The organism is Pseudomonas sp. PB103, assembly GCF_009764635.1.
Lineage (GTDB): Bacteria > Pseudomonadota > Gammaproteobacteria > Pseudomonadales > Pseudomonadaceae > Aquipseudomonas.
In genome coordinates this window covers 1-113779 of record NZ_RWIL01000054.1, presented here as the reverse complement: position 1 = coordinate 113779, position 113779 = coordinate 1, and the positions used below count along the sequence as shown (strand labels likewise).

115 protein-coding genes (1 of these 115 cut by a window edge) are annotated in these 113779 nt (G+C 59.1%); 24 read left to right on the top strand and 91 right to left on the bottom strand.

Annotated elements, in window-relative coordinates; genetic code table 11:
- The 47 genes from EJA70_RS11175 to EJA70_RS10945 form a co-directional block, all read right to left on the bottom strand.
- Positions 1-62 carry the 5' portion of a hypothetical protein gene (locus EJA70_RS11175; protein ID WP_158830777.1) on the bottom strand. It extends 1099 nt beyond the left edge of the window, so 62 of the gene's 1161 nt are visible here — the first part of the coding sequence; the start codon lies at positions 60-62; the stop codon falls past the left edge of the window.
- 18 nt (positions 63-80) lie between these two features.
- Complete coding sequence (locus tag EJA70_RS11170) at positions 81-527, bottom strand: hypothetical protein (protein WP_158830776.1); 447 nt, start codon at positions 525-527, stop codon at positions 81-83.
- The gene (locus tag EJA70_RS11165) at positions 528-1424 is read right to left on the bottom strand and encodes a hypothetical protein (protein WP_008077156.1); all 897 of its coding nucleotides are present in this window, start codon (positions 1422-1424) and stop codon (positions 528-530) included.
- 40 nt (positions 1425-1464) lie between these two features.
- The gene (locus EJA70_RS11160) at positions 1465-1932 is read right to left on the bottom strand and encodes a phage tail assembly chaperone (RefSeq protein ID WP_158830775.1); all 468 of its coding nucleotides are present in this window, start codon (positions 1930-1932) and stop codon (positions 1465-1467) included.
- Complete coding sequence (locus tag EJA70_RS11155; protein ID WP_158830774.1) at positions 1932-2855, bottom strand: hypothetical protein; 924 nt, start codon at positions 2853-2855, stop codon at positions 1932-1934. Before EJA70_RS11155 ends, EJA70_RS11160 begins: the two co-directional genes overlap by 1 nt.
- Positions 2856-2937: 82 nt before the next feature.
- Positions 2938-3522 (bottom strand): tail fiber assembly protein, encoded by a 585-nt coding sequence (locus EJA70_RS11150; protein WP_158830773.1) that lies wholly within the window; start codon positions 3520-3522, stop codon positions 2938-2940.
- 42 nt (positions 3523-3564) lie between these two features.
- A complete protein-coding gene (locus tag EJA70_RS11145) occupies positions 3565-4602 on the bottom strand; it encodes a phage tail protein (RefSeq protein WP_158830772.1) in 1038 nt (345 codons plus the stop codon).
- A 136-nt stretch (positions 4603-4738) separates the two neighbouring features.
- Entirely contained in the window at positions 4739-5254 is a 516-nt protein-coding gene (locus EJA70_RS11140) for a phage tail protein (protein WP_158830771.1), read from the bottom strand.
- A complete protein-coding gene (locus EJA70_RS11135) occupies positions 5251-6402 on the bottom strand; it encodes a phage tail protein (protein WP_158830770.1) in 1152 nt (383 codons plus the stop codon). Before EJA70_RS11135 ends, EJA70_RS11140 begins: the two co-directional genes overlap by 4 nt.
- Positions 6403-6415: 13 nt before the next feature.
- Positions 6416-7015: a YmfQ family protein gene (locus EJA70_RS11130; RefSeq protein WP_158830769.1), complete on the bottom strand. Its 600-nt coding sequence runs from the start codon at positions 7013-7015 to the stop codon at positions 6416-6418.
- On the bottom strand, positions 7003-8046 hold the full coding sequence (locus EJA70_RS11125; protein ID WP_158830768.1) for a baseplate J/gp47 family protein: 1044 nt from the start codon (positions 8044-8046) through the stop codon (positions 7003-7005). Before EJA70_RS11125 ends, EJA70_RS11130 begins: the two co-directional genes overlap by 13 nt.
- Positions 8036-8434 (bottom strand): phage GP46 family protein, encoded by a 399-nt coding sequence (locus EJA70_RS11120; protein ID WP_008077144.1) that lies wholly within the window; start codon positions 8432-8434, stop codon positions 8036-8038. Before EJA70_RS11120 ends, EJA70_RS11125 begins: the two co-directional genes overlap by 11 nt.
- The gene (locus tag EJA70_RS11115) at positions 8434-8943 is read right to left on the bottom strand and encodes a phage baseplate assembly protein V (protein ID WP_158830767.1); all 510 of its coding nucleotides are present in this window, start codon (positions 8941-8943) and stop codon (positions 8434-8436) included. The genes EJA70_RS11120 and EJA70_RS11115 overlap by 1 nt, the downstream gene beginning before the upstream one ends.
- A gap of 114 nt (positions 8944-9057) precedes the next feature.
- Positions 9058-10104, bottom strand: a complete 1047-nt coding sequence (locus EJA70_RS11110) for a phage baseplate assembly protein (protein ID WP_158830766.1) — start codon at positions 10102-10104, stop codon at positions 9058-9060.
- 3 nt (positions 10105-10107) lie between these two features.
- A complete protein-coding gene (locus EJA70_RS11105) occupies positions 10108-11343 on the bottom strand; it encodes a DNA circularization protein (RefSeq protein WP_158830765.1) in 1236 nt (411 codons plus the stop codon).
- The gene (locus EJA70_RS11100; RefSeq protein ID WP_158830764.1) at positions 11330-13105 is read right to left on the bottom strand and encodes a phage tail protein; all 1776 of its coding nucleotides are present in this window, start codon (positions 13103-13105) and stop codon (positions 11330-11332) included. The genes EJA70_RS11105 and EJA70_RS11100 overlap by 14 nt, the downstream gene beginning before the upstream one ends.
- A 130-nt stretch (positions 13106-13235) precedes the next feature.
- A complete protein-coding gene (locus EJA70_RS11095; RefSeq protein ID WP_007908778.1) occupies positions 13236-13532 on the bottom strand; it encodes a phage tail assembly protein in 297 nt (98 codons plus the stop codon).
- Positions 13529-13876, bottom strand: coding sequence for a phage tail tube protein (locus EJA70_RS11090; protein WP_007908779.1), 348 nt, complete (start codon positions 13874-13876; stop codon positions 13529-13531). Before EJA70_RS11090 ends, EJA70_RS11095 begins: the two co-directional genes overlap by 4 nt.
- A 67-nt stretch (positions 13877-13943) precedes the next feature.
- Positions 13944-15440: a phage tail sheath subtilisin-like domain-containing protein gene (locus EJA70_RS11085; RefSeq protein ID WP_158830763.1), complete on the bottom strand. Its 1497-nt coding sequence runs from the start codon at positions 15438-15440 to the stop codon at positions 13944-13946.
- On the bottom strand, positions 15440-15622 hold the full coding sequence (locus EJA70_RS11080) for a DUF2635 domain-containing protein (protein ID WP_008077130.1): 183 nt from the start codon (positions 15620-15622) through the stop codon (positions 15440-15442). The genes EJA70_RS11085 and EJA70_RS11080 overlap by 1 nt, the downstream gene beginning before the upstream one ends.
- Positions 15619-16203: a hypothetical protein gene (locus EJA70_RS11075; protein WP_158830762.1), complete on the bottom strand. Its 585-nt coding sequence runs from the start codon at positions 16201-16203 to the stop codon at positions 15619-15621. Before EJA70_RS11075 ends, EJA70_RS11080 begins: the two co-directional genes overlap by 4 nt.
- A gap of 172 nt (positions 16204-16375) precedes the next feature.
- On the bottom strand, positions 16376-17404 hold the full coding sequence (locus EJA70_RS11070) for a hypothetical protein (protein ID WP_008077126.1): 1029 nt from the start codon (positions 17402-17404) through the stop codon (positions 16376-16378).
- 9 nt (positions 17405-17413) lie between these two features.
- On the bottom strand, positions 17414-17626 hold the full coding sequence (locus EJA70_RS11065; protein ID WP_008077124.1) for a tail protein X: 213 nt from the start codon (positions 17624-17626) through the stop codon (positions 17414-17416).
- The gene (locus EJA70_RS11060) at positions 17619-18002 is read right to left on the bottom strand and encodes a phage tail protein (protein ID WP_008077123.1); all 384 of its coding nucleotides are present in this window, start codon (positions 18000-18002) and stop codon (positions 17619-17621) included. The genes EJA70_RS11065 and EJA70_RS11060 overlap by 8 nt, the downstream gene beginning before the upstream one ends.
- A complete protein-coding gene (locus EJA70_RS11055) occupies positions 18002-20254 on the bottom strand; it encodes a phage tail tape measure protein (RefSeq protein WP_158830761.1) in 2253 nt (750 codons plus the stop codon). The genes EJA70_RS11060 and EJA70_RS11055 overlap by 1 nt, the downstream gene beginning before the upstream one ends.
- A 128-nt stretch (positions 20255-20382) precedes the next feature.
- Positions 20383-20964 carry a phage tail assembly protein gene (locus tag EJA70_RS11050; protein ID WP_158830760.1) on the bottom strand — a complete coding sequence of 194 codons (582 nt, stop codon included), beginning with the start codon at positions 20962-20964 and terminating at the stop codon, positions 20383-20385.
- A 159-nt stretch (positions 20965-21123) separates the two neighbouring features.
- Positions 21124-21630, bottom strand: a complete 507-nt coding sequence (locus EJA70_RS11045; protein WP_158830759.1) for a phage major tail tube protein — start codon at positions 21628-21630, stop codon at positions 21124-21126.
- The gene (locus EJA70_RS11040) at positions 21630-22796 is read right to left on the bottom strand and encodes a phage tail protein (RefSeq protein WP_122591410.1); all 1167 of its coding nucleotides are present in this window, start codon (positions 22794-22796) and stop codon (positions 21630-21632) included. Before EJA70_RS11040 ends, EJA70_RS11045 begins: the two co-directional genes overlap by 1 nt.
- A gap of 2 nt (positions 22797-22798) precedes the next feature.
- Positions 22799-22984 (bottom strand): hypothetical protein, encoded by a 186-nt coding sequence (locus EJA70_RS11035; protein ID WP_158830758.1) that lies wholly within the window; start codon positions 22982-22984, stop codon positions 22799-22801.
- Positions 22985-23084: 100 nt separating this feature from the next.
- Entirely contained in the window at positions 23085-23609 is a 525-nt protein-coding gene (locus EJA70_RS11030) for a DUF4376 domain-containing protein (RefSeq protein WP_256677667.1), read from the bottom strand.
- Positions 23610-23618: 9 nt separating this feature from the next.
- Positions 23619-26474 carry a phage tail protein gene (locus tag EJA70_RS11025; protein WP_158830757.1) on the bottom strand — a complete coding sequence of 952 codons (2856 nt, stop codon included), beginning with the start codon at positions 26472-26474 and terminating at the stop codon, positions 23619-23621.
- On the bottom strand, positions 26475-27110 hold the full coding sequence (locus tag EJA70_RS11020; protein WP_158830756.1) for a phage tail protein I: 636 nt from the start codon (positions 27108-27110) through the stop codon (positions 26475-26477). It lies immediately after the preceding gene.
- Positions 27107-28102: a baseplate J/gp47 family protein gene (locus EJA70_RS11015; RefSeq protein ID WP_158830755.1), complete on the bottom strand. Its 996-nt coding sequence runs from the start codon at positions 28100-28102 to the stop codon at positions 27107-27109. Before EJA70_RS11015 ends, EJA70_RS11020 begins: the two co-directional genes overlap by 4 nt.
- A complete protein-coding gene (locus EJA70_RS11010; protein ID WP_008077111.1) occupies positions 28099-28431 on the bottom strand; it encodes a hypothetical protein in 333 nt (110 codons plus the stop codon). Before EJA70_RS11010 ends, EJA70_RS11015 begins: the two co-directional genes overlap by 4 nt.
- A 14-nt stretch (positions 28432-28445) precedes the next feature.
- Complete coding sequence (locus tag EJA70_RS11005) at positions 28446-29054, bottom strand: phage baseplate assembly protein V (RefSeq protein ID WP_158830754.1); 609 nt, start codon at positions 29052-29054, stop codon at positions 28446-28448.
- 3 nt (positions 29055-29057) lie between these two features.
- Positions 29058-29579, bottom strand: coding sequence for a hypothetical protein (locus EJA70_RS11000; RefSeq protein ID WP_158830753.1), 522 nt, complete (start codon positions 29577-29579; stop codon positions 29058-29060).
- A 73-nt stretch (positions 29580-29652) separates the two neighbouring features.
- Positions 29653-29991 (bottom strand): phage holin family protein, encoded by a 339-nt coding sequence (locus EJA70_RS10995; RefSeq protein ID WP_008077108.1) that lies wholly within the window; start codon positions 29989-29991, stop codon positions 29653-29655.
- A 156-nt stretch (positions 29992-30147) separates the two neighbouring features.
- A complete protein-coding gene (locus EJA70_RS10990; protein WP_158830752.1) occupies positions 30148-31002 on the bottom strand; it encodes a putidacin L1 family lectin-like bacteriocin in 855 nt (284 codons plus the stop codon).
- A 7-nt stretch (positions 31003-31009) separates the two neighbouring features.
- The gene (locus EJA70_RS10985) at positions 31010-31195 is read right to left on the bottom strand and encodes a Com family DNA-binding transcriptional regulator (protein WP_158830751.1); all 186 of its coding nucleotides are present in this window, start codon (positions 31193-31195) and stop codon (positions 31010-31012) included.
- Positions 31196-31441: 246 nt separating this feature from the next.
- Positions 31442-31846: a tail fiber assembly protein gene (locus EJA70_RS10980; protein ID WP_158830750.1), complete on the bottom strand. Its 405-nt coding sequence runs from the start codon at positions 31844-31846 to the stop codon at positions 31442-31444.
- Positions 31847-31975: 129 nt separating this feature from the next.
- A complete protein-coding gene (locus EJA70_RS10975) occupies positions 31976-32404 on the bottom strand; it encodes a tail fiber assembly protein (RefSeq protein ID WP_158830749.1) in 429 nt (142 codons plus the stop codon).
- A gap of 557 nt (positions 32405-32961) precedes the next feature.
- Positions 32962-33696, bottom strand: a complete 735-nt coding sequence (locus EJA70_RS10970; RefSeq protein WP_008077103.1) for an XRE family transcriptional regulator — start codon at positions 33694-33696, stop codon at positions 32962-32964.
- 138 nt (positions 33697-33834) lie between these two features.
- Positions 33835-34017 carry a hypothetical protein gene (locus tag EJA70_RS10965; RefSeq protein ID WP_158830748.1) on the bottom strand — a complete coding sequence of 61 codons (183 nt, stop codon included), beginning with the start codon at positions 34015-34017 and terminating at the stop codon, positions 33835-33837.
- Positions 34018-34030: 13 nt separating this feature from the next.
- Positions 34031-34411 carry a DUF1090 domain-containing protein gene (locus EJA70_RS10960; RefSeq protein WP_158830747.1) on the bottom strand — a complete coding sequence of 127 codons (381 nt, stop codon included), beginning with the start codon at positions 34409-34411 and terminating at the stop codon, positions 34031-34033.
- Positions 34408-34767, bottom strand: coding sequence for a hypothetical protein (locus tag EJA70_RS10955; RefSeq protein ID WP_158830746.1), 360 nt, complete (start codon positions 34765-34767; stop codon positions 34408-34410). Before EJA70_RS10955 ends, EJA70_RS10960 begins: the two co-directional genes overlap by 4 nt.
- A 200-nt stretch (positions 34768-34967) precedes the next feature.
- A complete protein-coding gene (locus EJA70_RS31095) occupies positions 34968-35459 on the bottom strand; it encodes a hypothetical protein (RefSeq protein WP_158830745.1) in 492 nt (163 codons plus the stop codon).
- Positions 35426-36166: a DNA-binding protein gene (locus tag EJA70_RS10945; protein ID WP_158830744.1), complete on the bottom strand. Its 741-nt coding sequence runs from the start codon at positions 36164-36166 to the stop codon at positions 35426-35428. The genes EJA70_RS31095 and EJA70_RS10945 overlap by 34 nt, the downstream gene beginning before the upstream one ends.
- Positions 36167-36417: 251 nt before the next feature.
- On the opposite strand from EJA70_RS10945, the gene mutS reads away from it, so the two are divergent.
- The gene (mutS, locus tag EJA70_RS10940; protein ID WP_177323291.1) at positions 36418-38988 is read left to right on the top strand and encodes a DNA mismatch repair protein MutS; all 2571 of its coding nucleotides are present in this window, start codon (positions 36418-36420) and stop codon (positions 38986-38988) included.
- A gap of 163 nt (positions 38989-39151) precedes the next feature.
- A complete protein-coding gene (fdxA, locus tag EJA70_RS10935) occupies positions 39152-39475 on the top strand; it encodes a ferredoxin FdxA (protein WP_008077096.1) in 324 nt (107 codons plus the stop codon).
- A 622-nt stretch (positions 39476-40097) separates the two neighbouring features.
- On the opposite strand, the gene rpoS is transcribed toward fdxA, so the two are convergent.
- The 8 genes from rpoS to EJA70_RS10895 all read right to left on the bottom strand — a co-directional run bounded on the left by rpoS (position 40098) and on the right by EJA70_RS10895 (position 47335).
- Complete coding sequence (rpoS, locus tag EJA70_RS10930) at positions 40098-41108, bottom strand: RNA polymerase sigma factor RpoS (RefSeq protein WP_008081736.1); 1011 nt, start codon at positions 41106-41108, stop codon at positions 40098-40100.
- 106 nt (positions 41109-41214) lie between these two features.
- Positions 41215-42084 carry a peptidoglycan DD-metalloendopeptidase family protein gene (locus tag EJA70_RS10925; RefSeq protein ID WP_158830743.1) on the bottom strand — a complete coding sequence of 290 codons (870 nt, stop codon included), beginning with the start codon at positions 42082-42084 and terminating at the stop codon, positions 41215-41217.
- Between the two features lie 211 nt (positions 42085-42295).
- Positions 42296-42931 carry a protein-L-isoaspartate(D-aspartate) O-methyltransferase gene (locus tag EJA70_RS10920; protein ID WP_177323314.1) on the bottom strand — a complete coding sequence of 212 codons (636 nt, stop codon included), beginning with the start codon at positions 42929-42931 and terminating at the stop codon, positions 42296-42298.
- 41 nt (positions 42932-42972) lie between these two features.
- A complete protein-coding gene (gene surE / locus EJA70_RS10915) occupies positions 42973-43722 on the bottom strand; it encodes a 5'/3'-nucleotidase SurE (RefSeq protein ID WP_008081730.1) in 750 nt (249 codons plus the stop codon).
- Positions 43710-44768 (bottom strand): tRNA pseudouridine(13) synthase TruD, encoded by a 1059-nt coding sequence (gene truD, locus EJA70_RS10910; RefSeq protein ID WP_158830742.1) that lies wholly within the window; start codon positions 44766-44768, stop codon positions 43710-43712. Before truD ends, surE begins: the two co-directional genes overlap by 13 nt.
- Positions 44765-45238 (bottom strand): 2-C-methyl-D-erythritol 2,4-cyclodiphosphate synthase, encoded by a 474-nt coding sequence (ispF, locus tag EJA70_RS10905; protein WP_158830741.1) that lies wholly within the window; start codon positions 45236-45238, stop codon positions 44765-44767. Before ispF ends, truD begins: the two co-directional genes overlap by 4 nt.
- Positions 45239-45282: 44 nt before the next feature.
- Positions 45283-46128 (bottom strand): S-formylglutathione hydrolase, encoded by an 846-nt coding sequence (gene fghA / locus EJA70_RS10900; protein ID WP_158830740.1) that lies wholly within the window; start codon positions 46126-46128, stop codon positions 45283-45285.
- A gap of 94 nt (positions 46129-46222) precedes the next feature.
- Positions 46223-47335: an S-(hydroxymethyl)glutathione dehydrogenase/class III alcohol dehydrogenase gene (locus EJA70_RS10895; protein WP_158830739.1), complete on the bottom strand. Its 1113-nt coding sequence runs from the start codon at positions 47333-47335 to the stop codon at positions 46223-46225.
- 116 nt (positions 47336-47451) lie between these two features.
- Here EJA70_RS10895 and EJA70_RS10890 point away from each other — a divergent pair, with 116 nt between their 5' ends.
- Positions 47452-48348 carry a LysR substrate-binding domain-containing protein gene (locus tag EJA70_RS10890; protein WP_158830738.1) on the top strand — a complete coding sequence of 299 codons (897 nt, stop codon included), beginning with the start codon at positions 47452-47454 and terminating at the stop codon, positions 48346-48348.
- A gap of 86 nt (positions 48349-48434) precedes the next feature.
- On the opposite strand, the gene ispD is transcribed toward EJA70_RS10890, so the two are convergent.
- The 23 genes from ispD to rpsB form a co-directional block, all read right to left on the bottom strand.
- Positions 48435-49142 (bottom strand): 2-C-methyl-D-erythritol 4-phosphate cytidylyltransferase, encoded by a 708-nt coding sequence (gene ispD, locus EJA70_RS10885; protein ID WP_008081721.1) that lies wholly within the window; start codon positions 49140-49142, stop codon positions 48435-48437.
- Positions 49139-49417 (bottom strand): cell division protein FtsB, encoded by a 279-nt coding sequence (gene ftsB / locus EJA70_RS10880; RefSeq protein WP_007908838.1) that lies wholly within the window; start codon positions 49415-49417, stop codon positions 49139-49141. Before ftsB ends, ispD begins: the two co-directional genes overlap by 4 nt.
- A gap of 171 nt (positions 49418-49588) precedes the next feature.
- Positions 49589-50878, bottom strand: a complete 1290-nt coding sequence (eno, locus tag EJA70_RS10875; RefSeq protein WP_007908839.1) for a phosphopyruvate hydratase — start codon at positions 50876-50878, stop codon at positions 49589-49591.
- Between the two features lie 157 nt (positions 50879-51035).
- Complete coding sequence (kdsA, locus tag EJA70_RS10870; RefSeq protein WP_008081720.1) at positions 51036-51881, bottom strand: 3-deoxy-8-phosphooctulonate synthase; 846 nt, start codon at positions 51879-51881, stop codon at positions 51036-51038.
- A gap of 4 nt (positions 51882-51885) precedes the next feature.
- A complete protein-coding gene (locus EJA70_RS10865) occupies positions 51886-53517 on the bottom strand; it encodes a CTP synthase (protein ID WP_129389827.1) in 1632 nt (543 codons plus the stop codon).
- A gap of 274 nt (positions 53518-53791) precedes the next feature.
- The gene (gene tilS, locus EJA70_RS10860; RefSeq protein WP_158830737.1) at positions 53792-55120 is read right to left on the bottom strand and encodes a tRNA lysidine(34) synthetase TilS; all 1329 of its coding nucleotides are present in this window, start codon (positions 55118-55120) and stop codon (positions 53792-53794) included.
- A 108-nt stretch (positions 55121-55228) separates the two neighbouring features.
- Positions 55229-56176, bottom strand: coding sequence for an acetyl-CoA carboxylase carboxyltransferase subunit alpha (locus EJA70_RS10855; RefSeq protein WP_158830736.1), 948 nt, complete (start codon positions 56174-56176; stop codon positions 55229-55231).
- A 139-nt stretch (positions 56177-56315) separates the two neighbouring features.
- A complete protein-coding gene (dnaE, locus tag EJA70_RS10850; RefSeq protein WP_158830735.1) occupies positions 56316-59837 on the bottom strand; it encodes a DNA polymerase III subunit alpha in 3522 nt (1173 codons plus the stop codon).
- Between the two features lie 76 nt (positions 59838-59913).
- A complete protein-coding gene (rnhB, locus tag EJA70_RS10845; RefSeq protein WP_007908845.1) occupies positions 59914-60540 on the bottom strand; it encodes a ribonuclease HII in 627 nt (208 codons plus the stop codon).
- 11 nt (positions 60541-60551) lie between these two features.
- Complete coding sequence (lpxB, locus tag EJA70_RS10840; protein WP_158830734.1) at positions 60552-61682, bottom strand: lipid-A-disaccharide synthase; 1131 nt, start codon at positions 61680-61682, stop codon at positions 60552-60554.
- A gap of 2 nt (positions 61683-61684) precedes the next feature.
- Entirely contained in the window at positions 61685-62461 is a 777-nt protein-coding gene (lpxA, locus tag EJA70_RS10835) for an acyl-ACP--UDP-N-acetylglucosamine O-acyltransferase (RefSeq protein ID WP_007908847.1), read from the bottom strand.
- A complete protein-coding gene (gene fabZ / locus EJA70_RS10830; RefSeq protein WP_003222142.1) occupies positions 62458-62898 on the bottom strand; it encodes a 3-hydroxyacyl-ACP dehydratase FabZ in 441 nt (146 codons plus the stop codon). Before fabZ ends, lpxA begins: the two co-directional genes overlap by 4 nt.
- Positions 62899-63004: 106 nt before the next feature.
- Positions 63005-64060, bottom strand: a complete 1056-nt coding sequence (lpxD, locus tag EJA70_RS10825; RefSeq protein WP_158830733.1) for a UDP-3-O-(3-hydroxymyristoyl)glucosamine N-acyltransferase — start codon at positions 64058-64060, stop codon at positions 63005-63007.
- A gap of 3 nt (positions 64061-64063) precedes the next feature.
- Positions 64064-64567 carry an OmpH family outer membrane protein gene (locus EJA70_RS10820; RefSeq protein ID WP_007908849.1) on the bottom strand — a complete coding sequence of 168 codons (504 nt, stop codon included), beginning with the start codon at positions 64565-64567 and terminating at the stop codon, positions 64064-64066.
- A gap of 45 nt (positions 64568-64612) precedes the next feature.
- A complete protein-coding gene (bamA, locus tag EJA70_RS10815; RefSeq protein ID WP_008081708.1) occupies positions 64613-67003 on the bottom strand; it encodes an outer membrane protein assembly factor BamA in 2391 nt (796 codons plus the stop codon).
- A 74-nt stretch (positions 67004-67077) separates the two neighbouring features.
- Positions 67078-68430, bottom strand: a complete 1353-nt coding sequence (gene rseP, locus EJA70_RS10810) for a sigma E protease regulator RseP (RefSeq protein WP_158830732.1) — start codon at positions 68428-68430, stop codon at positions 67078-67080.
- A gap of 54 nt (positions 68431-68484) precedes the next feature.
- On the bottom strand, positions 68485-69675 hold the full coding sequence (ispC, locus tag EJA70_RS10805; RefSeq protein WP_158830731.1) for a 1-deoxy-D-xylulose-5-phosphate reductoisomerase: 1191 nt from the start codon (positions 69673-69675) through the stop codon (positions 68485-68487).
- The gene (locus EJA70_RS10800) at positions 69672-70478 is read right to left on the bottom strand and encodes a phosphatidate cytidylyltransferase (protein ID WP_008081702.1); all 807 of its coding nucleotides are present in this window, start codon (positions 70476-70478) and stop codon (positions 69672-69674) included. Before EJA70_RS10800 ends, ispC begins: the two co-directional genes overlap by 4 nt.
- Entirely contained in the window at positions 70478-71233 is a 756-nt protein-coding gene (uppS, locus tag EJA70_RS10795; RefSeq protein ID WP_158830730.1) for a polyprenyl diphosphate synthase, read from the bottom strand. The genes EJA70_RS10800 and uppS overlap by 1 nt, the downstream gene beginning before the upstream one ends.
- A gap of 14 nt (positions 71234-71247) precedes the next feature.
- On the bottom strand, positions 71248-71805 hold the full coding sequence (gene frr, locus EJA70_RS10790; RefSeq protein WP_008081697.1) for a ribosome recycling factor: 558 nt from the start codon (positions 71803-71805) through the stop codon (positions 71248-71250).
- Positions 71802-72545 carry a UMP kinase gene (pyrH, locus tag EJA70_RS10785; protein ID WP_003222124.1) on the bottom strand — a complete coding sequence of 248 codons (744 nt, stop codon included), beginning with the start codon at positions 72543-72545 and terminating at the stop codon, positions 71802-71804. The genes frr and pyrH overlap by 4 nt, the downstream gene beginning before the upstream one ends.
- A 209-nt stretch (positions 72546-72754) precedes the next feature.
- The gene (gene tsf / locus EJA70_RS10780; RefSeq protein ID WP_007908856.1) at positions 72755-73618 is read right to left on the bottom strand and encodes a translation elongation factor Ts; all 864 of its coding nucleotides are present in this window, start codon (positions 73616-73618) and stop codon (positions 72755-72757) included.
- Between the two features lie 203 nt (positions 73619-73821).
- Entirely contained in the window at positions 73822-74562 is a 741-nt protein-coding gene (gene rpsB / locus EJA70_RS10775) for a 30S ribosomal protein S2 (RefSeq protein ID WP_008081695.1), read from the bottom strand.
- Between the two features lie 373 nt (positions 74563-74935).
- Here rpsB and map point away from each other — a divergent pair, with 373 nt between their 5' ends.
- The 4 genes from map (at position 74936) to EJA70_RS10755 (ending at position 80752) form a co-directional block, all read left to right on the top strand.
- On the top strand, positions 74936-75718 hold the full coding sequence (gene map / locus EJA70_RS10770) for a type I methionyl aminopeptidase (RefSeq protein ID WP_008081693.1): 783 nt from the start codon (positions 74936-74938) through the stop codon (positions 75716-75718).
- A gap of 41 nt (positions 75719-75759) precedes the next feature.
- Positions 75760-78462, top strand: a complete 2703-nt coding sequence (locus EJA70_RS10765; RefSeq protein WP_158830729.1) for a [protein-PII] uridylyltransferase — start codon at positions 75760-75762, stop codon at positions 78460-78462.
- Positions 78463-78670: 208 nt separating this feature from the next.
- Positions 78671-79870 carry a succinyldiaminopimelate transaminase gene (gene dapC, locus EJA70_RS10760; protein WP_158830728.1) on the top strand — a complete coding sequence of 400 codons (1200 nt, stop codon included), beginning with the start codon at positions 78671-78673 and terminating at the stop codon, positions 79868-79870.
- 180 nt (positions 79871-80050) lie between these two features.
- Complete coding sequence (locus EJA70_RS10755; RefSeq protein ID WP_256677664.1) at positions 80051-80752, top strand: M12 family metallopeptidase; 702 nt, start codon at positions 80051-80053, stop codon at positions 80750-80752.
- Positions 80753-80773: 21 nt separating this feature from the next.
- Here EJA70_RS10755 and EJA70_RS10750 read toward each other — a convergent pair whose 3' ends face one another.
- The gene (locus EJA70_RS10750) at positions 80774-82405 is read right to left on the bottom strand and encodes a Na+/H+ antiporter (RefSeq protein ID WP_158830726.1); all 1632 of its coding nucleotides are present in this window, start codon (positions 82403-82405) and stop codon (positions 80774-80776) included.
- Between the two features lie 279 nt (positions 82406-82684).
- Between EJA70_RS10750 and EJA70_RS10745 the strand changes: the two genes are divergently transcribed.
- The 4 genes from EJA70_RS10745 to EJA70_RS10730 all read left to right on the top strand — a co-directional run bounded on the left by EJA70_RS10745 (position 82685) and on the right by EJA70_RS10730 (position 85855).
- Positions 82685-83047: an ArsC family reductase gene (locus EJA70_RS10745; protein ID WP_008078454.1), complete on the top strand. Its 363-nt coding sequence runs from the start codon at positions 82685-82687 to the stop codon at positions 83045-83047.
- A gap of 33 nt (positions 83048-83080) precedes the next feature.
- A complete protein-coding gene (dapD, locus tag EJA70_RS10740) occupies positions 83081-84115 on the top strand; it encodes a 2,3,4,5-tetrahydropyridine-2,6-dicarboxylate N-succinyltransferase (RefSeq protein WP_158830725.1) in 1035 nt (344 codons plus the stop codon).
- A 133-nt stretch (positions 84116-84248) separates the two neighbouring features.
- On the top strand, positions 84249-85454 hold the full coding sequence (locus tag EJA70_RS10735) for an aminotransferase class V-fold PLP-dependent enzyme (protein WP_158830724.1): 1206 nt from the start codon (positions 84249-84251) through the stop codon (positions 85452-85454).
- Entirely contained in the window at positions 85451-85855 is a 405-nt protein-coding gene (locus EJA70_RS10730) for a SufE family protein (RefSeq protein WP_158830723.1), read from the top strand. The genes EJA70_RS10735 and EJA70_RS10730 overlap by 4 nt, the downstream gene beginning before the upstream one ends.
- 116 nt (positions 85856-85971) lie before the next feature.
- Here the strand turns inward: EJA70_RS10730 and tcdA are convergent, their stop codons facing one another.
- Positions 85972-86790, bottom strand: a complete 819-nt coding sequence (gene tcdA / locus EJA70_RS10725; RefSeq protein ID WP_158830722.1) for a tRNA cyclic N6-threonylcarbamoyladenosine(37) synthase TcdA — start codon at positions 86788-86790, stop codon at positions 85972-85974.
- 214 nt (positions 86791-87004) lie between these two features.
- Here tcdA and EJA70_RS10720 point away from each other — a divergent pair, with 214 nt between their 5' ends.
- From EJA70_RS10720 to EJA70_RS10705, 4 genes are all read left to right on the top strand, one after another.
- Positions 87005-89593, top strand: coding sequence for a glycosyltransferase (locus tag EJA70_RS10720; protein ID WP_158830721.1), 2589 nt, complete (start codon positions 87005-87007; stop codon positions 89591-89593).
- A gap of 205 nt (positions 89594-89798) precedes the next feature.
- Entirely contained in the window at positions 89799-90950 is a 1152-nt protein-coding gene (gene dapE / locus EJA70_RS10715; protein ID WP_122591327.1) for a succinyl-diaminopimelate desuccinylase, read from the top strand.
- Positions 90950-91759, top strand: coding sequence for a putative RNA methyltransferase (locus tag EJA70_RS10710; protein WP_158830720.1), 810 nt, complete (start codon positions 90950-90952; stop codon positions 91757-91759). The genes dapE and EJA70_RS10710 overlap by 1 nt, the downstream gene beginning before the upstream one ends.
- A 75-nt stretch (positions 91760-91834) precedes the next feature.
- On the top strand, positions 91835-92212 hold the full coding sequence (locus tag EJA70_RS10705; protein WP_150594540.1) for a hypothetical protein: 378 nt from the start codon (positions 91835-91837) through the stop codon (positions 92210-92212).
- A gap of 91 nt (positions 92213-92303) precedes the next feature.
- On the opposite strand, the gene EJA70_RS10700 is transcribed toward EJA70_RS10705, so the two are convergent.
- On the bottom strand, positions 92304-92513 hold the full coding sequence (locus EJA70_RS10700) for a cold-shock protein (RefSeq protein WP_007908870.1): 210 nt from the start codon (positions 92511-92513) through the stop codon (positions 92304-92306).
- Between the two features lie 238 nt (positions 92514-92751).
- On the opposite strand from EJA70_RS10700, the gene plsB reads away from it, so the two are divergent.
- From plsB to EJA70_RS10680, 4 genes are all read left to right on the top strand, one after another.
- Positions 92752-95235: a glycerol-3-phosphate 1-O-acyltransferase PlsB gene (gene plsB, locus EJA70_RS10695; RefSeq protein WP_158830719.1), complete on the top strand. Its 2484-nt coding sequence runs from the start codon at positions 92752-92754 to the stop codon at positions 95233-95235.
- Between the two features lie 178 nt (positions 95236-95413).
- Complete coding sequence (locus EJA70_RS10690; protein ID WP_158830718.1) at positions 95414-95806, top strand: hypothetical protein; 393 nt, start codon at positions 95414-95416, stop codon at positions 95804-95806.
- 104 nt (positions 95807-95910) lie between these two features.
- On the top strand, positions 95911-96309 hold the full coding sequence (locus EJA70_RS10685) for a YbaY family lipoprotein (protein WP_158830717.1): 399 nt from the start codon (positions 95911-95913) through the stop codon (positions 96307-96309).
- Between the two features lie 27 nt (positions 96310-96336).
- A complete protein-coding gene (locus EJA70_RS10680; RefSeq protein WP_008078422.1) occupies positions 96337-97026 on the top strand; it encodes a DUF4197 domain-containing protein in 690 nt (229 codons plus the stop codon).
- Between the two features lie 429 nt (positions 97027-97455).
- Here EJA70_RS10680 and EJA70_RS10675 read toward each other — a convergent pair whose 3' ends face one another.
- Together EJA70_RS10675 and EJA70_RS10670 are read right to left on the bottom strand one after the other, a co-directional pair.
- Complete coding sequence (locus tag EJA70_RS10675) at positions 97456-100527, bottom strand: efflux RND transporter permease subunit (protein WP_158830716.1); 3072 nt, start codon at positions 100525-100527, stop codon at positions 97456-97458.
- 6 nt (positions 100528-100533) lie between these two features.
- Positions 100534-101646: an efflux RND transporter periplasmic adaptor subunit gene (locus EJA70_RS10670; RefSeq protein ID WP_158830715.1), complete on the bottom strand. Its 1113-nt coding sequence runs from the start codon at positions 101644-101646 to the stop codon at positions 100534-100536.
- 94 nt (positions 101647-101740) lie between these two features.
- Here EJA70_RS10670 and EJA70_RS10665 point away from each other — a divergent pair, with 94 nt between their 5' ends.
- Positions 101741-102376 (top strand): TetR/AcrR family transcriptional regulator, encoded by a 636-nt coding sequence (locus EJA70_RS10665; RefSeq protein ID WP_158830714.1) that lies wholly within the window; start codon positions 101741-101743, stop codon positions 102374-102376.
- Between the two features lie 131 nt (positions 102377-102507).
- Here EJA70_RS10665 and EJA70_RS10660 read toward each other — a convergent pair whose 3' ends face one another.
- The gene (locus tag EJA70_RS10660; RefSeq protein WP_158830713.1) at positions 102508-103290 is read right to left on the bottom strand and encodes a class I SAM-dependent methyltransferase; all 783 of its coding nucleotides are present in this window, start codon (positions 103288-103290) and stop codon (positions 102508-102510) included.
- A 92-nt stretch (positions 103291-103382) separates the two neighbouring features.
- Between EJA70_RS10660 and EJA70_RS10655 the strand changes: the two genes are divergently transcribed.
- Positions 103383-104003 (top strand): hypothetical protein, encoded by a 621-nt coding sequence (locus tag EJA70_RS10655; RefSeq protein WP_008078403.1) that lies wholly within the window; start codon positions 103383-103385, stop codon positions 104001-104003.
- A 3-nt stretch (positions 104004-104006) separates the two neighbouring features.
- Here EJA70_RS10655 and EJA70_RS10650 read toward each other — a convergent pair whose 3' ends face one another.
- The 7 genes from EJA70_RS10650 to ppc all read right to left on the bottom strand — a co-directional run bounded on the left by EJA70_RS10650 (position 104007) and on the right by ppc (position 111461).
- Entirely contained in the window at positions 104007-104699 is a 693-nt protein-coding gene (locus EJA70_RS10650) for an extensin family protein (protein WP_158830712.1), read from the bottom strand.
- Between the two features lie 2 nt (positions 104700-104701).
- A complete protein-coding gene (locus EJA70_RS10645) occupies positions 104702-105523 on the bottom strand; it encodes an oxaloacetate decarboxylase (protein WP_158830711.1) in 822 nt (273 codons plus the stop codon).
- Between the two features lie 29 nt (positions 105524-105552).
- On the bottom strand, positions 105553-106413 hold the full coding sequence (locus tag EJA70_RS10640; protein WP_158830710.1) for a DUF72 domain-containing protein: 861 nt from the start codon (positions 106411-106413) through the stop codon (positions 105553-105555).
- A complete protein-coding gene (locus EJA70_RS10635; protein WP_008078387.1) occupies positions 106413-106721 on the bottom strand; it encodes a hypothetical protein in 309 nt (102 codons plus the stop codon). Before EJA70_RS10635 ends, EJA70_RS10640 begins: the two co-directional genes overlap by 1 nt.
- Before the next feature lie 393 nt (positions 106722-107114).
- Positions 107115-107789, bottom strand: coding sequence for a tRNA (adenosine(37)-N6)-threonylcarbamoyltransferase complex dimerization subunit type 1 TsaB (gene tsaB / locus EJA70_RS10630; protein WP_158830709.1), 675 nt, complete (start codon positions 107787-107789; stop codon positions 107115-107117).
- A gap of 93 nt (positions 107790-107882) precedes the next feature.
- Complete coding sequence (gene adk, locus EJA70_RS10625) at positions 107883-108530, bottom strand: adenylate kinase (protein WP_093436683.1); 648 nt, start codon at positions 108528-108530, stop codon at positions 107883-107885.
- A gap of 300 nt (positions 108531-108830) precedes the next feature.
- The gene (ppc, locus tag EJA70_RS10620; RefSeq protein ID WP_158830708.1) at positions 108831-111461 is read right to left on the bottom strand and encodes a phosphoenolpyruvate carboxylase; all 2631 of its coding nucleotides are present in this window, start codon (positions 111459-111461) and stop codon (positions 108831-108833) included.
- 213 nt (positions 111462-111674) lie between these two features.
- Between ppc and EJA70_RS10615 the strand changes: the two genes are divergently transcribed.
- The 3 genes from EJA70_RS10615 (at position 111675) to EJA70_RS10605 (ending at position 113637) form a co-directional block, all read left to right on the top strand.
- Complete coding sequence (locus EJA70_RS10615) at positions 111675-112019, top strand: hypothetical protein (RefSeq protein ID WP_008078374.1); 345 nt, start codon at positions 111675-111677, stop codon at positions 112017-112019.
- Positions 112020-112388: 369 nt separating this feature from the next.
- Positions 112389-112793 carry a DUF4398 domain-containing protein gene (locus tag EJA70_RS10610; RefSeq protein WP_034154861.1) on the top strand — a complete coding sequence of 135 codons (405 nt, stop codon included), beginning with the start codon at positions 112389-112391 and terminating at the stop codon, positions 112791-112793.
- A 55-nt stretch (positions 112794-112848) separates the two neighbouring features.
- Positions 112849-113637, top strand: coding sequence for an OmpA family protein (locus EJA70_RS10605; RefSeq protein WP_158830707.1), 789 nt, complete (start codon positions 112849-112851; stop codon positions 113635-113637).
- Positions 113638-113779: the final 142 nt, after the last annotated feature.

The window sequence follows — 113779 nt, the reverse complement described above, 5'->3', positions numbered from 1 at the left end:
TCTTCATTGACGAACTTTCCATTCACCAGCCCTATGCCGGGAACGCTTTTTGGATAATCCATTTCAATCTCTCAAAAGATTCAGGGCGCAGCCGCCAACCAGTTCGGTGCCAACGGCCGATGCTCACTGAACGGAAAAAAAGAACCCTGCGGCCAGTCGCGCAATTGGCGGCGATACGTCTGCAATTGGGCATATTGCTCGGTGGTCAGCGTCGTGCCGCCGCCGTCTTCCAGTTCATCGCGATCGCGCGCGACCAACCCGTCGGTGGCGGCCAGTTGCGCGGTGCGCCAACGGCGCTCGGCGTCGGCTGCTTCATCGGCCGAAGGAGGCGCAGGATCGACCAGAATCGGATAGCCGTTATCCGCACGCACGCCGATCACCTTTGCCGTAACGGCCAATTGCTGCAGCAGCGAGATCCAGTAAGTCTGAGGAATCTCGATGACGTCATCGGGAATGTCAGTGGAGTTGATACCCGCTACATAAACGCCCCGGGTGCTGGCGCTGAACAAAACGTTGTACGGATTCATTCAATAGCCCTTTGCGAAATAATTGATGCCCCAACCCGCAGCAATGCTGCCGCCGAAATCACGAACCTTGAGCTTGCAGCCTTGTTGCTTTCCAGAACCCGCAATCAGGATGACCATTGCGCCGTCACCGCCAGCATGAGTAGCCACCAGCGAAGAAAAGGCTGTCGGAAAGGAGATTGGAAAAATCACGTCGACTTCGCCCTTCGCATCCGTTGTGCCCACGCCCCATTGCTCAATGTTGCCGCTGGCAAAGCGTTGATAGCCGACGTTGCCATAGACACCCGAATGCGCCGTTGCATAACGATCGCTGATCGACCCTGCGTACAGCCGCCATTGGCTCGCCAGTTTGATCAGGCATGCGGAGTCGCCGAGACCGAGCTTCAGCGCCCCGAACGTACCGTTGCAGGTTTCAATTTGTTCGTTAGCGGCAGGGTTGATGGTCAGAACACCGTTGCCCGCATTGATCACGTGTAGCGTGCTGGCATGGGCGATGCCATTGATGGAAGGCAACGTTGCGGTGATCGGCGTTGCGCTGGCGAAACTTGCCACCCCGCCCACGTTGGCCACGGTCAGGACAGTGCTCGCAGGGTAGGACACGAACCCGGAAAACTGCAGGCCCGCGCGGGCGACGAACTCGGTGGTGGCGACCGCTTTGCCTTGATTGAACTGCGGTGCCGTGACGAACAGATTGTTGCTACGCAGCGCACTGAGCAGTTGATTATTGGCGGCCTCCGACGGTGTCAGCCCCGCGCTCTGGATGACCGTCAACAACTCCTGCGTAACACCATTACCCCAACTGGCCGGAATCAACGAGCCCGGCTTGCCCGTCAGTAAATCTTCATCGACAAACTTGCCATCTACCAATCCGGCGCTAGGAACACTCTTTGGATAATCCATGATTCAACTCCTTGTCTGAAAATGCCTGAAACCGCGGACGTCAACCCGCATTGGCGACCCACCATTGCGGTGCTGTCGGCCGAGAAACCACTGCAGGGAAACCGCTGGCCTCAGGCCAGTCACGCAGCGCCTGGCGGTATTCCAGCAACTCCAGATACTGCGCGGCCTTGAGCGTCGTTCCACGCCCCAATGCCTGCTCATCGCGATGACGCGTCACACACCATTCGGTCGCTGAAAGAGACGCTTCGCGCCACGTACGCTCTGGCGCCACAGACGCTTGTTCCAAGACAACGGCCGCCGGCGCGACAGCGGCAAGCGGCACGACGGGCAGCTGCTCGATAGCTGGTGTGAGCGCGCTCATCGGTGCGCCGATGTCGACCGCCATGTCGTCTGGCACGCGGACCATCGACTCGACAAACGACGGTGCAAACAGCTCGCTGATTGCGTAATCACCGGTGTCGATCCGTTCGACGATCACGCCGTTTTCGATCCGTGCATAAACGGCCATTACTCGTACTCCCAGATTTCGCAAAAGGCGTTGCCACCAGCGCCGCTGACGACTGAAGCAGAAGGGTTGACCGAGCACGCGCCACTGCCACCCGAACCACGGATGCCTGCGTTGCCCACTGTGTTTGATCCGGTGAACGGGCCGCCGCCATCGAACGCACTGGCCGCACCGCAACCGGAGAGCAGGCCCCAATTGGCATTACTCATGCCAAATCCGCCGGTGATGCCCCGGGCACTGCAGAGATTGCCGCCAGTCACCGCACCGCCCACGCCGCCCTGAATGAATCCGGATGAGGTGCCAGTGACGACGATCGCCAGTTTCTGACCGCCACCGCCCCCCGAAACACTCATGTAAGAACCGAAGGATGCGCCGCCACCCGACAGACCTGTGGTGTTACTCACTGCGCCACCTGCGCCCAGGGAAACCGGTACGCCGGCGAACATTTGTGGCGTCACCTCATACAGGCTTTCGGCGTAGGCGCCCGAGCCACCTCCACCGCCAAGGATTTGATTATTGGCCGGCACCGGTGCGCACCCACCACCGGAACCACCCGCGCCAACCAGGCGCACACGAATGCGTTTGGTTTTCGGGTTGGGCATGTAAACGGTGATCCCGACTGTTTCAATCTGCCTGACAGCCAGCAGCCGCCCCACTGCATCGGTGATGCCATAACCACTGAGCGTGGTCGGGGTGTTTTTCAGCTTGGTGAAGTCGACCAATGCGCCAATGGCCGTGGCCAACTGATCGGTTCTGGCTTCATCAGGGGTCAATCCGGCGGCCTTGATCGCGTTGAGAATTTCTTGCGTGACGCTGTTGCCCCAGGCAGCAGGAATCAACGACCCCGGCGTTCCGGCCACTGGGTTTTCATCGATAAATCCGCCGTTGACCAGGCCAACGCCGGGGATGGTTTTTGGATAGTCCACGTCAGAACCTTTTCAGTGTTACAGGCAGCCGAATGCCGGCAGCACAGGGCCGCCTGTAGTTTTTCAGTAAGTGAGTCGAAGGTTAAACGGTGGGTGAAATCACGAATTTGGCCGGTGCGGTGGGCCACTCGATGACCGACGGATAACCCGCTTGCAGCTCGATACGCGCCAGGTTCAGGGCATGGCGTTTCCAGGCTTGCAGCGAGGCCAACTGCTCGCTGGTGGCCTCGCCCACGTCATAAGCGTATTGCAGCGGCGCGACGCGAATGATCACTTCACGCAGGCGGTTATCGCGTTCGACATCGGCCTGCGCGGCCAGGCCTGCACGTTCGGCTTCGACGTCCAGTACCCAGTCATCATCCTTCCAGAAGTAATAGCTGTTTGGCCGTACCTTGGCCGTCAGGTAATCAGGCACAGGACCCAGTTCGGTCCAGTAGACATAGCTGCCGTTGTCCTTGCGATAGAAGAAGCGGTTGCGCAGATCGATCAACTGCGAGGCCTGTGCATTGCGCCAAACCCAGACATAACCCACCTCGGGATCCGGCAGTAGCTCCGTCAGTACAATCACATTACCGGGTATTTGAACACCGAGGCCCGGCGTCACTGGCAAGTCGATCGGGCCGGTGATGATCTGATTGGTTTCGTCTACGACGTAGTAGTAATCCATTGTTCACTTCCTTTTGCTGATGAAAGAAGCCCGAAGTGGGCCTCAGATAAGTTTTATCCGGCCTGGATAGGCCATGTTGCGCGGACGCGTTTCAACACCGCCGGTGCTTTCGGTAAATCCGAGACTGATATTGGCTTGGTTGAATAATGCATCCGGTGCTGCGTTCTGGGCCGCCACCAAAGGCACACCCAGCATGTCGCTTTTAAGTTCATGGCGATGGGAGCGGAACATGTCGACCTGCCAACTGCCGACCGAGCGCCCTACGTCGATTCCTCGGCCCTCGTCGCTCAACCGGATGAACTCACCCCGGCTTTCCGGCCCGCGAAAGGTCAAGGTGCCGTCTCCGCTCGTCCAGCCGCCTTCGGCCCCGCCTCTTGCGGCCTCGGTGGTCAGTCCGCCGGACTGCTGCGCGTGATCCCACAACCACGGCCAGTCGCTGCGACTGAATACCGCCCCGTTAAGCGGCCCATATCCGCCGGGGTTGAGCTGCGTCGTGGTCTCGAACACAGTCCGGCCCAATGGCGTGCTGTCGAACCGTCCAAGCGGCCACCAATTGCCTGCGCCATCGCTGCGCAGATGCCACCAGTCCCCCGAGCCCATCAGCACGAAAAACGGGTAGCCGGCAGTGGCCAGGTGCGTGTGGAATCTGATTTTGTCGGTGCCGGAGGCGCGGACCACCAACCGGGTAGACGCGTTGTCGACCCGGCGCACGATGACGTCGCGAGTACCCAGTGCAGCGTCGGCGGCCGGCAGACTGATGGTCGTCACGCCACTGCTGGCATTGACCAACACAAGTCCGAGTTCACTGGCCGTCAGCCCCTTGGAGGTCGATACATTGATCACTGAGGAGCCCATCGGACTGGCCAGAGCCAACAGCGCCTGCAAGGCCTTGAGCAGTTGGCGATTGTCGCCTTCGGTGGGCACCAGTCCGGCGCTGGAAACCACACTGAGTATTTCCTCTGTGACGGCATTGCCCCAGACCGCCGGAATCAATGAGCCGGGCGTGCCCGCCACAGGGTTTTCATCAACGAAACGGCCATCGACCAGGCCGACGCTGGGGACGCTTTTTGGATAATCCATAGAGTGTTCGTTCCTCTGAAATGACAAATGAGCCATGACGCAGCGGTCGCTGCCGAGCGCCGGCTACGATGTTTTTTCTGAAAATAAAAAGCCCACGGTGAAGTGGGCTTGGGGGAACAGGTTCGCAGCGTTGCTACTAGCTGAGTTGATTGCCGAGCAGCTCGCGAATCGCCACCAGTGCTTCGTCGCTGGTACTGCGTGCCAGCGCCATCTTGCCCTTGGCCGCCTGCGCGCGAATCTGCGCCTTGGCCTTCAGGCGCAACGTACGCAGCGTCAGCAAATGGTCGGTCAATTGATCGGCCTTACTCAGAATCTGCTCAGCAGCCTGTTTGGCCGTACGACCTTTGACCACCCAGGCAGCGACCGACAACGGCACTTCCTTTTTCGGGTAACCGGCGTCTTGATAAGCCTGCGCGTCAGCGGCTGCCTGGGCGTATTCCATGGCTTTGAGCGGATCGCCCGCCAGCACCGTGCGGACGCTGTCCGCGACGCCGTCGATTTTGTCGCAGAGGCGTTCGGCGTCTTGCAGCTCCAGTTCGGCCACTCTGCCAACATTGAGCTGCCAGGCTTCACCATCCCAGTCATGGGCCGGGGAAGGTTGTGCAGCGCGCAAGCCGTCCTCGAACTGATGCAGTTCTTGAATGATGATCATCGGATCAACTCCCAGGAAAGATTGATATTCACCGCCGCTGCAAAGTTGATCGCAATACCGTTGGCGTAGTCGCTCGGGAGAATGTTTTTGATGCCCATGCTGAACAGCAATTCGTCACTTGTGCCGTTATCGGCACCCAAGGCGTGTTCAGCTTGATAGGTCTGCCACAGGGAACGCAACATGCTGTGGTCGAAGCTTGCGGTCAATGTCGAAACGGTTGTGTCATTCACCTCGTTGTTGGTGATAATCCGCACCGTCTCACCCGCAATGGCCCAGCCATCCCAGTTGCTCGACGCGGCAGCCTTCGGGTTGAGAAAACAGTAGTTGGCGCCCAGCCAACCGGGTGTAGCAAAATTCATAGCGGTGACTTGCGTCGGATGCGGCGTCGCATTGCCCACAACCAGACGCGCGGCACGGGCATGCGGGTCCAGTGGCAGGTACACCACGCCATTGCCGCTGATTGTTTGCGTCCACGACAAGCGGCTACGGTTATACATCGGCCGGACAATCGGTACTGAGCCGGGGCCGGCTGTCACCACCCACGCCAGACAGAGATCCAAAGGCGTCGACTGAAAACCACCGCCCGCCGCACCATTGATCGTGCCCTTCAATCCCTCGGGCGTGGCGTCATAGATGATGCCGCGCTGCGTGTAGAAGGTCAGCACACCGGCGACCACTTGCGCTCGCAGAAAGTAACCGGAGTTGGGCAACAGATCGCCGCTGCTCCAGGCTTGCGTAGTAAAGGTGCGCGGGCGCCCCAACTGGCCCGCCAACACTTCCTGGCCGAGGCTGACCAGCACACCCGGCAGAATTGATAAGCGCCCGCCACTGGTGGCAAACGCCGTCGGCGTGATCGGCAATCGCCCGTCTGCCGTAGCCACGGTAGCGGTTGGCAACGAGCCGATCGGCAACGCCGAATCCAGATTCCAGCCCTTGGCCGAAACGCTCTGAATCGCCTGCAACAACTGATCGTACTTCTTCTCGTCCGGGGTCAACCCAGCCGCATTGATCACGTTGAGAATCTCCAACGTCACCCCGTTACCCCATTCCGCCGGAATCAGCGATCCCGGGGTTCCGGTCATCGGGTTTTCATCAACAAATTTCCCATTCACCAAGCCGGCGCTGGGCACACTGTTCGGATAATCCATCGTTCATCCCTCCCTAGTCATAATTGATGTGCACCTTGGTATGCGCCGGTGCGCTGCGGTGGATCAGGCATTCCAGCGCCGAGCCCGGGTTGACGCCGAAACGCTCGCCCCAATAACTCGCACCGAAACGCCGCCCGAGCAGCAGGCGCCCGCCGGTGTTGAGCGTCCACATGAATTGCGCTTCCCACGTGCCCCAATGTGCCGAGCCGAAACGTGAACGGCCCATGCGCGGTGCTTCGAGTTCGCTGATGGTGGCGTTGGGATAGCCCTGACTTTTGGCGATTTCAAGGTAATAGCCGACGGCCTGGCTGCCGACCGCGAGCAAGCGCCGGCGTACGGCCAGGCGACGATCGTCGTACAGCGGGGTGGCGCCCAGGCACGGGTCGGGCAGGTTCATCACCCGTTCCCAGTCGGGCACCAGTTCACTGACGCCGGCCGGGTCCATCTCGTTGAGCAGGTCGGCGGCGCGGGCGTCGAGGCGCGCCAGTTCGACGGCGACGCCTTGCAGCACTTCTTCCAGCTCCGGCACACGCTCCGGGTCCCAGGCCGGGCCACTCGGCAGCAAGGCGCGCAGTTGCGCCTGATATTGCGCGGCAGTTCTTATGCCCCCCATACGCAACCTCCGAAGGTGAGCAGTTCGCTGTCGTTGGCCGAAACGTTGGCAATCGGGGCGCTCAGCACATGGTCGGTTTCACCCGCCGCGCTGCTGATGGCTTCGCGGATGTGGCTGATCAACAGATCCTCGCCGAGGTCAGCCTCGCGGTTGTGCAAGTCGCGCAATTGGGTTTCGACGGCCGCGCGCACGGCGCTGGTGTCGGGGGTCAGCTTCAGGCGATAAACCACCGGCACCTGAATCGGCGGACGCACGTGTACTTCTGCCGTGACCGGGCGCAACGGCTCGATGTAGGCCTGCACCTCGGCCAGTTGCTCGTCGTTCGGCACTGGTTGCGGGTCATCGTCACGCATGATGTACACGCCGACAGTGCCCGGCCCGAGAAAGCCGCCACGGCACCAGGCCCGCGTCACGCCCGGCACTTCCAGTGCCCAGGTTTCGTAGTCGCTGGCCGAGCCACCGTGAGGAATGACCCGGTACGAACGGATCACTCGCGAGCGCAACGACTCCAGGCTTTCGCGCGCCACACCCCCGTTGAGCCCCGGCGCCAGCAGGACAAAACTGCTGCTGACGATGCCGGTGATCGGCTGCACGGGGGTCAGCACCAGACCGGCGTCGGCATTGCCGAGGCTGCCGGCATCCAGCGCGGCGATGGTGGTGGTGTTGCTGCCATTGGTCGTGGTGCGCGCGGCGGTGACTTTGTAGGTGCGGCCGTCATTGGTTTGCAGCAGCGTATCGGCGTCGAGCACTGCGCCGGCAGTGGCGGTAAAACTGACGCTGCCGGTGGCGACTTGCGCGGGTTTGCGCGGTTGGTTCAAACGCAGCGCGGCGATGCGTTCCAGGGTCGATTCATCGGCTTTGTCGGGAAGGATCTGCTCGGCAATCCAGTCGAGATAACCGTACAGACCATAAGCCGCGCCGCCGAGGGTACGGGCCAAGACTTGCGCATCGGACTGGCGCAGCGAGTCGCCGGCCAGGTCGCTTTGGGTGCGCTTGATCAGCACCGGCAGCGAAGGGGTTTCAAACGGCATAGATCACCTGCCAACTGTTATCGGGGTTGATGTCCAGACGTTCGCCGTCAGCCAGGGTCAGGACCGTGCGCAGGTTCAGGCGCTGGGCGTCGAGGCGTTCGCTGAGGATGTCGATGGCGCTGCAATGACCGTCGTCGATCAGCCATTGCAAGGCTTCGCGGGCATAGAACTCGGCGTCCATCTGGGTCTGTCGGGTCAGCTTGACCCGGCGTAGCAGCCACAGCCGCGAGCCGATGCGATCGTCGGCGACGGTGGGAAACGTGTCGCCCCACCAGCCGAAGCGCTCTTCGTCGTCGAGGGCGTCGTCATCGGCGGCACGGCGCCAGGTGAACAGGCTGATGAGCACGGCGCGGGTCAGCGCAGCGTGGAGGTTCGGGCTGATCAACATTACTTGCCTCCTGCCGGCGCGCCGGTCTGGCCGCTGCCGGCCTGGACGCCGACGTGCACGTGTTTGATCTGGCTGATGCCAGCGGCCAACTGATCGCCGGTGGAGACGATTTTTCCGGTCTGATTGATCACCGGCGTGTCGAAGTTCACCGCGCTGCTGGCGCGGATGTTCAGCGTGGCGGTTTCGATGTCGATGATCCGCCCACGCTTGAAATGAATCTTGTCGCCCTCGTCGGTGTAGATCGCCACTTCACCGGCGGCCAGCGATTGCAGGCGATAGCGGCGGTCGGCGATGACCAGGGCGATGGCGTGGGAACGGTCGCCGCCGATGAACGTGACGACCCCTTCGGCACCGGCCAGCGGATGGCTGGTGAAACCGTAGGGTTCGAAGTGTTCGAGGTCGTCATTGACCTCGCCGGCGGTGAGGCGCATTTGCAGCGATTGCAGCTTGGATGCCGAATTGGCGAGCACGACAGTGCCGCGCGCCAGCAGGCGTGTCAGTAGGCTCATGCTTAATTCCTGTATGAAACGGGCCGACGTCAAAAGATCGCAGCCTTCGGCAGCTCCTACATAGGATCGGCGTACACCGGTAGGAGCTGCCGAAGGCTGCGATCTTTTCAGGGCTTATGAGGTTTTTTTCGGAGGGCTGGGATTGGCATCGAAGGTATGCGGCGGCGCTACTTGCAGCGTGGTCACCGAACCCTGTGCCGACAGCGAATACGTCACTTTTGAAATCAGCATGTCGCCATCAAACCCCAGCACCGGATCTTTCACCCGCACCAGCGTGTTGTGGCGCCACAGATCGCCGTTGGCCTGACGCCAGCCCTGCACCTGATAGGTGGTGGTCTGCGCCCGGCCCATGCGGGTGGCGCTTTCCCATTGGGCACGCTGCTGCGCCAACTCAAAGGTCAGTTGCGTGCCTTCGTTGATCACCGTGGTGCGCCGACGTTTGAAGGTCAGGTCGGCGGCCGTCGATTCAACTTCGCTGACCGCCGCCCCGCTCTTCTTGTCCGAACCCTTTTGCTGGCCGATCACCCGGTACTCGGAAAACACCTGGCTCTGATCCATCGGCGCATTGGCCGACAGAATATTCTTGCCCAGCTCCAGCGCATCGCTCGCGCGCCCGCCGCTGCCAGGCTTGGCCAGCACCAGTCGGCCCTGCTCGTCATCGGTAGAAAACACCCGCAACAGCGAGAGCAGACGATCGATCGACTGAAACACGGTTTCACCCGGCACGATCGTGTGTTTGGTCAGCCGTGCAGTCTCGGGAATCTCATTGACCACCATCAGGCCGTACTCCATCGCCAGCGCCTGAACGATGCTCAGCAGCGGTTGCTCCTGCCATTGATTCGGCTGGTTTCTGGCGGCGCAATCGACCAGATCCTGAGTCTTGGAGCTGCCCTCCAGGGTCAGGCTGATCTGCCGGCCGTCATAGCGGATCGGCGCCTTGAACACGTAACCGGTGAGCAGCAGATCCTTGCCGATCCTCACTTCACAGGGATCGCCGGGGCTGATCCGCTGATCGACGGTCTGCCCCGGCCATTGCCAGGTGATGTCGAGTTTGAAGGTGCGAAACTGGCGCTCCAGGTCAGCGGTGATTTCCACGCTTTTCCAGCCGCCGTATTCCATGTTGTTGACCGTCAGCGTGACGCGGTTATCCATCTCGCTCATGGCTCACTCCCCGGACACTTTGACTTCGTTGGGCGAGAACCCCGGATGGGTAATCCCGTTGCGCTGAGTGATTTCATCGACCCGCGTGGCATCGCCAAATTGCTTGTAGGCAACGACCAGTGCCGGAAAGCTTTCCTGAAACGCCTTGCTGACCTGGCGCACGCCGGACGAAGCCACCGCTTTGAGGTGAGCCACCAGAGCCTCTTTCACATCGTTGATCGCCTGAAAGTGCGCCGGACCGGCCTTCGCCAACATCGGATCGATGGCCGCCGACACCGCCGCGCGCAGCGCTTTCATATCGTCACTGACCGGTACTTCCTGGCGGCTCACCGGCGTTGTCGCCTGTTGCCCCACCGAGGGTATCGATTGCAGCTTCACCGGGGTTGTCGCCACCGGCATCGATGCCACCCATTGCGCGACCTTGACCAGCATCGTGTCTTGCACCAGATCGGCCATGGCTTGCGCCGCCGCGTTGGTGTCCTTGCCGGTGGTGATCTTCGGTGCATCGGCCTTGCGGATCGCTTCGAGTTGTTGCGACACGTCGGCAATCACGCCACGGTAGCCCTCCTTCGCGAACGCCTTGAGTTCCTTGATATCACCGAGCAAACCCTTGAACTCCGCAGCCACTTCCTTGGGCAATTCCTTGACGGCCTTGACCAGTTCAGTGATCTGCCTGTACTGCTCGATCAGCGGTTTGAGCTGCTCTTTGATCACCTCAAAAACCCCGGTCAGGCTGTTGCGCAGATTGGCGATGCCGATCCGCGCAGCCTTGATCAGCGTCATCGCCTGTTCGAAGCGCGCCACCGCCGAACCCAGCAAGGAGTCGGCCTTGACCAACAAGACTTTCTGCGTGCTGACGGTAGCGGTCGGGAACGGCAATGGTTGGTCGGGATAGAACTTCAGCGCAAAAGTCACCAGCCCGCCGTCCTGGCGGGTGTGGGTCATGTCGCACTCGCCGACCTTGACTTGCAGCCGTCCCAGCCACGGATGCACCAGCTCACCGCTGCCCGCTTCCAACGCCTTGAGCAGCTTGTCGCGCTGCTCCAGGCAATCAGGGCCGATGATGAACGCCGTGATGTCGTGGGTCTTGGCCTGCTGGCCGAGGTCCTCGAAATACGGCAGGTCACGCTGCGGATATTCGTGCAGCTGACCTTTGCGACCGACCGGGGTTTTCGCCTGATCGATCCAGAAGCCGACACCGCGAAAGGATGCCGGCAACAAACGGTCACGCCAGTTCATTGGAACCTCCTGCCGACAGCGAGCGATAGCCGATGCGCGACGACAGCGCCAGGCCCGGTTGATTGGTTTGCGGTTGATCAGTGCGCAGCCCCGCCGGAGCATTTTCGAAGCGCACCGTGAGGCCGCCCTCGAGTTGCGTACGGTTGTTGGCGGCGCTTTGCTGGATCAGGGCACCGGAACTCTGTGGCAACGATCCACCCTGTAGCGTGCCGTTGCTCGATGCCTGAGGGTTCGCGCCGAAGAACGCTGGTGCCAGTTCGCCTTTGCCTTCGGCATTGGTCTGGCGTTGTGCCTCGGTGAAGGTTTCCACCTTGCCGGTGACCTTGGCGATCAGTCCGGCAAAACCACCGTCGAACAGCTCTTTGATCGGCGCGATGACGGTTTGCAGCTTTTGCCACAACTCGCCGAACCATTCGGTGATCGGCCCCCAGTTCTTGATGATCTGCCCCAACGGTGTCCATTCGAACATGTTGTGCAGAAACTCCAACACCGGCGCAGCCAGCGCTTGCACCACGCCCCACAGTGCCGAAAACACTTCGCTGATCGGTTGCCAGTACATGGCGATCTGTTCCAGCGGCGACCATTCGAACAAGCTCTGGAAGAAGCTTTTGATCTGCTGCGCCGACGTTTGCAACGCGGTCCAGATCGGTTCGAAGAACGTGACGATGCTGCCCCAGTTATTGACGATCATCCCCAGCGGGGAGAAGTCGAACAACGTGCCGAAAAAATCCTTGATCGCTTGTGCCGCCGGTTGCAGCGCCGTCCAGATCGAGCCGAAGAACCCGGTGATCGCCCCCCAGTTGTTGATGATCATGCCCAACGGCGTCCAGTCGAACAGGCCTTTGAGGAACGCCATCACCGGCACACTCAAGGCCTTGAGCAATTCCCAGATCGCCGAAAACAGCCCCGTCAGCGGCGCCCAGTTGTCCAGGATCATGCCGGCGGGTGTCCAGGAGAACACCGACTTGAAGAAGTCGATCACCGGCGCGGTGACGGCTTTGACCTTGTCCCAGATCCCGGAGAAGAATCCCGCGATCGGTGACCACCATGCCGCCAGTGCATCCAGCGGTCGCCAATCGAGGATCGAGCGCAACGTCGCCATCGCACTCGCTCCGAGGTTTTTCACGCCCTCCCACAGGCCCTTGAAGAACGCGCTGATCGGCGTCCAGTTGGCATAAATCAAACCGGCCGCCACCGCGATGCCCATGGCGATCAGCATGATCGGATTGGTCTTGAGCACCATGCTCATGACGTCCATCACCTGGGTCATACCGGTGACGGCGGTTTGCATGGCGGAGAAGGCAATCGCCCCCGCCGCCAGACCTTCGACCAGTTTCGGGTTGTCGGCGAGCAGGCTGCCGACCTGCGTCAGCATCGGTTCCAGCCCGACCACCAACGCCCCTACCGCCGGCACCAGCGCGGCGTCGACGGCCGCCGAAACCTTCTCCATCGAGGCACTGAACACGTTCATGTTCTGTGCAGCGACTTTCGGCGTGGCGGGCAGGTCGACGGTTTTTGCCGTGTCGCTGACTTCGGTCAATTTGCCCTGAAACGCCGCCGCCGATTTGATCCCGTCCACGAACGGCGTGATCACGCTGCCGCCCTTGAACAGACCGCTGATGTCCAGTTTGCCGAGGCCGGCCTGTTCGAGATTTTTCTTGAAACTCTCGACCTTGGCCTGAAGGGCGCCGAGCTTGGGCGACAGTTCGTCGATGCCGGTGATCAGCACCGGCGTTTTCACTTTGGTTTCTTCGTCTGCCATCACTGCACCTGCTGCATCGCGTTGATCCGTTGCGCGTGCTCCAGCGATTCGCGGAGCACATCCAGTGGCCTGGCCATCATCTGTTCGGGGTCAACCTTCCAGAACCAGGCCAGGTCATAGGCGACGGCGATCAGGTCGGTGATGGCGCCGACGCCGCACTCATGAAAAAACTCGCAACGGCCCAGCTCAGCGCATTGAGGTCAGCCAGATCCAACTGGTTGACCGACGACGGCGGAATGCCGGCGCACACGGCGATGTATTTGGCCGCCACGTCCATGTCGAGGCTGACTTCTTCGCTCTTGTCGATCTTGTACGGCAGCGCCTTGATCGCTCGCACTTCCTGCACCGTCGGACGGCGCAGGACGAGTTCGGTCAGGGGCTCGCCGTGAGCTTCGATCGCAACCTGAAGCTTCACGGCGCCGCTCATTGCCAGGTCCCCTTGATGCCTTCGAATTTCAGTTCGATGGTGGCGTCATCGCCTTTGGAGACTGGCTCTTCGACCAGATACGCACCGGCCAGCACGTAGACTTTGCCGTTGCTGAATTCGCAGGTGACGGTAATGTCGGTGCCTTCGATCAGCTTCTTCAGCGGGAAGTCGGCGGTGTGCAGCGCGGTCACTTTGAACGACGGCGCGATGTCGGTTTCCTTGTAGAAGCCGGGGACGACGGTTTCGCGTTTAACGGCCATCAGTGGGGCTTCGCAGCCGCCATTGATAGTCAGTTGTGCGCCGTCGACCTTGACGTAGCAGGTGCCTGCAATCAGTTGACCCATGGTGTTACTCCCTTGAATAAAAAAGCCCACGCGAGGTGGGCTGAATGCTTGTCGTCAAACGCGCTGATCAAGCCGCGTCGTCGTACTGCAGACGGAATTGGTTGAGAAGTGCGAACACGCGCAGACCGTTGATGTAATCCGGCGGGAACAGCACGTTCACGCGGCTCGGGTCCTGCACGTCGCGCTCGACGATCAGGTGCTCGGCGAACAGCTCGGCGTTCTCGACATGGCCTTCCAGTTCGAGCTTGGCGTACTGCGCAATCAGCTCGCCGCGAATGGTGCTCGGGGTGACGATCGGCTGACCGGCGCCGAAACGGGTGCCGTCGGAGGCCAGTTTGTGCCGGCCGTATTTGCTGGTGATCACGCTTTGCAGACGACGGACGATGAACGCCGACTGGTGCATGGTTTCGCTGTCCAGATAGGAGTTGTCGGCCTGGCCGTAAGCGTTTTTCTGGTAAGTAGTAATCGAGCGCTGGATGCGCACGTAGCCGCCTTCGTAGTAAGCGGTGGCGATGCCGTAGTTGAGCAGCGACTGACGCTCGGTCAGGGTGAAGCGTTCGCTGGCCGGTGCCGGATCAACACCCGGCAGGCTGCCGCTTTGCGTCGGACGGCTGGCGTCGGCGGAGATGAACACGGCGGTGCGTGCAGCCAGTGCGGCAGCTTGTACCCAGAACGGTTGCGGAACGCCCGGCTCCAGCGCCTGAATGGTCATGTGCTGGTCGTTGCGTGCCTGGCCGGCAGCAACCAGAGTGCCGACGGTGCCGCGCTTGGCGCTGTAGACGTGACCGAACAATTGCTTGGCCCACGACCAGCGACCGGTGCTGTCATCCATGACGGCTTGCCAGGTATTGAGCGTCGACAGATCGGACCATGGCAACGCGATGAATTCGAATGGCTCATCACCCAGTGCGGCGATCGCTTCAACCTGATCCGGCACACCGGCGCCGCCGGTCATGGCGGTGATGGCGCTGGTCAGGCCGGCCGGGGTTTCTTCGCCGTTGCTCTTGCCCAGGCGATTGAATTGCAGGCTGATGTCGTTGCCGCTGTCGCCCGTCCATTTGGCGTTCAGGGTGACTACGCCTTCGGCAACGGCAGCGCTCACCGGCAGGTCGGCCGTGGCGTTGATTTTCTGCGCCAGCGCCGTGGCGGCCTGAGCAGCGGTTGCGCCGTTGACCACGGTAGCCTGCACCCGCACGCCGCCGACGTAGAGATTGAGTAGACCGGCCTGGGTCGCGGTGCCGGTGAGGGTCAACACACCTTTGGCGATGGCGCCTTCGGTGTTGTGCAGCGGCAGGCACCAGATCTCGCCGATCGGGTCAGCCTTGCGGAAGGTCTCGTACATCGAAGCAAGCATCGAGCCTTGGCCGCCGATGCTTTTAGCCAGTGCAACGCTGGAGACCAGCACCAGTTTGCCGACCTCGGTCGGGGCAATGTTGTCGTTGACCTGAGCGACGATCAAGCGACGCAGGGTCGAGCTCGCGCTATTGGCAGCCGAATTGTCCATTTCGGCATAGAACAGCGGTACACGAATGTCCGCGGGGATGTTGCTGAATCCGATCGCCATTATTTGGCTCCCTGTGGTTTAGCCGCTTTTGCGGTTTTGATTGTGATATCGCCGTCGGCCAGACGCCGGCGCCACCAGGCGCTGTCCAGCACTTCACGGCCTTCGAGCGGCAGCAGATCGCCGGCCTCCGGGTCAGGTACGACACGGCCGGCGGCCGGCAGTACGGTGATGCGATTGCTCATGGGGTTACGTCTCCAGAGAAAGTCAGTTCCACGCGCCCATCGGGGCCCGGGCGTTGCAGGTTGGGGTCGGCGGGGTCGATCGCATCGACCCGCACGGTGGCCCCGGTAAAGGACGACAAACCGTCCAGTTCGCGTTCGTGCCAACTCTCCGCAGGCTGACTCGGCAGATTGCGGCCGAGCTGGAACTCGGCAAAAAAGCGCAGCCGATAGAACACGCGGCTGCTGTTGATCGAGACCAGTTCACCGCCGTCATAGGCGATGGCGCTGTAGTCTTTGTCCGGCTTGAACCCCACCAACGCGCGCCACAGTTCAGCGCGCAGGTCGTGCAACAGATCCAGCGCTTTTGTAGCCTCGCTGGCGTCAAGCACGAGGACGACTTCGAAGCGCTCGCGAATCGGTTGCGCGGTGAGGTTTTGTGCAGTGCTGGTGCTGGCCAGATCCGCCAGCGGCAGAACATGCGCCGAAGGCATTGGCAGATCGGGATTGCCTTGCAGCAACGCCAGATCGACGCCCACCGAAATGTGATTGGCAAGCCCAGGGCATTGCCCACGCAGTTGCGTGAGGATCGGGGTGATCTTCATGGGGATGTTCCAGAGTTGAATGAAAAGCGGTCTGCAGAACACTGCAAAACCTGTGGGAGCTGGCTCGCCAGCGATGACGGTGGATCAACCGGCATCTCTTTTGAATGGGCTGGCCTCTTCGCGGGCAAGCCCGCTCCCACAGGGATCTTCAGCGCAGTGAGAAAGCGGGGAGTCAGGCTTTGGCGTCAGCCTTGGGGTCGAGGCCGGTTGCTTCGATCAGGCAGCGATAGCTTTCCTCGCGCTTGCCACTGGCGGTGACCTTCTTGATCGACCAGCGACCGCGCGTGAAGTCCGGCCAGGTGTCATCGAGTACCAAAAGGCCTTCGGCGGCCAGCAGCGGATCGCCTGGGCAGGTGACCTTCAACGTGTATTTCTCGCGCAGCATCTTGCGCACTTCGGCTTCGCCGATGGCTTTGGCTTCTTCTTCACTCGCCTGTTTCTGGCGAATGACCTTGTAGGGTGCGGAACCGGTGATCACTTCCTGCAGCTTGCCAACAGCACCGTCCCAGAAGCAGGTCTTGCAACCCTGGTTCTGCGTGCGCGCGGTCTCTTCCAATATGGCACTGATGAAGGCGTGATCACCCGGTCGATTGTTGCTGGTTACCGACAACCTGACGTCCGGTATCACCTGACCCGATAGTGATTTGAGCTGCGCCGGTTTCGCCAGTACGTAGAGGTCGTTGCAGGGTTTGGCCACCGCGTCGTACTTGCTCGCCAGGCGTGTGATGAAGCCCATGTCAGTTTCGTTCGACTGGTCGACATGGGCAATCCTGATCAGCGCCAGTTCGGGATCGACGCGAGGCGAAAATCCGTGCCGCAAGACCAGCTCGCGAAACAGTCCGCCAAGGGTTGTCGGGCCATGACTTGCCGTGCGCCGCTCCTTGAATCCGGTCTCATCCTTGCCGCTGAAAGGCGCTGCGGTAGCCACCAGTGTCAGGCGTAACGGGAACAGCGTCGGGGTCAATCGAGTCACTTTGAACTGGCCCTTTTCGACCAGCCCGGACTCCAGATAGCCAACCCGCAGGCCGATTGTTCCGCCCAGGGTCGGCAAGCCTTCGAGGCCTTCCAGGTCGATCACCAGTGTCAGCTGATCGGACTCCATCCCGGCAGCATCAATGTGTTCCCAACTGATCAGGCGCTGGTTCAGCAGCGCATGGTTAGCCCCGTAGATTTCGATCGCCGGTGTAAATCCCTGTGCCATGCAACCTCCTTAGTCCCAGGCCAAAACCGGTTTGATCGCGGCGGGTCTGCTGTCGAGTTCCGGCAGCGTTACCCATACGCCCGCCGGCAAAACCGGGCCGTATTCGGCCAGGGTCGAATTGAGCTTCCACAACGCTGCTTCGGCCTGATCGTCTGAGCGCCCGGTTTCGCGGTAGAGCAGCAGATTCACCGAATCACCGGCCACGCTTCGTACCTTACGCATTGTTGAACTCCGCCAATTCGAGTACCCACTTGATCACCATCGCGGTGCCGTCATCGATGACCTCGCTCTGGTTTTCCTGAACGCTGTTGATCCGCCACAAACCCCAGTTGCGACCGATACCGTCGATCAACGGCAACGGCACACGCAGTGCCTGAAGAGCGCGCAATTCATCGAGCCGTTCCATGGCCACGGCGTACATCGCGGTGCCGCTGATGGTCAGGGTTTCCGGACTTTGTCCAATCTGACTGGACTTGGGTTTACTGGTAAGAATGGGCAACTGCGTCCAGCCACCGTCCGACTTCCGCGCCAGCGTGCTGTAGGCGAAGTTACGTGACAGGCCGAAGATGAAGCTGCCCAATGCCATTTGTTGTTTCATCAGGCGACTCCATCGGTGAGGGCTGCGTCACGGCGGGTGGCGAGGGGGTTGGTGCTCATCAAAGGCGTAAAGTCAGACATGAAATGTGACTGCATGACCTGCGCGACCATGGCGGTCACTTTTTCAGCGCTGGCTAAATCACCGCCGCTGAAGTTGAACGAGGGCGCGTAAGTAATCTGATGGTTTGAGGTCTGAGCGCCAGCGAGGTCTTTGGCGACGTCTGCTGGCGGGGCGAGTTGATCCGGGGCAGGCGTCGCGAGCTTTTCACCCAATGAGCTTCCCCACTGATTGCCGTAGTAAGTGCCAACTGCTCCGCCAACCCCTCCACCAACAACCGCTCCGGCAGGACCGGCGAAAGCCCCCAGGAAGGCACCAAGGCGCGACCCCACGTAACTTCCAGCAACCCCACCCACCAAGCCGCCCGCTCCTCTGGCTGTTTGTTTGCCATCGGCATCGAGCAAGCCGTTGACCACATCCATACCGGAGTCGAGCATCATCAACGGCATACTCAGAGGGCCAGCCAAACGACCAATTCGGGCACCTTGGCTGACCAGACTTCGGCCTGGACCGGATGCCAGGTATTTAGCGCGGTTAAGCGCACCGGATCCCAGAGTCTTGGCACTGTTAAGCGCAGCGGAACCCCAAGTCTTGGCATGGTTCAGCGCAATGGAACCCCAAGTCTTGGCACCGTTAAGTACTGCGGTGCCCCAGGATTTTGCAGTTGTGCCGACGAACTCGAAGTTGGCGACAGTGGCTGTCGTTCCTTTAATGCCCTTGGCCAGCATCGATCCAGCAACCTGCACACCCTTGATACCGGCAATACTCAAAATCAACGTACGCGCGAGCTCCGGTGATTCTTCAGCCATGCTGCTCAAGCCATCGGTCGCCCACGCCATCGCCCCGGTGAGCCTGTCAAAATCAGGCAGCACAGCAGCGCCAGCTGAGCTAAGGAGGCGGTCTTTCTGAGCGGTGAAAATGTTCCAGCCCGTTTGCGACGTATCCGAAAGCTTCAGCGCAGCCTGATTGACTGCCCCGCCCTCCGCGCTTGGCGCCGAAGTTGCGTACTGCTTTTTATCTTTGACGAGATCAAATGCACCTCGCACATCAGCGGTGCGCTCAAGCATTTTCACAACCGGCTGGTCGATCGAAAACAACGTCATCGCCAGACCGGCTTGCTGCTCGGGGGATTTCTTGTTCAGCGCCTCAAGCACTTCGACAATCGTGCCGGGGGCATCCCCTTGCATTTGCGCAGCGAGGACCTTTGGATCGAGCTTAAGCTCAGCGAGCACCGCTTTCTGACTGGCCGAGGCGTTGTCGCCCAACGCCAGCGTCGTGGTGATCTTCTCCAGTGCCACTCCAGCGTCAGCCCTGTTTACGTTGACGTTGAGCATTGCCGCAGCAAAAGCCGCCGTCTGTTCGGGGCTCAGACCTGCGCCTTTTGCCGAAGCGCCGTAGTTGCTGACGATCGAACCGATGTCCGCCACCGAGGCGCTCAGTCGGCTTCCAAGCACACTGGTCGCATCGGCGAGGTCGAGGGTTTTTGCTCTGTTGAGCCCCATCGATGTGCGCCAGCCGATCAGCAGATCCGCGACATCCGGCGCTTTCATCTCAAAGGCTGTGGCCGTGACGGCGGTGTCTCGGGTGAATTCGCTGAGGGCGTCTTGCCGGCCGACTTCAGTCTTCTGATCGCTGCCAACTCCCCCCTTCGCACCGGCATACATCACGCTTGCCAAGTCAACCGTGGTGGTACCGCCAGCAGCCACTTTGCGCTCGGTGGCCATTTTCTCCAGCGATTCGCGCAACGCTTTGCGTTCATCGCCTTCAACACCTGTAACCCGACCCAGCCGCGCCATCGCAGTGTCAAGATCGATCGTCGGTTGCAAGAGTTTGAAGGGCTGGGTTGCACCATTGGCACCTGGCGTTTTGGCTTCGGCGCCGACGGTCGTGCTGCCCGTTTGCCGGTCATTCAGAGACTGCTGCAACGAGCGCTGTGAAATCAGCACCGCGTGTATCGAGGTCAGCACATTCTTGAGCTGAACCTGCTCGGCGGTCAGATTGCGCAACTCGCTGGTGGCGTCGGCCAGCGCCAGGCTTAGCCCGGTATACCCACCCCCACCGTCAGGGCTCGACGCAGGTGCTACTGGTGCAGGCATCGTCGGGGTCATCAAGGCGACAGTCTTGCTAGCGGTGCTCAACGCCCAGGCCTCTTGATTGACCGTCGCGAACGTCAACCCATAGTTATCGTCTGCCATGCCGCTCTACTCCTGTTTCACGCCAAGGCGAGTGATCGCTATGTCGTAGCGGCGCAACGCCTTTTCGGCGTCCCATTCCAGAATCTCCGCCTCACTTACCGGGTAAATGAGCGGGACGATATCGAGGATTACTTCGATGTCGCGTTCCGAAAGTAGGCCGCCGGCTGGTTTAAAAAATCGTCTATGCGCACCTGCAATTGCGTCCAGTCAGGGACGGTCAACTGGGCCAGATCGGGGATCATCAGGCCGGCACAATGAGCCGTGATGAACTCGGCGCGTTCCTTGGCCGTTTTCAGTTTCTTCATCACTTTGGTGGCGCGCAGCACCGGCATTTCCAGGCTCAGCGAGGTCACGGTACGGCCGGTGACGGCGAGCGGTTGCAACAGCTGGATCTGATCGGGATCGGCGGATTTTTCCGCGTCTTCGACCTGGTCGAGAAAGTACGCTGTCGGACGGGTCGACATCTCGTGTACGTACTGCGCGATGCTCACGTAGTCCGGGCGTTTGAGCTGGTCGAGTTCCTTGACCGACAGGCCGGTGGCGAGCAGCGCCAGTTCGAAGAACTGATCGTCCTCGTCATCGCCGGCGCGCTCCAGCGCTTCTTTCTGTGCGGCGTAGAACAGTGGCTTGAGCTGGATCTGGTTGATCTGCGAACCGTCGTCGCCGGTGATTGGCGACAGCAGCTCATGTTGGGGTGGCATCCACGACATGTATGAATTCCTTGGTGATTCGTTTTGAGAGTTGTTGCAATCCCTTGTGGGAGCGGGCTTGCCCGCGATGGCGTCGGCACATTCACCATGGATGTTGATTGACCCACCGCTATCGCGGGCAAGCCCGCTCCCACAGGTTTTGTGTCTGGCGTTAAAGGCTTACGGCATCAGCACCGCACGGCGGGCATCGCCGAGGATGTCGACGCCGTTGAGCACGAACTTCTGGGTGCGCACGTCGATGTCGATCACCGGAATACCGTTTTCCAGACGGTTGTAGGTACGGCAGGACAGCTCCAGGGTGAGCTTGGGCTTATCACCCATTTTCACCGTGGCTTCTTCGAGAGACTTCAGCTGGCCACCGACGGTGTGATAGGTGAACCAGGTGTTGCCGTCCTGATCCTGACCCGCTTCACGCACGTTCAGCAGGATGTCGTCACCCAGTTTCACACCCAGCGCCAGCATCACTTCAGGGCCTGCGCCCTGGAGGATCAGCTTGGCGCCAAGGGCCTTGGCGCTCTTGGCCATTTCCTCAACGATGAAACGGCCGCCCGTCATGTTCTCCATCTCGAAGTCAATCTTCGGCGGAGTGAACTCCTCCACCGTCGCCGACAGCGGCAAGCCTTGCAGGGTGGCCGCGATGGCCTGGCGATTACGGTTGGTAAACATTAGAGAACGTCCTCCAGGAACTGCTCGATGATTTCATCGCGGGCGTTGAGTTGATAAACCATGTGTTCGTTCGGCGCGTAGCGGCCGTAGTCGATGACCACGTACCAGGTGCCGTTCTTGTATTTCTCGACGCTGTTGAGTTCCGGGTGCAGATACACGCTGCCGCCGGGAATGGTTTCGTCGGCGACCAAGGTTTGCAGCCAGTCGTTGATGCGCTTGACCTCTTGATCCATGAAGGATTTGGTGAGGTTCTTGGCCATGGCTTTCTGGCCGGCCTTGACCAGCTTGCGGCTGATCGCATCTTCGAGGCCGACGTAGCTGATGAACTTACCGGTGATCGAGCGGTTACCCAGCAGCGAGAAGCCGCCGAGCACGGTGCGGGCGTAGTAGCTGACGCCGTAACGGTTTAGCAGATCGCCCTCGGTGGAGGTGTCGAGAATGTTGTATTCAACCACCCGCGAAACGTCCTCGGCGTAGGTCACCTGATTGCCCGGGCTCTCCCACTGCTTGACCTTGGCCAGTGCGGCAATCGCCAGGCTGGAAGGCGACAGGAAGACGTTTTTCTTCGCCGCTTTCGAGTACACGGCCGGCATGTTGTGCACCACCAGGCAACGGTCGAAACCGAGATCGGCGCCGCCCAGTTCCTGGCTGTACAGCACCTGATCGGCGACCGAGGCGTCCTTGCCGTCCAGTACCACACGGGCCTTGATGCGCTTGCCGAACGAGGCGAACTCGCTGGCTACCGCTTTGGTGCCGGTGAAGCCCGGCGCGCCGATGATGGTCAGGTCTTCCGGGACACTGCCCAGCGCGGCCAGACCGAGCTTGCGGCCAGTCAGCGGCTCGACGCCGCCGATCACTGCGTTGACGGTGTCGGCCGGAGTCGCGCCCGCTTCGACGATCACTACGTAGACCGGCACCTTGACCACTTTGAGGATCTGGTAAACCGCGTGGTACAGCGTGCCTTCTTCCGCACCCGTCGGATCGAGCAGCGCGTGGGTGGTGAAGCTGTTGATGCGGAACGGTGCGTTACGCGGAATCAGTGGATCGGCGTTCGGCGCGGTGCCGACCAGACCGATGACGTTGTCACCCAGACCACCCATGGCCTCGGGGGATTCGGTGGCATTGACGGTAATGCCGTTGTGCTCGAAGTTCAGAACCTCAGCCATATTCATTCAGCCTTCTTGGCAGCGGCCTTTTTGGCCTGGGTGGTAGGTGTTTTCAGTTCCAGTCGACCGGCGAAATGCAGGGCACTGGCCTCGACGTCGAGCAGATCAAGGTCTTGGCCGATGCTCGACCAGTGCCCACCGCCGGTGGGGAATGGGACGAGCACGGTGTAGGTTTGGCGGGTTGCCATTTTTCGTTTCTCCATAAACGGGAAAGCCCCTCTTGGGGAGGGGCTTGGCGGGTGTTGAGTTTTTTGAGCGGATAAGAAAACGCCCCGGGGTTCGGGGCGTTTATCTTAGATTTTCAGAATCAAGCGGCGACGAATCCGGCCAGCCTTCAGCGAGCAATACGTCGCGATAGGTCCCCGCTGAGACGGCTTCAAGCAACGCTTTCTCCCGGTCAAAACAGGCCTGTACGTGCGCCCGAACCGCCTTCGCGATGTCGATAATTCGCGGACCACCGATCTCGACGAATCCCGACACTGTTTTGAAATTACAGCGGTATTCAGAATCAAGGACTGCAGACAAACCCATGCTGGCAATCAGAGCTTGGCTGTCTCGCGTGGTATCGATCAACAAACTGTCGAAGTTGATACCTACCGCTTCGCGTTTGTAGCGTTCAGCGGCGATCAGCTCTGCTGTCGTTGGTAACTCAGGGTCCAATAGCGTATGCATGCCGAGCCAAGCGAGATAGCGCGGATCATCTTCTTCGACCACACCCTGATTGGGCCAAACCTCTTCATCGCACTGTTTCTCACCAAACACGGACCGTATCGCAAGCTGATCGCTATCAGTAAACTGCACAAAAATTTCCACAAACGCTCCTTAGATTGTGTATCCGGTGATAACCACTTCAAAGGTCGCCACGCCACTAGTAGCGGAGAGGACGTAATGAAGCGTCTGCGGCGTTGTTAACGGGATCAGCGGAAATGCACTTTGCACGCCACCGCCAGAGCCAGCAGAAGGGTTACTGCTTATCCCGATGGAGCCAATTCCTGAAACACCGCCTAAACCCGCATAGGAATTTACGCCTGACATTAAGTTTCGAATCGAATAACTCCCCTGGCAGCGCTTTGCATTCAGCGGAACGCTACTGCTGATGGTAAACGGTGAATAATCAGAGCGTCCGCCAGTCGTGACGAATACAGGCCCCCCCGTGTAAGTGAAGAGCCCAGCCTCTTGTCGCCCAATCACAAACTGGCCGTTAGCATTCGTTGGCCACACACTTACCAGCGCCGAGAAGGTGAACCCCGCAAGCGCAGCAGAGCCGCCGTTGTACAAGACAGGCGCAAGTACCGTCGTAGCGTTGACGGCCGCAATCCCTGAAACCTTGGTTTCGGGGTTGTAAAGCGCATAGAGCGCGACGTAGCCAGGCGCAGGGGCTGCAGCAACATCCATGGAGCCCAAGCCTTTTATAACGGCAGAAAGATCAATCGGCTTACTGAAATTACGCAGCGTTCTGGTTCTGCCGTTCGCATCCCCGACAATGACTTCATCGACATTGATCGTCGCAGTTGCTGAGGCTACCGGTACCGACATCCTGTCGCCACGCATGGACCCAACAACAGGTCCGTTCAAGCTCAGCTTATCGACGAGAGTCGCCAGTGCTGCGATGTCTATGCCTCCCTGATTGATCGGCGCGTTCCAGGCTTTGATGCACCACATAACAGCGAGGTTGCGAGGCCTGGACCGCATAAAGTCAACACCGACGTATGCAGTTCCTGGCGTTTGAACACCATCCATAGTCAGTTGGGGTGTCGTAGCAGTGGCCGTAACGCAAACCGTTACCGGTTCAACGACTGCCGGGGCCGTGTCGTACTCCAGTCCCAGAACCCTTACATGATTGGGGTTATTCAAATTCGGAATTGGCAGATTGACGCCGTCACCATCACCGTAAGTTGCGGTACCTACTTGCCAACTGCCAATTGTCCGACCGGCATCAGCACCGCGCCCATGATCCCAACCACGCAGGAACTCACCGCGAGATTCCGGCAACCGGAAGTTGCCTAAGCCCTCATCGCCCTTGTTGTAAGTCGTGCCAAGAAAAGCGGCCAGATCCGGATAAGTCGCAATGCTCTGCACACTGCCATCCAACTCCAGATAACCGGGAGCGACGATGCCGGTCGGGAATGCCAGAACAGCACCAACCGGAACAGCAGACTTGAGCCGTTCGACTTCCTTGGCCAGTGCGGCGACATCGATGGTTCCCTGATTGACCGGGGCGTTCCAGGCCTTGATGCACCACATGACGGCGATGTTGCGAGGGCGGGTTTCAGGCTCTGCACTTTGGCTGTACGTTCTAGGGGTTCCGAACGGCGTATTGAAGCCATGATTATCGCCCACCGTACGAGCTAACCAATCAACGGGATTGTCTTTAAGCACGACAGTAGGCGTTTGGCCAGCCGGATCGAATACCTGACCACCACCACTTTCTGTTGGAAGATAGTGATAGTGGTTTTTTAGCGAATCCGCCTGCGCGCTACCCGCCGCCCGCCCTGTATCAACCCCACGCCCATGATCCCAACCACGCAAGAATTCCCCACGCGCTTCAGGCAAGCGGAAATTACCAATACCCTCATCACCCTTATCAAACTTGCCGCCCAGATATGCACTCAAGTCCGGGTAAGTCGCACTGCTCTTGACGCTGTTATCCAGCTCCAGAAAACCCGGCGGCGGTGCATCAACCGGGAACGCGACAATCGACCCCACCGGCAACGCCGATGCCTGGGCAATCAGCGCTTCAACTTCAGCCTTGGTGTATGAATCCTTGATACCAAATCCAGCCAGCGTCTCGGGATTCGCACCCGCCGTGGCCCGACCATATTCATCAACGGTCAGGCTCTTGTAAGTCCCAGCCGCAATCCCGGTACGCCCGGCCAGCATCTTGAACGTCAGCGCGGTAGTACCAAGGGTGATCGGCGCGTTGGTGGTCAGGTGCCACAACGAATCTCCATTTGCTGTGCCCTCCTCGACCATGACCGTCAGGCCCGGCGTGACCTTGGCGCTGCTGTTGGCATCGGTCGCCCGCACCCAGTCGCCATTGGCGACGATCCACAGGCCGTTGTCCTTGGCCAGCGTCTGGCTCGGCAGCAGCACACGATCACCAGCGATCACTGCGACACCGTCGATCTGCTGCGCGCCGTTCAACACGACATTGCCCGTTGCAGCGACACGTACCGACTGTTTGCCATCAAGTTTGCCGAGTTCTTCGGCGAGGTAACTCATGACCCAGGCACGCGTGGCTTTGACGACGGTGTCGTCGATCAGCAACGTTACCAGGGAGGCGTTACTGGTCTCGAAAATCGAGCGAATGTAGAACTCTTTACCCGAACCCGAGGTGGCCAGAACCGGTTTGAACGACTCCGGATATTTGACGATAGCGTAGAGAATCCCAGTGTCAGTCCACAGCCCTGCTTCCCGCACATACCAACCGCCAACATCCGGCGGAATGGTCACTTCGGCGAGCAGCCAGCTCGGATTTTTCTCGTCCTGGAACAGCGCATTGAGCGGCCCGCGCCAGACTTCGCGCTTCAGCGCAGTGGCGGTCGCGGCCGGGTTGTAGACCGAGCCGCCGCCGTCGCCGACGGAAATCTGCGTCAACTTGATCGGCACGCCCGCAGCTTTACAAGCCGTTTCGTAGGCAATCCCTGCGTTGGTGAGCAGGGTGTAATAGTCAGCCATTCAGGCCCCCTGAGGATAAATTGTGGATGTTTCGACGGTGTACATACCGGCGCCCATGAACGCCTCTCCCGAGGTTTCCAGCCCTTCGATGAACACCGGATAAACCGTGGTCAGCTCTCCGCAAAACGTCGCGGCGCCGATGACGTGATTGCCGAAAGCGCTGAGGCCAACGGAGACCGTCAGCACATCGCGTTCGCTCTTGGCATCAGCCAGACGTCGATCGAGACGGGCGTCGATGGCTTCGCTGTAGGGTTGCTCGCTGAAGGCTCGTACGGAAAAACTGTAAGGCGCACCGGGCGGCGTCTGTTCGTACCAGGCGCGGATCTCGGGTCTTAACTGCAAACCCTTGGCGGCGTTTTCCAGCGCCTTGCGAGTGCCGGCCTGGCGCGCGGTGGGCCAGGCGAGTTCGACGGTCAGGCGTTTTTCGGCTTGCGGCGCGTCGGTGCTCCATTCAGCAACACCGCGATCCGCCGCCAGATACGGCAGAAAATCGGCGGGTGTTTCTGCAGGATTCATCAGCTCGGGAAACGGCGGCGCAATGCGATCAAGCAAGGCACCAAAGCCCAGATCCAGGCCTCGTTCGATGGCCGAACTGTTGGCTGGCAGCAGCGTTGCGCGCTGAGTTTTGTCACTCATAGCGTCAGCACCTCGACTTCAACTGCCGTGCAATACGGCGCTTGAAACGCTGTCGTCACGATTGGCGCCAGCGGTTCAAGAATCTGCAATTGCACGGCGCCGGCGCTGTGCAGCGTGTAGTCGATCCAGCTCGGATCAACCCGGCCTTCGAGGCGATGACAGCTATCGGCGTAAGCCTGCAACTGCGCTTGCGCAGCAACTTTGGTCAGGCCCGAATCGGGGCCGGAATTGATCTTGGCGACGACGCGGATCTTGTAGCGCTGGATGTCGGCGCCTTTCACGGTCACGAGGTCGGTTTCAGGTCGCACATCAGGTCGGGCGAAGTGCTGGCGAACGCCGTCAAGCAACACTTCGGACGGCGTGCCGTCACCTTCACGCGAAAGCACAGTGACCTGCACTTCGCCGGGGGCCGTGCGCCGACCATTGCCATCCTTGACCTGTGCGGCGAGGCCGTCCGGGTTGAAGGTGTAGGTGACGTTGACCACGCCGGCATCGGTGGACTCGACTTGCACCGTCGGCCGTTCGCCGAGCGTAAAGACCTCACGGCGATACTGCATCCGCGAGCCCGCCGCTGGAGCGTGCGGCGCCAGGTAATAACGCAGACGAGCGTCGTCGTCGCTTTCATAAATCGCCGGCACCGGCGGGAATGCCGCCGGGTCGCCAGGATCGAGCAATTGTCGCTCCAGTCCCATGTCTGCCAGTCGTGCATCGAGGTTGCTACCGGTCGCCCACCACGCCAGCATCTGCTTGATGCGCGCGTTGTATTTGCGTTCGTGGGTTTGCAGGCGCACGCAAAACGCTTCCAGCGCCAGGGTCAGCAATTCGCTTTCGTTGTCCAGGCTGGTCTTGAGTTTCGCCGCACTGTCCGGCGAGCGCGCACCGACGTATTCGATGACGAACGTCTTGAACTCGGCGAGCAAGTATTCGAACGCTTCGACGGTGATCAGCGCGGGTTCGGCCAATTGGTTCTGACCGGGGATCAACATGCTCATGTCACGACCTCGAAGGTTTGTTGACGGTTTTTCCAGGTGCCGGCGAATCGCAGCAGCAGACCGGCGCCCTGACGACTGGCAACGATCACTTGCGGCTGAAAATCATCGATGCCGTTTTGCTTGTTGTAGAACGCTTGCGCCGCGTGGCTCTGGGCCAGAAGCAGAACGTCGTCGCCGAGGTTGTGCCCCAGCAGCGTGGGGATCAGCGATCCGTACAGGGGCCGTTTTTGCCGAGTGCCCAGCGGCGTGGTCAGGGCCCGGGTCGCGCGCTGCACAAACTGCAGCCAATCGTCGACCGTGGCCCCGCTGTCTCTATCGATTCCGATCATGGAAGGCTCTTGAATCAGGGGCTGATGACGCGGCCCTGGTGATCGACCAACGGGCCGCTGAAGTGCACGCCCGAGGCGTCAATGCTCACGCCGACAGCACCCAGTTGCAGGGTGAGCAGCTGTGGTGTCAGCGCCAGCCGCGCCGGGCCGATGCTCAGTTCCAGCGACTCGCGAGACCCGCTGAAGGCCGCCGGGCCGTTTTGCCAGTGCAAAGTGTGAGTGGCGTCGTCGTAGCCGCTTTCGCTACCGTCCTGATGCACCCGACGGGTCAGGGTCGGCACCGTCGCAGTTGGGGGGAAACGGTCGCTGTTCAAACCGAACAACGCCACCGACTGCGCACCGCTTTCGCCGCTGCCGTAGTTGAACAGCAGACATTGTTCACCCACCGTCGGAATCCGCGACTCGCTTTGCGCGCCGGCACTCGGGTTGAAGAATTTGATGGCCGGTGTCAACAAGCCACCGTGACTGACCTGACAGGTGTTGCTCGCGGCATCGACCGACTGGCAAATGCCAATGCGACAGAAGCTCTCGGCACGACGGTGCAGGTCGTCGATCTCCGCTTCCATCTCGGCCAGACGCTCGATGATCGGGCCGAGTTGCATGCGCAGTAATGCGTCGAACATCGGTCAGGCCTCCAGCGCGGTGTATTGCTCGGGGTCGTCGATGTTGCTGACTTCCCAGGTGCGGGCGAATTTCGCTGTGCCGAGCGGGTCGTCAAGCAAGGTCGGGCCGAGATAGAGGGTCTGGTTGAAGGTCAACGTCCAGGCCTTGTTTTGCAGATCGGCCTGAACCAGCAGTGACGGTGAACCATCAATATTCATCGGCAGATCGCACTGCGCTGCCGGCAAGCCCCAACGGTTATCCGTGATCAGGTTTTTCAGTGTGGCGATCAGATCGCACGCGGCGAACGCCGTGGCGGACCCGGCAGGAATGACTTGCAAGGAGAGCGTCAGCACGTGAGCAATTCGCCCATCCGCTGCGCGGACTCCCGGCGCGTCGCGTTCGATGTCGATCAACACCCAGGCCAGATCGCCCGGGGCCGTGAAGTCCTGAGGATTGCCAACCTGCACGTTGAGGCCAGCGGTGTTGCGCAAGGTTGTCGCCATCGCGCTGAACAACTGCGAGGGCTGCTGGATCATTGCGGGCATGCATGACCTCCTTTTCTAGTGTCCACGCAAAACCCCGCCGCAACTTATGCAGCGAGGCAAGAAATGAAGGAAATTACTGGGGATCGCGCGGAGGCACTTCGCCAACGCCGATGCGCTTGGCAGCCCAGCGTTCGTAAAGACCGATAGCGACGTCGGCCCCGGCCATGGCGGTTAGGCAGCCGAAAGCGCCAGCAGCCCAGATCGACATGCCGGCGGCGTACAACAGCATGATTGCCGATACGCCGCAGATCATGCAGGCGCCGGAGCGCAATGCCAGACGGCGTAACAGTGGCCAGCCGCGGGCGCCCTCCTTGTCGGCGCGCCACATTTCACCGGACACCCCTCCCACGACAGCAAGGAGGATGACCAGCCAGATTGGCATGTCCGCCAATGCTTGTTGCTCGTTTGTCATGTCACGCCTCCCGAGAGTGATTGATGAGTGTTGGGGTCAACTACAGCTCCTATAGAGATATTCAAAAGTCGCTGAGCCAGGAATCGGGCAGACCACTCCAAAGTGGTCTGCCTTGCGTCGGATGCGCGGACAGAAAAAACTGCCCCCGCCCAGCGATCAGCCCCAGACGTTATCGAAAACGAAGTCCTTTACCTTCCAGTTTTCGATAGTGCTGCCTGGGTAAATGACACGGCGATGAGGGCGCACCGTCGGTGTATAGCCAAAACGTGCCCACACCGGGAGTTCTTTCACCACGGACAAACGCCCATTGGCTTGCAGCTTCAACTCTGCACCCGCTTGGCCCGCTGTACCGGTGAACCAAAGTGGAGTGTTGTTTGCGCCATAAATAACGAAGTTGCCGTCAGGCTGCATAACGGCACGTGTTGCACCTTTATTCTGGGTCCAACTGGCCCATAGCACCCCCAAAGGGCCGTTCGAAACGACAAAATTCCCGTCCGACTGGAACACCATGGTGGTACCGCCTACGACATATCGCTTCTCGACTTCCAGCGTGGTACCGCCCGGAATGGCCAATGATGGCTGAGTAAAATCAGGAAACAGCGCCGCATTACTCGCCCAATATGGAACCGACTCCACGATGACGAGGTTGCCATCGTCCTGAACCTGTACGAATGTGCGCTCTGCCGAACCTTTGTCACCGGCAATCGGTACGCCGTTAATGGTCATCCACGCCCGCCCGCGCAAATGGTCTACGAGAATGCCTTGGGTATGGACATAGAAACAGTTAACCAGGTCGTTGTTCGGGTTGGTACTGACGGTGGTGTAAGGGTTGTTATCAGCCACCCAGGCCAACGCCCCGTTATCGTAGAGCGCCAGGTTGATATCTGGCTGCAAAAGCAACTTAAAACGTTTGCTCGGCGACTCAAGATACTGACCCGGAACCATGAAATGGCGAGGAGGCAAGACTGGCGTTCCATTAGCTGCAAATGGAGCAACGGAAAAAGAGGGCATAATTCACCTATAACGTCGAATGATAAGGTGCGGAGGGTTCCGCCTTCATGTCGCTCATAGGCGATTGCTCGAGGCTCGCAGCCCTCACATGATTCAATGTTCCGCATCGAGAGCACTTGATCTGGAGCTCTGTCAACTCGCCCACACGGGCGAGCAGTCGTTTGCAATTACCACATCTGTAGTCTTTCAGCATCGGCAAGTCCTTTTGGTTTCCAGCCTGCTTTTCGTTATTGAAGGAACGACCGGAGAGTTTGCCGCCGCAGACTCCCTGTCGGTGGGACTAACAGACTGTCTGATCAGCAGTAACCAAAGGCTCACGTGGAGCGACCTTGCCTGTTTTGATAACCAGGTAAATCCGTAGCGGGAAGGCATATCAAACATGGGTGACTGATCGGATGCCGTGAAATGCGCGGCGCATTCAGTGGCGCATCAACACCTGTCAATAAGGCGCTACCGGCCAGACAATGTTGATCGGGTACCCCGATTGCTTATCGATGTCGCTCAATGCAATCGAGTAATGCTTGAAGGCCAGCAGCAGGGCCTGTTCCTCTGGAGTGGCAATACCGACATCAACTTTAAACGGCAGCGAGTTCATCAGCAGCCAGTTGGCAGCGGCGTTCAGCAGTTGCCATTTCTGTTGCTCGGTTTCGTTGCGCAAGTCCTCGTCGGAGGGCGGTGTAAACGTCCATACAACATTAAAGGTCGCCTTCCAGCCCACACGAATTTCGCTATTGCCGGTGACATCCACCCAAGTAGAAGACGGCGAAGCAGGCGCGTCTGGGCTGACATCCCCGTCCTTCAATTGGACGACTCTGTTGTATTCAACCAATGCATAGAGATTCATTTTCTGACTCCTGAATGTGTTGTTTGCGAAGAATGTCGTGATGAGAGGCAGATATTCAAAAAAGCCCGGCACTGGCGCCGGGCTTCTCGGACAGGCACGCCAAACTTGGCGCGAACGGTGATGGCTGGTTTAGAAAGGCGCGACCGGCCAGTTGATCGTGTAGGGGTAATCAGCCTGGGTTTTCACATCACTGACAGCGATGTAGTACTGCTGGTAGGCAAGCCATGCGGCTTGATCTGCAGGCGTGGCGACGCCCAGGTTCACTTTGAAATTCACCGGATTGATGGTCAGCCAAGCCGACGTGAGTCCCAACTTGGTTCGTACTTGCACGGCTACCAGATCCACATAGTCTTGATAAGTGAGCTCCGAGAAGGTCCAACCGTTGACCGAGAATTCAGCTTTCCAGCCCACTTGTACGACGGTGTCAATGGCGACCTGATTCCAGTTGGCCTGCATCCCGGGCGGGATAACCATAGGCTGCTCTTCAGCGTCCTGGACGTCAGCGACACGGGCGAATGGAGAGGTAGTGCTGTAGTTGATAAGAACGTATCGATTCATAAATTTACCTTTTGAGATGGACAGCGATTGGGGTGTTTCAACCTGATCTGCCTTTCACAGCGCTGTATCAATAAATACGCGGCGTTTACCGCAGGCAGGCATTCCAAAAAGCCCGGTGAGGCACCGGGCTTTTCAGTAATGCGCTCCTTCGCCTTCCTTCAAATCCTGTGTTCAAGAAGGAAGCTGACTTTTCGGCGCTACTGGCGCGGTACGAGTCCATTCAAATTGTTTTTCCGACCGCGGTCCCTGCCCGCCGGATAACTGCTTCTGGTGCTTTACGCTGCACACCCGGGTCAGTTGCCAACCCTCTGAACCGTTGAGGCCGGTTCATCGCTGCCTGTTCTTGTGGAACTAAAGAGCTTGTCTTGCCAGCCGCTTTGTCGAGCGGCTTGGTGACAAGGATATGCATGGATGCATATACAGTCAATGCGTAAATGCATTTATTTATGCACAAGAAATGCGCGAATGCATGAAAGCCGCGCCACTGAAGGGTTTGCCGGTTTCGTCCAGGCGAAAAAAAACCCGCCGAGGGGCGGGTTTATCTGAAAACGGTTGGGTTAACGGGCGTACATGCCCCACCAGAAGACGTGACCGAGGATGACGATCTGCTCTTCCTGGATTTCCTGGAAGCTGTAGTCCTCGTCCGGGTGCTCATCGCGATTGAAGCTGCGCAGGCGGATGCCGGTAGGCAGGCGATAAAGCTGCTTAACGCGAAGCTGGCCGTTGTGATTGATCGCGTACAAGTCGCCATCGATGATGTCGCCGATGCCGCACTTGCCCGCATTCACACCGACAGTGGCGCCGTCGCGCAGCACCGGCAACATACTGTTGCCGCGCACCGTCACGCATTTGGCCTGGTCGAACTGCACACCGTTATGGCGCAGGCTGCGCTTGCCGAAGCGCAGGCTGGAGCGCTCGCTCTCTTCAATGACGAATCTTCCTGATCCAGCAGCCAATTCAACCTCGCGAAGAAACGGCACCGACACCTCGTCGTCATCGACAGGGGTGTCGTCGTCCCACAGCATTATGTCCTTGAGTTCCGCGTGTACGTCATCACGTACGGCACCGGCCGACGGCGCGACATCCGCGCGCCCGCGCAATTGATCGGTGCTCACGGCGAAGTACTCGGCGATCTTCGAAATGTGTTTATCCGAAGGATCGACGATCTTCCCGCTGAGAATCCGCGAGAGAGTGGATTGAGGCACGCCGGTGCGACGGTGGAGCTCCGTAGGGGAGATCCCGTGCTGGTCGAGCAGTGCTCTTAAGACGGAGGATACGTTGCGTTTTTGCATAACGCGCATAGTGCTTGAAGTTTTTCGTGAAGACAAATGCTGATTTGCATTAATAATGCATAAATCAGCGTTTAGTTGAAAACAATATCACCGAGCCACCATCTACGGTTGGAATGAGGCTCGGCAAATGGGCGCAATTCAGCCTTTGACTCGACGTGCCGCAGCATTGGCTCGCTTGAGCCGATCACTTCTGGCCTTCCTGTCGTAATCATCCTTGGCGCCCATGATTCCGCCAGCGGCGTGCACCCAATCAGTTGCCGTACAGCCAGACATCAGCACGGCCGCAGTGAAGACTGACGTAAAGACAAGTACGCTTTTCATATTTGAGTTTCCCTTATTCATTCAGCACGCTGCGTAACTTAGCCTCGGCACGAGCCAACCTGGCTTCATGTTTCTTGATGACTTTTACATCGCCATACTGACGTGCCGCCTTCAAATGGTTCTGCCTGCGTCGCACTTCGGCCTCGGCTTTTTGAATGTTTATGGACCGATCCTCATCGGCGGAGGGCTCTCGACAGTAGCGCTCTACATTGGCCAGCGCTTGCTGCAGTCCAGCGACGCGATAAATGTTGTCGGCCGCCTCGGCGCGCTCAAGTTGTTGACTGATCTCGGCGCGTCGTTGCGAACAATTGTCTCGAGAGTCGGCAAACGAACTTTCCATGATTAAAACGCAACCCGCCAACAGCGCGATACTGCACACGACATTTAACTTCATGACACAAACCCCAAGTAGCTTGTTTTCCCGTCCTGGCCGGAAAAGCAACTAACCCGCGCCCATTCCTCACGGTAAGCCAATGTCTTTCTGATGCCACTAAGTGCAGCAGCTACCATGTAATGGCATTGCCCTTTCGACATAGGGAAATGTTCAGCCAACCACACCACTGGAACATAAACATGATCAAAACAAACCAGCACCGGTGTGCGATCATTCAACGTCGACACGCTGACATCTTTCTCTTTGCCACCGACTGCCGCCGCGACAAACACAGTCCCCTGTCTGTTAATTGCAATTGATCGCTTCCAGGCCGGAGCCTTAGTTCCGGAAGGGCTGAGCACGCAAAACCAAAGCATTGATAAGTTCCCTCAACTGCCTAAACATCGTCATATTATTCAAGGCAACTACAACAGCCGCGCCGCGCTGACATTCAAGCAGTCACAGGGGCTCTTGGCTTGACTCCAATCACATTAACAACGCAGGGCCATCAAGGCCTTACTGGGGGTCTTACTTAGTCTTACCTGGTTGTTTTTGGGCCTTGCACCCCGGTTTCAGGCTAGCGTGGGACATGGCACACGCCATTGATCAGATTATTGATATTGTAGTAATACTCGGCATCGGAGAAATAGTTGAAGGTAATCATGCCGCCCTGAAACCCCCTTTCCATAAATGGAAGTTCATCACCGGCCGTGTCGGCATCGAACGTTTCAACTGAGCGCGTCTTGAACAGGAAGCGCGAAGTGTCCAGATGAGTAAGGTCAACATTAAACTTTCGATCATACGTATAGACTTTGCCCTGCGGTGTTCTGACGACGTAATACACAAAAAGTGCACCTTCCTTTGGATCAATCGTCATATCACCTACTCCATGCCATCTTGTTTTATGGTCGGGAGTATGGACAAAGTCGATCGATGCAAAGCACGGTGCGCGTGGAACATCACGATAAATCAGATAAAAATACCTGAGTACCAGCGCAGCCACTACTAATAAAGACAACAGCGCCAACAACGTGGTTATTTTTTCCCGACGAGCTGATAATTTACGCATATGGCCTCTCCTTTACTTTCAGGCTTGATGCATTTGATCAGCAACTGGGACAGCGGCTTGCGCACATAGTAATTAATATCGGACAAGGTTATTGCAGGCTCGAACTCGCTCAAGGCTTTAACAATTTCGTCCTTGGACATCTTTTCACTTTCTTCCACGTACAACTTCGCCTCACCGTCTTGCCAGATAAGTTTCCACTCTTCCAGGTCCGCCGGCTTTTTAAACATCAAGTAGGCGTAAAATAACGCGAGCGCAATCGTCGAAACAACCAGCACCGGTAATAGAAGGCGCGCCGAAGACCGCTCCCTTTCAGCAGATTCGACGATGATCGTTTGCTCATCGCGTGGCACGGATTCAATATCGGGTATATCGCCGCTGGTTCGCCTGATCTCACACAACAACACGACGCCACGGCGAGGTAAGGTCTTGAGACTGTCCCGCGGCAAACCAACGTCAGCGAAATGCGCGCGGAGCAGGTGCAGGGTCTTGTAGTAGCTGCTGTCGGAAATGACCAACCCACGATCACCCCAGACCCGCGAAATGAGCTGCTCTTTATCGGTAATACCGTCGATCAAGGCCAGCAGCAGGTCGCTCTCATTGCTGCCCAGGCAGACCGATCGCCCCGACCGGCTGAGGGTCATTGTTTGTGCATCGTAGTAACAATCGCCCCCTGACGATCCTGAAACGATGACCTCTGACTCTTCCAAGCTGCTTCCTCGACTGACCTACAACCCACGCATTCTGATGATTCGATAGCTTTTCGGCACTATAGGACACAATGCCGGGCCAAGCGGCGGCGCGTTGCTGCATCCACCTCAAAAAAACTTCATACTCAGCCCCACTGAATCGATCCACGGGCCGCATCGCTGGCAAACACTCGCCATTTTGAAGATGCGAACCAACCCGTTTTTGCCTCGTCACTTTTACCGGTAAAGCTAAACCCCTGATGAATAAAGCTATTTCAGACCTCTCCTCCCACACCCCGATGATGCAGCAGTACTGGCGCCTGAAGAATCAGCACCCGGATCAGCTGATGTTCTACCGCATGGGCGACTTCTACGAGATCTTCTACGAAGATGCGAAGAAGGCTGCCAAGTTGCTCGACATCACCCTGACCGCGCGCGGGCAATCGGCGGGTCAGGCGATTCCGATGTGCGGGATTCCTTACCACGCAGCGGAAGGTTACCTGGCGAAACTGGTCAAGCTCGGCGAATCGGTGGTGATTTGCGAACAGGTTGGCGACCCGGCGACCAGCAAAGGCCCGGTCGAACGTCAGGTGGTGCGCATTCTCACGCCGGGGACGGTGAGTGATGAGGCGCTACTCGATGAGCGCCGCGATAATCTGATTGCAGCCCTGCTGGGTGACGAGCGTCTGTTCGGCCTGGCTGTGCTGGACATCACCAGCGGCAGTTTCAGCGTGTCGGAAATCAAAGGCTGGGAGAACCTGCTGGCGGAACTGGAGCGGATCAACCCGGTTGAGTTGCTGATCCCGGATGACTGGCCAAGAGACCTGCCAGCGGAAAAACGCCGTGGCGTCAGTCGTCGCGCACCGTGGGATTTCGAGCGCGACTCGGCGCTGAAAAGTCTCTGCCAACAATTTTCCACCCAGGATCTGAAAGGTTTCGGCTGCGAGAACCTGACCCTGGCCATCGGCGCCGCCGGTTGCCTGTTGGCTTATGCCAAGGAGACCCAGCGCACCGCCCTGCCGCACTTGCGCAGCCTGCGTCACGAACGTCTCGACGACACCGTGGTGCTCGACGGTGCGAGCCGGCGCAACCTGGAACTCGACACCAACCTGGCCGGTGGCCGCGACAACACCCTGCAGTCGGTGGTCGATCGCTGCCAGACCGCCATGGGCAGCCGTTTGCTGACCCGCTGGCTGAACCGTCCGTTGCGCGACTTGACCGTACTGCTGGCGCGCCAGACCTCGATCACTTGCCTGCTCGATCGTTATCGCTTCGAAAAGCTGCAACCGCAGCTCAAGGAAATCGGCGACATCGAGCGGATTCTTGCGCGGATCGGCCTGCGCAATGCCCGTCCTCGCGACCTCGCGCGTCTGCGCGACGCCCTCGGCGCCCTGCCTGAGCTGCAAGTGGCGATGACCGATCTGGAAGCACCGCACCTGCAAGGTCTGGCGACCACCACCAGCACTTACCCGGAACTGGCGGCGCTGCTGGAAAAAGCCATCATCGACAACCCGCCGGCGGTGATCCGTGACGGCGGCGTGCTGAAAACCGGTTACGACAGTGAACTCGACGAGTTGCAGTCGCTGAGCGAAAACGCCGGCCAGTTCCTCATCGACCTGGAAGCCCGCGAAAAGGCCCGTACCGGCCTGAGCCACCTGAAAGTCGGCTACAACCGCATTCACGGCTACTTCATCGAGTTGCCGAGCAAACAGGCCGAGTCGGCGCCAGCGGATTACATCCGTCGGCAAACCCTGAAAGGCGCCGAGCGTTTCATCACGCCCGAGCTGAAAGAGTTCGAAGACAAGGCGCTGTCGGCCAAGAGCCGTGCCCTCGCGCGCGAGAAGATGCTTTACGAAGCGCTGCTGGAAGACTTGATCAGCCAGTTGCCACCGTTGCAGGACACCGCTGCGGCGCTGGCCGAACTCGATGTGCTGAGCAACCTTGCCGAACGCGCACTGAACCTCGACCTGAACTGCCCGCGCTTCGTCAGCGAGCCGTGCATGCGTATCAGCCAGGGCCGTCACCCGGTGGTCGAGCAAGTCCTCACCACGCCGTTCGTGGCCAACGATCTGAGCCTGGATGACAACACGCGCATGCTGGTGATCACCGGCCCGAACATGGGCGGTAAATCCACCTACATGCGCCAGACTGCATTGATCGTGCTGCTGGCGCACATCGGCAGCTTCGTGCCAGCGGCCAGCTGCGAGCTGTCCTTGGTCGACCGTATCTTCACCCGGATCGGCTCCAGCGATGACTTGGCCGGTGGTCGCTCGACCTTCATGGTGGAAATGAGCGAAACCGCCAATATTCTGCACAACGCCACTGAACGCAGCCTGGTGCTGATGGACGAAGTCGGTCGTGGCACCAGCACCTTCGACGGACTGTCGCTGGCATGGGCGGCGGCCGAGCGTCTGGCGCAATTGCGCGCCTATACGCTGTTCGCCACCCACTACTTCGAACTGACCGTGTTGCCGGAAGCCGAGCCATTGGTGGCCAACGTCCACCTCAATGCCACCGAGCACAACGAACGCATCGTATTCCTGCATCACGTGCTGCCCGGCCCTGCCAGCCAGAGCTATGGCCTGGCGGTGGCGCAACTGGCCGGCGTGCCAAGCGAAGTGATCGTGCGTGCCCGCGAGCACCTCAGTCGCCTGGAAGACACCGCATTGCCGCACGAGGCGCCGAAACCCGCTGCCAAGGGCAAACCGGCGACGCCGCAGCAAAGCGACATGTTCGCCAGCCTGCCGCACCCGGTGCTGGATGAACTGGCTAAGCTGGATGTGGATGACCTGACGCCGCGTCGTGCGCTCGAAATGCTCTATGCACTGAAGAACCGGATATAAGCACTGAAGAAGCGGATATAACGCAAACCGCTTCAAGCTGTTAGAATCTCGCGCGGTTTGGGATGCTGCTGGCTAATAGCCTGGCCAGCAGGTATCGCTCCCGAACCTGGCGACCCCAACCGTGAAGGGGCAACGCTGCCGCCGCCTGAGGAGAAAATTAGAAATGACCTTCGTCGTCACCGACAACTGCATCAAGTGCAAGTACACCGACTGCGTAGAAGTCTGTCCGGTGGACTGCTTTTACGAAGGCCCGAACTTCCTGGTGATTCACCCGGACGAGTGCATCGACTGCGCCCTGTGCGAACCAGAATGCCCGGCCGTAGCGATTTTCTCCGAGGACGAAGTTCCGGAAGAGATGCAGGAATTCATTCAGTTGAACGTTGATCTGGCTGAAATCTGGCCAAACATCACCGAGAAGAAAGAATCGCTGCCAGATGCCGAAGAGTGGGATGGCGTCAAAGGCAAGATCAAAGACCTCGAACGCTGATTTGTCCCGCGTCCGAAAAAAAGGCCCTTAGGGGCCTTTTTTGTTTTTGTGCAATGCCTTCGACAGAGTCGCCAACCCGCCTACGCTGACTTTTCTGCGGGCAAAAAAAAGGGGCGGTTTGACCCGCCCACATTTTTTCCCTATTCCCTGTATTCCTTTTCATCGTCCTGATGAATCGCTTCCTGCGATGTCCGTTCCCCTCTTCCTTGAAGGGCGTGTCTGTCCGTCGACACAACCCCGATATTAGAGAGTTCCCTAGCGAGAGCAATTGCCCTTCCCGGCTGAAACTGAGCGTAATAAGCTCTTCACATTAAAAAATATACATATAATTCAACGGGTTAAATAATTAGCGTGAGCACGATCGCCGTCTGCCACAGTGTAAAAATAACGAACACTTACGAAACAGTAAGCCAAGGCTTACACCGCGAGCCTACATCTCGAACACGATCCTCCTGTAGGAGCGGCCGAAGGCTGCGATCTTTTGATCTTGATCTAAAAACATGATCAAAAGATCGCAGCCTTCGGCAGCTCCTACACAAGCAACAGCTCCGACATCAAAAACAGCAGGCAACAAAAAGCCCCGAACCAGTCGGGGCTTTTTGCGGGCGGTCGTGTGAGGCGTTTACTGAAACAGCGACTCGCTCGACAGGCCATTCTTCTCAAGAATTTCACGAAGGCGCTTGAGGCCTTCCACCTGGATCTGCCGCACCCGTTCCCGAGTCAAGCCGATTTCCAGGCCTACATCTTCCAGCGTACTGCTCTCGTGCCCGCGCAGGCCGAAGCGGCGAATCACCACCTCGCGCTGCTTGTCGGTCAGCTCGGAGAGCCATTGATCGATGCTCTGCGACAGGTCGTCATCCTGCAGCAGTTCGCACGGATCGGTAGGACGATCGTCAGTGAGGGTGTCCAGCAGGGTTTTATCCGAATCCGGACCCAGCGAGACGTCGACCGAAGAAACCCGTTCATTCAGGCCCAGCATGCGCTTGACCTCGCCCACCGGTTTTTCCAGCAGGTTGGCGATTTCTTCGGGTGAAGGTTCGTGGTCGAGCTTTTGCGTCAGCTCCCGTGCAGCCCGCAGGTACACGTTGAGTTCCTTGACCACATGGATCGGCAACCGGATGGTCCGGGTCTGATTCATGATCGCGCGCTCGATGGTCTGACGAATCCACCAGGTCGCGTAGGTCGAGAAGCGGAAGCCGCGTTCAGGGTCGAACTTTTCCACCGCGCGGATCAGTCCGAGGTTGCCCTCTTCGATCAGGTCCAGCAGCGACAGCCCCCGATTGACGTAACGCCGGGCGATTTTCACCACCAGCCGCAGGTTACTTTCAATCATGCGCTTGCGCCCGGCGGGGTCGCCACTTTGCGACAAGCGCGCAAAATGAACTTCTTCCTCCGGGGAGAGCAGTGGGGAAAAGCCGATTTCGTTGAGATACAACTGCGTGGCATCAAGTGCACGCGTGTAATCGATGTACTTGTGTTGTTTAAGTGAAGCGGAGTGTTTGGATTTGGAACGAACGGAAGGTGGAGCAGCCCCTTCATCATTCGACATCGAAGATTCCGAATCGATGCCGGCCTCCATAAGGAGAACCTCATCGTCGATGTCAAACTCCGGCACTTCTTTACTGAGAGCCATTGTTATAGTCCTTTGGTGAGTTCGACCCCAAGCTCAAGCGACGCCTTTATCCTTGGCAGCGCTGGAGCCTGTCCCCTCTACGTGACGGAACAGGCTGGCTTACAAATCAACGTCTTGGCAGGAACTGCAGTGGATCTACAGGTTTACCTTGGCGGCGAATCTCAAAATGCAGTTTCACCCGGTCTGTACCCGTTGACCCCATTTCGGCAATTGTCTGTCCGACCTTGACCTGCTGTCCCTCCCGAACCAACAGCCTGCGGTTATGGCCGTAGGCACTGACGTAGGTTTCGCTGTGTTTGATGATGACTAATTCGCCGTAGCCCCTTAAGCCACTCCCGGCGTAAACCACCGTCCCATCAGACGCAGCTAAAACAGGCTGTCCCAAATCCCCGGCGATATCAATTCCTTTATTCAAACTACCGTTTGAAGAGAATTTCCCAATCAGAATGCCATTAGATGGCCATCCCCAGCCGGTCGGGGCTGGGCCGGCAGGAGGCAGTGGCGCGGGGGCCGACTTGTTGGCGACGGACGGTGCAGCCCCAGTAGAACCGGTGGTTGTAGTGGTCGTCGTGCCATTTGCCTGGCGCCGGATTACCGTGGTTTTACTCGACGAAGAAGGCGAGGAACTGGCGTTGCTCACCACGGCGGTCGATGTTGAACCGGTGCGACCATCGAAGCGAATTGTCTGACCCGGATGGATCGTATACGGCGTAGGAATATTGTTCCGGGCAGCGAGGGCTTTGTAGTCCCAGCCGTAGCGGAAAGCGATCGAAAACATCGTATCGCCCGGACGGACTACGTACTGTCCGGTCGTTACGGCAGGACGCTGGGCGACTACATTGTTGCGATCGACCACGCGAACATTGTTCGATTTGGTGCTGGAGCAACCCACCAGCAAGGTGCTCAAGACAAGGCCAGTCACCAGGCGCTGAAAGCTCGTGTTACCCATACGCTGCGCAATGACTGTGAGACTCACCCGCCGCTCCCTTTGTGGTGGCTGAAAAATTCGAATGCCGGATGTCGGCATGAAGTGTCGCAAGTATAACGGGCCGAAACGGCTTTACCTTTAATGAAGCGAAATCGCTTCGCGCACACGTTTGCAAGTTGACACTCTGCTGCGTTTAAACAATCGCTGCCGGAGTAAGACCCGGGTGAACGAAAGGAATTCAGCGCCTTTATATAAATGCTCAGGCCAGTGGCCCGTTGAGCAAAGGCACGAATCGAACAGCGCCGAGAACGTGTCGGGAAAAGCCGTTTTCTTCACGCACGATCAGCATCAGTTGTTGCACTTCTCCGGAGCCGACCGGTATGACCAGTCGGCCGCCAGGTGCCAATTGATCGAGCAGAGCTTGCGGTACATCGGTGGCCACGGCGGTGACAATAATGCCGTTGTAAGGTGCCAGCGCCGGCCAGCCTTCCCAGCCATCGCCCCAGCGGAACACCACGTTGCGCAGGTTCAGTTCGACCAGACGCTCCTTGGCGCGATCCTGCAGGACCTTGATGCGCTCGACCGAAAACACCCGCTCGACCAGCTGTGACAACACCGCTGTCTGGTAACCGGAACCGGTGCCGATCTCCATCACCTTATCCAGCGGCCCCGCCTCCAGCAGCAGCTCGCTCATGCGCGCCACCATATAAGGCTGGGAAATCGTCTGGTTATGGCCGATCGGCAGCGCCGTGTCTTCATAGGCGCGGTGCGCCAGCGCTTCGTCGACGAATAAGTGGCGCGGAGTCCGCCGGATCACTTCCAGCACCTTGGCGTTGGACACGCCCTCTTCATACAGCCGCTGGATCAGGCGCTCGCGGGTACGCTGGGAGGTCATGCCGATGCCGCTGCGCAGTCGGTCTTCGTGTTCGCGAGCCATCAGCGCAGTCCCTCGAGCCAGCCATCGAGGCTTCGGAAAGCATCGTTGAAGGTGCGATCGAGCTGCAACGGGGTGATGGAAACGTAGCCCTGCATCACCGCATGGAAGTCCGTGCCCGGGCCGCCGTCTTCGGCGTCGCCGGCAGCGGCAATCCAGTAGCCGGCCTTGCCACGTGGATCGACTACCTTCATCGGCGCCGCCGCCCGGGCCCGATGACCGAGGCGGGTCAGCTGGATACCGCGAATATGGTCGATCGGCAGGTTCGGAATGTTCACGTTGAGCACCGTGCGCGGCGGCAGATCCAGCCCGGCATGGGCCTCGACCAGTTTGCGCGCAAAGTAAGCCGCCGTCGGCAGATTATCCACCTGGCGCGAGACCAGCGAGAAGGCAAACGATGGACGCTCCAGGAAGCGTCCTTCAAGAGCTGCCGCCACTGTCCCGGAATACAAAACGTCGTCACCCAGATTGGCGCCGAGATTGATGCCCGACACCACCATGTCCGGCTGGCGCTCCAGCAAGCCATTAAGGCCCAGATGCACGCAGTCGGTCGGTGTGCCGTTGAGACTGATAAAGCCGTTGGCCAGGTATTGCGGGTGCAGCGGACGGTCGAGCGTCAGCGAACTGCTGGCGCCGCTTTTGTCCTGCTCCGGGGCGATAACCACGCATTCGGTGTAATCCGCCAGCGCAGCATAAAGCGCGGCGAGACCGGGTGCGGTTACCCCATCATCGTTAGAAATCAGAATACGCATGGGCTGTCCGTCTGCCCCACCGGCACCAGATCAACGAGTTCGCGCACCAATACGGTGGCGAAGCATCCGGCCGGGAGGACGAATTCCAGTTGCAGAATGTCAGGCTGGGGATAATGCCACGTCAACCCGCCAATGGGCAGCCGCAGGATGCGACGTTCGTGGCTCATGCCGGCATGAACCAACCAATCGCGCAGCTCTGCTTCATCGGCAGCGATCCCCTGCTCCAGTTCATGGACAACGCCTGCGGTCGGCGAGTCACCTTCGCCCCACTGCGGGCCGGTCGGGTGCAGATCGAGAATCGCCAGGCGCGGGTCGCTGCATTCAGCTTCACCGGCCGGGAAAAAGCTGCGGCTGTCGGTGAACGCCAGCAGATCGCCAACCTGAGCTTTTTGCCAAGTGCCATCAGCTACACGCGCCGCCAGCACTTTGTTGAATAGAAAGCTGCGCGCCGTCGACAGCAGACGCGAACGCACATTGCGCTGCTCCGGCAAGGCCTTGCGCGCCGCCCACGCACGCGCATCAACGACGTTGCCGCCGTCATGGCCGAAACGCTGGGCGCCGAAATAATTGGGGATGCCTTGCTGGGCGATCAGTTGCAGACGTTGTTCAATCGCGGCTTTATCGCCAGTGAACTGAGTCAGGCGCAAGGTGAAACCATTGGCCGAATGCGCACCGCGTTGCAGCTTGCGTTTATGGCGAGTGGTCTTGAGGATCTTCAGCGTATCGTTTTCCGCCGCCGACAGATCCGGATCGGCCTTGCCCGGCAGTTGCACGCTGAACCACTGGCGGGTCAGCGCCTGACGATCCTTGAGACCGGCATAGCTGACGGTACGCAGCGGCACGCCGGCAGCCTTGGCGATACGCCGTGCGGCTTCTTCAGTGTTGAGGCCGCGTTTCTCAACCCAGATCCACAGGTGTTCGCCATCACCGCTGAACGGGATGTCGAGCACTTCATCGACCTGAAAATCTTCAGCGATGGCTTTCAGCACCGCGCTGCCGAGGGCGTCGCCATAGGCACGCGGGCCGAGCAATTGCAGTTCGTTCATGCGCGCAGCAACAAGGCAACGGAGTGTACGGCAATGCCTTCTTCGCGACCGACAAAGCCAAGCTTTTCGGTGGTGGTAGCTTTCACGTTCACTTGATCCAACTCAACTTGAAGATCCGCCGCGATCAGCGCGCGCATCGATTCGATATGCGGGGCCATTTTCGGCGCCTGGGCAACGATAGTGTTGTCGACGTTGCCGATTTTCCAGCCTTTGGCGTGGATCAGCGTGACGACATGACGCAGCAGCGCACGGCTGTCGGCGCCCTTGAATTGCGGGTCAGTGTCAGGGAAGTGCTTGCCGATATCGCCCAGCGCCGCAGCGCCGAGCAAGGCATCGCTCAAGGCGTGCAGCAGGACGTCACCGTCGGAATGAGCGAGCAGCCCGAAGCTGTGTGCAATGCGCACGCCGCCCAGAGTAATGAAATCGCCTTCAGCGAAACGGTGCACATCATAGCCGTGGCCAATACGCATAAAAAAAACGCCCCGATTTTTGTCAGGGCGTGATTCTACCTGCATTAGGCCTTAAGGGCGCGTGCGTGATGCTGCAAGTGGTCGTCTATGAAGCTTGCGATGAAGAAATAGCTGTGGTCGTAGCCCGGTTGCAGACGCAGCGTCAGCGGATGGCCCGCTTGTTTTGCCGCTTGCTGCAGGGCTTCGGGTTTGAGTTGGGTGGCGAGGAAATCGTCGCGATCACCTTGGTCGACCAACAGCGGTAGTTTTTCATCCGCCTCGGCGATCAGCGCGCAGGCATCCCACTCCTTCCACTTGGAACGGTCTTCGCCCAGGAAGCGGGAGAAGGCTTTTTGCCCCCACGGGCAATCCATCGGGTTGTTGATGGGTGAGAACGCCGACACCGATTGATAGCGACCCGGGTTGCGCAATACGCAGACCAATGCGCCGTGGCCGCCCATGGAGTGGCCACTGATGCTGCGTTTATCCGACGCCGGGAAATGCGCTTCAACCAGTGAGGGCAATTCCTGCACAACATAGTCATGCATCCGATAGTGACGCGACCAAGGTTCCTGCGTGGCATTCAGATAGAAGCCGGCGCCAAGGCCGAAATCCCATGCGCCATCCGGATCGCCCGGTACATCCGGCCCACGCGGGCTAGTGTCCGGGGCGACGATGATTAAACCCAGTTCGGCGGCCATGCGCATCGCGCCAGCCTTCTGCATGAAATTTTCATCGGTGCAGGTCAGGCCCGACAGCCAGTACAGCACCGGCAGTTTTGCGCCCTGCTCCGCCTGCGGTGGCAGGTACACAGCAAACACCATGTCGCAACCGAGCACGTCGGAGCGATGGCGATAGCGCTTGTGCCAGCCGCCAAAACTTTTCTGACAGGAGATGTTTTCCAGATTCATGGGATTCTCCCAGCCGCAAGTGGCAAGCTTTGAGCGTCAAGAAAAGGCAAAAGCGCCCTGACCTGGAGCTTGAAGCTTGCCGCTTGGACTGCGTTTAGAAATGGATGACGGTACGGATGCTTTTGCCTTCGTGCATCAGGTCGAACGCCTTGTTGATGTCTTCCAGGCCCATGGTGTGGGTGATGAAAGTATCCAGCGGAATCTCGCCGCTCTGAGCCATGTCGACGTAGCTTGGCAACTCGGTGCGACCACGAACGCCGCCGAATGCCGAACCGCGCCAGACGCGACCGGTCACCAACTGGAATGGACGGGTGGAGATTTCCTGGCCGGCACCGGCGACACCGATGATCACCGACTCGCCCCAGCCCTTGTGGCAGCACTCAAGGGCTGCGCGCATCAGTTGCACATTGCCGATGCATTCGAAGGAGAAGTCGACGCCGCCATCGGTCATGTCGACGATCACTTCCTGGATCGGACGATCGAAATCTTTCGGGTTGACGCAATCGGTGGCACCGAGTTGCTTGGCGATTTCGAACTTGCCCGGGTTGATGTCGATGGCAATGATGCGCGCAGCCTTGGCTTTAGCAGCGCCGATCACCGCAGAAAGACCGATGCCGCCCAGACCGAAGATGGCCACGGTGTCCCCCGGCTTGACCTTGGCGGTGTTGAGCACAGCACCGATACCGGTGGTCACGCCGCAACCCAGCAGGCAAACCTTCTCGAGCGGCGCATCCTTGGAGATCTTGGCCACGGAGATTTCCGGCAGCACGGTGTATTCGGAGAATGTCGACGTGCCCATGTAGTGGAAAATCGTTTCGCCCTTGTAGGAAAAACGCGAAGTGCCGTCCGGCATCAAGCCTTTGCCCTGAGTCGCGCGAATCGCCTGACACAGGTTGGTCTTGCCCGACTTACAGAATTTGCACTGGCCACATTCCGGGGTGTACAGCGGAATGACGTGGTCGCCAACGGCAACCGAGGTTACGCCTTCACCGATGGCTTCAACGATAGCGCCGCCTTCGTGGCCAAGGATCGACGGGAAGATGCCTTCCGGGTCAGCGCCGGACAGGGTGTAGGCGTCCGTGTGGCAAACACCGGAAGCGACGACACGCAGCAATACTTCACCGGCCTTGGGCATGGCGACATCGACTTCTACGATTTCCAGCGGCTTTTTGGCCTCGAAGGCAACGGCGGCGCGCGACTTGATCATGCTGACTCTCCAGTGAATCCAATGAATAAAAAAACCAGACAGCGAGTGTAGTTCAGCGCTGGCTGGTGAATAATCCGGACAAATGCAAAATATTATTGCCGTACAGGGATAATCCAATGTCCGAGAACCGCTGGGAAGGCATCGACGAGTTCGTCGCCGTCGCCGAGTGCAGCCAATTCACCGCTGCGGCCGAACGCCTTGGGGTTTCTTCCTCCCACGTCAGTCGACAAATCGTACGACTGGAAGAACGCTTGCAGACGCGCCTGCTCTATCGCAGTACTCGCCGGGTGACGCTGACCGAAGCCGGGCAGACTTTCCTCCAGCATTGCCAACGTTTGCAGGATGGTCGCGAGGAGGCGTTGCGTGCGGTAGGCGATCTGACCAGTGAACCGAAGGGCATGCTGCGCATGACCTGCGCGGTGGCTTACGGCGAACGCTTTATCGTGCCGCTGGTGACGCGGTTTATGGGGGTGTATCCGCAGTTGCGCATTGATATCGAGCTGAGCAACCGCCAACTCGATCTCGTGCATGAGGGGCTGGATCTGGCGATTAGACTGGGTCGGTTACAGGATTCGCGATTGGTCGCAGCACGGCTGGCGCCTCGGCGCATGTATCTGTGCGCGTCACCGTCCTACCTGGAACGGTATGGACGCCCACACAGTTTGTCGGAATTGAGTCGGCATAATTGCCTGATCGGCAGCTCGGATATCTGGCAACTCGAACAGAACGGTCGGGAATTTTCTCAGCGAGTGCAGGGAAACTGGCGCTGCAACAGTGGGCAAGCAGTGCTGGATGCAGCGTTGCAGGGCGTCGGTTTGTGTCAGTTGCCGGATTATTACGTGCTGGAGCACCTGCACAGTGGCGCGTTGATTTCGCTGCTGGAGGCGCATCAGCCGCCGAATACAGCGGTGTGGGCGCTGTATCCGCAGCAGCGGCATCTGTCGCCAAAGGTGCGCAAGTTGGTGGATTTTTTGAAGGAGGGATTGGCTGAGCGGCCGGAATATCGAGGTTGAAAAGCAAAAGATCGCAGCCTTCGGCAGCTCCTACAAAGGCATGCGAACCCATGTAGGAGCTGCCGAAGGCTGCGATCTTTTGATCTTTAGCGACGGTTAGCCCAACGCTGGCGCAACCACTCCAGATCTTCCGGCCGGGTAACCTTGAGGTTATCCGCGCGCCCTTCGATCAGCCGCGGCTTCAGCCCCGCCCACTCCATCGCCGACGCTTCGTCAGTAATCACGGCATCCGCGACCAGACTGTCCGCCAGCGCCCGATGCAACGCACCGAGGCGAAACATCTGCGGCGTGTACGCCTGCCAGATCACACTTCGATCGACGGTTTCCACCACCCGACCGTGCTTGTCGACCCGTTTCAACGTGTCGCGGGCCGGCACCGCAAGCAAACCGCCCACAGGGTCATCTGCCAGTTCATCAAGTAACTTGTCGAGATCTTCGCGACTCAGGTTGGGCCGTGCGGCATCGTGCACCAGTACCCAATCCTCATCATCGGCGCCCTGCGCATGCAAATGCAGCAAGGCATTGAGCACCGAGCCGGAACGCTCGGCCCCGCCTTCAACCCGCTGAATACGCGAGTCGCCCGCGCACGCCAGGTTCGGCCAGTAAGGATCATCAACCGCAAGACTGACCACCAAACCCTTAAGGCTCGGGTGATCGAGGAAACAGCCGAGGCTGTGTTCGAGAATTGTGCGCCCGCCCAGTTGCAGATATTGCTTGGGACGGTCCGCGGCCATTCGGGCACCGACGCCCGCGGCAGGAATCACGGCCCAGAAGGCCGGAAGGGAATTGATCATTGGGCCAACTGGTAAAGGGTTTCGCCGTCCTTGACCATGCCCAGCTCGTGACGAGCCCGCTCTTCAACGGTCTCCATGCCTTTTTTCAACTCGCTGACTTCAGCATCCATCACTCGGTTGCGCTCCAGCAAACCTTCGTTCTCGGCGTGTTGATCAGCAATCTGCTGATTCAGCTCGGCGACCTGCGCCAGACTGCCATTGCCCACCCACAGGCGGTACTGCAGACCGGCCAGCAGCAAGAGCAAAACGAGAAACAACCAGTAAGGACTGCGCATCGAATATCAGGTATCCAGTGAAAAAAGACAGCCACGCCAAAACTTTGAAGCATCTGATAGCACGAAGCCTGGAAGATCCAGGCTTGTGCATATAAGGCATCAGATTAGTGGCAAATCCATCGCTGTCACGACTTTTCCGACACAATCCGGTGTCTTTTTACCATTTACAACTTAGCCGCGGAACTCGGAGCGACCGTTGTACTTGGCCTTGCCATTCAACTGCTCTTCGATACGCAGCAGTTGGTTGTACTTGGAAACACGGTCGGAACGGCACAGCGAACCGGTCTTGATCTGGCCAGCCGAGGTGCCCACAGCCAGGTCGGCAATGGTCGAATCTTCGGTTTCGCCCGAACGGTGCGAGATCACGGCGGTGTAACCGGCAGCCTTGGCCATCTGGATGGCTTCAAGGGTTTCGGTCAGGGTGCCGATCTGGTTGAACTTGATCAGGATCGAGTTGGCGATGTTTTTATCGATGCCCTCTTTCAGGATCTTGGTGTTGGTCACGAACAGGTCGTCGCCTACCAGTTGAACCTTCTCGCCGATCTTGTCGGTGAGAATCTTCCAGCCAGCCCAGTCGGACTCGTCCAGACCGTCTTCGATCGAGATGATCGGGTAACGCTCGGTCAGACCTTTCAGGTAGTCGGCGAAACCTTCAGCGGTGAATACCTGGCCTTCGCCGGACAGGTTGTATTTGCCGTCTTCGTAGAACTCGCTCGCCGCGCAGTCCAGTGCCAGGGTCACGTCGGTGCCCAGCTTGTAACCGGCGTTTGCCACAGCCTCCGAGATCACTTTCAAAGCGTCTTCGTTGGACGCCAGGTTCGGTGCGAAACCGCCTTCGTCGCCAACGGCAGTGCTCAGGCCACGGGCCTTCAGGACAGCTTTCAAGTGATGGAAAATCTCGGTGCCCATGCGCAGACCTTCCGAGAAGGACTTGGCGCCGACCGGCTGCACCATGAATTCCTGGATGTCGACGTTGTTATCGGCGTGCTCGCCACCGTTGATGATGTTCATCATCGGTACCGGCATCGAGTAAACACCCGGGGTGCCGTTGAGGTTGGCGATGTGTGCGTACAGTGGCAGGTCCTGATCCTGCGCAGCAGCCTTGGCCGCAGCCAGGGACACGGCGAGGATGGCGTTGGCGCCCAGGGTCGCTTTGTTTTCGGTACCGTCGAGCTTGATCATCGCGTGATCCAGGGCTTTCTGGTCGCTTGGGTCAGTGCCCAGCAGCAGATCGCGGATCGGACCGTTGATGTTGGCTACCGCTTTGAGCACGCCCTTGCCCAGGTAACGGCTCTTGTCGCCATCGCGCAGCTCGAGCGCTTCACGCGAGCCAGTGGATGCACCGGATGGCGCGCAAGCGCTGCCGATGATGCCGTTGTCGAGAAGCACGTCCGCTTCCACGGTGGGATTGCCACGGGAGTCGAGAACTTCACGACCTTTGATGTCGACGATTTTTGCCATTGTTGTAAACACTCCAAAGTTGACGAAAACGACGCAGCTAGAGGAAATCTTTTTACCGTCGGCAAGGGGTGTGCAGCGGGCAGACTTGCAGACGATAACGCTCATGCCCGAGGGCATGAGCGACAAATCGTGCGGTACTTTACCGGAGAATTGAGGTTTACGCGGTTTCTACCGTCGGAAAACTCTTAACCAGTTCGTCCAAAGCTTTGAGCTGGGCCAGGAATGGCTCCAGTTTGTCCAGACGCAAGGCGCAAGGGCCGTCGCATTTGGCGTTGTCCGGATCCGGATGTGCTTCGAGGAACAGACCCGCCAGCGACTGGCTCATGCCCGCCTTGGCCAGATCCAGAACCTGCGCACGGCGACCGCCGGCGGAGTCGGAACGACCGCCAGGCATTTGCAGCGCGTGGGTCACGTCGAAGAATACCGGGTACTCGAACTGCTTCATGATGCCGAAGCCGAGCATGTCGACCACGAGGTTGTTGTAGCCGAAGCTCGAACCACGCTCACAGAGGATCAGTTGATCGTTACCCGCTTCCACGCACTTGCTCAGGATGTGTTTCATTTCCTGAGGCGCGAGGAACTGGGCTTTCTTGATATTGATCACTGCGTTGGTCTTGGCCATCGCGACGACCAGATCGGTCTGGCGCGACAGAAAGGCCGGCAGTTGAATGATGTCGCAGACCTCAGCGACGACCGCGGCCTGATCAGGCTCGTGGACGTCGGTGATGATCGGTACGCCGAAGGCTTGTTTGATGTCCTGGAAGATGCGCATGCCTTCTTCCAGGCCAGGGCCACGATACGAATGCACAGAAGACCGGTTGGCCTTGTCGAAACTGGCCTTGAACACGTATGGGATACCGAGTTTCTCGGTGACCTTTACGTACTCTTCACAAACCTGCATGGCCATGTCACGGCTTTCCAGCACGTTCATGCCGCCGAACAGCACCATGGGTTTGTCGTTGGCAATCTCGATGTCGCCGACGCGGATGATCTTCTGTGCCATCGGGTTACGCCTTCTTCTGGTGTTGAGCCAACGCAGCTTTGACGAAACCGCTGAACAGCGGGTGGCCATCGCGCGGTGTCGAGGTGAACTCAGGGTGGAACTGGCAAGCGACGAACCAAGGATGATCCGCTGCTTCGACCACTTCAACCAAGGCTGCGTCAGCGGAGCGACCGGAGATCTTCAGGCCGGCTTCGATGATTTGTGGCAGCAGGTTGTTGTTCACTTCGTAACGGTGACGGTGACGTTCAACGATCACGTCCTTGCCGTAGCAATCGTGCACCTTGGAGCCGGCTTCGAGCAGGCATTCCTGAGCGCCGAGGCGCATGGTGCCGCCCAGGTCAGACGTTTCGGTACGCACTTCAACGGCGCCGGTGGCGTCTTCCCATTCGGTGATCAGACCCACAACCGGGTGGCCGCTGGCGCGGTCGAACTCGGTGGAGTTGGCGTCTTTCCAGCCCATCACGTTACGGGCGAACTCGATGACTGCCACTTGCATGCCGAGGCAGATGCCCAGGTATGGAACCTTGTTTTCACGAGCATACTGAACGGCAGTGATCTTGCCTTCCACGCCACGCAGACCGAAGCCGCCCGGTACGAGGATCGCGTCGACACCTTCGAGCAGCGCGGTGCCCTGGTTTTCGATGTCTTCGGAATCGATGTAACGCAGGTTGACCTTGGTGCGGTTGCTGATGCCGGCATGACTCATCGCTTCGATCAGCGACTTGTAGGCGTCCAGCAGTTCCATGTACTTGCCGACCATGGCGATGGTCACTTCGTGTTCCGGGTTCAGCTTGGCGTCAACCACCGCTTCCCACTCGGACAGATCAGCGCTGCCGCATTGCAGACCGAAACGCTCAACGACGAAATCGTCCAGACCCTGCGAGTGCAGGATGCCCGGGATCTTGTAGATGGTATCGGCGTCTTCCAGCGCGATCACCGCACGTTCTTCAACGTTGGTGAACTGAGCGATCTTGCGACGCGACGAGATGTCGATCGGGTGATCGGAACGGCACACCAGCACGTCTGGCTGCAGACCGATCGAACGCAGTTCTTTTACCGAGTGCTGAGTTGGCTTGGTCTTGGTCTCGCCAGCGGTGGCGATGTACGGAACCAGCGTCAGGTGCATCAGCATCGCGCGCTTGGCGCCGACTTCGAAACGCAGTTGACGGATGGCTTCGAGGAACGGTTGCGACTCGATGTCACCGACGGTGCCACCGATTTCAACCATCGCCACGTCAGCGTCGCCAGCACCCTTGATGATGCGGCGCTTGATTTCGTCGGTGATGTGCGGAATCACCTGGATGGTTGCACCCAGGTAGTCACCACGGCGCTCTTTACGCAGCACGTGCTCGTAGACACGGCCAGTGGTGAAGTTGTTGTTCTGGGTCATGGTCGTGCGGATGAACCGCTCGTAGTGGCCCAGGTCCAGGTCGGTCTCGGCGCCGTCGTGGGTGACGAACACTTCGCCGTGCTGGAACGGGCTCATGGTGCCCGGGTCAACGTTGATGTACGGATCCAGCTTGAGCATGGTGACCTTAAGTCCCCGCGCCTCCAGGATGGCTGCCAATGAAGCCGATGCAATGCCTTTCCCCAAAGAAGAAACAACACCGCCCGTGACGAATATGTAGCGCGTCATGAAAAACCCTAGAAGTCTGCGTTAAAGCGGTCCGAGCCGCCGGGGGAAGCGAAGGAAGGCCGAAGCCCCCGATCACCTGCATTAATCACAGTGCACCTTTCAAAAAAACCGCCGCGTTGGGACAGACCGGCAGATGAAACACCGGTACGTTGCTCGCTACACATTTTTTGGAATCGCCCAGCAAAGACTGCTTGGTAATCGGCAACTCCTGCAATTCAGGCGAATCCACAGAAGTTGTATCAAGAAGGGAGCGTAGTCTACCGGAATGCTCCTTTCAGCTCAAACCTTGATCTTCGTCTGTTGGCTGCCAATGCAATTTCCAGTCACCCTGCCCATTGCCATCAAGCCCCGGCAGGTTCGCCACCGCGAGCAATTCGTCAGCGCGAAACAGCAGCGGCAATCTGCCACGCACGAAGCCCGGTACCGCGCGCTCGTTGAGCAGGCGCTTGAGATCACGATGACCGCGATCCGCCAGATGCATCACTTCGCCACCCTGACGATAGGCGATGCGCAATGGCCCGCAAGGCGCCTGTCCGCTGAACATGACACGGCCGTTATCGGCCAAGCGTAGCGCTGACGATGGCACTTGCCAGTCGGCGCCGATCACCGGCGCGCGCAGCCAGTTACCGCTCAGCCACCACACCCGACCGGCGCTGCGATGCAGTTCGCCATTGGCCAGGCGCCAGACCGGTGAAGCATCGGAAGCCGCTTCGCAGAGATCCGTCCAGCCCGACCAATGGTCAGTGTCTGGCAGTTGCGTAAAGGGTTCGAGCCAATGACTGATCGCGTTTCGCTGCCGGGCGGCAGACAGTGCGGCGAGTGGCGCCAGTTCCAGCGATGGCAAGCCCAGCCATTCGAAATCGTGAGAGGTACTCGCTTGCGCAAGATCGATCTGCGCCAACTCATCGAGCAGCCCCTGCGCCTCACGCAGATGCGCGGCGCTGCGGGCCATGCTTGCCTGCGCTTGCGGCCAGCGAGCGCTCAGCAGCGGCATGACCTGATGGCGCAGATAGTTGCGCGAGAATTGCCGATCCTGATTGGACGGGTCTTCGATCCAGCGCAATTGATGAGCCTGCGCATACTCTTCCAGCTCGGCCCGAGAAATATCCAGCAACGGACGAATCAGAGTGCCCTGCCCCACTGGCCGCTGCGCCGGCATCCCGGACAACCCGCGCACACCGGCGCCACGTAATAGCCGGAACAAAAGTGTCTCCGCTTGATCATCGCGATGCTGGCCAGTGAGCAATACGTCATTGGCTTGCGTCAGCGAACTGAACACCGCGTATCGCGCATCCCGCGCCGCGCGCTCCAGGCTTGCACCCGGTTGCACCTTCACCCGCTCGATCAGCAACGGCACACCCAGCGCATCGCAGATGGACTGGCAATGTTGCGGCCACGCATCAGCCGCAGCCTGGAGGCCGTGATGGATATGAACAGCGCTCAGCGGGGGCAGGGATTCGGTTTTTGCGAGATGGGCAAGCAGATGCAGCAGAACAGTGGAATCGAGTCCACCAGAGAAGGCGATACGCCAATGAGCGGCATTGCGCCAAGGCTCAAGGTTCAGCAACAGCCGCGACGGCAAATCACTCTTCGAAGAATTCATAGAGAGGGTCGCTTCTCAAAGATCCTGTAGGAGTTGCCGAAGGCTGCGATCTTTTGATCTTGAAAGATCGCAGCCTTCGGCAGCTCCTACAGGGGTACTGCGTTCGACTTAGAGGCCGTAGCTCATCAGTCGATCATAACGGCGCTTGAGCAGCGCTTCGTTATCGAACGTCTTAAGCATCGCCAGTTGCGAGCTCAGCTCGGTACGAATCGAGGCAGCCGCGGTGGCCGGATCACGGTGTGCGCCGCCCAGAGGCTCGCCAATCACCTTGTCGACAATGCCCAGGCCTTTCAGACGCTCAGCGGTGATGCCCATCGCTTCAGCAGCATCCGGGGCTTTTTCGGCGGTTTTCCACAGAATCGATGCACAACCTTCCGGCGAGATTACCGCGTAGGTCGAGTACTGCAGCATGTTCAACTGATCGCAAACACCGATCGCCAATGCACCGCCGGAACCACCTTCACCAATCACGGTGGCGATGATCGGGGTTTTCAGGCGCGACATCACACGCAGGTTCCAGGCGATCGCTTCGCTCTGGTTGCGCTCTTCAGCGTCAATACCAGGGTAAGCACCCGGGGTGTCGATGAAGGTCAGGATCGGCATTTTGAAACGCTCGGCCATCTCCATCAGACGGCAAGCCTTGCGGTAGCCTTCCGGACGCGGCATGCCGAAGTTGCGGCGCACCTTCTCACGCACTTCACGGCCCTTCTGGTGACCGATGATCATCACCGGCTGGTCGTCCAGACGGGCGATACCGCCAACGATCGCAGCGTCGTCAGAGAAGTGACGGTCGCCGTGCAGTTCGTCGAACTCGGTGAAGATGTGCTGGATGTAGTCCAGGGTGTACGGGCGTTTCGGGTGACGCGCCAGGCGTGCGATCTGCCAGCTGGTCAGCTTGCCGAAGATGTCTTCGGTCAGCGTTTTGCTCTTGTCCTGCAGGCGGGAGATCTCATCGCCGATATTCAGCGAATTGTCATTACCGACCAAGCGCAACTCTTCGATCTTGGCTTGCAGGTCGGCGATCGGCTGTTCGAAATCTAGAAAATTCGGGTTCATAGGCGTCCGTCTTGGGTCGTGTCCCAAATGAGCTTGGGTCGGCCGGTTGTCTATTCGCGCCCTACCTTAAGGGAGAGGCGCGCTGAGGTCGAGATTAAAAATTCAGGTGGCGGGCGAGCGCAATGATGGCACTCGCCGGTCAACGGTATTGGAGGAAGACGTTGTCTCGCCCGAACTGGTCACGCAGTGCTTGAATCAACGCATCTGCCGGGTCGATCCGCCAGGTCTCGCCAAACTGCAGCAAGGTCTTCGCATCCGGGCTGGTGTACTCCATGGTCACCGGGCATGCGCCGCGATGACGCTTGAGCAAATCACCCAACCAGCGTAGCTGATCGCCTTTCAGGTCCTGGGTTTGCAGCTTCAGGCGCAGGCTCTCGGCAAGGTTGGTGCGCGCATCTTCCATGCTCATCACTCGCTTGACCCGCAGGCGCAGGCCGCCGGAGAAGTCGTCGTTGCTGACTTCGCCTTCAACCACCACCATCGCGTCGGTCTGCAACAACGACTGCGCGGAGTGGAACGCATCGGCAAACAACGACGCCTCGATTCGCCCGGAGCGGTCGTCGAGGGTGATGAAGCCCATCTTGTCGCCCTTTTTGTTCTTCATCACGCGCAGGGCAATGATCATCCCGGCCACGGTCTGCGTATCGCGGGCTGGTTTCAGGTCGATGATGCGCTGGCGGGCGAAACGACGGATCTCGCCTTCGTATTCGTCGATCGGGTGACCGGTCAGGTACAGGCCCAGGGTGTCTTTTTCACCCTTGAGGCGCTCCTTGAGGGTCAGTTCCTTGGCCTTGCGATGCACCGCGTAAACGTCGGCATCTTCCTCGACGAACAAGCCGCCAAACAGGTCGGCGTGACCGCTGTCGTGGGTGCGCGCAGTCTGCTCGGCGGATTTGATCGCTTCTTCCATCGCGGCCAGCAGCACCGCACGGTTGCGGTCGATGTTGGCCTGATAAGCCTTTTGCTCTTCATGGAAGTACGGGCCGAGACGATCCAGCGCACCGCTGCGGATCAAACCGTCGAGGGTGCGCTTGTTGATGCGTTTGAGGTCGACGCGGGCGCAGAAATCGAACAGATCCTTGAACGGCCCGTCCGCGCGCGCCTCAGTGATCGCCTCGACAGGCCCCTCGCCCACGCCCTTGATCGCGCCGAGGCCATAAATGATGCGGCCTTCGTCGTTCACCGTGAACTTGAACTCCGAGGTATTCACATCCGGCGCGTCGAGACGCAGCTTCATGGTGCGAATTTCTTCGATCAAGGTCACGACCTTGTCGGTGTTGTGCATGTCCGCCGACAGTACCGCGGCCATGAACGGCGCCGGGTAGTGGGTCTTCAGCCAGGCAGTCTGGTACGAAACCAGACCGTAAGCAGCCGAGTGAGACTTGTTGAAGCCGTAACCGGCGAATTTTTCCACCAGGTCGAAAATGTTACCGGCAAGGTCGGCTTCGATATTGTTGGTCTTGCAACCTTCAATAAAACCGCCGCGCTGCTTGGCCATCTCTTCGGGTTTTTTCTTACCCATAGCCCGACGCAGCATGTCCGCACCGCCGAGGGTGTAACCGGCCATGACCTGAGCAATCTGCATCACCTGTTCCTGATACAGGATGATGCCGTAGGTCGGCGCCAATACTGGCTTGAGGCCTTCGTATTGATAGTCGGAGTGCGGATACGCCAGCTCGGCGCGACCGTGCTTACGGTTGATAAAGTCATCAACCATGCCCGATTGCAGTGGGCCCGGACGGAACAGGGCCACCAGTGCGATCAAGTCTTCCAGGCAGTCGGGCTTGAGCTTTTTGATCAGCTCTTTCATGCCGCGCGACTCAAGCTGGAATACCGCGGTGGTTTCAGCTTTTTGCAGCAGCGTGTACGTCGGTTTGTCGTCGAGCGGGATGAACGCGATGTCCAGCGGCGGCTCGTCGACCTTGGCGCGGTCGCGGTTGATGGTCTTCAGCGCCCAGTCGATCACCGTCAACGTCCGCAGACCGAGGAAGTCGAACTTCACCAGACCGGCGGCTTCAACGTCGTCCTTGTCGAACTGGGTTACCAGACCGTCACCGGCCTCGTCGCAATAGATCGGCGAGAAGTCAGTCAGCTTGGTCGGCGCGATAACCACACCACCGGCGTGTTTACCGACGTTACGCACAACGCCTTCGAGCTTGCGCGCCATCTCCCAGATTTCTGCGGCTTCTTCATCGACCTTGATGAAGTCACGCAGGATTTCTTCCTGCTCGTAGGCTTTTTCCAGGGTCATGCCGACTTCGAACGGAATCATCTTCGACAGACGATCCGCCAAACCGTAGGACTTGCCCTGCACCCGCGCCACGTCGCGCACCACAGCCTTTGCGGCCATGGAACCGAAGGTGATGATCTGGCTTACCGCGTTGCGCCCGTATTTCTCGGCCACGTAGTCGATCACGCGGTCACGACCGTCCATGCAGAAGTCGACGTCGAAGTCGGGCATCGATACCCGTTCCGGGTTAAGGAAACGTTCGAACAGCAGGTCGTATTCCAGCGGGTCGAGGTCGGTGATCTTCTGCACGTAGGCCACCAGCGATCCGGCACCCGAACCACGACCCGGGCCTACCGGCACGCCGTTGCTCTTGGCCCACTGGATAAAGTCCATAACGATCAGGAAGTAACCGGGGAAGCCCATCTGGATGATGATATCCAGCTCGAAATTCAAGCGGTCGACATAGACCTGACGCTTGGCTTCGTAGTCTTCAGTGGTGTCCTTGGGCAGCAGCACTGCCAGTCGTTCTTCGAGACCGTCGAAGGAGACTTTGCGGAAATATTCGTCGATGGTCATGCCATCGGGAATCGGAAAATTGGGCAGGAAGTGCGTGCCGAGTTTCACTTCAATGTTGCAGCGCTTGGCGATCTCGACGGTATTTTCAATCGCGTCGGGAATATCGCTGAACAGCTCGATCATCTCCTCGGCGCTTTTCAGGTATTGCTGATCGCTGTAATTCTTCGAACGGCGCGGGTCGTCGAGGGCGCGGCCCTCACCGATGCACACGCGGGTCTCGTGGGCGGCGAAGTCTTCCTGCTTGATGAAGCGCACATCGTTACTCGCCACCAGCGGCGCGCCGAGTTTGTCGGCCAGCGCCACGGCGCCGTGCAGTTGTTCTTCATCGTTGGGACGGTTGGTGCGCTGGATTTCCAGATAGAAGCGATCCGGGAACACCGCCATCCATTCGCGCGCCAAGGCTTCGGCTTCCGCCGGGTTGCCGCCGATCAGGGCCATGCCGATCTCGCCCTCTTTGGCGGCGGACAGCATGATCAGGCCTTCGTTGGCTTCAGCGACCCACTCGCGCTCGATGATGATCATGCCGTTGCGCTGGCCTTCGATGAAGCCGCGCGAGATCAACTCGGTGAGGTTGCGATAGCCCTTGGCGTTCATCACCAACAGGCTGAGCCGGCTCAGCGGAGCGTCCGGATCCTTGTTCGACAGCCACAGGTCGGCGCCGCAGATCGGCTTGATGCCGGCGCCCATGGTGTTTTTATAGAATTTGACCAGGGAACACATGTTGTTCTGGTCGGTGACCGCGACCGCCGGCATGTTCATGGCGGTCAGCGCCTTGACCAACGGCTTGATCCGCACCAGCCCGTCGACCAGCGAGTATTCAGTGTGCAGGCGTAGATGAACGAATGAAGCCGGCATAGTGATCCTGTCCAGTTACATAGAGACAACAAGGCCCGGATTGTACCGGGCCTCGAACAAAACATCAGCCTTGCGACTAAACCTGCGTCAGGCCTTCCAGCGCTTCATAAGCCTGACGCACCGGGGCGAACGAGCGCCGATGAATCGGCGTCGGGCCAAGCCGCACCAACGCTTCCAGATGAACGGGCGTCGGGTAGCCTTTATGGCCACCGATGCCGTAACCCGGGTAGATCAATTCGAATGCGGCCATTTCACGGTCACGACTGACCTTGGCCAGAATCGACGCCGCTGCGATCGCAGGTACCTTGCCATCACCCTGCACCACCGCTTCGGCGCGCATTGGCAGTTGCGGGCAGCGGTTACCGTCGATCATCGCCAGTTTCGGCTGGATGTGCAGACCGGCGACCGCGCGCTGCATGGCGAGCATGGTCGCGTGCAAAATATTCAGCTCGTCGATTTCTTCGACTTCGGCGCGGGCAATGCACCAGCTCAGGGATTTCTCGATGATTTCGTCGTAGAGCTTTTCGCGCTTGGCTTCGGTGAGTTTTTTCGAGTCGTTGAGACCGAGGATGGGCCGGTTCGGATCGAGGATCACCGCTGCCGTCACCACGGCACCGCACAACGGGCCGCGCCCAACTTCATCGACACCGGCGACCAGTTCTTCGACTTCGGCGACCAGCGTGAAATCCAGGCCCATCTGCATGCTTGTCTTGCTCATCGTGTTTGACCGATCAGGTTAAGGACGGCGTCCGCCGCCTGATTGGAAGCGTCCAGCCGCAGCGTGCGGTGGATCTCGTCGAAGCCACGGGTCTGCTCTTCGCCACCGTCGATCAGCGGCGACAGGGTCTGCGCCAGCGCTTCGACCGTCGCATCATCCTGCAACAATTCTGGCACCAGCAAGCGCTGGGCGAGCAGGTTCGGCAAAGACACGTACGGGCTCTTGACCATGCGCTTGAGAATCCAGAACGTCAGCGGCGCCAGACGGTAAGCCACTACCATTGGGCGCTTATACAGCAGCGCTTCGAGGGTCGCAGTGCCGGAAGCGATCAACACGGCGTTACACGCGGCGAGGGCCAGATGCGATTTGCCGTCGAGCAAGGTCACCGGCAGATCACGGCCGGCGAGCAGCTCTTCAAGCTGCGCGCGGCGTTCGGGATTGGCGCACGGAATGACAAAGCGCACACCTGGGCGCATGGCGCGCAATCGTGCAGCGGTGTCGAGGAAAAGCCCACCCAAGCGCGACACTTCGCCACCACGGCTGCCGGGCATCAACGCCACCAGCGGGCCGTCGGGCAGACCCAACTCGGCACGAGCCGCCGCGCGATCCGCCTCCAGCGGAATGGTATCGGCCAGCGTGTGGCCGACGAACCGCACCGGCACGCCCTTCTCTTCGTAGAATTTCGCTTCGAACGGCAGCAGCGTCAGCATCAGGTCGCAGCCTTCGCGAATCTTCAGCACGCGTTTCTGCCGCCACGCCCACACCGACGGGCTGACGTAATGCACGGTTTTGATCCCGGCCTGACGCAGCTTCAGTTCGATGTTGAGATTGAAATCCGGAGCATCGATGCCGATGAACACGTCCGGCTTCTCAGCGATCAGTGTGGCGATCAGCTCTTTACGGCGCTTGAGTAGCTCACGCAGACGCCCAAGCACTTCTACCAAGCCCATGACCGACAAGCGTTCCATGGGGAAGTAGGAAGTCAGGCCTTCGGCCTGCATCAACGGGCCGCCGACGCCGATGAACTCGACCGCCGGATGTTGTGCCTTGAGAGCGCGCATCAGACCGGCGCCGAGAATGTCACCGGAAGCCTCACCCGCCACCAGCGCAATACGCAAATTGGCCATGATCAGCGAGTGATGCCGCGAGTCGACGACTGGATGGAGTCGCGGAAAATCGCAACTTCCGGGAACTGGGCGGCAGGCTCGGCCAGTTCGGCCAAGGCCTGCTCAACGGTCAGCCCCTGACGATAGACAGTTTTGTAGGCGCGACGCAGGGTGTGAATCGCGTCTTCGCTGAAACCACGACGGCGCATGCCTTCGAAGTTCATGCTGCGTGCTTCTGCCGGGTTACCGAATACCGTCACGAACGCCGGAACGTCCTTGCCGATCGCCGTGCCCATGCCGGAAAAGCTGTGGGCGCCGATGTGGCAATACTGATGTACGAGGGTGAAACCGGAGAGGATCGCCCAGTCATCAACGTGTACATGGCCGGCCAACGCGGTGTTGTTGACCAGAATGCAGTGGTTGCCGATAACGCTGTCGTGACCGATGTGGGCATAGGCCATGATCAGATTGTGATCACCCAGGGTGGTTTCGGACCGGTCCTGAACCGTGCCACGGTGAATCGTCACGCCTTCGCGGATGACATTGTGATCACCGATGACCAGACGGGTTTCTTCACCTTTGTATTTCAGATCGGGCGTGTCTTCGCCTACCGAGGAAAACTGGTAGATGCGATTGTGCTTGCCGATGCGGGTCGGGCCTTTGAGGATTACATGCGGCCCGATCACGGTACCCTCGCCGATTTCCACACCTGCGCCGATGATCGACCACGGGCCGACCTCGACGCCGTCAGCCAGTACGGCCGACGGATCGATGATTGCGCGAGGGTCAATCAAACTCATAGCTTGCGTTCCGCGCAGATGATTTCAGCCGAGCAAACCGGCTTGCCGTCCACCGAAGCCTGGCATTCGAACTTCCAGATCTGGCGCTTGCAGCTGATGAACTTGGCTTCAAGGATCAACTGGTCGCCCGGCAACACAGGCTGACGGAAGCGCAGCTTGTCGGAACCGACGAAGTAGTAAAGCGTGCCGTCGGCAGGCTTCACGTCGAGCATTTTGAAACCGAGGATCCCGGCAGCCTGAGCCATCGCTTCGATGATCAGCACGCCCGGCATGATTGGATGCGCCGGGAAGTGACCATTGAAGAACGGTTCATTGATGCTGACATTCTTGTAGGCGCGAATGCGCTTGCCTTCAGTGTCCAGTTCCACCACCCGGTCCACCAGCAGGAACGGGTAACGGTGAGGCAGGTATTCGCGAATCTCGTTGATGTCCATCATTTCGGGGGGAAGCCTATGTAAAGATTGGGAGCGCGACTGACGCGCACTCCTCTAGCAAATCAAGGAGGCAGTCTAGAGGCTGTGCACACTTGATATGGAAATGGTATCAGCCATCTGATGAAGCATTGCCGTCAGGGGTCACTTCCCCTACGCGCTTTTCCAGCTGTTTCAAACGTCGCGCGATGTCATCGAGCTGACGGATGCGGGCCGCGCTTTTGCGCCATTCGGCCGCCGGTTGCATGGCTGTACCGGAAGAATAGGCACCCGGCTCGGTAATCGAGTGAGTCACCATGGTCATCCCGGTGAGGAAAACGTTGTCGCAAATATCAATGTGGCCAACCAGACCGACACCGCCAGCGAGCATGCAATGCTTGCCAATCTTGGTGCTGCCAGAAATGCCGACACAGGCGGCCATGGCGGTGTGATCACCGACCTGGACGTTGTGCGCAATCTGGATCTGGTTGTCGAGCTTCACACCATTACCGATAACGGTGTCGGCCAGCGCACCACGGTCGATGGCGGTATTCACGCCAATCTCTACGTCGTCGCCGATGGTCACGCCACCGATCTGGGCGATTTTCTGCCAGATGCCTTTTTCGTTGGCAAAGCCGAAGCCTTCACCACCGAGTACCGCACCGGACTGGATCACCACACGCTTGCCGATGCGCACGTCGTGATACAGGGTCACGCGTGGCGCAAGCCAGCCGCCTTCACCAATTTCACTGCGCGCGCCAATGAAGCAATGTGCGCCCAAGGTCACTTGAGCGCCGATCCGCGCACCTGCTTCAACCACCACAAACGGGCCGATGCTGGCGGTTGGATCAACCACAGCGTCGTCCGCAATCACTGCCGATGGGTGGATACCCGTCGCAGCTTTTGGTTTGGGATCGAACAAGTGCGAAATACGTGCGTAGGCCAGATAAGGATCCGGAACCACCAGCGCATTCCCGGCAAAGCCTTCAGCATCAGCTTCTTTGAGCAATAGCGCCGCTGCCTGCGAGCCTGCCAGGAATTTGCGGTATTGAGGATTTGCCAGAAAGCTCAACTGAGCTGGGCCAGCCTCTTGCAAAGTGGCTAGCCCAGTAATTTGCTTCTCCGGGTCGCCACGCAGGGTGGCGCCGAGGAACTCGGCCAACTGGCCGAGTTTGATAGTCACGGTCATGGGTTACTTCAGCTGATTCATGCGCTCGATAACCTGGCGCGTGATGTCGTACTGAGGCTTGACATCGATTACTGCGCCACGCTCGAACACCAGGTCAAAACCACCTTTCTTGATGACTTCTTCCACTGCGCTATCCAGTTTCGGCTTCAGTTGCTTGAGCATTTCGCGGTCGGCAACAGCTTTGGCTTCGTTCAGCTCTTTGGACTGGAACTGGAAGTCACGGGCCTTTTGCTTGAATTCCAGCTCCAGACGCTCACGCTCGCCTTGCTGCATCTTGTCGCCACCGGCCATCAGACGGTCCTGAATGCCTTTGGCGCTGCTTTCCAGAGTTTTCAGTTTGGTCAGTTGCGGACCGAACTTCTTCTCGGCATCCACGGCGTACTTCTTGGCCGCGTCGGATTCCAGCAGCGCCATCTGATAGTTCAGAACAGCGATTTTCATGTCGGCAAATGCCGGGCCTGCCACCATCAAGGAGGCCAGGAGAACCAATTGAGTCAACTTACGCACGATGCACTCCTACAAAATCCATTGTCGTTATCTTGGGTCAGACGCTTAGAACGTCTGGCCGAGGGAGAATTGGAACACTTGAGTTTCAGCGTCATCCGGTTTCTTGATCGGCATGGCCAACGCGAAGCTCAGAGGACCCAGTGCGGTGACCCAGGTCACACCCACACCGACGGAGCTCGCCATGTTGCTGAGGCTGATATCGTTGCACTGAGTGCTGGAAGTCGAACCGACGGTAGCGTTGGTAGTCTTCTCGCACTTGGAGTCAAACACGTTACCGACATCCCAGAATACCGAAGTACGCAGGGAGCGCTGATCTTTGACAAACGGCAGCGGGAACAGCACCTCGACACCACCCTGGATCAACACGTTACCGCCAAACGGCAGCGGATCCTGATCCGGGTCGGCAAGCGTACCGGTGTTGCCGGTCACACCTGCACCTCGGCTAGGCGTACTGCGCGGACCCAGCGTACTGTCCTTGAAGCCACGAACCGAGTTGAAACCACCAGCATAGTAGTTTTCATAGAACGGCAAGCCGTCAGTCGAACCGTAACCGTCGCCATAACCCAATTCGGTGTGCAGACGCATGGTGTAGTTCTCGCTCAGTGGCTGGAACAACTGGCCACGGTAATCAAGCTTGAAGAACGACAGGTCGCTGCCTGGAATAGTGGTTTCCAGCGTCAGGCTCTGGGAACGGCCACGGGTCGGCAATACGCCTTTGTTCAAAGTGGATTCAGACCAGCCGGCCGACGCCTTGAAGTTCAGGTATTGATCGCCTTCCTTTTTAACGAAGTCGAAAATCTCGTCAACGGTGTAGGTACCGGTCTTGATCTTGTCTTGTTGTGCGGACAGACCAAAGGTCAGACGCGAAGTCTCGCTGATCGGGTAGCCAACGTTGACGCCGGCGCCCAGGCTGTCTACCGCATAGCTTGCTACGTCGACGTCGAGGTCTTTGTAGTCAGTGGTGCGATAGAACGCGTTGTAACCCAGGCTCACGCCATCGGCGGTCCAGTACGGGTCAACGTAACCGAAGTTGTAGCGGCTCTGGTATTCGCTTCGGGTCAGACCGACGCTGACACGGTTACCGGTACCGAGGAAGTTGTTCTGGGTGATCGAACCACCGAGGATCAGACCGGCGCTCTGGGCGAAACCGACGCTGGCGGTGATCGAACCGGAAGCCTGTTCTTCAACCGCGTAGTTCACGTCGACCTGGTCGTCGACACCTGGCACGGCCGGGGTTTCAACGTTAACTTCTTTAAAGAAGCCCAGACGCTCAAGACGGGTCTTGGATTGGTCGATCAGGTAGGTCGAAGCCCAGCCGCCTTCCATCTGGCGCATTTCACGACGCAGCACTTCGTCCTCGGACTTGGTGTTGCCACGGAAGTTGATGCGGTTGACGTAAGCGCGCTTGCCTGGATCGACAGCAAACAGGATGTCGACAGTGTGGTCGTCATCGTGCGGCTGCGGTACGCCGTTGACGTTGGCGAAGGTGTAACCCTCGTTACCCAGACGACGGGTGATCAGTTCGGAGGTGGTGGTCATCAGCTTGCGCGAGAACACTTGGCCTTTCTGCACCAGCAGCAACGACTTGACCTGGTCTTCAGGGACTTTCAGGTCACCGCTGAGTTTGACGTCACGAACGGTGTACTTCTCGCCTTCGGTGACGTTGACGGTGATGTAGACGTGCTTCTTGTCCGGGGTGATGGACACCTGGGTCGAAGCAATATCCATGTTGATATAGCCACGGTCCAGGTAGTAGGAACGCAGACGCTCCAGGTCACCGGAGAGCTTTTCACGGGCGTACTTGTCATCGTTCTTGAAGAACGACAGCCAGTTGGTGGTTTTCAGTTCGAACAGGTCGGTCAGGTCTTCCTCAGGGAAAACCGTGTTACCCACCACGTTGATGTGCTGAATGGCGGCAACGGTGCCTTCGTTGATCTTCACCTTCAGACCAACGCGGTTACGCGGCTGCGAGACCACTTCGGTATCGACGGTAGCCGAATAGCGGCCTTGCGCGACGTACTGACGCTGCAGTTCGTTACGCACGCCTTCGAGGGTGGCACGCTGGAAGATCTCGCCTTCGGCCAGACCGGATTGCTTGAGGCCCTTCATCAGGTCTTCAGTGGAAATCGCCTTGTTACCTTCGATTTCGATACTGGCGACGGATGGGCGCTCGACAACCGTGATTACCAGAACATTGCCTTCGCGGCCCAGCTGGATATCTTGAAAGAAACCGGTTTTGAACAACGCACGAGTGGATTCCACCAAGCGACGATCATCCGCCTGCTCGCCGACGTTCAACGGCAAGGCACCAAAGACACTACCCGCGGAGACCCGCTGGAGGCCATTGACGCGAATATCAGAGATAGTGAAGGACTCGGCGTGAACTTCGGCGATCATCAATACGGTGAGAACCGCAGTTAGCAGCAGACGTTTCATGAAGTCCTTTCTTATTCCAACTGGCAATAAACAAACTGCCGCAAAATGCGGCAGATTCGCAATTCAGCGAAGCGTTACAGTCGACCCAGATCGTTGACCAGAGCAAGCAACATCACCCCGACCACCAAACTGATACCGATCTGTATCCCCCAACCTTGCACCCGATCCGACAAGGGACGACCACGCGCCCACTCGATCAGATAAAACAACAAATGCCCCCCATCCAGTACAGGAATGGGCAGCAAATTCAGAACACCCAGGCTAATACTCAGATAAGCAAGGAAATTCAGGAAATCAGCGACGCCCGACTGGGCAGAAGCGCCCGCCACTTTAGCAATGGTTATCGGTCCACTCAAGTTTTTTACCGAGAGCTCGCCGAACAGCATTTTCTTTAGCGAATCGAGGGTCAGGACGCTCATGGTCCAAGTGCGACGAGCGCCCTCGCCAATCGCGGCCAAAGGCCCATAGCTGACCTCGCGGATCATTTCCGGCGGCCAGTCGATCGCTTTGACGCCAGCGCCCAGATAACCGCTTGGCGCCTTGCTGTCGCCGCGAGCCGCCAGCGTCACCGGGACGTCGATTTGAGCACCATCCCGCTCGACACGCAGCATGATTTTGGTATCAGGACGCGTACGAACGGTATCAACCACTTGCTGCCAGTCGTTCAGCGCCAGACCGTCGAGCGACACCAGACGGTCGCCGGTTTTCAGGCCAGCAGCTTGCGCCGGGCCTTTTGGATCGAGCTCAGCCAGCACCGGCGGCAAGGCCGGGCGCCATGGACGAATACCCAACGAACGAATCGGATCCGGCTCGTCGGCCCCCTTGAGCCAATGATCCAGCGCCAATTCGCGCGGCGAATCCGCAGTAGAACCCTGCTCACGCACCAATAACTGCAGTGAACCGCTTTCACCCAGACGACGCACTAATTGCAAATTGACCGCTGCCCAGCCCGAAGTCGGCTCGCCATCAATGGCGACAATCTCCTGACCCGCCGTCAGACCAGCCTTGGCGGCGATACTACCGGACTCGACTGCACCGATGACCGGGCGCACCTGCTCGCTGCCCAACATCGCCAGCACCCAGAAGAACACCAGGGCCAGCAGGAAGTTGGCAATCGGACCCGCGGCCACAATGGCGATACGCTGACGCACGGACTTGCGATTGAACGACTGATCAAGCTGCTCGAACGGGACTTCGCCTTCGCGCTCATCGAGCATCTTGACGTAGCCACCGAGCGGGATCGCGGCAACCACGAACTCGGTGCCTTGCTTGTCGTGCCAGCGCAGCAGGGGCATGCCAAAGCCTACGGAGAAACGCAGAACCTTGACGCCACAGCGTCGCGCGACCCAGAAGTGGCCGAATTCGTGAAAGGTGACCAGCACACCCAAGGCGATCAGGGTGCCGGCAATCATATAGAGCGCGCTCATCTACTTTCTCCGCAATCCTGTTCAGTGTCGCGTGTAGCCATTGTGTTGCAAAATCTATCGGCCGTGCCGGCTCAGCCATTGCTCAGCCAGAATCCGGGCTTTAGCGTCGGCAGTAAACACCGCATCGAGATCTTCCAGCGCAACAACCGGCTCAAGACTCAAGACTTCTTCGATGATACTCGCGATTTCCAGGTAGCGAACCCGCCCATCGAGAAACGCTGCCACCGCCACTTCATTGGCCGCATTCAACATCGCCGGCGTGCTGTCGCCCGCTTCAGCCGCTTGACGGGCCAGACGCAAGCAAGGAAAACGCTGTTCATCCGGAGCTTCGAAGTCCAGCCGCGCGACTGCAAACAGATCCAGCGGCGCCACACCCGAATCGATGCGCTCCGGCCAGGCCAGGGCATTGGCGATCGGTGTGCGCATATCAGGATTGCCCAACTGCGCCAGCACCGAGCCATCGACGTAATCGACCAACGAGTGGATCACGCTCTGCGGATGGATCACCACCTCGACCTGCGCAGGCTTTGCATCGAACAACCAGCAGGCCTCGATCAACTCAAGCCCTTTATTCATCATGCTGGCTGAATCCACGGAGATCTTGCGCCCCATGGACCAGTTCGGGTGCGCACAGGCCTGATCAGGTGAAACATGCGCCAGCTCAGCCATCGGCGTCTGCCGGAAGGGGCCGCCAGAGGCTGTCAGCAAGATCCGTCGCACGCCCACCGAGCTCAAGCCACGGGCGAAATCCTGTGGCATGCACTGGAAAATCGCATTGTGTTCGCTGTCGATCGGCAGCAGGACCGAACCACTCTTGCGCACGGCTTGCATGAACAAGGCGCCGGACATCACCAGCGCCTCCTTATTGGCCAGCAGGATTTTCTTGCCCGCCTCGACCGCAGCCAGCGTCGGACGCAGGCCCGCAGCGCCAACAATCGCCGCCATGACCGCATCGACTTCCGGAGCAGAGGCGACCTGACACAAGCCCTCCTCCCCCACCAGAACACGGGTCGGCAAGCCGGCAGCACGCAAGTCGTCCTGCAGACCGCGCGCGGCAATCGCTTCCGGCACCACTGCAAACTGCGGCACATGACGCACGCAAAGGGCCAGCAACTCACTCAGGCGAGTGAAACCACTCAAGGCGAAAACTTGATAACGCTCAGGATGACGAGCAATGACGTCGAGGGTGCTCAGGCCAATCGAGCCTGTCGCCCCAAGAACGGTAATCTGTTGAGGACGACTCACGGCGCAGCCATCCACAGCAATACAGCGAAGACGGGGATGGCGGCGGTCAAGCTATCGATGCGATCCAGAACACCACCATGACCCGGCAGCAGATTACTGCTGTCCTTGATGCCGGACTGACGCTTGAACATGCTTTCGGTCAGGTCGCCGACAACGGAGATGAAAACGATCAGCGCTGCGCCAATCAAGCCTTTGAGCAATTCGGCAACCGTCCAGTCACGCACCAGCCCGACGACGGCGGTGATCACCAGGCTCAATGCCAGACCGCCATAAACGCCTTCCCAGCTTTTACCCGGACTGACCTGGGGCGCCAGTTTGCGCTTGCCGAATTTTCGGCCAGAGAAATAGGCACCAATGTCCGCGCCCCACACCAGCACCATGACCGCCATGATCAGCCAGTTACCCAGCGGATACTGCTTGATCTGCACCAGACCCTGCCAGGCCGGAAGCAGAATCAGCAAGCCAATGACCAATTTGGTGGCGGCCGTGGACCAATGCTCGCTGGAACGCGGATAGGTCAGTACCAGGTACGTCGCCACCGCCCACCAGAGCACCGAAGCCCCCAGCACCCAAGGCGCCAGGCCTGGCAGCACGTACATGACGAACAACATCAATGCGACGACCGCGGCATAGCCGACGCGGAACGATTGTGCGGTAAAGCCCGCCAGACGCGCCCATTCCCAGGCACCCAGGCTCACGACCAGGCCGATGAACAGGGCAAAACCCGAACCTTCGAGCAGGAAAAAACCGCACAAGGCGATCGGTAGCAGGATCAGCGCAGTGATGATTCGTTGTTTAAGCATTAAACCCGGGCTCCAGCTTCGACCTGTTCACTCGTTTTACCGAAGCGACGCTGACGCGAAGCGAAATCGGCCAGCGCATTACGCATGGCATCGTGTTTGAAGTCCGGCCAGAACAGGTCGGAGAAATACAACTCGGCGTAAGCCAGCTGCCAAAGCAGGAAGTTGCTGATGCGATGTTCGCCACCCGTGCGAATGCACAGGTCCGGCAGCGGCAGATCGCCGGTGGCCAGACAGGTTTGCAACAGATCAGGGGTGATGTCTTCCGGGCGCAGATGCCCGGCCTGGACTTCACGCGCCAGACGCTGTGCAGCTTGCGCGATATCCCACTGACCGCCGTAATTGGCGGCGATCTGCAGAATGAAGCGATTGGCACCTGCCGTCATCGTTTCAGCTTCACGCATGGCGGTCTGAAGCTCAGGATGAAAGCGCGAACGATCACCAATGATGCGCAGGCTGATGTTGTTGTCGTTGAGGCGCTTGGCCTCACGACGCAGCGCCTTGAAGAACAGATCCATCAAGGCACTGACTTCATCGGCCGGACGCTGCCAGTTTTCACTGGAGAAAGCGAACAAGGTCAACACTTCGACCTTGGCCTCAGCGCACACCTCGATCACTGCCCGCACAGCATCCACGCCCGCCTTATGCCCGGCAACACCCGGCATAAAGCGTTTTTTAGCCCAGCGATTGTTACCATCCATGATGATCGCGACATGGCGCGGCACCGCGGACGGCGCAGTCTGCTTGGTCTTGTCCATTAAAAACTCGACCCTTATACGGCCATCAGATCCGCTTCTTTTTGCTTGGTAGCTGTATCGATATCAGCCTCAGCCTTGTCGGTGAGCTTCTGGATATCGGCAGCAGCACGACGCTCTTCGTCTTCGCTGATTTCTTTGTCCTTGACCAGCTTCTTCAGCTCGCCCAAGGCGTCACGACGAATGTTGCGCACGGCAACACGAGCATCTTCAGCGGCACTGCGCGCCTGCTTGGTGAAGCCCTTGCGGGTTTCTTCAGTCAGGGCAGGCATGGAGATCAACAACAACTCGCCCAGGTTGGTCGGGTTGAGGTTCAGACCAGCGCTCTGGATTGCCTTATCGACTGCCGCGAGCATGTTGCGCTCGAAGGCAACGACTTGCAGGGTGCGCGAGTCCTTCACAGTGATGTTGGCCACTTGAGTGATGGAGGTGTCTGCGCCGTAGTACGGCACCATCACGCTACCCAGAATGCTTGGGTGAGCCTTGCCGGTACGAATCTGGCCAAAAGCATGGGACAGAGAGTCCAGGGATTTTTGCATGCGCTCTTGAGCGTCTTTCTTGATTTCGTTGATCATTGTTGACCTTCCTCGATCAGGGTGCCTTCAGCGCCGCCATGGACGATGTTCAGCAGGGCACCAGGCTTGTTCATATTGAATACGCGCAACGGCATCTTGTGGTCGCGGCACAGGCAGATAGCGGTCAGATCCATCACGCCCAGCTTGCGATCCAGTACTTCATCATAAGTCAGATGATCGAACTTCTCGGCATGCGGGTCTTTGAACGGGTCTGCGGTGTAAACGCCATCAACCTTGGTCGCTTTCAGCACGACGTCGGCGTCGATTTCGATTGCACGCAGGCAGGCTGCCGAATCCGTGGTGAAGAACGGATTGCCAGTACCGGCCGCGAAGATCACGACGTCTTTGGAGTTCAGGTGACGCATGGCTTTGCGGCGATCGTAGTGATCGGTCACGCCAACCATGGAAATGGCCGACATGACGATGGCCGAGATATTGGCACGTTCCAGCGCATCGCGCATGGCCAGGGCGTTCATCACAGTGGCCAGCATGCCCATGTGGTCGCCCGTGACCCGATCCATACCGGCTTTGCTCAGGGCTTCGCCACGGAACAGGTTGCCGCCACCGATCACCAGACCGACCTGAACGCCGATGCCGACCAGTTGGCCGACTTCCAGCGCCATGCGATCCAGTACTTTCGGATCGATCCCGAACTCTTCCGAGCCCATCAGGGCCTCGCCGCTAAGCTTGAGTAGAATGCGTTTATAGCGAGCCTGATAACCACTGCCCTGCTGAGCCATTGCGAATCTCTCCTGCGGCGTATTAAAAAATTCTTTGCGAGCTGTTTACAGCTGGCGTTCACTCTAGCTTGGCGCTGCTTCAGCGCCATCGGAACATGGCTTTGTAAGTCAGTTCCAAGTGGAAACCAATAAAAAATTGGTGACCCCATCTGAAAAGAGGCTGCGCGCGTGAGCGGGCAGCCTCTTTCGGGCGACAGTTGAAAACTGTCTTATTGCTTGGCGGCAGCCAGCTGGGCAGCAACTTCTTCAGCGAAGTTGTCGACCGGCTTCTCGATGCCTTCGCCTACTTTGAAGTAAGTGAAGGAAACGATTTCAGCACCGGCTTTCTTGGCCAGTTCGCCAACCTTGATTTCAGGGTTCTTGACGAACGCCTGCTCAACCAGGCTTGCTTCGGCCAGGAACTTGCTGATACGGCCTTTGACCATATTTTCAACAATGTTTTCTGGCTTGCCTTTGATTTTTTCTTCGTTCAGCTGCAGGAACACAGCTTTTTCGCGCTCGATCGCTTCAGCCGAAACTTCCGATGGCAGCAGGAACTCAGGGTTGCTGGCCGCTACGTGCATAGCGATGTCTTTGGCCAGTTCAACGTTGCCGCCTTTCAGAACAACTGCAACACCGATCTTGTTGCCGTGCAGGTAGCCACCCACAACGTCGCCTTCTACGCGAACCAGACGACGGATGTTGACGTTTTCGCCAACCTTGCCGACCAGTACCAGGCGAGCAGCTTCTTGGGCTTCGATCAGCGGAGCAACATCAGTCAGCTTGTCAGCGAAGGCTTTTTCAATGCTTTCAGCAACGAATGCCTTGAAGTCGTCCTGCAGAGCCAGGAAGTCGGTCTGCGAGTTCACTTCCAGCAGAACAGCAGATTTGCCGTCTTCTTTCAGAGCGATCGCGCCTTCAGCAGCTACGTTGCCTGCTTTTTTGGCAGCCTTGATTGCGCCCGAAGCACGCATGTCATCAATGGCTTTTTCGATGTCGCCGTCAGCCTTTTCCAGGGCTTTCTTGCAGTCCATCATGCCTTCGCCAGTACGCTCACGCAGTTCTTTAACCAACGCTGCAGTAATTGCTGCCATTTTCAAATTCCTCTTGGATAGGTTTTCAACCATTCCACCCGATCGAACGGGCGTTCAATTCTTCCCGAACCCGTTTGTAGCCGCTGCACGTTACAAATACAGGGCGGGCGCTGCCACAAGTGGGCGCCAACAATTGGTTTTCGAGGTGGCAAAAAGGGGGCCAAGCCCCCTTTTTGCTTACTGAGTCAACGCCAGGGCGTCAATTACTCAGCTGCAGCTGCCGGAGCTTCTTCAGCTGCGAATTCTACAGTGCCGCCGCCAACATTGTTGCGACCACGGATAACAGCGTCAGCCATCGAACCCATGTACAGCTGGATAGCGCGGATTGCGTCATCGTTGCCTGGGATGATGTAGTCAACGCCTTCCGGGCTGCTGTTGGTATCGACAACGCCGATAACCGGGATGCCCAGCTTGTTGGCTTCGGTGATCGCGATGCGCTCGTGGTCAACGTCGATCACGAACAGTGCGTCTGGCAGACCGCCCATGTCCTTGATGCCGCCCAGCGAACGATCCAGCTTCTCAAGATCACGGGAGCGCATCAGCGCTTCTTTCTTGGTCAGCTTGGCGAAAGTACCGTCTTCGGCTTGAACTTCAAGGTCACGCAGACGCTTGATGGAAGCACGAATGGTTTTGAAGTTGGTCAGCATGCCGCCCAACCAGCGGTGATCGACGTACGGCGAACCGCAACGTGCTGCTTCTTCAGCAACGATCTTGCCAGCGGAACGCTTGGTGCCGACGAACAGAATCTTGTTTTTGCCCTGGGCCAGACGCTCTACGAAAGTCAGAGCTTCGTTGAACATTGGCAGGGTTTTTTCAAGGTTGATGATGTGAATCTTGTTACGCGCGCCGAAAATGTACTTACCCATTTTCGGATTCCAGTAACGGGTTTGGTGACCGAAGTGCACACCGGCCTTCAGCATATCGCGCATATTGACTTGGGACATGATAGTTCCTTAATAAGTCGGGTTTGGCCTCCACGTATCCCAATGACCAACCAGTGGCATATAGCCAAAAGCACCCAGGTCATCGTGTCGACACGTGTGTGGATTTAAGCCTTTCGGGGTATCCCCGGAAAGCGGCGCATTTTATACCACAGGGTGCGCAGAAACGGAACCCGAAATCTGTATTCGCACCAAGGACATGGGCACAGCCCCCTTGGAATCGGCTTCGAACGCACCATTGTATAGAGAGAAGCGGTGCACGCAGGCGCGGATTTGCGCCGTGCGTCTGTTAGAATCGCGTTTTTCAGGGTCGCAAAACGCACACCTGTCGCCCTATTTGTATCAGCAAGCGCCGCCGAGCGCAGAGAGAGCCTGTATGACCGTCAACCTCAAAACCCCCGAGGACATCGCTGGCATGCGTGTCGCCGGCAAACTGGCCGCCGATGTGCTGGAAATGATTGCCGAACATGTCAAACCGGGCGTTACCACCGATGAGCTGAACCAGATCTGCCACGACTACATCGTCAATGTGCAGCAAGCCATCCCTGCGCCGCTCAACTACAAGGGTTACCCGAAGTCGATCTGCACTTCGATCAACCACGTGGTCTGCCACGGCATCCCGAACGACAAGCCGCTGAAAAACGGCGACACCCTGAACATCGATGTGACCGTGATCAAAGACGGCTACCACGGCGACACCAGCCGCATGTTCCACGTCGGCGAAGTGCCGGTCTGGGCTGAACGTCTGTCGCAGATCACCCAGGAATGCATGTACAAGGCGATCGAAATCGTCAAACCTGGCTGCCGCCTCGGCGACATCGGTGAAGTCATCCAGAAGCACGCTGAAAAGAACGGCTTCTCGGTGGTCCGCGAATTCTGCGGTCACGGTATCGGCAAGGTTTTCCACGAAGAGCCGCAGATCCTCCACTACGGCCGCGCCGGCACCGGCATGGAGCTGAAGGCTGGCATGACCTTTACCATCGAGCCGATGATCAACCAGGGCAAGGCCGACACCAAAGTATTGGGCGACGGTTGGACCGCGATCACCAAAGACCGCAAGCTGTCGGCACAGTGGGAACACACCCTGCTGGTCACCGACACCGGCTACGAGATCTTCACCCTGCGCGCCGACGACACTATCGCGCGCATCTCGGCCTGATCCAGCAAACGCTCCCAGCCTTATAGAAGGAAAGCCAATCGATGCCGCAGGTGGATCCCGAACTCTTCGACCGCGGCCAGTTCCAGGCTGAACTGGCTCTGAAAGCGAGTCCTATCGCGGCGTTCAAGAAGGCGATCCGTCAGGCTCGCGAGGTTCTCGACACGCGTTTTCGCCAAGGCCGCGACATCCGCCGCCTTATCGAAGACCGTGCCTGGTTCGTCGACAACATCCTGCAAAAGGCCTGGGAGCAGTTCAACTGGAGTGAAGACGCCGACATCGCGCTGGTCGCGGTCGGCGGCTATGGCCGCGGTGAGCTGCACCCGTATTCCGACATCGACCTGCTGATCCTGCTGGACAGCGCCGACCACGAAGTTTTCCGCGATTCCATCGAACGGTTTCTCACCTTGCTGTGGGACATCGGCCTGGAAGTCGGCCAGAGCGTGCGCTCGGTCGATGAATGCGCCCAAGAAGCCCGCGCCGACCTGACCGTGGTCACCAACCTGATGGAAAGCCGGACCATTTGCGGCCCCGAGCATCTGCGCCAGCGCATGCTCGATGTCACCAGCACCGCCCACATGTGGCCGGCCAAGGAGTTTTTCCTGGCCAAGCGCGCCGAGCAGAAGGCCCGCCACCACAAATACAACGACACCGAATACAACCTGGAACCCAACGTCAAAGGCTCGCCCGGCGGCCTGCGGGATATTCAGACGATTCTGTGGGTTGCGCGTCGCCAATACGGCACGCTGAACCTGCGCGCCCTCGCTGGCGAAGGTTTCCTCGTTGAGAGCGAAAACGCCCTGCTCGCCTCCTCCCAGGAATTTCTCTGGAAAGTGCGTTACGCCCTGCACATGCTCGCGGGCCGTTCCGAAGACCGCTTGCTGTTCGACCATCAGCGCACCATTGCCGGGCTGCTCGGGTTTGAAGGTGACGACGCCAAACAGGCCGTCGAAAACTTCATGCAACAGTATTTCCGTGTGGTGATGAGCATTGCCCAGCTCAGCGACCTGATCATCCAGCACTTCGAAGAAGTCATCCTCGCGCCGGAAGACGAGGCGCCGCCACAGCCGATCAATGCACGCTTTCAACTGCATGACGGTTACATCGAAGCGCGCAACGACAACGTATTCCGCCGCACGCCATTCGCCATGCTCGAAATCTTCGTGCTGATGGCCCAGCAGCCGGAAATCAAAGGCGTGCGCGCCGACACCATTCGCCTGCTGCGCGAGCACCGTCATCTGATCGACGACAACTTCCGCAACGACATACGCAACACCAGCCTGTTCATCGAGCTGTTCAAGTGCAAGATCGGCATCCACCGCAACCTGCGCCGGATGAACCGATACGGCATTCTCGGGCGTTATCTGCCGGAATTCGGTTTCATCGTCGGGCAAATGCAGCACGACCTGTTCCACATCTATACCGTCGATGCGCACACGCTGAACCTGATCAAGCACCTGCGCAAATTGCAGTACACGCAGGTCTCGGAGAAATTCCCGCTGGCCGCCAAGCTGATGGCCAAGCTGCCCAAGCCCGAGCTGATCTACATGGCCGGTCTGTACCACGACATCGGCAAGGGCCGGCATGGCGATCACTCGGAGATCGGCGCGGTCGATGCCGAAGCGTTCTGCCAGCGCCACCAGTTGCCGGTGTGGGACAGCCGCCTGATCGTCTGGCTGGTGCAGAACCATCTGGTGATGTCGACCACCGCCCAACGCAAGGACTTGTCCGACCCACAGGTGATCCACGATTTCGCTCAGGCTGTCGGCGACGAAACCCGCCTCGACTATCTGTACGTGCTGACCGTGGCCGACATCAACGCAACCAACCCGACGCTGTGGAATTCGTGGCGCGCCAGTCTGTTGCGCCAGCTCTACACCGAAACCAAGCGCGCCTTGCGTCGTGGCCTGGAAAACCCGGTGGATCGCGAAGAACAGATCCGCCAGACCCAGAGCGCCGCACTGGATATTCTGGTGCGCGGCGGCACCGACCCGGACGATGTCGAGCAGTTGTGGGCGCAGTTGGGCGATGACTATTTCCTGCGCCACACCGCTGGCGACGTCGCGTGGCACAGTGATGCGATCCTGCAACAGCCTGTCGATGGCGGGCCGCTGGTGCTGATCAAGGAAACCACCCAGCGCGAGTTCGAGGGCGGCACGCAGATCTTCATTTATGCACCGGACCAGCACGACTTCTTCGCGGTGACCGTGGCGGCGATGGATCAGCTCAACCTGAACATTCATGACGCCCGGGTTATCACCTCGAGCAGCCAGTTCACTCTCGACACCTACATCGTGCTCGACAACGAAGGCGAGTCCATCGGCGACAACCCGACGCGGGTCAAACAGATCCGTGAAGGCCTGACCGAAGCACTGCGCAACCCGGACGATTACCCGACGATCATTCAGCGCCGGGTACCGCGCCAGCTCAAGCATTTCGCCTTTGCACCGCAAGTGACGATCCATAACGATGCGCAGCGCCCGGTGACTGTGCTGGAGTTGACCGCACCGGATCGGCCGGGCCTGCTGGCGCGGATCGGCGGGATTTTCCTCGAGTTCGACCTGTCGCTGCAGAACGCCAAGATTGCGACCTTGGGCGAGCGGGTGGAAGACGTGTTCTTTATCACCGACGCACACAACCAGCCGCTGTCCGATCCGCTGCTGTGCAGCCGTTTGCAGGATGCGATTGTTGAGCAGTTGAGCGTCAATCAGGAACCGGATATCAAGCTTTCGCGTATCAGTATTTGAATTAAAGTAACTATTACTCCTGTGGGAAGGAAGACTCCGATACCAGCCTGTTCAACAAACCCCTTGTAGGAGTGAGCCTGCTCGCGATAGCGGTTCATCAGTTGCATGGATATTGAATGAGCCTTCCTCATCGCGAGCAGGCTCACTCCTACAGGTTTTGTGGATGGCGGGTATTGAGGCAATCCCTCCCACATTCAACGAGGCCCCAATGAACAACGCTCTGAACCAGCTCCAGCCCTACCCGTTCGAAAAGCTCCGCGCCCTGCTCGGCACCGTGACGCCGAATCCGGACAAACGCCCGATCGCCCTGTCGATTGGCGAGCCGAAACACCGCTCGCCAGGTTTTGTCGCCGAAGCGCTGGCGAACAGTCTGGATCAGATGGCGGTCTATCCGACCACATTGGGCATCCCGGCCCTGCGCGAAGCCATCGCCGGCTGGTGCGAGCGTCGTTTTGGCGTGCCGAGCGGCTTGATCGATCCGGCGCGCAACGTGCTGCCGGTCAACGGCACCCGAGAAGCGCTGTTCGCCTTCACTCAGACCGTGGTCAATCGCGGCGATGATGCTTTGGTCGTCAGCCCGAACCCGTTCTATCAAATCTACGAAGGCGCCGCGTTCCTTGCCGGGGCCAAGCCGCATTATCTGCCATGCCTCGACGAAAACGGCTTCAACCCGGATTTCGACGCGGTGGCGCCGGACATCTGGAAGCGCTGCCAGATCCTGTTCCTGTGCTCGCCGGGTAACCCGACCGGTGCGCTGATCCCGGTCGATGTGCTGAAAAAACTCATCGCCCTGGCCGACGAATACGATTTCGTGATTGCTGCAGACGAGTGCTACAGCGAGCTGTACTTCGACGAGCAAACGCCACCGCCCGGCCTGCTCACCGCTTGCGTTGAACTGGGCCGCAAGGATTTCAAACGCTGCGTGGTCTTCCACAGCCTGTCCAAGCGCTCCAACTTGCCGGGCCTGCGTTCCGGGTTCGTCGCGGGCGATGCCGACATCCTCAAAGGTTTCCTGCTATACCGCACCTACCACGGCTGCGCGATGCCAGTACAAACGCAACTGGCCAGCGTTGCTGCGTGGAACGACGAAGAGCACGTGCGCGCCAACCGCGCGCTGTACCGTGAGAAGTTTGACGCGGTACTGGAGATTCTCAGCCCGGTCATGGACGTGCAACGCCCGGATGGCAGCTTCTATCTGTGGCCAAATGTGAACGGTGACGATGCAGCGTTCTGCCGTGATTTGTTCGCCGAAGAGCATGTAACGGTAGTACCAGGTTCTTACCTTTCCCGGGATGTTGACGGCGTAAATCCGGGCGCCGGCCGAGTGCGCATGGCCCTTGTTGCACCGCTGGCGGAATGTGTTGAAGCGGCGGAACGCATTCGCGCGTTTATCACTCGCCAGCAATAATCCGCAATACCGTGCCAGGCAATCTGGCACGGTAACTTGCTCTGCCAAGTTACGTTTCAAGACAACTAATAACTCCCCCTCCTGACGCTCACGACTTAATCTTGGGTTGCGAACTTCATCGCAATAAATTCAACTTCAAGGAAGAAGCAAAAGATGAATGATCTTCAGGATTGCCAACTCATGCAATGGCCAGATGATGCAGCGGCTTATGCAGCTGCCATTAATGAAAACCCTGCCAATGCACAGTCCGGCTCGGGCAGTCGACGCAAACGTTCCTTGATCAACTACTCAAAGCTCTGGGCCAATGGCCGGACGCTGACCATCGCGTTTATCGACAATCCCGATCCCGATCATAAACGAATGATCATGGAAGCCGCTGTTCGCTGGATTCCGTACATCAATTTGAGTTTCGAGTTTGTCGACGACACGCAGGGTGATATTCGTATCGCCACCAAAAACAACTTCAACAGTTCCATGCTCGGCACCGATGCATTGCTGATTCATCCGGATTGGCCAACGATGAACCTGGGCGTCAAACCGGATCACGAAGACTTTGAAACCATTGTGACCCACGAGTTTGGTCATGCGCTGGGCGCCATGCATGAACATCAACACCCAAAGGCAAACATCCCGTGGGACAAACCGAAAGTCTACGACTATTACCAGAACCGCGAGATGGGACCGCTGACGCCGGCGCAGGTCGACTTCAATCTGTTTACACCGTTTGACACGATCGAAGCGGTCTACACCGACTACGATCGCAAATCGATCATGCATCATCCAGTATCGAATGATCTGACCGTGGGTGACTGGGAAAACCCGATCAACCACGCGATCAGCAGCAAAGACATCAAGATGATGAGCCTGCTCTACCCCAAGTAACTCACCACGCACTGGAAACAGTTATTTAACCTGACCCAGATTCGCCTCACTTAGATCAAGCTCACCCAACACTTCGCGTAATACGTCATCACCAATCTGGTGATGACGACTCAAGCTGTACAACTCAAGGCGTTGCGCGCGCAGCGCCTTCAGACGCAAGCGCCGTTCCAGCAAGTCCATCTGAAACGCCATCGCCTGCGCTTCGGCGGAATCGTTGAACACGTCAAGTTGATGGCGATATTCAGACATGATCCGCGCCTTGAGCTCTGCCGCCAGCGCCGCTTGAGCGGCATCCTGCGGTGGGAGCTCCTCGGTTTCCAGTGAGTGAATCGCTGCTTCAGCCGTTTTGCGCCAGGCATCGCGGACTTCCTGACGACGCTTGTCGTCCGGACTCTTTTCGATGCCGCGCAGTAACAGCGGCAGCGCGATGCACGCCGAAATCAGCGAGAGCAGAATCACCCCGGCGGCGATGAAGATCAGCAGATCGCGCTCGGGAAATGCCTCCGAGCCCATCAGCATCGGCACCGACATCACACCCGCCAGCGTCACCGCACCGCGCACGCCACCGACCGTCAGCAGCCAGCAGGAACGTGCGGTCGGCACTTGAGTCAGCTCGCCTTTACCGCGCAAACGCCGCAGCAACACCGACAAACGCCAGATACTCTGCACCCAGATAAACCGCAGCAATACCAACGCGAGGAAAATCGCCACGACGTCGAGGCAGCGATAGAACAATGTCGGCCACAACGTCGGTTCATGGCTGACCACGGCTTTGATGATGTCCGGCAGTTGCAGACCGAGCAGCAGGAAGATCAAGCCGTTGAAGGCGAATTCCAACAGTGACCAGACGCTGCGATTGAGCAGGCGGGTGCTGGTCTGGCGTGGCAACAAGTCGAGCCAGCTCTGCATCATCCCTGCCGCCACCGCCGAAAGAATGCCCGACACGCCAAGGCGTTCAGCCAATACATAAGCAGCGAACGGCAGCAGCAACATGAACACCACGTGGGTCGCGGGATCATCCCAGCCACGCGCAATCATCCACGAGCGCAGGCGCCCGACCAGCCAGCTCAACGCCACGCCGACCGCCAGACCACCGAGCGCCACCACGACAAAGGTCAGGCTGGCGTTGGTCAGCGAGAACACCCCGGTGATGGCTGCGGCCAAGGCGAACTTGAACGTCACCAGGCCCGAGGCGTCGTTCATCAGCGCCTCGCCCTGCAGGATGTGCATCAGCGGGGTCGGCAAGCGGTTCTGCGAAATAGCCGAGACGGCCACGGCGTCGGTCGGCGACAACACGGCCGCCAAGGCGAAAGCCACGGGCAACGGAATCGTCGGCAATAACCAGTGAATGAAGTAACCGGCGCCGACCACGGTGAACAGCACGAGGCCCACCGCCAGCGTCAGAATCGGCCCGCGCAGATGCCAGAATTCGCGTTTGGGCATGCGCCAGCCATCAGAAAACAGCAGCGGCGGCAGGAACAGAAACAGGAAGAGTTCGGGGTCGAGGGCGACGTGCAGACCCAGCGTCGGCCATGCCAGCAAGGCGCCAGCGGCGATTTGCACCAAAGGCAGCGGCAGCGGAATGACCCGTCCAACCAGACGCGAAACGCTGACCAGCATCAGCAGGATCAGGACGGTATAAGCAGTTTGCATAAAGCGGAAATCTCAGACAATCGACAGCGTTGAACTGCCATATTAGCCGCTTAGCATGCGTCTGGCGTTTGCACCTATGTCGCACACGCCCCAAATGATGTCCGCAAAACAATGTGTAGGAGCTGCGGCACGCTGCGATCTTTTGATCTTTAAAGACACAATCAAAAGATCGCAGCCTCGTTTCACTCGACAGCTCCTACAGGGTTTTGCGTATTCGCCGAAGGGTCATGGCATAATCCGTCACCATTTTTCTCCAGCACCTGTAAAGGGGGCAATTCCTTGACCGTTTCAAGTAAAACGTTGCACCTTTTCGGCATCAAAGCCTGCGACACCATGAAAAAGGCGCGCACCTGGCTTGATGAACACGCTGTCAGCTATGACTTTCACGACTACAAGACCGCCGGCATTGACCGTGAGCACCTGAGCCAATGGTGTGACGAACACGGCTGGCAAACGGTGTTGAACCGCGCAGGCACGACCTTTCGCAAACTCGACGACGAACGCAAAGCCGATCTCGACCAGTCGAAAGCCATCGAGCTGATGCTCGCTCAACCCTCGATGATCAAGCGCCCGGTGCTCGATCTCGGTGACCGAACCCTGATTGGCTTCAAGCCAGATATCTACGCGGCCGCTCTGAAGTAAGCAGCCCGTCACTCTTTGTAGAGGTGTATTTACATGTCCAATTCCCTGTTCAGCATCGCCTTTGGTGTCGGCACTCAGAACCGTCAAGGCGCGTGGCTGGAAGTGTTCTACGCACAGCCACTGCTCAACCCATCGGCCGAACTGGTCGCCGCTGTCGCGCCGATCCTCGGTTACACCGAAGGCAACCAGGCCATCACCTTCACCACCGCTCAGGCGGCGCAACTGGCTGAAGCCGTGAAAGCCATCGACGCCGTACAAGGCAAGCTGCTGACCCGTCTGGCCGAGAGCCACAAGCCGCTGGTCGCCACTCTGTTGGCCGAAGATGCACAGCTGACCTCGACGCCTGAGGCTTACCTCAAGCTGCACCTGCTGTCGCACCGTCTGGTCAAGCCGCATGGCGTGAGCCTGGCCGGGATCTTCCCTTTGCTGCCGAACGTTGCCTGGACCAGCCAGGGCGCCATCGACCTGAGCGAACTGGCCGAACTGCAACTGGAAGCTCGCCTGCGTGGCGACCTGCTGGAAGTATTCTCGGTGGACAAGTTCCCGAAAATGACCGACTACGTGGTTCCGGCCGGCGTGCGTATCGCTGACGCGGCGCGTCTGCGTCTGGGCGCTTACGTCGGTGAAGGCACCACCGTGATGCACGAAGGTTTCATCAACTTCAACGCCGGCACCGAAGGCCCGGGCATGATCGAAGGCCGCGTTTCAGCTGGCGTATTCGTCGGCAAAGGTTCCGATCTGGGCGGCGGTTGCTCGACCATGGGCACCCTGTCGGGCGGCGGCAACATCGTCATCAAGGTTGGCGAAGGCTGCCTGATCGGCGCCAACGCCGGTATCGGTATTCCATTGGGCGACCGCAACACTGTTGAGTCGGGCCTGTACGTGACCGCCGGCACCAAGGTTGCGCTGCTCGACGAAAACAACAATCTGGTTAAAGTTGTGAAGGCGCGCGAGCTGGCCGGTCAGGCTGACCTGCTGTTCCGTCGCAATTCGGAAACCGGTGCTGTGGAATGCAAAACCCACAAATCGGCGATCGAACTGAACGAAGCGCTGCACGCTCACAACTAAGCAGCCTAATCCGACTTCTGTAGGAGCAAAGCTTGCTCGCGAAGGCGTCCTTGAGGCCGCCAAAAGCTTCACGAGCAAGCTCGGCTCCTACAAGGGGCGGTGTATATCCGCCCAAGTTCACAGGGCTGAACAGATGATGATTCCCTCCCCCTGGCGTGCCGATTTCCCGGCCATCGCCGCGCTGCAACGGCAAGACCAGACCTATCTGGACAACGCCGCCACCACGCAAAAACCCCAGGCCCTGCTCGACGCGCTGACGCATTACTACGCCAATGGCGCGGCCAATGTGCACCGTGCGCAACACCTGCCCGGCGCTCACGCGACGCAGGCGTTTGAGGACAGTCGGCGCAAGGTTGCGCAGTGGCTGAATGCCGGTGACAGCGGGCAGATCATCTTTACCCACGGCGCCACCAGCGCGCTGAATCTCCTGGCTTATGGCCTGGAACATCTTTTCCACCCGGGCGATGAAATTGTCATCAGCGCCCTGGAGCATCACGCCAACCTGCTGCCGTGGCAGCAACTGGCGCAACGGCGCAACCTGAAACTGGTGATTTTGCCGCTGGATGCCGACGGCTTGATCGACCTCGCTGCGGCTGTGCATTTGATTGGCCCGCGCACGCGATTGCTGGCGGTCAGTCAGTTGTCCAACGTGCTCGGCGCCTGGCAGCCATTGCCGGCGCTGCTGGGCATGGCCAAGGCGCAAAACGCGTTGACCGTGGTCGATGGCGCGCAAGGTGTGGTTCACGGTCGACATGACCTGCAAGTGCTGGGTTGCGACTTCTATGTGTTTTCCAGTCACAAGCTGTATGGGCCGGATGGTTTGGGCGTGCTGTTCGGGCGCAACGCTGCGCTTGAGCAGTTGAAGCCTTGGCAGTTTGGCGGCGAAATGGTGCTGGAAGCCAACTATCACGACGCGCGCTTCCGCCCTGCTCCGCTGGGTTTTGAAGCGGGCACGCCGCCGATTGCCAGCGTGATCGGCCTCGGCGCGACGCTCGATTACCTGGCCGGGCTGGATCAGGACGCGGTGTCGGCCCACGAAGTGGCGCTGCATGATTATTTGCTGCGTGGCCTCGCGGCGCGTAACGGCATTCGCCTGCTCGGCAAGCCGCAACTGGCGCTGGCGAGTTTCATCGTCGAAGGCGTGCACAACGCTGATCTGGCGCACTTGCTGACCGAACAAGGTATTGCCGTGCGCGCCGGGCATCATTGCGCGATGCCGTTGCTGAAAAGCTTCGAGCTGGCCGGGGCGATTCGTGTGTCGCTGGCGTTGTACAACGATTCGGAGGATCTGGAACGGTTCTTTGAAGCGCTGGATCAGGCGCTGGAGCTGTTGCGATGAGCTTGCCGGTCGAAGCCGCCGAAGCGCTGCAGACTTTTCAGAATGCCGCAGGCTGGGAACAGCGGGCGCGGTTGTTGATGCAGTTTGGTGAGCGTCTACCGCCGCTTGGCGATGCCGACAAGTGCGAGGCCAACCGGGTGCATGGCTGTGAGAGTCAGGTATGGCTGGTGGGGGAATTGCGTGATGGTCACTGGCAGTTCGCGGCGAGTAGCGATGCGCGGATGATTCGCGGGTTGGTGGCGCTGTTGCTGTTGCGGGTTAACGGCTTGTCGGCGGCTGAGTTGCAGCAAGTTGATCTGCCGGACTGGTTCAATCAGCTCGGCCTTTCGCGCCAGCTATCGCCCTCGCGCAGCAATGGCCTGAATGCCGTGCTCCAGCGAATGAATGAGCTGGCCCTTTAATCGCCATCGCTGGCAAGCCAGCTCCCACAGGGCTCTATGGTGTTCATAGCTGCAGTGAACTTACCCAATACCTGTGGGAGCTGGCTTGCCAGCGATGAGGCCATCAGCCACTCAGATCAAACCTGAGGTTTGACCCGCTCCGCCGGGCGCCGAACACCCGCGACAATCTTGTCCACAGCCTTGGTCGCCGCAACCATGCCAAACGTCGCCGTGACCATCATCACCGCGCCAAATCCACCCGCGCAGTCCAACTTCACGCCGTCACCGACAAAATTCTTCTGCAAACAAATGCTGCCATCCGGCTTCGGATAACGCAGTTGCTCGGTGGAAAACACACACGGCACGCTGTAATGACGGGTCACGGTGCGCGAAAAACCGTAATCACGGCGCAGCGTCGAACGCACTTTCGAGGCCAGCGGGTCGTTGAACGTACGGTTGAGGTCGCACACCTGAATCAGCGTCGGATCAATCTGCCCACCGGCGCCGCCCGTGGTGATGATCTGAATCTTGCGGCGCTTGCACCAGGCGATCAGCGCAGCCTTGGCGTTGACCGCGTCGATGCAGTCGATCACGCAGTCGATGTTCGGCGTGATGTATTCGGCCATGGTTTCGCGGGTGACGAAGTCGGCCACCGCGTGCACGGTGCAATCCGGGTTGATCCCGCGCAGACGCTCGGCCATCACCTCGACCTTGGGCTTGCCGACGGTGCTGTCCAGCGCGTGCAACTGGCGATTGGCGTTGCTGACGCAGACGTCATCTAAGTCGAACAGCGAAATCTCGCCGACGCCACAACGGGCCATGGCTTCCGCCGCCCAGGAACCGACGCCACCGACGCCGACGATCGCCACATGCGCCGCGCGCAAACGCGCCAGGCCTTCGATGCCATACAAACGGGCGATGCCTGCAAACCGCGGATCTTCTGTACTCATGACCATTACCCCAAAAACCGGCGCGCATTATAGGGCTACACAGCGACAAGTTTTAAGCTTCGAGCTACAAGTGTAAGAACTTAAGTCAAAGTCGGCTGCCCAATGTCGGGCATTTCCCTGTCAGATGTACGACTGGCGGACTGCCGGTGTAGGATGCGCGCCCCTCGGGCGTCTAGCCGACCGATCCTTCGTTCCACAGCCTTTGGAACCCGAAATAGCTATGTCATCGCGTAAATTTGGACTCAACCTGGTGGTGGTTCTGGCAATCGCTGCCCTGTTCACCGGTTTCTGGGCGCTGATCAATCGCCCGGTTTCCGCGCCGAACTGGCCGGAGCAGATCTCCGGTTTCTCCTATTCGCCGTTCCAGCAGGGACAATATCCGCAGAAGGATCAGTATCCGTCTGACGAAGAAATGCGCCGCGACCTGGAGATCATGAGCAAGCTGACGGACAACATCCGCATCTACTCGGTCGACGGTTCGCTGCAAGACATCCCGAAACTCGCTGAAGAATTCGGCCTGCGCGTGACGCTGGGGATCTGGATCAGCCCCGATCAGGAACGCAACGAACGGGAAATCACCCGCGCCATCGAACTGGCCAATACTTCGCGTAGCGTGGTTCGCGTGGTGGTCGGTAACGAAGCGATCTTCCGTAAGGAAATCACTGCGCAAGAGCTGAGCGTATTGCTCGATCGTGTGCGCGCTGCGGTGAAAGTGCCGGTGACCACCTCCGAGCAATGGCACGTCTGGGAAGAACACCCAGAGCTGGCCAAGCACGTGGATCTGATCGCTGCGCACGTTCTGCCGTACTGGGAATTTATTCCGGTCGACAAGGCCGGGCAGTTCGTTTTCGACCGCGCCCGCGACCTGAAAAAGCTCTTCCCGAAAAAACCGCTGCTGCTCTCCGAGGTCGGCTGGCCGAGCAACGGTCGCATGCGCGGTGGCGCCGATGCATCGCCGGCGGATCAAGCGATCTACCTGCGCAACCTGGTCAACAAGCTCAACCGCCAAGGCTTCAACTACTTCGTGATCGAAGCGTTTGACCAGCCGTGGAAGGCCAGCGACGAAGGTTCGGTCGGCGCGTACTGGGGCGTGTTCAACGCCGCGCGTCAGCAGAAATTCAACTTCGAAGGCCCGGTCGTGGCGATTCCGCAATGGCGCGTGCTGGCGATCGGTTCGGTGGTGCTGGCGCTGCTGTCGCTGACCCTGTTGATGATCGACGGCTCGGCCCTGCGTCAGCGTGGGCGGATCTTCCTGACCTTTATCGCCTTCCTTTGCGGATCGGTGCTGGTGTGGATCGGTTACGACTACAGCCTGCAATACAGCACGTGGTTTAGTTTGACGGTGGGCTTCCTGTTGGCGCTCGGTGCGCTCGGGGTGTTTATCGTCTTGCTGACGGAGGCGCATGAACTGGCCGAAGCGGTGTGGATTCACAAGCGTCGGCGCGAATTCCTGCCGGTCGAAGGCGACTCCAGCTATCGGCCGAAAGTCTCGATCCACGTGCCGTGCTACAACGAGCCGCCGGAGATGGTCAAACAGACCCTCGACGCCCTCGCCGCCCTCGATTATCCGGACTACGAAGTCCTGATCATCGACAACAACACCAAGGACCCGGCGGTGTGGGAACCGGTGCGTGACTACTGCGAAACCCTCGGCCCGCGCTTCAAGTTTTTCCACGTTTCGCCCCTGGCCGGTTTCAAGGGCGGCGCGCTGAACTACCTGATTCCGCACACCGCCAAAGACGCCGAAGTGATCGCCGTAATCGACTCCGATTACTGCGTGCACCCGAACTGGCTGAAGCACATGGTGCCGCACTTTGCCGACCCGAAAATCGCGGTGGTGCAGTCGCCGCAGGATTATCGCGACCAGAACGAAAGCACCTTCAAGAAGCTCTGCTACGCCGAATACAAAGGCTTCTTCCACATCGGCATGGTCACTCGTAACGACCGTGACGCGATCATTCAGCACGGCACCATGACCATGACCCGTCGGTCGGTTCTGGAAGAATTGGGTTGGGCTGACTGGTGCATCTGTGAAGACGCCGAACTCGGTCTGCGCGTGTTCGAAAAAGGCCTGTCGGCGGCGTATTACCACGACAGCTACGGCAAGGGTCTGATGCCGGATACGTTTATCGACTTCAAAAAGCAGCGCTTCCGCTGGGCTTACGGTGCGATTCAGATCATCAAGCGCCACACCCGCAGCCTGCTGCGCGGCAAGGACACCGAACTGACACGCGGCCAGCGTTACCACTTCCTCGCGGGCTGGTTGCCGTGGGTGGCGGACGGGATGAACATCTTCTTCACCGTCGGCGCGCTGTTGTGGTCGGCGGCGATGATCATCGTGCCGCAGCGGGTCGATCCGCCGCTGCTGATCTTTGCAATTCCGCCGCTGGCGCTGTTCGTGTTCAAGGTCGGCAAGATCATCTTCCTCTACCGTCGCGCCGTCGGCGTGAACCTGAAAGATGCCTTCTGCGCCGCGCTGGCCGGGCTGGCGTTGTCGCACACCATCGCCAAAGCGGTGCTGTACGGCTTCTTCACCACCAGCATTCCGTTCTTCCGCACACCGAAAAACGCCGACAACCATGGTTTCTGGGTGGCGATTTCCGAAGCGCGTGAAGAGCTGTTCATCATGCTGCTGTTGTGGGGCGCGGCGCTGGGGATCTACCTGGTCAACGGCATGCCGAGCAACGACATGCGTTTCTGGGTGGTGATGCTGCTGGTGCAGTCGCTGCCGTATCTGGCGGCGCTGATCATGGCGTTCCTGTCGTCGCTACCGAAACCTGCGGCCAAACCTGAGCCTGCCGCCGCTTGATTGGTTGTTGCATAACGTCAAACGGCGGCCTTCGGGTCGCCGTTTTGCATTAGAATGGTCGCCTTTTTCAATGCCAACAAACTCGGTAGGAGCTGCCGCAGGCTGCGATCTTTTGATCTCGCTGTTGATTTCAAGAAACAAAATCAAAAGATCGCAGCCTGCGGCAGCTCCTACAGGTTTACCGTGCGCACCCCGGAGTTATTACATGACGGCCCACGCCGACCTTTCGCCGACCCTCCAACTCGCCATCGACCTGATCCGCCGTCCGTCCGTGACGCCGGTCGACGCCGATTGCCAGAAGCAGATGATGCAGCGCCTGGGCGATGCCGGTTTCAGCCTCGAGCCGATGCGCATCGAAGATGTGGATAACTTCTGGGCGACCCACGGCACCAACGACGGCCCGGTGCTGTGCTTCGCCGGCCACACCGACGTGGTGCCGACCGGCCCGGTCACCGCGTGGCAGATCGACCCGTTCAACGCGCTGATCGATGAACACGGCATGCTCTGCGGCCGTGGCGCGGCGGACATGAAAGGCAGCCTGGCGTCGATGACCGTGGCCGCCGAGCGCTTCGTCGCCGACTACCCGAATCACAAAGGCAAAGTCGCGTTCTTGATCACCAGCGACGAAGAAGGCCCGGCGCACCACGGCACCAAGGCTGTGGTCGAGCGTCTGGCCGCGCGTAACGAGCGTCTGGACTGGTGCATCGTCGGCGAACCGTCGAGCACCACGCTGGTGGGCGACGTGGTGAAAAACGGCCGTCGCGGCTCGCTCGGTGCCAAGCTCACCGTTAAAGGCATTCAGGGTCACGTCGCTTACCCGCATCTGGCGAAGAACCCGATCCACCTCGCCGCTCCGGCGCTGGCCGAACTGGCCGCCGAACATTGGGATCACGGCAACGATTTCTTCCCGCCGACCAGTTTCCAGATCTCCAACGTCAACTCCGGCACCGGCGCGACCAACGTGATTCCGGGCGATCTGGTAGCGGTGTTCAACTTCCGCTTCTCCACCGAATCAACCGTCGAAGGCCTGCAGAAACGCGTGGCCGACATCCTCGACAAACACGATCTGGACTGGCACATCGACTGGGCGCTGTCCGGTCTGCCGTTCCTCACCGAACCGGGCGCACTGCTCGACGCGGTGTCGGCGAGCATCAAGGACATCACCGGTCGCGAGACCAAAGCGTCGACCAGCGGCGGTACCTCCGATGGCCGTTTCATCGCGACCATGGGCACACAGGTTGTTGAACTGGGCCCGGTCAACGCGACCATCCACCAGGTCAACGAACGCGTGCTGGCGGCGGATCTCGACGTACTGACCGAGATCTACTATCAGACCCTGATCAAGTTGCTCGCCTGATGCTCGCGTGTCCGATCTGCAGTGAGCCGCTGAATGCGGTGGACAACGGCGTGGTCTGCCCCGCCGGCCACCGCTTCGACCGTGCGCGCCAAGGTTATCTGAACCTGCTGCCGGTGCAGCACAAGAACAGCCGCGACCCTGGCGACAACCAGGCCATGGTCGAGGCGCGCCGCGACTTTTTGAACGCCGGCCATTACGCGCCGGTGGCCAAGCGTCTGGCCGAGCTGGCGGCGAGTTATGCGCCGGGCCGTTGGGTCGACATCGGCTGTGGCGAGGGTTATTACACCGCGCAAATCGCCGAGGCCCTGCCGAACGCCGATGGCTACGCGCTGGACATCTCCCGTGAAGCGGTCAAACGCGCTTGCAAACGCAACCCGGCGATTAGCTGGTTGATCGCCAGCATGGCCCGCGTGCCGTTGGCGTCGGGCAGTTGCCAGTTTCTCGCCAGCGTTTTCAGCCCGCTGGATTGGGAAGAAGCCAAGCGATTGCTCAGCGTCGGCGGCGGTCTGATGAAAGTCGGCCCGACCAGCGGCCATCTGATGGAACTGCGCGAACGCCTGTACGACGAAGTGCGCGAGTACACCGACGACAAGCATCTGGCCCTGGTGCCGGAAGGCATGGCGCTGGCGCACAGTGAAACCCTGGAATTCAAGCTGACGCTGGACAAGCCCGAGGATCGCGCCAACCTGTTGGCGATGACACCCCACGGCTGGCGCGCCAGCGCCGAGCGTCGCGCGGCGGTGATCGAACAGGCCGAGCCGTTCGAGACCACCGTGTCGATGCGCTACGATTATTTCGTTCTTCAATAACTTTTGGTCTCGGGCGAGTGCCCGGGGCCGGCTAAATCCGCGAGTGGATTTTTCAGACCCGCAGTGAGGACATCCATGCGCCAACCGGACATCGAGATTTACCTGAAAGACGCCGACGTCGACCACAAGGCCATTTCGGCCTGGCTGGGCGCCGCATTGGGCCCATGCACCGACTGGGTACAGAAAGGTCAGACCTACAAGTGCAAGGCCGGTAATGTGCCGGTGACCTGGCTGCCGAAAGCCGTGGGCAAGTGGAACAGCCTGTACCTGGAAAGCGACCAGACGCCATGGGACGACGACATCGCCTGCGCCCGCGCGGCATTTGCTGCGCTGAACGTGGAAGTGCGTTGCGCGCCGGGGACGTGGGTTGAGGAAGAAGGCGAGGAAACGGCGGATCGCTGGATGCGCATCAGCGAAGACGGTGAAGAAGAAATCACCTGGAAAACCGCTTAAACACAAAAGATCGCAGCCTTCGGCAGCTCCTACAGGGTCATGTGTACACCTGTAGGAGCTGCCGAAGGCTGCGATCTTTTGATCTTCAAGGTTACAGGCCTACAACATCCTCAGCCTGCAAACCCTTCTCGCCAGTAATCACCGCGTACTCGACCTGCTGGCCTTCAGTCAGCGACCGATGCCCTTCGCCGCGAATCGCGCGGTAGTGCACGAACACGTCCACCCCGTCTTCGCGCTGGATAAAGCCGTAGCCCTTGGCGTCGTTGAACCACTTCACGTTGCCGGTTTCACGGGTTGCCATCTGTTCATACTCCTTTTTTATTATTGAACAGGCTTTTCGCAGGAAAGCCTTTGCGGAACATCAACCTGCGTCCGACGTCCATAAAAGGGCCCCGGCGACAGACCGCCGAGTATATGACAGGTGCGAAAAGTCTCAACAGGAGATTACTTCGCCGCTTTTTTGCCGATTTTCGTCCAATACGGCACACTATCGACCGCCCGAGCAAACGCTCGGTTTTATCCACTCACGCAGAAGCCGTATGACCCGCTCCCCGTTCCGTCGTCTTGTGTTTGGCACCTTGCGCCGACTGTTGTACCTCTGGGTTCGCTCGGAGACGATCAACCAGTCGTCGTTCACCCTCAACCTCGACCGCAGTCGTCCGGTGTTCTACGTCCTGCAAAACCCCTCGTTGACTGATCTGGCGGTGGTCGACACTGAGTGCACCAAGGCCGGCCTGCCGCGTCCGGTGCTGCCGGTGTCGGTGGGTTCGCTGATTGAACCGGCGGCGTTTTTCTACCTGACGCCGGACCCGGACTGGCTCGGGCGCCAGGACAAACGCGGCGCACCACCGACCCTTACTCGCCTCGTGAGCGCCCTCACCCAGAACGCTGCCGAAGACGCGCAGATCATTCCGGTCAGCGTGTTCTGGGGCCAGTCGCCCGACAGCGAAAACAGTCCATGGAAGCTGCTGTTCGCCGACAGCTGGGCCGTCACCGGGCGTCTGCGTCGGCTGCTGAGCATCATTGTTCTCGGTCGCAAAACCCGCGTGCAATTCTCCGCACCGATTCACCTGCGCGAGCTGATCGAGCACAACAAGGGCCACGAGCGCACTGTGCGCATGGCCCTGCGGATCCTGCGCGTGCACTTCCGCAATCTGAAAGCAGCGGTCATCGGCCCGGACATTTCCCACCGTCGCAACCTGGTCAAAGGTCTGCTCAACCAGCCACTGGTCAAGCAAGCGATCCTCGACGAAGCCGAGCGCGAAAACATCTCCCCGGAGAAAGCCAAGGCTCAGGCCTTGCGCTACGGCAACGAGATCGCCTCGGATTACACCTACACCGCGATTCGTTTCCTTGAAGTAGTACTGAGCTGGTTCTGGAACAAGATTTACGACGGCATCAAGGTCAACCACATCGAAGGCGTGCAGAAGGTCGCCCAGGGTCACGAAGTGATCTACGTGCCGTGCCACCGCAGCCACATCGACTACCTGCTGCTGTCGTACCTGCTGTTCCGCAACGGCCTGACCCCGCCGCACATCGCCGCCGGGATCAACTTGAACATGCCGGTGATCGGCAGCCTGCTGCGGCGTGGCGGCGCGTTCTTCATGCGCCGCACGTTCAAGGGCAATCCGCTGTACACCTCGGTGTTCAACGAATACCTGCACACCCTGTTCACCAAAGGCTTCCCGGTCGAGTACTTCGTCGAGGGCGGCCGCTCGCGCACCGGGCGCATGCTGCAACCGAAAACCGGCATGCTCGCGATCACCCTGCGCAGCTTCCTGCGTTCGTCGCGCATGCCTATCGTGTTTGTACCGGTGTACATCGGTTACGAGCGCGTGCTGGAGGGACGTACCTACCTCGGCGAACTGCGCGGGGCGAGCAAGAAGAAAGAATCGATCTTCGACATTTTCAAAGTCATCGGCGCGCTGAAGCAGCGCTTCGGTCAAGTCGCGGTGAACTTCGGCGAGCCGATCAAGCTGGCGGAATTCCTCGACGCCGAGCAACCGGATTGGCGCCAGCAGGAACTCGGCCCGCAGTACAAACCGGCGTGGCTCAACGAAACCACCAACCGCCTCGGCGAGAAGGTCGCGCAGCATTTGAACGAAGCGGCGGCGATCAACCCGGTCAATCTGGTAGCGCTGGCGCTGCTGTCGACTACGCGTCTGGCGCTCGATGATCGCGCCATGGCGCGAGTGCTGGATCTGTATCTGGCGCTGCTGCGCAAAGTCCCGTATTCGCCGCACACCACGCTGCCGGAAGGCGACGGCCGCGCGTTGATCGAGCATGTAAAAGACATGGACCTGCTCGCCGAGCAGAACGATGCGCTGGGCAAGATTCTGTATCTGGATGAGCAGAACGCCGTCCTGATGACGTACTACCGCAACAACGTGCTGCACATCTTCGCCCTGCCGGCGCTGCTGGCGAGCTTCTTCCAGAGTGCGTCGCGCATGAGCCGCGAACAGATCCTGCGCTACACCCGCGCGCTGTACCCGTACTTGCAGTCGGAGCTGTTTATTCGCTGGACGCTGGATGAACTCGACGGTGTGGTCGATCAATGGCTGGAGGCGTTCGTCGAGCAAGGCTTGCTGCGTTTCGAGAAGGATGTCTACCTGCGTCCGGCACCGAGTTCGCGGCATTTCGTGCTGCTTACGCTGCTGTCGAAGAGCATCGCGCAGACCCTGCAACGTTTCTACATGACCGTGTCCTTGCTGCTCAACAGTGGCCAGAACAGCATCAGCGCCGAAGAACTGGAAGACCTCTGCACGGTCATGGCCCAGCGTCTGTCGATCCTCCATGGCCTCAACGCCCCGGAGTTCTTCGACAAGAGCTTGTTCCGTCACTTCATCCAGACCTTGCTCGACCTCGACGTGCTGCGTCGCGACGAGGCCGGCAAGCTCAGCTACCACGAACTGCTCGGTGAATTGGCCGAAGGTGCGGCCAAACGTGTGTTGCCGGCGGATATTCGTTTGTCGATCCGCCAGGTCGCGTTGCATCGCAGTGAAGATGCGGCAGAACTTGCCTGATAGCACAATGGCTAGCAAGTAGAGCGAACAGGGATGTTCTCTCTACTTACAACTCTATTTACAACTCAACTTGAACTTTTCAACAACAAATATCGAAACACAACCACCCACTCAGACTTCCGAAGTACTGTTAGGATTTTGCTTCCGCGCAACTAGCAATCCAAACAAGGAAGTTATCATGAACAAAACCATTAAATTCAGTTACAACATAGAAAGCGTGCCCTACGGACTTGGCGACCACTTGGCGCTGGAAGAGTTTATTTACGAAATCAACGACAACCTCGAAGAACAACTCCTCATTACAACATTCGATGAAAGCTTCAGTTCCAACGCGCTGGGTGGCGACTTTACAACACACCAGGATCCGCAAGACACCAGCAAAGCCTTCCACATTGTTTTAAATATCTGGCAACCCAGCCGAGTGCAAACAGAAGATGGCAAACACCTGAGTTTTGCAGATGATCCAGATCCGACCCTTATGGTAAGAGCCGACCATTATTTTTCGGTGTCCATGCACAACAGTGAACCTCATGTCGAAACGGTTCCACTCGAAATAGTCTTTATCGTTTAATTCAAAAAACACTCGACAGACGCACACGAGACTCTCAAGTGGATATCCGTTAAATTGTCTTCGGCACCAGACGTAATCTGGTGCCTTTGCTACGGAGTTCACCCATGAAAAAGATCACCCTTCTCGCTGCCGCCACGCTGTTGAGCGCCTGCCAATCGACCACCCCCGCCGGCAAGGTCGGCCTCGATGGCGAAGTGTTCTACCTGCAGCGCATCGCCCTGCCACCGAGCGCGACCCTGAGCGTGAGCCTGCAAGACGTTTCCCTCGCCGACGCCCCGGCGGTCGTGCTCGATGAACAGAAAGGCCCGATCAAAGGCCAGGTGCCACTGCCGTTCCATTTGAACTACGATCCGGCCCAGGTCAAACCCGGCCACCGCTATTCGGTCAGCGCGCGCATTGAAGTCAACGGTGAGCTGATGTTCATCACCACCGAGAACCACGCCGTGCAACTCGACGGCAACGATCCGCAGCCGCTGAAAATCCGCGTCGACGCCATTCGCTAATCGCTTTTAACGTACAAGGAAGCCACCATGCTCCGCCCTACCCTACGCTTCGCCGGCCTCTGCGCGGGCTTGATGATCTGCGCCAACGCCATGGCGCTGTCGCTCAGTGACCTGTCGCAAAAAGACGCCACCGGTGGCCTCAAGGATGCCTTGACCCAAGGCGCGCAAATCGCCGTCAAACAACTCGGCACCCCGGGCGGCTTCAGTAACAACCCGGAGGTGAAAATCGAACTGCCGGGCAAACTCGGCAAAGCTGCCAGCAAAATGAAAGCCTTCGGCATGGGCGCCCAGGTTGAAGAGCTGGAAACCGCGATGAACAAAGCGGCGGAAAGTGCAGTGACCCAGGCCCAGCCAATCCTCGTCGACGCCGTGAAAAAAATGAGCGTCGCCGACGCGAAAGGCATCCTCAGCGGCGGCCAGGATTCGGCCACGCAATACCTCGACAAATCCAGCCGCGAACAAATCCGCGCCAAGTTCCTGCCAATCGTCAAACAGGCGACCGACAAGGTTGGCGTGGCGCAGAAGTACAACTCGTTTGCCGGCCAGGCCGCAGCGTTCGGTGTGGTCGATGCGAAGAGCGCGAACGTCGAAAACTACGTGACCGAGCAGGCGCTGAATGGCTTGTTCGAAATGATCGGCAAACAGGAAGAAACCATCCGCCAGAACCCGGCCGCTGCGGCGACGAGTCTGGCGAAGAAAGTCTTCGGCACGTTGTAACGTCCCATGTAGGAGCTGCCGAAGGCTGCGATCTTTTGATCTTGAGTATCTGTATCAAAGACAAGATCAAAAGATCGCAGCCTTCGGCAGCTCCTACATGAAATCAAACCCGCGCCAACACTAGGCCGAGTGTCAGCTCGCCTGCTTTTGATCTTAGAGCCCGTCGGGAGGCTGAGTGGAGGGATTCATACGGGGAAAGCATCGAGGGAGGTGCAGCGCAGCAAACCGTAGACGATGCCCCCGGATGAACCCGGAACGAAGGAACCCGAGCCTTAGCGAGGGCCGGACGTCAGGGCACAGACCTTTGGTTCCTTTGGGGCGTTTGCCAAAGGGACTCGCTGTAAAAGCGAAACCGCCAGCGGCAACCCCCGCAGAAACGGATATTCACAAAGAACACCCAGAGCATGGTCGGCGCAAAGGCCGCCAAGCTCAAACGGATTCCCGCCGAACCCTGAACCAAGCCGCATACAACGCCGGCAAAAACAACAGCGTCAACGCCGTAGCAACAATCAACCCGCCCATGATCGCCACCGCCATCGGCCCGAAAAACACACTGCGCGACAACGGAATCATCGCCAACACCGCCGCCAAAGCCGTCAACACAATCGGCCGAAACCGCCGCACCGTCGCCTCGATAATCGCCTGCCAAGGCCTCAGTCCCGAGGCAATATCCTGCTCGATCTGATCCACCAGAATCACCGAATTGCGCATGATCATCCCGGACAACGCAATCGTCCCCAACATCGCCACAAACCCGAACGGCTGACGGAACACCAGCAAAAACAGCACCACCCCGATCAACCCCAGCGGCGCCGTCAAGAACACCATCGCCGTGCGCGAAAAACTGCGCAACTGCACCATCAGCAACGTCAGCACCACGACGATGAACATCGGCACCCCGGCATTCACCGACTTCTGCCCACGCTCGGAATCCTCCACCGTGCCACCGACCTCCAGCAAATAGCCGTCAGGCAATTCAGCACGAACCGGGTCCAGCGTCGGCATGATCTGCTTCACCAGCGTCGCCGGCTGCTCCTTGCCATAAATATCCGCCCGCACCGTCACCGTCGGCAGACGATTGCGGCTCCAGATAATCCCCTCTTCGAAGCCGTATTCCAACGTCGCAACCTGCGATAACGCCACACTGCGACCGTTATCCGTCGGCACCGCCAGGCTCGGCAACAGCGACAACTCAGTACGCTCATGCACCGTGCCGCGCAGCAGAATCTCGATCAACTCATTGTCTTCGCGATACTGACTGACACTCGACCCGGTCAACGAACTCTGCAGGAATTTCGCCAGATTGGCCGTGCTCACACCGAGCGCCCGCGCGCGGTCCTGATCAATGTTCAGGTACACGACTTTGCTCGGCTCTTCCCAATCCAGATGCACGTTGACCACATGCGGATTCTCACGAACCCTGGCCGCAACTTTTCGCGCCAGCGCGCGGACTTCTTCGATGTGTTCACCGGTCACCCGGAACTGCACCGGATAACCTACCGGCGGGCCGTTTTCCAGGCGCGTAACCCGTGAGCGCATGGCCGGGAATTGTTCATCAAGCGTCGCGATCAACCAGCTGCGCAGCGCCTCACGCTCTTCGATGGTCTTGGCCAACACCACAAACTGCGCAAAGCTCACGGCCGGTAATTGCTGATCCAGCGGCAGGTAAAAACGCGGCGAACCGGTGCCGATATAGGCCACATAGTTGTCGATGCCGGCGTGATCCTTGAGCATCGCTTCCAGTCGTTTGACCTCTGCGGCGGTATTGGCCAGCGAGGCACCTTCGGCCAACTTCAGATCAACCATCAGCTCCAGCCGGTTGGAGGCCGGGAAGAACTGCTGCGGCACGAAGCGGAACAACATCACCGAGGCGATAAACAGTCCTACCGTCAGCACAATCACAGTCTTGCGGTGAACCACACACCACTCGACCAGACGCCGAACCCGCTGATAAAACGGCGTGCCATACGGATCGGGTTGACCATCGCCGGAGCCATGTTTGGCCGCGTGAATTTTCGCCAGATCCGGCAGGAGTTTTTCCCCCAGATACGGCACAAACACCACCGCCGCCACCCATGACGCCAGCAGCGCAATGGTCACCACCTGAAAGATCGAGCGCGTGTATTCGCCGGTGCCCGATTGCGCGGTGGCAATCGGCAAGAACCCGGCAGCGGTGATCAACGTACCGGTGAGCATCGGGAACGCCGTGCTGGTCCAGGCGTAACTCGCCGCGCGGATGCGATCGAAGCCCTGCTCGATTTTGATCGCCATCATTTCCACAGCAATGATCGCGTCGTCCACCAACAGACCCAGCGCCAGCACCAGCGCCCCCAGGGAAATCTTGTGCAGGCCGATGCCCAGGTAATACATGCAGGCAAAGGTCATCGCCAGCACCAGCGGAATGGTCAGCGCGACGACCATCCCGGTGCGCACGCCGAGGGAGAAGAAGCTCACCAGCAACACGATCGCCAGCGCTTCGACCAACACCTGGACGAACTCGCCAACCCCGGTTTTTACTGCTGCCGGCTGATCGGAGACCTTGCGCAACTGCATGCCGGCCGGCAGGTTTTTCTGGATGCGCGAGAACTCGACTTCCAGCGCTTTACCGAGCACGAGAATATCGCCGCCATCCTTCATCGCGACTGCCAGACCCAGCGCGTCTTCGCCCATGAAGCGCATGCGCGGTGCCGGAGGATCATTGAAACCGCGCCGCACATCAGCGACATCGGAGATGCGGAACGTACGATCACCGACGCGGATCGGGAAGTTTCTTATCTCATCGACTGTCTGAAAATTCCCCGAGACCCGTAGCTGCAATCGCTCGCTACCGGTTTCAAAGAACCCGGCGGTCGATACCGCGTTCTGTTCTTGCAGCGCCTGTTGCACCGCCGCCAGTGGTAAACCGAGGGTTGCCAGTTTGACGTTGGACAGTTCGACCCAGATTTTTTCGTCCTGCAAACCGAGCAGCTCGACCTTGCCGACGTCCTTGACCCGTTGCAGCTGGATCTGGATGCGATCGGCGTAATCCTTGAGCACTGCGTAATCGAAACCATCGCCGGTCAGCGCATAGATATTGCCGAACGTGGTGCCGAATTCATCGTTGAAGAACGGCCCCTGAATGTCCGGCGGCAAGGTCTGGCGGATATCGCTGACCTTCTTGCGCACCTGGTACCAGAGGTCGGGAATATCCTTGGAATGCATCGAGTCACGGGCGATAAACATCACCTGCGATTCACCGGGACGTGAAAACGAGACGATGCGCTCGTACTCGCCGGTTTCCATCAGTTTCTTTTCGATGCGTTCGGTAACCTGGCGCGAGACTTCCTGCGCGGTCGCGCCCGGCCAGCGAGTCTGGATGACCATGGCCTTGAAGGTGAACGGCGGGTCTTCACTCTGACCGAGCTTGGTGTAGGACAACGCGCCGACGATGGCCAGCAAAAGCATCAGGAACAGTACGATCTGGCGATTACGCAGCGCCCATTCGGAAAGGTTGAAGCGCATCGGGGCTTACTCCTTGTCCGCCAGATTGACCACACGGTTGGAGCGATCCACCGGACGCACCTGCTGCCCTTCGAGCAATACATGCACGCCAGCCGCCACTACCCAGTCGCTGGCGTTCAGGCCTTCCAGCACTGGCACGGTTTTTTCGCCGAACGGGCCGATGCGCACCGGGGTTTTCTTCACCGTGTTGTTGCCGTTGACGACCCAGACGTAGGTCGCGCCGTTTTCAGCGGTGAGTGCAGAAAGCGGCACCGACAGCGACACGGCATCGGCCGATTGCACGAACACGCGAGCGCTCTGGCCCAACTCCGCCGGGACTTTGCCACTGGTGAAAGAGATGCGTGCGGCGAAGGTGCGCGAGCGTGGATCGGCGGCGGGCGACAGTTCGCGGATCTGTCCGGCGAAGCGCTGATTCTGCTGCGTCCACAACTCGACGGTGACCGGCTGACCGACCTTGAAGCGGCCAAAGCTCTGTTCCGGCAGGCTGATCAGCACTTCACGTTCGCCATCAGTGGCGAGGGTGAACATGGTTTGCCCGGCGGCCACCACTTGCCCGACTTCCACCGAACGCTTGGCCACCACGCCGTCCTGCGGCGCACGCAGTACCGCGTAACTGGCCTGATTGGTCGAAACGTTGAATTCAGCTTTGATTTGTTTAAGGCGGGCTTCACCAGAACGGTAAAGGTTTTCGGCGTTGTCGTAGGCCGAGCGGCTGACCATCTGCCGATCCATCAGGGTCTTGTAGCGATCGCGCTCGGAGCGCACCAGATTGAGATTGGCTTCGGCGGCAGCGACCTGTGCGCGGGTGGCTTCGAGTTGCAGGCGCACGTCCTGCGGATCGAGTTCGGCGAGCGCTTGATCGGCTTTCACGCGCTGACCTTCATCGACCAGTCGTCGGCTGACTTTGCCGCCGATGCGGAACGCCAGATCCGGTTCGTAGCGGGCGCGCACCTCGCCCGGATAACTTTCCATCGCCTGCGCCGAAGGCTCTGGCTGCACCACCATAGCCGGTCGCACGGTGACTTGCGTCGCCTCGTCCTGACCGCATGCGGACAATAACAACGCCAGACTCACTGGCAATGCAAATGGCCACGTGAAATGCAGTGCATGACGGAACATGGTGATGGACCTTTCGCTAATGCTGCTTGGAATAATTATACTGGCCGGTATGTTATTAATAGCAAACTCACCAGTCCAGTAATAAAAGCGAAGAATGTCGAACAATCTTGCAGCTCCAAACGGCCCGGGCCGTCCCAAGGATCTGGCCAAGCGCCAGGCGATCCTCGACGCCGCGAAAACTCTGTTTCTGAGTCATGGTTATGCCAACACCAGCATGGACGCGGTCGCCAGCGAGGCTGGCGTGTCGAAGCTGACGGTTTACAGCCATTTCAACGACAAGGAGACGCTGTTCTCCGCCGCCGTGGTGGCCAAATGCGAGGAGCAATTACCGCCGCTGTTCTTCGAATTGCCCGAAGGCATCGCCGTCGAAAATGTGTTGCTGAACATTGCGCGAGGCTTTCATCACCTGATCAACAGCGATGAATCGGTGAATTTGCACCGTTTGATCATGGCGCTGGGCAGTCAGGATCCGAAGTTGTCGCTGATCTTCTTCGAGGCGGGGCCACAGCGCATGGTGCTGGGCATGGAGCGGCTGCTGACGCGCATCCATGAGACGGGCGCGCTGAATATCGACCTGCCGCGTAATGCGGCCGAGCATTTCTTCTGCCTGATCAAAGGTGCGGGGAATTTTCGGTTGTTGTATGGCTGTGGGGAGCCGTTGAGCGAAGAGGCTTCGCAGAGCCATATTGAGGAAGTTGTGGGGCTGTTTATGCGCGCATACAAGCCCTGACTTCTGCGGTGTCGGCACTGACGCCATCGCTGGCAAGCCAGCTCCCACAAGGATTTGGGTGTGATCACAAATCGTCTGCACACCGCTGAACCCTGTGGGAGCTGGCTTGCCAGCGATAGAAGCGACGCGGATTAAGGCTTGAGCGCTTTCTTCGGGTAGATATCGTAGCGGCTCGATTTGCCATCCAGTGCATGACTCGGCTTCGGCCCTTCAATGCACGGCGCCTTGCGCGGTCGCTTGACCACCACCCGGTGCGTCGCCAGGGCCAAAGCCGCCTGCAACAGCGCCGGCGCATCCGGGTCATCGCCCACCAACGGCCGGAACAGGCGCATTTCCTTCTTCACCAGCGCTGTCTTCTCGCGGTGCGGAAACATCGGGTCGAGGTAGATCACCTGCGGCGCCTCACCTTCCCAGTTCTGCATGACCTCGATGGAATTGCCTTTGAGCAATTTCATCCGCGCCACAATCGGCGCCACGTCGAAATCTTCAGCACCGCGCGCCAGACCATCTTCGAGCAGCGCGCCAATCAACGGCTGACGCTCGATCAGGCTCATCTCGCAACCGAGGCTGGCCAGCACAAACGCATCCTTGCCCAGCCCCGCCGTGGCATCCAGCACGCGCGGGCGCACGCCTTGCGCGACGCCGACAGCCTTGGCGATCATCTGCCCGCTGCCGCCACCGTATAAACGCCGATGCGCCGCGCCGCCCTCGACGAAGTCGACCCGCACCGGCCCCGGTGCGTCCGGGCCAAGCTGCTGCAGCTGCAAACCCTGCTCGCCGACCTGCAAGGCAAACTCGCCGTCCGCCACCTCACGCGGCAGACCGAGACGCTCGGCCCACTGCTCGGCTTGCACTTCAAACGTCGGGCCGAGGGCCTGAACATAAATGCGGCAGGCCGCGGGTTGCTCAATCATGGAAAACACGCTCAAAAATTCAAGGAGCGGCAAAAACCGCCGATAACTCATTCAACGCGCATTTTGCCAGAGCTGAGCGTCAACCGAAAAAAATGTCAGGCATTCTTCCCACATCGATTGGCTACATCTCGCCCCATGGCGACTTTAGCCGTCAAAACACTCAAGCACTGAGCGGCGTCAGTCATCTGTGGCAGGATTTCTTTGCCCAGGCGATGGCCGAGCAGTCGAGTGATGTGGTGCCGGCCTGCGGCACGTTTCCACCGGTTGATCTGAGCAGCACTGAAGAGCCGACCATCGGCAGCGACCTGCACGCGCACATCGTCAGCCAGCGCGAATGCGATGTGGTGGAAACCGAAGTGCGCCCGCCGGAGCCATTGTTCCTGCCGATCGCCGAGTTCGAAACGGAACTGCTGGACAAGCCTTTCCCACCGTTCCCGGCAGAAGAACTGAAAGCTCAGCAAGAACAGCAGGATTTCGACAGCAGCTGGGTACGGCCGATCGTGATCAACAATGGCCAGCCAGTACCCGAGCCAGGTGCCGCGCCGCAGAAGAAACCGCTGTACCTGCCGATTGCCGAATTCGACCTCGATCTGCTGCAAAAACCTTATCCGCCGTTCCCGCCGGAAGAAATCGTCGAGCAACAGAAGGCCCTGGACTTCGATAACGGCTGGGCACGCCCGATCGTTCTGCAGAACCTGCGCATCGCCGCTTAAGCCTCAGCGACACACGCTCCAACGCCCGACATCGACATGAAAGTGATTGCGATGGGCGGCGTTGTAATCCGGGCTCAACACCACACTGAACGCCTCGCAGGCGCCGTCGCGCACCTGGCGCAGAAACTGCGCGTGCTGGTTTTGCTTGGGCCAATCCTTGAGCACGCTGATGCTGCGGCCGTCGGCCAGACGAAACCCGGCGATGTCCAGCGCATCGGCGCTGGCGTGACGACTGAGTGCGCCGCTCTCGCGGTTGTAGATATTGCGGCAGGCGAAGCTGCCGAGGTGGTCGAGGCGCACGACTTTCTCGCCGTACACAGCTTGCGCAGCGGGTTGCAGGGTGTGGTGTTCGAACATGGCGTAGGCGACTGCCAGCGGACAACTGGCGAGGAAACTGCTGCTCAGCGCCACCTCACCGCCCTGCACGCGCAAAGCGCCGATCAGCGGGCACTTGGCGTCGGGGCTGTCGGATTGTCGCGTGACGCGCAGATCGGAGCTGCTCAAGGCCTGGGCACAAAGTTGCGGGTCGCTGCGCAAACGCATCAGCTTGTAACCGGTCAGCCAGTTGGGCGCGGCTTTGACGTCCAGTGGTGCCCACGGATTCCACTGTGGCGGCACCTCCAGCCAGCCGCGCCAGATACTGACGACAGCGCCGCCGATGAGCAGCAGCACCGTCAGTGCAGTCCATCGCCCCATGCTCAGTCCTTGAAGAACTGATTGGCTTTGGCGTACGGCATCGACTGCGAGGTGAACCCGAACGTGCCGGATTGCTGGATCTCTTCAGCGGCGCGCAAGAACTCGCCGAACGCCGCCAGCGCCAGTGCCGAACCGGTGCTGATACGGCGCACGCCCATATCCTGCAGCTCCTGCACGGTCAGTTTCAAACCGCCGGACATCAACACGTTGACCGGTTTCGGCGCCACCGCGCGCACCACCGCCCGCACTTCTTCGGCATTGCGCAAACCCGGCGCGTACAGCACGTCGGCGCCCGCGTCAGCGAAAGCCTTTAGCCGGCGAATGGTGTCGTTGATGTCGGGATTGCCGTGCAGATAATTCTCCGCACGGGCGGTGAGGATGAAGGGAAACGGCAGCGTGCGCACGGCGGCGACGGCGGCTTCGATGCGCGCCACCGCGTGTTCGAAACAGTAGATTGGCGCGTCCGGTCGGCCCGTCGCATCTTCGATCGAGCCACCGACTGCGCCCGCTTCGGCAGCGCGCAACAGGCTTTTTGCGGACTCGGCCGGATCATCGGCAAAACCGTTTTCCAGATCCACCGCCACCGGCAAATCGGTCGCGGCGACAATCGCGCGGACGTTGGCCAAGGTCTCATCGAGACTCAACGCACCATCGGCCTTGCCTTGGGAAAACGCATAACCGGCGCTGGTCGTTGCCAGGGCTTGATAGCCGAGGCTGGCGAGCATCTTCGCTGAACCGGCATCCCACGGATTGGGAATGACGAAAATCTGCGAACGCTCATGCAGCGCTTTGAAGGCGTGGGCTTTAACGGTTTGCGCGTCCATCGGCAGACTCCAGGGCAAAAAAAATCGCCTCAGAGCAGGCCAAGTTGCTCGGCGGCGGGTTCTCTGTATAGCTCAGGCAGGGACGGCAAGCCAGGCAAACGTTGCATCAGTTGTGCATGAAACCGTTGCGCCAGCTTCGCCGCCAGCAAGTTGTCGGCGGTGTGCAGGAAGATATACGGCGTGCGCCCCTCTTCGATCCACTCGGCGATTTTCGCCACCCACGGCACGAGGAACGTGTCGTTGGCCTCAAGCTCGGGATGGCCGATGAAACGTACCTGCGGGAATTGTGTGAACGCCGCCGGACGCGTCGGCACGCGGGGCTTTTTCGATTGCGCGTGGATCACCGAGGACTCGGTCGACAGGCAACTGAACAGCGCGCGCGGATCAAGGCAGATGCGCTCGACGCCACGGTCGAGCAACAAGCGATTGAGCAGGCGTTCGCTCTCGCCTTTGGCGAAGAATTGTTCATGCCGCACTTCCACCGCCAGCGGGCAATCCAGCGCATCGATGAACGCCGCCAGTTCCGGCAGCCGATGCGGCGTAAAGCTTTTCGACAGTTGCAGCCACAGCGGCGACACGCGTTCACCCAGCGGCTTGAGCAACTGCAGGAAAGTCTCGGCGGCGGTCAGTTGCTCGCGCAGGTCACCACTGTGGCTGATATCGCCAGGGAATTTGGCGGTGAAACGAAAGTGCGCGGGCATGACCTCGGCCCAACGCTGCACGGTGGCGGGCGACGGGCTGGCGTAGAAGGTCGTGTTGCCTTCAACAGCGTTGAACACTTGGCAATACAGGCTGAGAAAATCAGAGGTTTTGGCGTCTTGCGGATAGAGGTACTCGCGCCAGGCGTTTTCGCTCCAGGACGGGCAACCGAGGTAGTAAGGCAGCGCCATCAGATGTACAGATCGAGGCCCAGCACGTCCGCATCCCAATCGACAAAACCGGCCGTGCTCAGGTAGCTGGCGAGGGCCATGGCCACGCTCTTTTTCATCGCACGGTGGTAGATCATGTCTTGCTGACGGGCAGGCAGATTGCTCAGGCGTTGCGCAGAGGCTTTGGCAGCTCGGGCGGCCAGTTGCTCTTCGGTCGGAAATTCCAGCTCACCGTCGATATCGTCGACGGATTCATCCACGGTCACATTGCCTTTGCGAGGCTTGCGCTTGATGGGATAGGACTGAGAGGAGAGGCCGTCTATACGCATAAATTCATGCTCGGTATCGATGATGGCAATTTAGCGGCACCTGACCGACTTAGCAAATCGCCGAGTGATAACTAGAACACATAAAGCGCAAAAGGTTTAAAACCGGAGGGTGGAAACTGACGATTGGCAGGATTCGCGGAATGTCGCACTGGGTTTTGGGGGGAAGCTTGGTGGAGGCCTAGGGTGAGTTTTTTGTGGTGAGGGGATTTATCCCCGACCGGCTGCGCAGCAGTCGTAGATCCGTACGATGCGGTGTACCTGATACACCGGGTAAACAGGTTTTGTGGCCGCTTCGCAGCCCATCGGGGATAAATCCCCTCGCCACAAAATGTCCTCACTGCAAAAACCCCTTAGCCACAAAAACCCCCTCACCAGAGGGAATTTCCGGATGGACTATCGAGCTTTGGGGGTGGCGACTTTGTCGCGCAGATAAACCGGTTGTGCGTCGTCCGCCGGGATCGATTCGCCGCGTTCCCAGGCGAAGCGCGCCAGGGTCAACAGATCTTCGGCGTGCGGCAGCATGCCGGCGTCGGAGCCCGTCAGTTGGACGGCGATGCGCTCGGCATAACCCCAACCGGTGCCGGCACCGAACCACTCGCCACTGGCATCCGCCGGCAACGCGACCACTTCCGGCGGCAACACCGCTTCAGCGCCAACAAGGCGCATCTCCCCCGCCGTCTCGCGGTAGCAGCCCCAATACACCTCATCCATGCGCGCATCGATGGCGGCCGCGACCTGGCTCACGCCATGCTCACGCAACGCGCGCTGCGCCAACACCGCCAGGTTGGACACCGGCAACACCGGGCGCTCCAGCGCAAATGCCAGCCCCTGCACTACACCAATGGCAATCCGCACACCGGTAAACGCACCCGGCCCGCGACCGAAAGCGATCGCATCGACCGCCTGCAACGTAGTGCCGGCGTCGGCCAGCAGTTGCTGAATCATCGGCAACAGCTTCTGCGCGTGCAGGCGCGGGATCACCTCGTAATGGCTCGTGACCTTGCCGTCATGCAGCAAGGCAACGGAGCAAGCTTCGGTCGCGGTGTCCAGGGCCAGCAAGGTGCTCATCGATGTTTCCAAAACAGGGGTGGGAAAAAGTGCGTCAGTATAAACAACTACGGCCCGCAAGCGGGCCGTGGATGATGCTGCGATTCAGACTTTTCAGCTCAGCGCTGCCAGCACCTTGGTGGTGATTGCATCTACCGAACCAACGCCTTCGATGTGGCTGTACTTTGGCTTGCCGTTGGCAGCCGAGAGCTTCTGGTAGAAGTCCACCAGCGGCTTGGTCTGCGAATGGTAGACCGACAGGCGATGACGCACGGTTTCTTCGGTGTCGTCCTTGCGCTGTACCAGCTCTTCGCCGGTGATGTCGTCTTTGCCTGCGATTTTCGGCGGGTTGTAGACGATGTGGTAAACGCGGCCACTGGCTTCGTGAACACGACGGCCGGCGATGCGTTGAACGATTTCTTCGTCTTCAACAGCGATTTCAACCACAGCGTCCAGCTCGACGCCGGCGCTAACCAGTGCTTCAGCCTGCGGAATGGTGCGCGGGAAACCGTCGAACAGGAAACCGTTGGCGCAGTCTGGCTGAGCGATACGGTCCTGAACCAGTGCGATGATCAGGTCATCCGACACCAGGCCGCCGGCATCCATGATGCTCTTGGCTTGCACGCCCAGTGGAGTACCGGCCTTGACCGCTGCACGCAGCATGTCGCCAGTGGAAATTTGTGGAATGCCGAATTTTTCGGTGATGAACTTAGCCTGAGTACCTTTACCGGCCCCGGGAGCTCCCAGCAGAATGACGCGCATTAGATGTGCTCCTCAATTTTTTTATAAAAAGCTTTTACAAAACAAAGGATTCGCCTCTTGGGACGAATCCTGAAAATACGGGTCGTGGCCGCACAAACGGCCAAAGGGTGATCAAGATACACAGCAGGCTGCGCCCACACAAGACGCCAAAAGTCGGAGAAACCGACGCCCCCCGCGACCTTGCGACGCGGTACCCCAAGTCGCAACCCCATCATTAACTGTCGCCTGACGGCACTTTCGCCGGGCAGGCAAAGCGGCATTCGGCGTTTGTGACCGGTGCCGCGCGCCACGACAGAAACCTTAGCCGGTGTTACGCAAACCGGCGGCAATCCCCGCCACAGACACCAGCAGCGCCTGTTCCACCGGGCTGCCCTGCTCGACCTCCTGCTGCCGCGAACGCGCCAGCAACTCGGCCTGCAATAGATGCAGCGGGTCGAGGTAGGTGTTGCGCAAACGGATGAATTCGAGGGTGTCCGGGCTATGTGCCAGCAGCTGCGACTGGCCAGTCAGACCAAGTACCACCGCGCACGCCTGCGACAATAGGTCGCGTAACTGCGCGCCCAACGGCAGCAGGTCCGGCTCGACCAGACGCTGATCGTAGGACAGCGCAATATCCGCGTCAGCCTTGGCCAGCACCATTTCCAACATATCGATACGCGTGCGGAAGAACGGCCACTGCTCGCGCATCTGCCCGAGCAACTCGCCTTCGCCACGTTCCAGCGCTTTGCTCAACGCCGATTCCCAGCCGAGCCACGCCGGCAGCATCAGCCGCGTTTGCGTCCAGCCGAAGATCCACGGAATTGCTCGCAGACTCTCGATACCGCCCGCGCGACGTTTGGCCGGCCGACTGCCGAGCGGCAAACGGCCCAACTCCTGCTCCGGTGTCGACTGGCGGAAATACTCAACGAACTGCGGATTTTCCCGCACCACCTGACGGTAAGCACTGACACCATCGGCCGCCAATTCGTCCATCAGATGACGCCATTCCGGGGTCGGTGGCGGTGGTGGCAGCAAGGTCGCTTCAAGCACCGCCGCCAGATACAGATTGAGGTTTTGCTCGGCAATGTCCGGCAGGCCGAATTTGAATCGAATCATTTCCCCCTGCTCGGTGGTACGGAAACGCCCCGCCACCGAACCCGGTGGCTGCGACAGAATCGCCGCGTGCGCCGGGCCGCCGCCACGGCCTACGGTGCCGCCGCGACCGTGGAACAGCAGCAGTTCGACTTGCTGCTCACGGCAAATTTCCACCAAGCGCTCCTGCGCGCGATATTGCGCCCAGGCCGCTGCCGTGGTGCCGGCGTCCTTAGCCGAGTCGGAATAACCGATCATCACTTCCTGTGGGCCTTGCAGCCGTGCGCGGTAACCCGGCAGCAGCAACAACCGCTCCATCACTGGCCCGGCGTTATCGAGGTCGGCGAGGGTTTCGAACAGTGGCACCACGCGCATCGGTCGCAGTACGCCGGACTCTTTGAGTAACAGTTGCACGGCGAGCACATCGGAAGCGGCGCCGGCCATGGAGATCACGTAGGAACCGAGCGAGGCGCCCGGCGCCGCAGCAATTTCCTTGCAGGTGTTGAGCACTTCGGCGGTGTCGGCCGAGGGTTTGAAATGTGCCGGCAGCAGTGGCCGGCGATTGCTCAGTTCGCGGGTCAGGAAAGTGATGCGTTGCTCTTCGTCCCAGTCTTCGTAGCGACCAAGGCCGAGGTAGTCGGTGATTTCGGTCATCGCCGAGCTGTGTCGTGACGAGTCCTGGCGCACATCGAGGCGCACGAGGAACAGGCCGAAGGTCACCGCCCTGCGCAAGCAATCGAGCAGCGGGCCGTCAGCGATCACGCCCATGCCGCATTCGTGCAGCGAGTTGAAACACAGCTCCAGCGGATCGAGCAGGTCGCGATTGTTGTGCAGCACATCGGCCGGCGCCGGGGTGTTCGCCGCCAGTGAGGCGTGCGCCCAGTTACGTGTGGCACGCAGACGTTCGCGCAATTGCTTGAGCACCGCCCGATACGGTTCGGCGCTGTCGCCAGCCTTGGCTTTCAGGGCCTCGCTGGCCTGCTGCATCGACAACTCGGCGGCGAGGTGATCGACATCACGCAGGTACAAATCGGCGGCCATCCAGCGCGCCAGCAGCAACACTTCGCGGGTTACTGCGGCGGTGACGTTGGGGTTACCGTCACGGTCGCCGCCCATCCACGAAGCGAAGCGGATCGGTGCAGCTTCAAGCGGCAAGCGCAGGCCTGTCGCTTCAAACAAGGCCTTGTCGGCCTTGCGCATATGGTTGGGAATCGCCTGCCACAGCGAATGCTCGATCACCGCGAAACCCCATTTGGCTTCATCAACCGGCGTCGGTCGTGTGCGGCGGATTTCTTCGGTGTGCCAGGCTTCGGCAATCAAGCGTTGCAGGGTGTTTTGAATCTGTTCGCGTTCGGCGCTGGTCAGGTCGCGATGATCCTGGGCTGCGAGTTGCGCGGCGATCGCGTCGTACTTCTGGATCAGCGTGCGCCGTGCGACTTCGGTCGGGTGCGCGGTCAGCACCAGTTCGATTTCCAGTCGCGACAGTTGCCGCGCCAGCGATTCGGCACTGTGGCCTTCGTTGCGCAAACGCGCGAGTAGTTCCGGCAACACGCGGGACTCGAACGGCGCCGGCTGCGACTCTTCGCGCCGATGGATCAACTGATACTGCTCGGCGATGTTCGCCAGATTGAGAAACTGGTTGAACGCGCGCGCCACCGGGAGCAGTTCGTCCTCGCTCAATTGATTGAGGCTGGCGCTCAGTTCAGCGTCCATCGAGCCACGGCGATCGGCCTTGGCGCCCTTGCGAATCTGCTCGATCTTGTCGAGAAACGCCTCGCCGTATTGATCTCGAATGGTGTTGCCCAACAGCTCTCCGAGCAGGTGAACGTCTTCGCGCAAGCGTGCATCAATATCGGTCATCAGCAATTCCCCAGCAGTAATCCGGACGGCTTAGAAACAAGTGCATGACCTAGAGAGTGCCGCTCTGCGCCGCTTCTTACAAGCATCCGACCAAGGGACTTTAAACCTTGTGGCCGAAAGCTAGTCTCAACAGTAAGCCGTACAACGGCTTGCCGCCGGCCCCGGCGGACACTCACCCAGACCTGCCATGAGCAGGTGCGAAATGAGGTCATCATGAAAATTCGTGAACTCGCCCAGCATTGGGAAGAAAACGCCAAAGGTCGCCTGACTGACACTGGCTACACGATTCATCTGGACGTTGAAGCGGCTGCGCGACTGGCAGCGATTGCCGAGATGTACCCTAAACGGCATGCCGAAGAACTGCTCGGCGAACTGATCGGCGCCGCCCTTGAAGAGTTTGAAGCGAGCCTGCCGTATGTGAAGGGTTCGACGGTGGTAGCGACGGATGAGGAAGGTGATCCGCTGTACGAAGACGTCGGGCCTACGCCACGGTTTCTCGCGCTGTCGCGCCGCCACTTACATGACCTCTCGGCCGCTGCCGGCAAGCAAAAACACTAAACTTCTAACGCCTCAAAACCTGTGGGAGCTGGCTTGCCAGCGATGGCGTCAGTGCAGTCGCCGATGTGTTGAATCTGATGGCCCCATCGCTGGCAAGCCAGCTCCCACAGGAATTGTAATTTAGCTCCAAAACTACGTCTTTTTTCCCCCGCGCGTACCGCTTCAGCACGCCAAAGTTCCCGCCCCAGAGCCTTGTCCATTCGGTCAAAAATTATTTAGGCGATAGGCCATCTTTTCTGAACTTTTGAAAAACGCCTCCGGTCGGAAGCTGTAACCACGCCTGGAACGAGCGTTTCAAATAACGCACTTGGATACGACATTTTCGGCTCCTCGACCAGGATGGATTCAGATGTTTTCAGGAGATGCCTAATGGAGTTGAAGACCATGAAAAACCAAACCTCGTTTACCCACCTGCGCGGTCTGAAACTGGCTGCCCTGGCAATCGGCACCAGCTTTGTACTGGCCGGTTGCGCCGGTAACCCGCCGACCGAGCAGTACGCCGTGACCCAATCGGCAGTCAACAGCGCGGTCAGCGCTGGCGGTACCGAGTTCGCGGCGGTCGAAATGAAGCAAGCGCAGGACAAACTGAAACAAGCCGAAATCGCCATGCACGACAAGAAGTATGACGAAGCGCGCACCCTGTCCGAGCAAGCCGAGTGGGACGCTCGCGTAGCCGAACGCAAAGCTCAGGCAGCCAAGGCTGAACAAGCCGTGAAGGATTCCCAGAAAGGTGTTCAGGAACTGCGTCAGGAAAGTCAGCGCACTGTGCAGTAAGCGCGCATCCCGATCGCAACGCTGAAACTTTTATCGATAGAAAGGACGAAAAATTATGCGTAAGCAACTGATGATCCCCGCTCTTCTGGCCGCAAGTGTCGCTCTGGCTGCCTGCTCGACCCCACCTAACCCGAATCTGGAAAGCGCGCGCACCAACTACTCGGGTCTGCAAGCCAACCCGCAAGCGAGCAAAGTCGCAGCGCTGGAAACCAAAGACGCCAGTGATTACCTGGACAAGGCCGACAAGGCTTATCTGGACAAGCAAGACGCGGCCAAGGTTGACCAACTGGCCTACCTGACCAACCAGCGTGTGGAAGTGGCCAAGCAGACCATCGCCCTGCGCACCGCTGAAAATAACCTGAAGAACGCCGCTGCCCAACGTGCCCAGGCACGTCTGGATGCTCGCGATCAGCAGATCAAACAGCTGCAGGACAGCCTGAACGCCAAGCAGACCGATCGCGGTACGCTGGTGACTTTCGGTGACGTACTGTTCGCCACCGACCGTGCTGACCTGAAATCCAGCGGTCTGGTCAACATCAACAAACTGGCGCAGTTCCTCCAGGAAAACCCTGATCGCAAAGTGATTGTCGAGGGTTACACCGACAGCACCGGTACTGCGAGCCACAACCAGACACTGTCTGAGCGTCGCGCCAATTCCGTGCGTACTGCTCTGGTGAAAATGGGCGTTGATCCAGCGCGCATCGTTGCTCAGGGCTACGGCAAGGAATACCCGGTTGCCGAGAACGGCAGCGTGTCGGGTCGTGCGATGAACCGTCGTGTGGAAGTGACCATTTCCAACGACAACCAGCCGGTTGTGCCGCGTTCGGCTGTTAGCTCGAACTAAGCGTCCTGCTGTAACGCGAAAGCCCCGCCTGACTGAGTCACGCGGGGCTTTTTTAGATCAAAAGATCGCAGCCTTCGGCAGCTCCTACATTGGAATGCGTTTCCTGTAGGAGCTGCCGAAGGCTGCGATCTTTTGCGTTTAT

Coding starts and splice junctions, on each gene's coding strand:
- EJA70_RS11170 (WP_158830776.1), bottom strand. CDS start 527: ATGAATCCGTACAACGTTTTGTTCAGCGCCAGCACCCGGGGCGTTTAT.
- EJA70_RS11165 (WP_008077156.1), bottom strand. CDS start 1,424: ATGGATTATCCAAAGAGTGTTCCTAGCGCCGGATTGGTAGATGGCAAG.
- EJA70_RS11160 (WP_158830775.1), bottom strand. CDS start 1,932: ATGGCCGTTTATGCACGGATCGAAAACGGCGTGATCGTCGAACGGATC.
- EJA70_RS11150 (WP_158830773.1), bottom strand. CDS start 3,522: ATGGATTACTACTACGTCGTAGACGAAACCAATCAGATCATCACCGGC.
- EJA70_RS11145 (WP_158830772.1), bottom strand. CDS start 4,602: ATGGATTATCCAAAAAGCGTCCCCAGCGTCGGCCTGGTCGATGGCCGT.
- EJA70_RS11140 (WP_158830771.1), bottom strand. CDS start 5,254: ATGATCATCATTCAAGAACTGCATCAGTTCGAGGACGGCTTGCGCGCT.
- EJA70_RS11135 (WP_158830770.1), bottom strand. CDS start 6,402: ATGGATTATCCGAACAGTGTGCCCAGCGCCGGCTTGGTGAATGGGAAA.
- EJA70_RS11130 (WP_158830769.1), bottom strand. CDS start 7,015: ATGGGGGGCATAAGAACTGCCGCGCAATATCAGGCGCAACTGCGCGCC.
- EJA70_RS11125 (WP_158830768.1), bottom strand. CDS start 8,046: ATGCCGTTTGAAACCCCTTCGCTGCCGGTGCTGATCAAGCGCACCCAA.
- EJA70_RS11120 (WP_008077144.1), bottom strand. CDS start 8,434: ATGTTGATCAGCCCGAACCTCCACGCTGCGCTGACCCGCGCCGTGCTC.
- EJA70_RS11115 (WP_158830767.1), bottom strand. CDS start 8,943: ATGAGCCTACTGACACGCCTGCTGGCGCGCGGCACTGTCGTGCTCGCC.
- EJA70_RS11110 (WP_158830766.1), bottom strand. CDS start 10,104: ATGAGCGAGATGGATAACCGCGTCACGCTGACGGTCAACAACATGGAA.
- EJA70_RS11105 (WP_158830765.1), bottom strand. CDS start 11,343: ATGAACTGGCGTGACCGTTTGTTGCCGGCATCCTTTCGCGGTGTCGGC.
- EJA70_RS11100 (WP_158830764.1), bottom strand. CDS start 13,105: ATGGCAGACGAAGAAACCAAAGTGAAAACGCCGGTGCTGATCACCGGC.
- EJA70_RS11095 (WP_007908778.1), bottom strand. CDS start 13,532: ATGAGCGGCGCCGTGAAGCTTCAGGTTGCGATCGAAGCTCACGGCGAG.
- EJA70_RS11090 (WP_007908779.1), bottom strand. CDS start 13,876: ATGGGTCAACTGATTGCAGGCACCTGCTACGTCAAGGTCGACGGCGCA.
- EJA70_RS11085 (WP_158830763.1), bottom strand. CDS start 15,440: ATGGCGATCGGATTCAGCAACATCCCCGCGGACATTCGTGTACCGCTG.
- EJA70_RS11080 (WP_008077130.1), bottom strand. CDS start 15,622: ATGAGCAATCGCATCACCGTACTGCCGGCCGCCGGCCGTGTCGTACCT.
- EJA70_RS11075 (WP_158830762.1), bottom strand. CDS start 16,203: ATGAAGATCACCCCGATCCTCACGCAACTGCGTGGGCAATGCCCTGGG.
- EJA70_RS11070 (WP_008077126.1), bottom strand. CDS start 17,404: ATGGCACAGGGATTTACACCGGCGATCGAAATCTACGGGGCTAACCAT.
- EJA70_RS11065 (WP_008077124.1), bottom strand. CDS start 17,626: ATGCGTAAGGTACGAAGCGTGGCCGGTGATTCGGTGAATCTGCTGCTC.
- EJA70_RS11060 (WP_008077123.1), bottom strand. CDS start 18,002: ATGAAACAACAAATGGCATTGGGCAGCTTCATCTTCGGCCTGTCACGT.
- EJA70_RS11055 (WP_158830761.1), bottom strand. CDS start 20,254: ATGGCAGACGATAACTATGGGTTGACGTTCGCGACGGTCAATCAAGAG.
- EJA70_RS11050 (WP_158830760.1), bottom strand. CDS start 20,964: ATGTCGTGGATGCCACCCCAACATGAGCTGCTGTCGCCAATCACCGGC.
- EJA70_RS11045 (WP_158830759.1), bottom strand. CDS start 21,630: ATGTTTACCAACCGTAATCGCCAGGCCATCGCGGCCACCCTGCAAGGC.
- EJA70_RS11040 (WP_122591410.1), bottom strand. CDS start 22,796: ATGGCTGAGGTTCTGAACTTCGAGCACAACGGCATTACCGTCAATGCC.
- EJA70_RS11035 (WP_158830758.1), bottom strand. CDS start 22,984: ATGGCAACCCGCCAAACCTACACCGTGCTCGTCCCATTCCCCACCGGC.
- EJA70_RS11025 (WP_158830757.1), bottom strand. CDS start 26,474: ATGGCTGACTATTACACCCTGCTCACCAACGCAGGGATTGCCTACGAA.
- EJA70_RS11020 (WP_158830756.1), bottom strand. CDS start 27,110: ATGAGTGACAAAACTCAGCGCGCAACGCTGCTGCCAGCCAACAGTTCG.
- EJA70_RS11015 (WP_158830755.1), bottom strand. CDS start 28,102: ATGAGCATGTTGATCCCCGGTCAGAACCAATTGGCCGAACCCGCGCTG.
- EJA70_RS11010 (WP_008077111.1), bottom strand. CDS start 28,431: ATGATCGGAATCGATAGAGACAGCGGGGCCACGGTCGACGATTGGCTG.
- EJA70_RS11005 (WP_158830754.1), bottom strand. CDS start 29,054: ATGTTCGACGCATTACTGCGCATGCAACTCGGCCCGATCATCGAGCGT.
- EJA70_RS11000 (WP_158830753.1), bottom strand. CDS start 29,579: ATGCCCGCAATGATCCAGCAGCCCTCGCAGTTGTTCAGCGCGATGGCG.
- EJA70_RS10995 (WP_008077108.1), bottom strand. CDS start 29,991: ATGACAAACGAGCAACAAGCATTGGCGGACATGCCAATCTGGCTGGTC.
- EJA70_RS10990 (WP_158830752.1), bottom strand. CDS start 31,002: ATGCCCTCTTTTTCCGTTGCTCCATTTGCAGCTAATGGAACGCCAGTC.
- EJA70_RS10985 (WP_158830751.1), bottom strand. CDS start 31,195: ATGCTGAAAGACTACAGATGTGGTAATTGCAAACGACTGCTCGCCCGT.
- EJA70_RS10980 (WP_158830750.1), bottom strand. CDS start 31,846: ATGAATCTCTATGCATTGGTTGAATACAACAGAGTCGTCCAATTGAAG.
- EJA70_RS10975 (WP_158830749.1), bottom strand. CDS start 32,404: ATGAATCGATACGTTCTTATCAACTACAGCACTACCTCTCCATTCGCC.
- EJA70_RS10970 (WP_008077103.1), bottom strand. CDS start 33,696: ATGCAAAAACGCAACGTATCCTCCGTCTTAAGAGCACTGCTCGACCAG.
- EJA70_RS10965 (WP_158830748.1), bottom strand. CDS start 34,017: ATGAAAAGCGTACTTGTCTTTACGTCAGTCTTCACTGCGGCCGTGCTG.
- EJA70_RS10960 (WP_158830747.1), bottom strand. CDS start 34,411: ATGAAGTTAAATGTCGTGTGCAGTATCGCGCTGTTGGCGGGTTGCGTT.
- EJA70_RS10955 (WP_158830746.1), bottom strand. CDS start 34,767: ATGCTTTGGTTTTGCGTGCTCAGCCCTTCCGGAACTAAGGCTCCGGCC.
- EJA70_RS31095 (WP_158830745.1), bottom strand. CDS start 35,459: ATGCGTAAATTATCAGCTCGTCGGGAAAAAATAACCACGTTGTTGGCG.
- fdxA (WP_008077096.1), top strand. CDS start 39,152: ATGACCTTCGTCGTCACCGACAACTGCATCAAGTGCAAGTACACCGAC.
- rpoS (WP_008081736.1), bottom strand. CDS start 41,108: ATGGCTCTCAGTAAAGAAGTGCCGGAGTTTGACATCGACGATGAGGTT.
- EJA70_RS10920 (WP_177323314.1), bottom strand. CDS start 42,931: ATGACCTCCCAGCGTACCCGCGAGCGCCTGATCCAGCGGCTGTATGAA.
- surE (WP_008081730.1), bottom strand. CDS start 43,722: ATGCGTATTCTGATTTCTAACGATGATGGGGTAACCGCACCCGGTCTC.
- truD (WP_158830742.1), bottom strand. CDS start 44,768: ATGAACGAACTGCAATTGCTCGGCCCGCGTGCCTATGGCGACGCCCTC.
- ispF (WP_158830741.1), bottom strand. CDS start 45,238: ATGCGTATTGGCCACGGCTATGATGTGCACCGTTTCGCTGAAGGCGAT.
- fghA (WP_158830740.1), bottom strand. CDS start 46,128: ATGAATCTGGAAAACATCTCCTGTCAGAAAAGTTTTGGCGGCTGGCAC.
- EJA70_RS10895 (WP_158830739.1), bottom strand. CDS start 47,335: ATGATCAAGTCGCGCGCCGCCGTTGCCTTCGAGGCCAAAAAGCCGCTG.
- EJA70_RS10890 (WP_158830738.1), top strand. CDS start 47,452: ATGTCCGAGAACCGCTGGGAAGGCATCGACGAGTTCGTCGCCGTCGCC.
- ispD (WP_008081721.1), bottom strand. CDS start 49,142: ATGATCAATTCCCTTCCGGCCTTCTGGGCCGTGATTCCTGCCGCGGGC.
- ftsB (WP_007908838.1), bottom strand. CDS start 49,417: ATGCGCAGTCCTTACTGGTTGTTTCTCGTTTTGCTCTTGCTGCTGGCC.
- eno (WP_007908839.1), bottom strand. CDS start 50,878: ATGGCAAAAATCGTCGACATCAAAGGTCGTGAAGTTCTCGACTCCCGT.
- kdsA (WP_008081720.1), bottom strand. CDS start 51,881: ATGGCACAGAAGATCATCCGCGTCGGCGACATCGAGATTGCCAACGAC.
- EJA70_RS10865 (WP_129389827.1), bottom strand. CDS start 53,517: ATGACGCGCTACATATTCGTCACGGGCGGTGTTGTTTCTTCTTTGGGG.
- tilS (WP_158830737.1), bottom strand. CDS start 55,120: ATGAATTCTTCGAAGAGTGATTTGCCGTCGCGGCTGTTGCTGAACCTT.
- EJA70_RS10855 (WP_158830736.1), bottom strand. CDS start 56,176: ATGAACCCGAATTTTCTAGATTTCGAACAGCCGATCGCCGACCTGCAA.
- dnaE (WP_158830735.1), bottom strand. CDS start 59,837: ATGCCGGCTTCATTCGTTCATCTACGCCTGCACACTGAATACTCGCTG.
- rnhB (WP_007908845.1), bottom strand. CDS start 60,540: ATGCAGATGGGCCTGGATTTCACGCTGGTCGCCGAAGTCGAAGAACTG.
- lpxB (WP_158830734.1), bottom strand. CDS start 61,682: ATGGCCAATTTGCGTATTGCGCTGGTGGCGGGTGAGGCTTCCGGTGAC.
- lpxA (WP_007908847.1), bottom strand. CDS start 62,461: ATGAGTTTGATTGACCCTCGCGCAATCATCGATCCGTCGGCCGTACTG.
- fabZ (WP_003222142.1), bottom strand. CDS start 62,898: ATGATGGACATCAACGAGATTCGCGAATACCTGCCTCACCGTTACCCG.
- lpxD (WP_158830733.1), bottom strand. CDS start 64,060: ATGACCGTGACTATCAAACTCGGCCAGTTGGCCGAGTTCCTCGGCGCC.
- bamA (WP_008081708.1), bottom strand. CDS start 67,003: ATGAAACGTCTGCTGCTAACTGCGGTTCTCACCGTATTGATGATCGCC.
- rseP (WP_158830732.1), bottom strand. CDS start 68,430: ATGAGCGCGCTCTATATGATTGCCGGCACCCTGATCGCCTTGGGTGTG.
- EJA70_RS10800 (WP_008081702.1), bottom strand. CDS start 70,478: ATGCTTAAACAACGAATCATCACTGCGCTGATCCTGCTACCGATCGCC.
- uppS (WP_158830730.1), bottom strand. CDS start 71,233: ATGGACAAGACCAAGCAGACTGCGCCGTCCGCGGTGCCGCGCCATGTC.
- frr (WP_008081697.1), bottom strand. CDS start 71,805: ATGATCAACGAAATCAAGAAAGACGCTCAAGAGCGCATGCAAAAATCC.
- pyrH (WP_003222124.1), bottom strand. CDS start 72,545: ATGGCTCAGCAGGGCAGTGGTTATCAGGCTCGCTATAAACGCATTCTA.
- tsf (WP_007908856.1), bottom strand. CDS start 73,618: ATGGCAGCAATTACTGCAGCGTTGGTTAAAGAACTGCGTGAGCGTACT.
- rpsB (WP_008081695.1), bottom strand. CDS start 74,562: ATGTCCCAAGTCAATATGCGCGATATGCTGAAGGCCGGTGTGCACTTC.
- map (WP_008081693.1), top strand. CDS start 74,936: ATGACCGTCAACCTCAAAACCCCCGAGGACATCGCTGGCATGCGTGTC.
- EJA70_RS10765 (WP_158830729.1), top strand. CDS start 75,760: ATGCCGCAGGTGGATCCCGAACTCTTCGACCGCGGCCAGTTCCAGGCT.
- dapC (WP_158830728.1), top strand. CDS start 78,671: ATGAACAACGCTCTGAACCAGCTCCAGCCCTACCCGTTCGAAAAGCTC.
- EJA70_RS10755 (WP_256677664.1), top strand. CDS start 80,051: ATGCAATGGCCAGATGATGCAGCGGCTTATGCAGCTGCCATTAATGAA.
- EJA70_RS10750 (WP_158830726.1), bottom strand. CDS start 82,405: ATGCAAACTGCTTATACCGTCCTGATCCTGCTGATGCTGGTCAGCGTT.
- dapD (WP_158830725.1), top strand. CDS start 83,081: ATGTCCAATTCCCTGTTCAGCATCGCCTTTGGTGTCGGCACTCAGAAC.
- EJA70_RS10735 (WP_158830724.1), top strand. CDS start 84,249: ATGATGATTCCCTCCCCCTGGCGTGCCGATTTCCCGGCCATCGCCGCG.
- EJA70_RS10730 (WP_158830723.1), top strand. CDS start 85,451: ATGAGCTTGCCGGTCGAAGCCGCCGAAGCGCTGCAGACTTTTCAGAAT.
- tcdA (WP_158830722.1), bottom strand. CDS start 86,790: ATGGTCATGAGTACAGAAGATCCGCGGTTTGCAGGCATCGCCCGTTTG.
- EJA70_RS10720 (WP_158830721.1), top strand. CDS start 87,005: ATGTCATCGCGTAAATTTGGACTCAACCTGGTGGTGGTTCTGGCAATC.
- dapE (WP_122591327.1), top strand. CDS start 89,799: ATGACGGCCCACGCCGACCTTTCGCCGACCCTCCAACTCGCCATCGAC.
- EJA70_RS10710 (WP_158830720.1), top strand. CDS start 90,950: ATGCTCGCGTGTCCGATCTGCAGTGAGCCGCTGAATGCGGTGGACAAC.
- EJA70_RS10705 (WP_150594540.1), top strand. CDS start 91,835: ATGCGCCAACCGGACATCGAGATTTACCTGAAAGACGCCGACGTCGAC.
- EJA70_RS10700 (WP_007908870.1), bottom strand. CDS start 92,513: ATGGCAACCCGTGAAACCGGCAACGTGAAGTGGTTCAACGACGCCAAG.
- plsB (WP_158830719.1), top strand. CDS start 92,752: ATGACCCGCTCCCCGTTCCGTCGTCTTGTGTTTGGCACCTTGCGCCGA.
- EJA70_RS10690 (WP_158830718.1), top strand. CDS start 95,414: ATGAACAAAACCATTAAATTCAGTTACAACATAGAAAGCGTGCCCTAC.
- EJA70_RS10685 (WP_158830717.1), top strand. CDS start 95,911: ATGAAAAAGATCACCCTTCTCGCTGCCGCCACGCTGTTGAGCGCCTGC.
- EJA70_RS10680 (WP_008078422.1), top strand. CDS start 96,337: ATGCTCCGCCCTACCCTACGCTTCGCCGGCCTCTGCGCGGGCTTGATG.
- EJA70_RS10675 (WP_158830716.1), bottom strand. CDS start 100,527: ATGCGCTTCAACCTTTCCGAATGGGCGCTGCGTAATCGCCAGATCGTA.
- EJA70_RS10670 (WP_158830715.1), bottom strand. CDS start 101,646: ATGTTCCGTCATGCACTGCATTTCACGTGGCCATTTGCATTGCCAGTG.
- EJA70_RS10665 (WP_158830714.1), top strand. CDS start 101,741: ATGTCGAACAATCTTGCAGCTCCAAACGGCCCGGGCCGTCCCAAGGAT.
- EJA70_RS10660 (WP_158830713.1), bottom strand. CDS start 103,290: ATGATTGAGCAACCCGCGGCCTGCCGCATTTATGTTCAGGCCCTCGGC.
- EJA70_RS10655 (WP_008078403.1), top strand. CDS start 103,383: ATGTCAGGCATTCTTCCCACATCGATTGGCTACATCTCGCCCCATGGC.
- EJA70_RS10650 (WP_158830712.1), bottom strand. CDS start 104,699: ATGGGGCGATGGACTGCACTGACGGTGCTGCTGCTCATCGGCGGCGCT.
- EJA70_RS10645 (WP_158830711.1), bottom strand. CDS start 105,523: ATGGACGCGCAAACCGTTAAAGCCCACGCCTTCAAAGCGCTGCATGAG.
- EJA70_RS10640 (WP_158830710.1), bottom strand. CDS start 106,413: ATGGCGCTGCCTTACTACCTCGGTTGCCCGTCCTGGAGCGAAAACGCC.
- EJA70_RS10635 (WP_008078387.1), bottom strand. CDS start 106,721: ATGCGTATAGACGGCCTCTCCTCTCAGTCCTATCCCATCAAGCGCAAG.
- tsaB (WP_158830709.1), bottom strand. CDS start 107,789: ATGAGCACCTTGCTGGCCCTGGACACCGCGACCGAAGCTTGCTCCGTT.
- adk (WP_093436683.1), bottom strand. CDS start 108,530: ATGCGCGTCATTCTGCTGGGAGCTCCCGGGGCCGGTAAAGGTACTCAG.
- ppc (WP_158830708.1), bottom strand. CDS start 111,461: ATGACCGATATTGATGCACGCTTGCGCGAAGACGTTCACCTGCTCGGA.
- EJA70_RS10615 (WP_008078374.1), top strand. CDS start 111,675: ATGAAAATTCGTGAACTCGCCCAGCATTGGGAAGAAAACGCCAAAGGT.
- EJA70_RS10610 (WP_034154861.1), top strand. CDS start 112,389: ATGGAGTTGAAGACCATGAAAAACCAAACCTCGTTTACCCACCTGCGC.
- EJA70_RS10605 (WP_158830707.1), top strand. CDS start 112,849: ATGCGTAAGCAACTGATGATCCCCGCTCTTCTGGCCGCAAGTGTCGCT.